The sequence below is a fragment of the Bacillus sp. NPDC093026 genome (assembly GCF_044754665.1).
GTDB lineage: Bacteria > Bacillota > Bacilli > Bacillales > Bacillaceae > Bacillus > Bacillus maqinnsis.
Genome location: NZ_JBIVPN010000002.1, coordinates 403,097 through 518,439 on the forward strand (window position 1 = coordinate 403,097; position 115,343 = coordinate 518,439).

Below are 115,343 nucleotides of genomic sequence, written 5' to 3' on the forward strand. Positions count from 1 at the left end.
GATGGCTAGTGGCTGTTCCTGTCCTAAATATTTTATGTATCGTAGGTCTTCTTCGTGTGTTGATGAATCCAAACGGTTCCATTCTTCTTGCAAAGGGAAGGGCGGATTTAGCCTTTTATTGGGATACGGGTATGCTCATTGTATATGGATGTGCGTTATATGCAGGAGTAAGGTCAGGCAATCTAGTCACAGTGGCATGGATTTATTCAGGTGTCAGCTTACTGAATTTTCTTGTTGGGAGGTGGCTCATGGCCCATGTCATCCAGCTTGAATTGAAGGTGTACATGAAATCGCTCATAAAGCCTACTGTGATGACGCTATTAATGGCTGTATGTGCATTTGCTGTTCATCAAGGGTTAAAGCTGACTCTTGCAAATAGCCTAATTCAATTAATACTGACCGTTTTTTTAAGCGCTGCTTTATATAGCCTGCTGTTTTTAAAAATGTATCCACGGATTGCAGGCAAACTATTGAGAAGAGGTCGTTCGTCATGAAGGTTCTATGGCTGACAAGTGTATATCCAAGTGAGAGGAATCCGAGTGAGGGTGTATTTCACGAAACACAAGTGCAGGAGCTTCTCAAGCAAGGAATAGAAGTGACAGTCATTTGTCCCAATCCAGTGAATCCGCCCATTTTAAGGATGCTAAAGGCATCCTATCGCCAGAAAAGAGAAGTGCCAGAACAGGAATTGAGAGGTGGCGTGACCGTTTACAGACCACCGTATACAGCATTGCCTGGTCAACTGAAATGGGCTCAGCCGAGTAAACGAATAGCGGCTGCTGTACTTCATACGATTCAGCGTCATCAGCTATCTCCTGATTTCATACACGCGCACTTTTCCATGCCGTCAGGAGGAGCTGCCGCTGTCATTCAAGAGGAGACACAAATCCCATATGTTCTTACCTTGCATGGCAGTGATGTTAACGTGTATCCGCATTATAGCAAAGGGGCTTTCAAAGCCTTTGAGACAGCGGTGAAACAGGCATCTGCTGTATTCACAGTGAGTCAGGAGCTTGCAGAAAAGACAAAGGAAATGACGAAGGTGGACGCTCAATTCCTTCCACTTGGTATCTCGCTCAAGTCATTTTCCGATAAGCGAGAGAAGAAAGAAGAAATAAGGAGGCAGTTAGGTTTGCCTCTTCACGACAAACTGGTGGTGTTTGTTGGCCGCTTAGTCAAAGAAAAAGGGCTATTTGAACTAGCTGATGCTGTCAGTGGGATGAGTGGTGTGAAGGCGGTCTTTGTGGGAAAGGGTCCAATTGCAAAGGAACTGACTGAACGGGCAGGTTCATCCATTTTGCTTCCCGGACAAGTGCCGAATGAAAAGGTGAAGGATTACTTAATGGCAGCCGATCTATTGGCTCTTCCTTCCTACAGTGAGGGAATGCCGACAGTTGTGCTTGAGGCGCTAGCCTTAAAAGTGCCTGTCATTGCAACAAGAGTTGGTGGTCTCACATCATTATTTTCCACATATCAACACCTGCTCATTGAGCCGCGTTCAACGAGTCAGCTAAAAGAGGCCATTCATGCCTACCTTTATGAAAATAAATGGACTGAGCAAGTGAAGAACGATCTGTATCAAATCGTTCATACGCAATACTCATCATCACAAAATGTCCAGCACCTCATTGAACAATATCAAGATGTGCTGAATCGATCAATATCCATTGTTTAAACATGATGAATTGTGCAAAGACTAATAGATAAACAGTTTGGAACGGTCAATATGCTTTTACTGAGAGGATGAAGAATGTTGAAGAAAATTGCTGTGATTGGAACAGGATATGTCGGATTAGTATCGGGTACATGTTTTGCTGATATAGGAAATCGCGTCATATGCTGTGACATAGATGAAACGAAAATCAACAGCCTTAAAAGTGGTATCGTTCCGATTTATGAGCCGGGCTTAAAGGAATTAATTGAGAAGAATACGGAAGAAGGCAAACTGTGCTTTACTACAGATATTCCAGCTGCGATTCGAGAATCAGAGATTATCTATATTGCAGTCGGAACACCAATGACAGCACAGGGGGAAGCTGATTTAACTTTTGTGAAAACGGTCGCTCAAACAGTTGGTGAACACCTAAATGGTTACAAAGTGATTGTCAATAAAAGTACAGTACCTGTTGGAACAGGGCGTCTTGTCAAAGCCATCGTAGAAAAGGCATCACGTAGTAAATATCCTTTTGATGTTGTATCAAATCCAGAGTTCCTTCGTGAGGGCTCTGCGATTCGTGACACAATGAATATGGAGCGGGCAGTCATCGGATCTACGAGCACTCATGCATCGAATATCATTAAAAAATTGCATGAACCATTTCAAACCGAGATAGTTGAAACCAATTTAGAAAGCGCAGAGATGATCAAATATGCCGCAAATGCCATGCTCGCGACGAAAATCTCGTTCATCAATGACATCGCAAACATTTGTGAGCGAGTAGGTGCAGACGTTGAAAAAGTCAGCGAAGGTGTTGGATTAGACAGTCGCATCGGGCATAAATTTTTAAAGGCAGGCATTGGCTTTGGGGGTTCTTGCTTCCCGAAAGACACAATGGCTCTTCTCAAAATAGCAGAGACAGCGGGCTATCGGTTCAAGCTGATAGAATCCGTTATCGAAACAAATAACAACCAAAGAGCACACCTTGTCAGCAAACTAATGAGTGTGTTCGGTGATATTAAAGGAAAAACCATTTCCGTATTAGGGCTCGCATTTAAACCAAATACAAACGATATACGATCAGCTCCGGCATTAGATATTATCCCAATGCTGAGAGAGCTTGGTGCTTTTGTGAAAGCCTATGATCCGATTGCTTATGTGGAAGCCGAAAGAGAGCTTGGTCCGCAGGCAGTCTTTAGCAACGATCTCTATGAAACAGTCAAAGATACAGATGCTTGTCTCATCTTAACGGAATGGGATGAAGTGAAAAAGATGGATAAAGAGCAAATCAAGCAACTTCTTCGATCACCAATTTTAATTGACGGAAGGAATTTGTTTGAACCAGCAGAAATGAAAGAAAGAGGATTTATTTACCAGTCTATTGGCCGCCCAGGCGTATGGGAAGCAGAATTGGTATCTAAGGCACAATAATAGGGGGAGCTTGGATGAAGAAAGTATTGGTTACTGGGGGCAGCGGATTTATTGGTTCACATACGGTTGAGACATTAATAGAAAAAGGTTACGAGCCCATCGTGCTTGATAACTTTTCAACAGGATCTCAGCAAAACATTGCACATCTTCCCGTTCAATGCATTGAGGCAGATATAACAAATCCTGAAACGATAGATGTGATAAAACAAATGGCCCCGGATTATATCATTCACCTTGCAGCACAAGTAAGTGTAGCAGTATCAGTGGAAGATTTCGTATATGACGAGGGAGTCAACATAAAAGGCTCTCTTCACGTCATAAAAGCAGCTGCTGAAATAGGTGTCGAGAAAGTGGTGTTCGCCTCATCGGCAGCTGTCTATGGAGATCCTCTTTATCTTCCAGTTGATACAGCCCATCGATTGCAGCCAAGTTCGCCCTACGGTTTATCAAAGTTAACGGTTGAACGATACTTAGAAATGGCGAAATCGCTCTATGATGTAGATTATTGTATTTTGCGATACAGCAATGTGTACGGTCCGCGCCAAGATGCTCTTGGCGAAGGCGGTGTTGTCTCTATTTTTGCTGACAAGTTTGCAAAACATGAGGCGCCATACATTTTTGGAGACGGGGAACAAACAAGAGATTTTATTTATGTAGGTGATCTCGCAGCAGCAAATGTAGCGGCTTTAACAGCCAAATCAAACGTTTGTTTAAATATCTCATGTGGTCATTCCATCACAGTAAATGAGCTGTTTCAAACGATGAAGCGTGTAACGAGATCTCATCTTGAACCGATTTACAAGCCACAGCGTGCGGGAGATATTGTGCACAGTACATTGGCGAATGAGGAAACAAAACAAGTCTTAGCATGGGAGCCTGTCGTTTCTTTACAAGAAGGTTTGGCTCGTACCATCTCCTACTATGAACAGGAAGTAAAGGCTTAATCCCTCAAATCGGATGGATGGCTTAGGAGGGAAACAGGTATGAGTGTGAAACAAACAGCATGGCAAATCATGATTGGATGTATTCTTTTAGTTGCAGGGATATGGCTTGTACAAACAGCATCTATGCAGCCCATTGGGTTAAAGAAGATGATGGCAATTCCTATTCTACTTGTCATATTGGCGATAGTTGCTGTCTTGATCAAACGATACATGAATGGTGAACAAATATGGATGTCAGCCATTTATCTTCTCATTGCATTCACCTTTCTCAATAATGCATTCTTTTCAATAAGTGTCGGTTTCTTTAGTCTTTTTCTTTATCGCATGATGCTCATCTTAGTCTTTGCCTTATTTATTTGGCGGATGAGAGAGAAGGGGACATACATATCGCAGTGGCAGAATATTCGAGTGAAAGGTATTCTCGGGTTTTTCGCTGCATGGTTTCTTTATGGGCTCCTCTCACTGCTGTGGGCTCATTCAGTCACAGATGGCTTAAAGTATATGTCTCTTTTAGCAATGGGGATGGGCTTTGTCTTTATCGTTGTCATGTACATCCAACGTATGGATCAGCTCGTGACATTTTATACCATCTGGCTAATGATGACAGTATTTGTCATGGGGATCGGGTTCTATAACCACTTTACCTTAAACCATTTGCCGAATACATCATTGTATCTTGGCCCAGTGTATAAACAGCACTATCCCACATCCGTTTTCTTTAATCAAAATGACTTTGCGACGTTTTTATCTATCAGTTTTTTCTTATATTTTGCCTGCATGCGTCAAATGAAAAACGGATATGTCAAAGCATTTGGTTTATTGGGTGCGATCTCAGCTCTTTATCTCATTTTATTAACCGAATCACGTGCCAGCTTACTGGGAGTATTTGCGGGAGTTGCTGTCTATGTGTGGCTACTCATGCCGCGCCTTTTGAAAAAGTGGTCTCTCGTGGCACTATGCGGACTCGGTGTGGTCTTTATCGCTGTCTTTTCAGCCAAGATTTATTCCGTCTTTTATGATTTGTTTCTTGCTTCACAAGTGGCACATTCTTTTAGTGAACCACTCCCGTCCAACATCGCTAGAGCGAATTTAATTAAAAATGCATGGCATTTCTTCGCAAATTCATATGGCTTCGGGGTAGGTGCGGGAAATGTTTCGTATTACTTAGCCCACTTTTCGATCTTTGATACAGATCAAGTCGTTGAAGTGCACAATTGGCTGTTAGAGATCATGACGAACTTCGGATTTGCGATGATGCTTGGCTATATCTCAGTGTACGCCTATCTCATGGTGACACTTTACAAACAATACCAAATGGCAGATACAAGATCAGCAAAAATGATCATTGAAGGTTTATTTGCTGCCATGCTTAGTTTTCTTGTATCAAGTATCAGTCCAAGTTCCGTCTCGAATCTATATTTTCACTGGGTGTTTTTAGGGCTCGTGATTGCAGCGGTGAATATGTTGAAAAATAAACAGCGTTTAAGGTATTGGTAAAATATGTGTGATGAACGGCTTGTATGGCAACACTAGAAAAAAGGCAAATACGCAAATGTTGGGAGAATGAACATGTCTGGTTTCATTTTAAGAGTAGGTAAGCGAATCAGAAAGCACATCGTATGGATGATTTTGCTGCCTGTGTTATTAGCAGCTTTTGGTTTCTTTTTCGCAAAAGGGACACTGGAACAGTCGAGTTATACCGCATCTGTCACTCTTACACTTGGTAAATACGACGATGCAGTGTATAACAACATGGAAGAAGTGATGTCTCTATTAAAAAGCGATGCGTTTCTCAAACAAGCACTCGGTGATGTAAAAGAAGAGGAAAGGCAAGATGTGAAAAGCCGCCTCATACTCACCAATCAATCAGATACTCAATTACAACTATCGTTTACAGATGCCGAATATGATCGTGCGCTTGCTGTTGTGAAGCAGATGTCTGATACGTTTTTAAAACAAGACAAAATCTTATTTACAAAAAGACAGCAAGTCATTGAAAAAAGATTATCCGCTCTTGAAGATGAGCCTGTCAGTAATGACTCCAAGGTAGATAAAGAACGATTCTTATATGAATTGGAGTCTACGAAGCTCGGAATGAAACAGGCAAAGATTGTCGACCCAGCTCAGTTACTTGATGAAGGCAACAAGGGCATGTCAGCGAAAAAGCGTGCATTGCTTGGACTTGTCATCGGCTTTAGCATCTCATTGTTGTTTGCTGTATTACCCGAATTGTTCAAAGAATCTTAATGATGAAGAACTGGAGATGAGTCTTAGGTGAACAAACAACCGTTAGTATCAATCATTACACCGGCGTATAATGCGGAACGTTATTTAACGGAAACAGTTCATTCCGTCCTTGCTCAAACCTATTCAAATTGGGAGATGATCATTGCTGATGACTGTTCAACAGATGGAACAAGGAAGCTTTTAGAGGAATTAAGTCAAATGGATGACAGAATCAACGTCATTTATTTAGAGGAAAATGGCGGGGCCGCCATTGCTAGAAATGCAGCAATCAAGCAGGCAAAAGGACGCTTTATCGCCTTTTTAGACAGCGATGATAAATGGAAAAAGACGAAACTCGAGAAACAAGTAAACTTTATGCTGTCAAATGGTCATGCATTCACATTCACAGCGTATGACGTCATTGCAGAAAATGGAGAACCATTACAAAAAACAGTCACTGCACCTAGCCAGTTGAATTACAATGAAGCGTTGAAAAATACAATTATCGGTTGTTTGACTGTGATGCTGGATCGTGAACAAGTGGGTCTTATTGAAATGCCGAACATTCGAACAAGACAAGATTTGGCGACATGGCTGTCTATTTTAAAAAGAGGGTTTACGGCTTATGGAATGAGTGAACCGCTAAGTGAATATCGCATTGTTGGAAACTCAATCTCTAGTAACAAATGGAAAGCAGCTAAAAAAACTTGGTTTGTCTACAGAGAAATTGAGCAACTTCATTTTGTCAAAGCGTCTTGGTGTTTTATGCACTATGCCACTAATGCGGTGAAGAAGCGCTTATAAACAAAGAAAAAAGGTGATGAAGGTGAAAGCAGACTCGATCATACATGTTATCGTAGCGACAGGAGAATGGGGACAGGATGGTCTGAGATATAGGCGGCATCGCTTAGCAGAATTTCTAGCTTCTGATCCAGAAACAAAAGAAGTCATTTGGGTATGTCCGTCTAAAGCCCGGCATACAGAATCCTTTCAACCCATAACAGATCGAATGAAGCAATTCACGATCTCTGATGTGCTCAAGAGCAAACTTTTTCGTTTCGGTCGATATCAAGATATATTTTATATTCATAAACTTTCCCCTCTTCTCGATCACTTGAGACAGGAGGAAAAAAAGGGAGTATCTGTTTGTCTATGGTATACCTTCCCTGGCTTTCCGCTCTTATCTTCATTATTTGAATGGAAACATATTGTGTACGATTGTAGTGATCTTTGGGGAGAGCCAATTAGTGGCAAAAACAACATCCTGTCTTATATGAGACAGCGTGTCATTGTGAAAGCAGAGAATCGAATTATTAAATATGCGCACAGCATTACATGCTCTTCGCAGTATTTACATGATCAAATCAAAAAGCGGCTGATGGGCGAACCGAAAGATGTGTTCACGGTAGAAAATGGTGTGGAGTACGATGTATTTGCTAAAAATAATCTACCTAGTAAAGAAGATGTGTTAGAGGGAAGAAAAGGAACGGTTCTTGGCTTTATCGGAGGAATTAAGCCGAAGCTCGATTTTGAATTGATTGAGCAAGCTGCACACATGCAGCCAGATTGGACATTTTTATTTGTCGGTCCGGATGGAACAAATGGAGATCCATCTTTTCGGCATGCGCTCAAATTGCCCAATGTCATTTGGACAGGGGCTGTTGCTCCAGAAGAAGTGCCTGCCTATATGCAACTGATTGATGTAGGCATGATGCCGTATAAACAGTCTCCTTATAATAAAGCTGTTTTTCCGTTAAAACTATATGAATTTTTAGCTGCAGGAATACCTGTTGTCGGTTTAAATCTTCCGTCAACGGAAAGGCTAAAAGAAAATGATGTGTATGAATATTTAGATGGCGAAGATCCTGCTGCCTTTGTAGAAGCCTGCCTGAAAGTGATCAGCAAAAAAGACGATATAACCTATCGACATCTAAGACAAAGCCGAGCAAAGAAAAAAGATTGGCATGCGCTGTTCACAAACATGGTGGAATTAACGAATATTAAAGAAAACGCATAATTCCATTCAGGGATTGTGCGTTTTTATTTGTTCCTTCTTCATGGGAGGAGCTTGTGATCATCCTATATTCAATTGTATAATGAAAAGAGCGGCCAATATACAAAATACAGATTTCAATTTAGAAGGAGACTGAACTATGGATTACGAACGCGCCTTATTAGCGTTTTTTGTCTCTCTAGCTACAGTTTTAATTGTGACACCAATCGTCAAAAAGTTTGCAATTAAGATTGGTGCAGTGGACCAGCCGAATAAACGAAAAGTTCATGATAAAGTGATGCCTAGAATGGGTGGTTTGGCAATTTTTATTGGAGTAGTGGCTGGATCATTAGCAGGCGGGCTGTTTCTACATAATAAAATTACAGCTATTTCAGTTGGTGCCGTACTCATCGTCATTTTAGGTATATTTGATGATAAATATAATTTAAGTGCAAAATTCAAATTTTTAGTACAAGTACTCGTTGCTTGTTTGATTGTAAGCACGGGTTTAAAAATGGACTTTTTCTCTGTTCCTTTTTTAACAGACAGACTAGAGCTAGGGTGGATGGCGTATCCTCTGACTGTGTTATGGATTGTCGGTATTACAAATGCGATTAATTTAATTGACGGTTTGGATGGACTTGCTGCCGGTATTTCCGTTATCGGTTTAACGACCATTGCAGTAATGGCATTTTCTGCTGACAAAGTACTGATCCTTTCCTTATCACTTGTTGTCATTGGCAGTACAATTGGTTTTCTTTTTTATAATTTTCATCCTGCAAAGATTTTTATGGGGGATACAGGTTCGTTATTTTTAGGGTATATGATTTCAGTGCTGTCGCTTTTAGGTTTATACAAAAGTGTCACTTTATTTAGTGTTGTTGTTCCTGTGATTATTTTAGGTGTGCCGATTTTTGATACAACCTTTGCGATCATTAGAAGAATATTGAATAAACAGCCGATTTCGGCCCCTGATAAATCTCACATTCATCACAGACTGATGGCTTTTGGTTTGTCTCATCGAATGGCTGTCATTGTGATTTACATGATTGGCTTGGTCTTCAGCATAAGTGCGATTCTGCTATCAAGTGCCACCATTTGGTTGTCGCTGATTATCATTTTTTTACTTGTCATGTTTATGCAAGTGATTGCAGAAATCACTGGTTTGGTCAACGAAGAGTTCAAACCTTTTACGAAATTTTATAAACGCATGGTCAAAAGAAACTAAAAAAACAGCCCGTTTCATAGGAAGCGGGCTGTTTCATCATTGTGTCGATGAATTTGTACGAGAAGTCGTTGAATCCGTTGTTCCTGTTTCACCAAAAGAATCAGTCTGTGAATTTGTTTCAGTTGATGGTTCAGCAGGCAGCTTCAAATGGGCTCTTAACTCATTTTGCACTTTGGCCAAATTGGTTTGATCTGGCTCAAAGAAGTACGTTCGATTTGGTCCTAAATAAAGGTCAGTTCCTTTAATTGAGAGTGTTTCTGTGTCGTCTCCTTTGAAACCACTGTAGATTTGCTGAAGAGCAAGTCCCTCTGTGATACGGAAGTTGGTTGTGATATGATCGCTCACTTCTTTTGCGATATTATCCACATTAGCAATGTTATTTGGCTTCGACATTTGATCGATCATTGCACGTAAAATTTGTTTCTGACGATCGTTACGCCCGAAATCACCACGTGGGTCCTGTTTTCTCATACGAGCGTAAGCCAGTGCTTCTTCCCCGTTTAAATGCATCATTCCTTTTTTAAAATAAATCTTTTTTGATTTTTTGACGTCACTTTTTTCATTGAAGTCAAATGGAACATCTACATTAATTCCTCCAACCTCATCAATGACATCTTTGAAGCCGTCAAAATCCACGGTTGCATATTTGTCGATTGGAATATGCAAGAATTGTTCGACAGTTTCAATCGTTTCGTCTTTTCCACCTTTAGCGAAGGCTGCATTGATCTTTACTTTCTTTCCTGTTGGGTCACTTGCAAGCTGTACCCGTGTATCACGAGGAATACTGACCATCTTCATGGTTTTATCCTGAGGGTTGATTGTTGCAACTATGAGTGAATCTGAACGACCATGTTCGTTGTTTGTAGCATAATCCTCAATTCCAACAAATAGAACAGAAAAAGGTTTTTTCTTAATATCAATAACAGCGTCACGGAGCTTAGATTTTTCACCGCGATTTAGTTCATCATATGTTTTGTCAGCAGCTTGAAGTGTATTGACGATTTTATATACTGCAAATCCGCCTAGGCAGATGAAAAGAAGCAAAAATAAAACCAAAATACGTTTGAAAATCCTTTTTTTCTTGCTCTTTTTCTTTCGTACGCGCACTCTTACTCGTTGTGCCATTCATCTGTCTCCTTTATCGAACCAATGTCCTTTTCTAAATAAGTAAGTTCGCCTTCCTTTGTAACACTCTTTCCATTTGTAAGCTCTGTCATCCATTCAATAAAATAATTTGTTTGCGGTTCTTCTACATAAGTCTCGAAAATAACGTCTTTTGCATAATGTATCTCTTTTAGCTGAAAAGATGAGGCTCTAAGCTCATTCTCTACCTTTCCTAGCCATGTATAATCTATTGTTGTGTGCATTGTACGCATTAAACAACGCTCAACAATACCGACGTGATTTAATGCTTCAGATACAGATTTTCCGTATGCGCGGATCAAGCCGCCGGCACCTAGTTTAATACCGCCGAAATAACGAGTCACAACAACGACTGTATCTTTAAGCTTACGTTTTTTTAACACCTCAAGCATTGGCACACCGGCAGTACCGCTTGGTTCACCATCATCATTTGCCTTTTGAATCATGTCATTTTCACCAATGAGATAAGCTGAACAATTATGTGTGGCATTCCAATGTTGTTTTTTAATGGACTGTATAAATGCTTGTGCTTCTTCTTCTGAGACAGCACGTTGTATATGACAAATAAAACGTGATTTTTCAATGACGATCTCATGCTCGCCACGACTTTTTACTGTAAGATAGCGATTCAGCAAAAGACATACCCTCCTGACTAGTAAATTGTAAGTCTAGAGAAAATTTGCATTGGTTTTAGAATTTTACAGCGTATTTTGTTATGATGAAGGGAGCGAAAAAAGGGTTGTCATAAAAACTTCATGATTTATACGCATTCTTTCATTATAATTCGACATAAAATGCAGATCAATGACATTTATAATAAAAAAAGATGACATCACTGTTACGGGAGGGAAAATCCATGACAACAGCAAAAATGGATCCGAAACTGTTGGATTCAATCATCATGAAAATGCTAAGTACAGTGGATGACAGCAAGGACGAAGTATTTAGAATAGGCGAGCAGTCCCGTCAGCAATATGAAAGCCTAGTAGAAGAGCTCAAGCAAATCAAGCAGCAAGTGAACGAAGTGATCGACTTTGGGGATAAACTAGAAGTCCATACGAGGCATGCCAGAAACCGTTTATCTGAGGTCAGCAGGAATTTCAACAAATTCAGCGAAGATGAAATTAGAGAAGCTTACGAAAAAGCACATAATCTTCAAGTAGAACTCACCATGATACAGCAGCGTGAAAAACAGTTAAGAGAAAGAAGAGACGATCTTGAAAGACGATTATTAAGCTTACAAGACGTTATCGAACGCTCTGAAACACTTGTCAGTCAAATCACTGTCGTTCTCAACTATCTCAATCAAGATTTGCGTCAAGTGGGCGTTTTGCTTGAAGATGCCCAAGCAAAACAAGATTTTGGTCTAAGAATTATTGAAGCCCAAGAAGAAGAACGCAAAAGAGTCTCAAGGGAAATTCATGACGGTCCTGCACAAATGCTTGCAAACGTGATGATGCGTTCTGAATTAATAGAACGGATTTTTAGAGACCGCGGTACAGAGGAAGGCTTTAAGGAAATTAGAAGTCTTAGACAAAATGTTCGAAATGCACTGTACGAAGTGAGAAGAATCATTTATGATTTAAGACCGATGGCTCTAGATGATTTAGGTCTCATTCCAACATTAAGAAAATACTTAAACACAATTGAAGAGTATGATGGGAAAACAAAGATTACATTCCAATGCATTGGTGATACAGAAAGTGAACGAATTCCTTCTCAATTCGAGGTGGCACTTTTTAGACTAGCTCAAGAAGCTGTAACAAATTCTTTAAAACACTCTGAGGCAGAGGAAATCTCTGTAAAAGTAGAAGTAACGAAAGACTTTGCCACATTAATTATCAAAGACGATGGAAAAGGTTTTGATATGAAAGATGTCAAAACGAACAAAAACAAATCGTTTGGTTTACTTGGCATGAAAGAACGCGTAGACTTACTAGAAGGTAAAATGACGATTGACTCAAAAATAGGTCTAGGGACATTCATCATGATTAGAGTGCCATTAACATTACAAAATAAAATTGTAAAATAGAGCCAAAAGACATATTGACCATAAAGATCAGGTGTAGAACAATAAACATGGGGAGGCGTAGCTTGTGACTAAAGTAAATATTGTAATTATCGATGACCACCAATTATTCCGTGAAGGTGTCAAACGGATTTTAGATTTTGAACCGACTTTTGAAGTAGTTGCAGAAGGAGACGATGGTGACGAAGCTGCACGTATCGTAGAGCATTATCATCCGGATGTAGTCATTATGGACATTAATATGCCGAATGTAAATGGAGTAGAGGCTACAAAGCAGCTAGTTGAGCTTTATCCCGAATCAAAAGTCATTATTCTATCTATTCATGACGATGAAAACTATGTAACACATGCATTAAAAACAGGGGCAAGAGGCTACCTGTTAAAAGAAATGGATGCAGATACACTCATTGAAGCTGTTAAAGTAGTAGCTGACGGAGGTTCTTATTTACATCCGAAAGTAACTCATAATCTAGTAAATGAATTCCGGCGCTTGGCAACTAGTGGTGTTTCCGCACATCCTCAGCATGAGGTATATCCGGAGATTCGTAGACCATTGCACATCTTAACAAGACGTGAATGTGAAGTACTCCAAATGTTAGCTGATGGTAAGAGCAACAGAGGAATCGGTGAATCGCTCTTTATTAGTGAGAAAACAGTGAAAAATCACGTGAGTAACATTTTACAAAAGATGAATGTAAATGACCGTACACAAGCTGTTGTAGTGGCTATTAAAAACGGCTGGGTAGAAATGAGATAATATTCCGGACAAGCACTCCTTTTTCGACTGTTTCGGTTTTCTCACGTCGTTTAATTGTGAGAAGGTATTTGCGATACAAGGAGTCTTTTGCGGAGAAAATGGCTTGCCTATTGATTAGGCAAGCTTTTTTGATTACTATTATAAATCTAATGAAAACCAAAGGTGTTTTTTTAAAATTGGAAAACAGTAACGGATAAGGAAGGTATTTAAGAATGAAAATAGCCGTTGTAACAGACAGTACTGCTTATATACCGCAAGAACTACGTGACGCACATCAAATACATATGATTCCCCTTCATGTTATCTTTGGTAGCGAATCGTATCGAGAAGAAATAGAGATGGACTGGAAGACGTATTATGAAGAAGTAAAAAAACATAAAGATCTTCCCACAACCTCTCAGCCCGCTTTTGGTGAATTAGTAGACTTATATGAAAAGCTGAGTAAGACTTACGATGCTGTCATTAGTATCCATCTTTCAAGCGCAATCAGCGGAACCTATCATAGTGCAGTCGCAGCGAACGATATGGTTGAAGGGATTGACATTTACCCTTTTGATTCGGAAACCAGCTGCATGGTTCAGGGCTTTTATGCATTAGAAGCGGCTGAAAAAATTCAAGAAGGAGCTTTCCCCGAAGAGGTCATTGCACACTTAAATCAACTGAAAGAAAATGAACGAGCTTATTTTATGGTAGACGACTTAACTCATTTGCAAAGAGGCGGCAGACTAAATGGTGCGCAAGCCTTTATTGGAAGTCTCTTAAAGGTAAAGCCTATTCTTCATTTTGACAATAAGCGAATTGTACCTTTTGAAAAGATTCGTACACGTAAAAAAGCCATTTTGCGTATTTTGGAATTATTTGATGAAGATGCAAGTCGTGGAGTCCCTATGAGAGCAGCAATTATCCATGCAAATAGAGATGAAGAAGCAGATGAATTGGTTGCGCATTTATCAGCGAAATATCCTCATGTAGAATTTTATAAAAGCTACTTTGGTGCTGTTATTGGTACTCATCTAGGCGAAGGATCAATTGGTCTTGGCTGGGTAATAAGGTAGATTTAAAAATCCTCTTTTCTATTAGAAAAGGGGATTTGTTTTTCCATTTTTGTAGTTGGACGAAAGGGCAAGTCTTCGTACATAATAGGCAAACATCAATTGAAAGGTGTTTGTTTGAAATGAATATGAGTAAAGCAATGGAACTTAGACAGCAACTACAATCGAGACATCTGCTTACTTTTGAATGTCGCTGCTCACAGCTCAGTCTTGATTGGCTGGAGGAACAGGGCTTAATAAAATGGACTCCCGCTATTGAGATTGGGTCGAACGGTTTTAGATGTTGCCGGTGCGGTGTGTCAAATAAGCGATATTTTGCCTTCTCACCATGTGAAAATTGTAAAAAAGAATGTGTGTACTGCAGATCATGTATCATGATGGGAAAAGCAACAGAATGCAATGTTCTTTATGAATGGGTTGGTCCGAATTGTGATGAAACATTCCAAGCAACATTAACATGGAAAGGAGAGTTGTCTAAAGGGCAAAGAAGAGCATCTGAAAAGATCATTGAAGCAATAAAAAGCAGGTCTGACTTATTAGTTTGGGCTGTTTGTGGAGCAGGGAAAACAGAGGTTCTTTTTCATGGGATTGAGTATGCGTTAAATATAGGTCGGCGAGTATGTATCGCAACGCCGAGAACAGATGTTGTACTTGAACTCGAACCGCGGATTAGAACAGTATTTCAAGGATTGAATATCGCTGTGCTTTATGGTGGGAGTCCTGAGAGATTTCAATTAGCGCCACTTATGATCACTACAACACATCAGCTTCTTAGATACAAGGATGCTTTTGATGTCATAATCATAGATGAAGTTGATGCATTTCCTTATTCAATAGATGAGCGTCTCCAGTTTGCTGTAAAAAAGGCCATTCGTGAAAAAGGGGTCAAGATATATTTAAGTGCCACACCATCCCGAAACATGAAAAGAGACGTTTCTAATGGACAATTAGAAGCTGTGAAGATTCCTCTTCGTTTCCATCAACAACCTTTGCCTGTCCCGTCTTTTAAATGGATAGGGCAGTGGAAAAAGAAGATAAAAAAGAAGCAGTTGCCGTCTGTTGTGACGAAGTGGATACAACATCATATCAAAGAAAAGAGAAGAATTTTACTTTTTGTTCCTTCGATCGCCATGATGAAGGAGGCAACGATTATTCTTCTAGGGCTTCACTTAAATGTAGAGGGTGTTTCTGCTGACGATCAAGATAGAAAATTAAAAGTCAAACGATTTAGAGAGTATGCATACGATGTACTTGTTACAACGACTATTCTGGAAAGAGGTGTGACCATTCAAAATGTTCAGGTGGGTGTATTAGGTGCAGAATCTGCTATTTTTACAGAAAGTGCACTTGTTCAAATTGCTGGAAGAGCAGGTAGGCATCCTCAATATTCTAAGGGAGATGTTTCTTTTTTTCATTTTGGTGTAACGAGAAATATGAAACAAGCTAAGAAGCATATTGTACAAATGAATCAAACGGCTATGAGCGAGTTATCTGAAAAAAAGTGTGGGATCAACTAAATCATGGTACTTTATATTCACAATACACAAATGGTAGGAGAGAGAGATATGCTTTTCAATGCAAAAGAAATACGACTAAAAGAATCACTCTATCAATATCTCAACCAATTAAATATGATTTGTCATTGTGAAAAATGTCTAGAAGATGTATTAGCCATTTCATTAAATCAAGTAAAACCACAATATATAACAGACATAGACAAGATATCTTACAGTAAATCGGAGATGGTGGATAAACAAAAAAATACAACTATACTGGCCATTCTTATAGGAGCGGTCTCAAAAGTAACAGCTTATCCGAGATGCGCCATTCAACGAGCGGCGAATAGGGAGAGATTAATTGATTTGTCCAATCTGTGACGGGCATTTTGTAACTGCTTTTACATGGAAATCTTTACTGCTATCAGATCAAGACTGTATATGTCTGGCATGTATAAATCATCTGGAGAAGATTCATGGTCCTATTTGTCCCAAATGCGGAAGAGCACAGACAAGTGATCAATTATGCCAAGATTGTATCCGTTGGAATGAAAGAGCTGATTCTACTGAAGTTCTTGTGAAAAATAGGTCTGTTTATGCTTATAACGATTTTATGAAAGACATTCTGGCTCGTTTCAAATTTCGAGGTGATACTGCTTTAGCTGAGCTGTTTAAGCAAGATGTTCAAGCAGCATTTAAGCGCTCGTTTTCAATGAAAGACCATTTACTAATTCCAATTCCTTTAAGTAAAGAGAGATTAAAGGAAAGAGGATTCAATCAATCTGTTGTGCTGGCTTCCTTACTTGGTGCGCCTATGACTCAGCCACTCGTTAAGAGTCATCAAAGTAAGCAGTCTAAGAAGAGTAAGAATGAACGTTTATATCAAACTGGGTTATTTCGTTTGGAGCAACCGGATACGATAGTTAGAAGGAATGTTATATTAATTGATGACATCTATACAACGGGTGCTACAATCTATGATGCGGCAAGAATTTTAAAAAATTCAGGTGCGAAAAGTGTTTCCTCTTTTACGTTTATTCGCAGTTAAAAATAATGATAATCAACCGATAATAATAGAAGAATATAACGTAAGGGGTTTTGGTTATGAATCAATTGGCAAACTGTCCACAGTGTAATCAGTTATTTTTGAAAACGACCATCCAAACGGTTTGTAACAAGTGCTTTGAAGAAGAAGAGCGTTCATTTGATATCGTTTATAAATTCTTGCGGAAGCAAAGTAATAGACAATCGACAATTGCTGAAATAGTAGAAGCAACAGAAGTAGCTGAGGAATTAATTTTAAAATTTATTCGATTGAAAAGACTTCAAATTAGTCAATTTCCGAATATCAACTATCCTTGTGAAAGATGTGGCAAACCGATTAGGAAAAACAAGCTATGCAGCCAATGTGAACAGGATATTCATTCTCAAATCAGTCAAATGAACCAAGAAGAGGCGCGTAAAAAGGAGATCGAATCCAGGAAAAAAGACACCTATTATGCCATTAATCCTAAAAATGACTGATTCCCTAAACTAAGTTGCAGTTTGGTCGATAAAATAGATAGAATCAAGATAGACTGTAACGGAAAGCGAGAGGAATCCCGTGAAAATTAATCGATATGGAACACAACCAGTAAATCCTTACAAGAAAACATATGAGAAACAAACGTTGCAATCGAATCAACCAAAAACAACCGATAAAGTAGAAATTTCTAAAAAGGCAATCGAAATGCAAAAGGTGCCAAATTTAATGAAAGAACGCCAAGAAAAAATAGAGCAAATTAAAAAAAGCATTGAAGCTGGGACATATCAAGTTGATACAAAAGGCATCGCTGATAAAATGCTGAATTTTTATAAACAACAATAATAAAAGGAGTAGCGTGAATGTCAGTTAAAATAATTATTGAAGAGCTGCATCGTCTCTATGGATTACACGAACAGCTTCTAAAGCTGTCTAAGGATAAAACAGACATTCTGAAAAGTAATGAGATTGATGCTCTTTCAGAGACTCTAAATCTTGAGCAAAAATATATTCAGGCCATTTCTCAACTAGAAGAAAAGCGGATTGAAGCGACGGTTCAATTTTTACAGAATGATCAATCACCGACGATTACTGCGTGTATTGAAAAGGCTGAAGGTACGGATAAAGAGGAGCTCATTTCGCTATTTCAGAAATTAACTGACATCATGGTGGAACTGAAAGATGCAAATGAATTAAATAAACAGCTCATTCAGCAGTCACTTCAATTTATTTCACTGACATTCGATCTCGTTAACCCTAACAAAGACAATATGAATTACGGACAAAACGGTCTTGGAAGTTCGAAGCCTAAACAGCATATGGCTTTGTTTGATTCAAAGGCGTAATCAAGGAGGATACCAATGGGTTCTACATTCATGGGTTTAGAAACAGCAAAAAGAGGAATTACAGCCCAGCGTGCAGGGCTTTATGTCACATCAAACAACGTGTCCAATGCAAATACGGATGGCTATTCAAGACAGAGAGTTACTTTTAAATCAGATAACCCTTATCCAGTTATTTCTGTGTATGATGGCAAGACCTATGGACAAATGGGAACAGGTGTTCAAGTTGGAACCGTTGAAAGAATTAGAGACAGTTTTTTAGACCTTCAATATAGAGGTCACAATAACAACATGTCTTACTATGCAGCGAAGTCTGATGCCCTTTCACAAATGGAAGGAGTCATGAATGATTTAACAGATGAAGGCTTAAACAGAGCTTTTGATAATCTTTGGAAATCATTACAGGTCCTTTCTGAAACGAAAAGTGCAGATACAGCATCTGCACGTACTGTTGTAAAAACGAGTGCACAGGCTTTGGTAGATCAATTTCGCCTACTAAATTCTTCTTTAACAACGATACAAAAGAATTTGAAAACAGAGCTTGATTCAACTGCAAAAAATGTAAACACACTCTTGACTCAAATTGATGAAGTGAACAAACAGATTGCAAAGGTTGAGCCAAATGGTTACCTTCCAAACGATCTTTATGACACGCGTGATGCCCTTGTAGATCAACTATCCTCTCTTGTTGATATTAAGGTGAGCTACAACCAATCTGGTGGAAATGCGCTGAAAATTGCTGAAGGCACTGTCAATATTGACATCATAGGTGCAAATGGACAATCTGGTGGAACCATTCTGAACGGTATTACCAACGAAAAGTCTGAATTGCAGATCTCCTATGACAATACGACAGGTCTTGTAGATTCTCTTCAATTCGGAACAACGACAATTGCAGCAGATCAATTACAAGTAAATGGTAAAGTGAAAGCACTTGTTGAGGCTTATGGCTACATGTCTAATGGAACTGAAAAAGGAATGTATCCAGAGATGCTTGCAGAACTAGATCTAGTAGCGCAAGTATTCATGGATAAATTCAATGAAGTGCATAAACAAGGGTACACGTTAAATGGTGAAAACGGACAAAATTTCTTTGATATTGAGAATAATAATGATTTGAATAAAGGAGTAGCAGCTCGGATCAAGGTCAGTGATACAATTTTAGCATCAACAGATAATATTGCCGCATCACTTAATCAAACTAAAGGTGATGGTTCGAATGCCACTCATTTAGCAAATATCCAAGACTTAAAACTATCAATTGGTGGAAACACAACGACAATTCAGGATTACTATCAGAACGTTATTGCTGAAATGGGTATACAAGGGAAAAAAAATAAGACGCTTGAAAGCAACTCAGCTGCCCTTGTAAGTTCGTCCAATGAACGTAGAATGTCGACTAGCGCTGTTTCAATTGATGAAGAAATGTCTAACATGATTCAATTTCAGCATGCGTATAATGCTGCGGCAAGAATTGTGACATTACAAGATGAAGTATTAGATAAACTAATCAACGGCATGGGTGTCGTAGGAAGGTAGGAATAACTGATGCGAGTCACGCAGGGTATGATTTCTCAAAACTCACTTCGCAATATTAGTAAAAGTTATGAACGTCTTTCTCAAATAAATGAACAAGCACAAACAGGAAAACGTTTCACGAAAACGTCGGATGATCCCGTTGCGGCAGTGAAAAGTCTTCAATATAGTACGGCCCTTTTTCGAAATGAACAATATAAGAATAATTTAAACGAGGCTCGAAACTGGATTGATACATCAGAAACAAGTGTTACTGAAATCATTGATATTATGTCAGATGTTCGAGACAAAGTAATTGATGCGACTAACGGGACAAAGCAGCCTGAAGACTTAGCGGCAATCGGAGTGGAAATTGGTCAGATGAAGAAACAAATCATTGATGCGATGAACACTCAGATGTTAGGTAAGTATGTATTTAATGGAACAAACACAAATGTAAAACCTGTTGTGGAAAATGCGGACGGTACGTATACTTTTAACTTTGAAAATTATACCGAAGCAAATGCAGTGAAGTCTAACATTTCAGATGGTATTACTTTGAATGTGAACTCAAATCCACTTTCAGCGTTTGGTGGAAAGTCTGCCAGTGGTCAAAATGTTATCGAAATGCTGAATGACCTAGAAAACTCATTGAAAAATGGAACATTTACTAATTCAGATGGGGCACTTGGGGATATCGACCAGTTTAAAGAGGTCATGAGTGCGGAGCGTTCAGATCTTGGAGCTAGATCCAATCGTATTGACTTAGTGGGCAGTCGTTTGACTTCACAATACGAAGTGCTGAAAAATGCGAAATCAGATAATGAAGATGTTGAAAGTGAAAAAGCCATTATTGATCTTCTACAACAAGAAGTTGTGAATAGAGCTGCTTTAGCAACGACAGCTAAGGTGATTCAGCCGTCGCTTGTCGATTTCTTAAGATAATAAAAAGCATCCTTTGGGTGCTTTTTTGCATCATGGAGGTGAACATATGCAAATTCCTAGATTGTTAATGCAACAAAAATATGCAAAGTTGCAAATGTCGACAACGCCTTCTAGACAGGTAATAGAACAGCCTAGAGCGGACCTTGAAATTGAGCAACCTAAGGCAGTGATGAATATCACAAGAACACCCTCAAAATTAACAATTGATCAATCAGAAGCATTTGCAGATATGGACATAAAGTCGATTTTTAGGCGCTCTGAGGAGTGGGCGGCAGAGGGGAAACGTGCCGTTGGAGAAGGAATGGGAAGAAGAGCGGAGGAGGGAAGCGAACTCATTAAAATTGAGGATGGTGGTAATGCAATTGCTGAATTTGCCAAAATCAATGGAGGCCCTTCCGCAAAAGAATTCACGATTGGTGTCATTCCTTCATTCTTTAGTGTCAAAGTGAATTATCAGCCTTCTGAGCTTCAAATTGACATTGAGCCGCAAAAAGCTGTGATTGAGGCAACGCCACATAAACCTATCGTTACCTACTATCCAGGTAAATTAAATATTGATATGTTACAATACCCTGAATTGAAAATAGAGGTTGACGAGACGGGTTAAAATGGTGATAAGGTATAGTTAAGAAAATGAAAAAGGTCGTGAATTATGATCATTCAAACAAAATATCATGGTGAAGTGACAATTAAAGAGGAGCAGATCATCACCTTCTCTAATGGGATACCAGGATTTCTAGATCAAAAGCAATTTGTTATTTTACCTTTATCAGAAGAATCTCCCTTTTTAGTTCTCCAATCATTAAAAAACGCAAATTTGGGTTTTATTGTCAGTAGTCCATTTTTATTCTTCAATCAATACGAATTTGATCTAGAAGAATCTGTTGTTGACATACTTGGTATTGAAGATGCAAATGATGTTGAAGTGATGGTCATCTTAACAATGGAATCTTCTATTGAGAAAACGACAGCCAATTTAAAAGCACCTATTATTGTAAACCTGAAAAATATGAAAGCCAAACAGGTAATTTTACATGATTCAGCCTATCATACAAAACACTTGTTAGAGGTGGCTTCATCATGTTAGTCCTGTCTCGTAAATTAAATCAGTCGATTCAAATAGACGATGATATTGAAGTTAAGATTATTTCAATTGAAGGAGATCAAGTGAAGATCGGAATTGATGCTCCTAAGCATATTGATATTCACAGAAAAGAAATTTATCTATCCATCCAAGAAGAGAATAGTCGCGCTGCAAGCTTGTCCTCAGATCTTCTATCTCAATTATCCTCACAAAAAAAGTGAGGATTTTTTTATCTAATCATTCACTCCTTTCCCGTAGAAGAGCTTTCAATGTGCTTTTTTCATTCAGCTTCAATTTATATGAAACTTTAACAAATCGGCTCATCTATATTTAATTTAAAAAATCAAAGCCGATATAAAAGGTAGATTAAAGCACAGGAGCTGAATAACTATGTCTGTTGGTAAGTTGACACCGCTAGTTTCAATTATCGATGCATATCATACCCGTGTTTCTAATAATCAAAATGACACTGTAAACGCAGATTTACAAGAAAATGGCAGGTCAGTTTCAAAGGAGGAAATTGATAAAACGATTCAAGGAGCAAACAAGCTCATTGAACCTACTCAGTTCCATCTTCAATTTGAATTACATGAAAAGCTTAATGAATATTATGTCAAAGTAGTGGATAACCAAACAGATGAAGTCATTAGAGAAATTCCTTCCAAAGAATGGCTTGATTTTTATGCGGCTATGACAGAAATTGTCGGATTATTTGTAGATAAAAGAATGTAAATGAAGGGAGAACATACACAATGGTCAATCGAATTACTGGATTTTCAAATGTGTTTGATATTGACGAGATCGTGTCAAAGTTGATGAAAACCGAACAAGCTCCGCTTGATAAAATGACACGTCAGAAACAGACACTAGAATGGCAAAGAGACAGCTATCGCGAGATTAATTCAAAAGTCAAAGAATTAGATGACTTGATTAACAGTTTAGCCCTCACGCGTCCAAGTACATATGGCGCAAAAAAAGTGTCAAGCTCCAATGAATCTGCTGTGACAGCGACTGGAACGACAAATGCTACCTCTGGCATGATTTATGTGACTCAGCTTGCGACAGCTTCCGTTTTCAAATCGTCTGGAACATCTGGATTTACTCCAGCAAACGGTACTTTTACTTTCGAAGTGACTACACCAGATTCAACCAAACCAACAACGGTGACGATCAACACTTCAGAAACTGATACACTTGATACGATTGTATCAAAATTGAATAACTCACAACTTGGTGTGACGGCTTATAAAGGTCAAATTTCTGATGGGACAAACTATGTGGATACCATTGCCCTTACTTCACGAACAACTGGTGAAGGTGTAAGTATTAAAGCAACTGATGGTAATTCTGCTTCATTCCTTACCCAACTAGGATTCCAGGTAGATGGTGATAACAAACTTGTTGCTACGACTAAAGGACAAAAAGCTCAATACGAAATAAATGGTCTTAAAATGGAAAATAACAATAATACATTTACGCAGGCAGGCATCACATATGAGTTAAAAGGAACGACCGATAAGCCTGTTAGCTTAAACGTTTCAACAGATGTCGATACGATCTATGATAAAATTAAGCAATTTGTTGATAAATACAATGAACTCGTTGAGCAGGTCAATGGTAAAGTCAATGAAAAGAAAAATAGAGACTATCAACCATTAACGGCTGAAGAGAAAAAAGCGATGTCTGACAAGGAAATTGAGCTTTGGGAAAAAACAGCCAAGTCTGGTTTGTTACGAAGTGATTCCATTTTAAGATCGGGAACTTCTAAATTAAGAAATGACTTTTATGCGGATATTAAGACTGGCGATTCCAATATTCACATTACACAAATCGGAATTACCACATCAGCAAAGTATAAAGATGGCGGAAAGCTTGAAATTAATGAAGAGAAACTAAGAAAAGCTATTGAAGAAGATCCTCAAAAGGTTAGTCAAATGTTTATCTCTGGTTCTTTAAATGTTGATTCGAAAGATCAAGACAAGGCTCAGCAGCAATATAAGGAGCAGGGAATTATTTATCGTATTAAAAATTCCTTAACGGCCTTCACGAAGAGTATCCAAACGAAAGCCGGCAGTGCATCTATGGATTTAAAGGAATACGGACTTGGCAAGGACCTTGAATCATTGACGAAACGAATGAGTGATTTCCAAGATCGCTTAAAAATTGTCGAAAACCGTTACTATACAAAGTTTAATGCCATGGATAGTGCGATTCAAAAGCTAAACAACCAATCTGGCTATCTTTCTCAACTGCTTGGACAATAAATTGGAGGTTTATAACATATGGCCATACAGAATCCTTATGCCGCCTATCAGAAAAATTCTATTGAGACCGCTACACCGGCTGAGTTGACGCTTATGCTTTATGAAGGATGCTTAAAGTTCATCAAACTAGCAAAGCACGCCATTCACCAAGAGGATGCTGAAACGAGAAACTTGAACTTGAAAAAGGCCCAAAACATCATTCAAGAATTAAATGTCACCTTAAATCGTTCTTATGATGTAGCGAAGAGTATGGCAAGTATGTATGATTACATCTATCGCAGGCTCATTGATGCAAATCTCAAGAATGATGCAGAGATTCTGAGTGAAGTAGAACAATACGTGACCGATTTCCGTGATGCTTGGAAACAAGTAATTCAAACAGATCGAAAAGGTCGTCATCAATCCATCGGGGGTTCTCTATGAATGTTGTTGATCAACTTTATGGACAAACATTAAAAATGGCTGCTGAAATAGAATCAAATCCACAGAGCGAAACATTGGTTGAAGACTTTGACGCCTTTTTAATTGAAAGAGACGAATTGATGAGAGACATTCAGCATGAACTCTCATTACAAGAAAAAGAGAAGATCAAAGAAATCATTCAAACGGATCAAAAGATGGCGAAGCAATTAACTGAGATTCAAAAAGGGATAAAAGCAGATATCCAAGCCATTCAAAGAAAAAAATCAAAACAGATGAACTATCAAAATCCATATCAACCAATCACTAGTGATGGCGTATACTACGATAAACGGAAATAAATAGGTGAGATTTGTGGCGTATCGTTCAGATGACTATATATTATTAAGCACATATTATGAGCTTCTATACACCATAGAAGAGGGTCTAAAATATTTAGATGAAATGGCGAAGAATTTTGCAAAAACAGAAGGGGATCGGATTTTTAATGATCTGATCCATGCCTTCTTTCATTTAGAGACAACACATCCTCTTCTACTTTCAATTATAGAAAATGAGCATTTTGCACAGACGATTCGTTCGTTTGATCAAATTTTTTTAAGTTTCGATATACTAGCATTCTATACATTCCCTTCAAATCACTTCCAAACATTCCTTAATGCATACTTTTTACCTGAATATAGAAGTTGGATGAATGACATACATGCCTGCATGAGGCCGTATGTCATTCATTAATTTTCTTTGAATTCTGATCATTTGAAGGGATTTATGAGTTTAAAAAATCAATTGTTATTTAGGTTTTGTGTATTGTCGATCAGTCTTCTAGGGAGTTTTATCTATTACAAAACAGATCAGGTTCATAAAGGTCTACTCAAAAAAGTGAAGTCGTATCAGACATCACTAGAATTAAAGTGCTTTTGCAAAAATCGGAAGCCCAAATGAAGACATATGTTGTGGCACAAGAAGGAGCAACTCTATGAAGATATTAAATACATTGAACAGGTCTGTGAAACTTCACATGAACAATCGGATGCAGTAGCAAAAGTGGCTTATGCCATTAAGAATCGCAACCACGTATGCAAAATGCAGTTTAACACAAGCGCCTGATGTTTCGGGTCACTCAATTTCAGTGACTGAAAAGGCTTTGAGGTGCACCTCACATTCAGCAATTTGTGAAACAAATGGGCTCTATTAAGGAATCTGTGAATGGCGGAAAAGCTGTTAGCTACTAATCGAGCGAGTACAGAGGAAATTTCCCAAACGATTGGTGTCATTGAAAAAGGGGCAAAACGTAACTCTGAAGAGACCGAGTACATGTCGGCGGCAGAAAAATCGCTGCTGTCAACGAAGATTTGAAAGCAATAACAGAGGATTTGAAATCTCTGTCTTCATCGCACATTTACATGCGATTTGGTCTTTTTCACGCATAAATCGAATATATATTCATCAGAAGATAAGGGAAGCTGAAGCAGCGCAAAATTCGACAAATTTCAATAAAAATTCACATTTAATTTACGTTTGAGCAGGAGAAAAGGAGGGTAAAGTAGAAATAAGTTTACATATCCTTAACTTAAAAGGAGGCGTTCTTTATATGAATTACAATGTCAGAGGAGAAAACATCGAAGTAACACCTGCACTAAGAGATCATGTCGAGAAAAAAATTGGAAAGCTGGAGCGTTATTTTGAGTCAGATGTTGATGCTTCAGTCAACGTGAACTTGAAGTTTTACAACGATCAAGAGTCTAAAGTGGAGGTAACCATTCCAATGACTGATCTAGCACTTCGAGCTGAAGTGCATAATGAGGATATGTACAATGCAATAGACTTAGCAGCCAGTAAATTAGAACGTCAAATTAGAAAACATAAAACAAAAGTGAACCGTAAATTCCGAGAGCAAGGTGTGAAAAAGCATTTGTTTGCTGGAGGAAATGGTGCTGCTGATGTAGCGGTTCAAGATGACGAAGAAATTGATGAAACAGAAATCGTCAGACAAAAACGTTTCAATTTAAAACCAATGGATAGCCAAGAGGCCATTCTCCAAATGAACATGCTAGGTCACAGTTTCTTTGTCTTCACAAATGCTGAGACAAATTTGACCAATGTCGTTTATCGCCGAAATGACGGCAAATATGGACTCATTGAACCAAACGCTTAAACTGCCGGTTCTGCTGATCCTAAAACAACATAAATGAAGCAAACCCGTTCCCTTCATCAGGAGCGGGTTTTTTGTCCTAAATCATTGCAAATTCTTTGGAAATCATAGAAGGTATGGTATGATAAATGAAGGTAAATATGGACCTGTCAAACTTACTGGACATGCCGAACAATAGCATGAAATAGAGGAGCGTTATTATATGCTTGGAATTTTAAACAAAGTGTTCGATCCTACGAAACGTACGATCAGTCGATATGAAAAAAAAGCAAATGAAATCGAAGCTCTCGCTCAAGATTTTGAGAAATTATCGGACGAGGCTTTACGAAATAAAACGATTGAATTTAAAGAAAGGCTAGAAAAAGGACAATCAGAGGATGACCTATTGGTTGAAGCATTTGCAACGGTTCGCGAGGCAGCTCGCCGTGTGACAGGAATGTACCCATTTAAGGTTCAGTTGATGGGTGGGATTGCGCTTCATGAAGGCAACATCTCTGAAATGAAAACAGGTGAAGGTAAAACGTTGACATCAACGATGCCTGTTTATTTAAATGCTCTTTCTGGTAAAGGCGTCCATATCGTGACAGTCAACGAATATTTGGCAAGTCGTGATGCACAGGAAATGGGCAAAATTTTTGAATTTCTTGGACTAACGGTTGGATTGAACTTAAACAGCTTAGACAAAGATGAAAAAAGAGCAGCGTATGCTGCTGATATCACGTATTCAACAAACAACGAACTGGGATTTGACTATTTACGAGATAACATGGTGCTGTACAAAGAGCAAATGGTTCAAAGGCCGCTTCATTATGCCGTCATTGATGAGGTTGACTCAATTTTAATTGATGAAGCAAGAACACCACTTATTATTTCTGGACAAGCAGCAAAATCGACAAAGCTTTATGTACAAGCGAATGCATTTGTCCGAACATTAAAAATAGAAGACGATTTCACGTATGACATTAAAACAAAAAGTGTTCAGCTCACAGAAAGCGGAATGACGAAAGCGGAAAAAGCATTTGGTATTGATAACCTGTTTGATGTGAAACATGTTGCTTTGAACCATCACATTGCTCAAGCCTTAAAGGCACATGTTGCGATGCAAAAAGATGTTGATTACGTTGTAGAAGATGGTCAAGTAGTCATTGTCGATTCATTCACAGGCCGTTTAATGAAAGGCCGTCGATACAGTGAAGGTCTACATCAAGCCATCGAAGCTAAAGAAGGCCTTGAAGTGCAGAACGAAAGCATGACACTTGCAACAATTACTTTCCAGAACTACTTCCGGATGTATGAAAAATTATCTGGTATGACAGGTACAGCAAAAACAGAAGAAGAAGAATTCCGGAACATTTATAACATGCAGGTTGTAACAATTCCGACGAATAAACCGGTTGTACGTGAAGACAGACCTGATCTAATTTATCGTACGATGGAGGGCAAATTTAAAGCGGTTGCTGAGGATGTCGCTCAGCGCTACATGACGGGTCAGCCAGTGCTTGTGGGAACAGTGGCGGTTGAAACATCTGAGCTTATTTCTAAACTGCTTAAAAATAAAGGAATCCCTCATCAAGTGCTAAACGCAAAAAACCATGAGCGTGAAGCACAAATTATTGAGGAAGCCGGTCAAAAAGGTGCCGTAACGATTGCAACGAACATGGCAGGACGTGGTACGGACATTAAGCTTGGCGAAGGTGTCAAAGAGCTCGGCGGACTTGCTGTTATTGGTACAGAGCGTCACGAATCACGCCGTATTGATAATCAGCTTCGTGGTCGTTCTGGTCGTCAAGGAGACCCAGGGGTTACACAATTCTACCTTTCACTAGAAGATGAATTAATGCGTCGATTCGGTTCAGAGCGCACAATGGCTATGCTTGATCGTTTCGGCATGGATGACTCGACACCAATTCAGAGCAAAATGGTGTCCAAGGCAGTGGAGTCTTCTCAAAAACGTGTTGAGGGGAACAACTTTGACTCTCGTAAACAGCTTTTACAATATGACGATGTGCTACGTCAACAGCGTGAGGTCATTTATAAACAGCGCTTTGAAGTCATTGATTCTGATAATCTGAAGTCAATTGTATTGAATATGATTCAATCTTCTATTGAACGAGCGGTTGGTTCTTACACACCAAAAGATGAGCTTCCAGAAGAGTGGAAACTAGACGGTCTTGTCGAATTAATCAACACGAATTACTTAGATGAAGGTGCCATGACGGTCAAAGATATCTTCGGCAAAGAAGCGGATGAAATCACATCCTTTATCATGGATCGTATTAAAGAGAAATACGATGCGAAGGAAGAGATGTTTGGCGAAGAACAAATGCGTGAATTTGAAAAAGTGATTGTGCTTCGTGCAGTAGACTCGAAATGGATGGATCACATTGATGCAATGGATCAGTTGCGTCAAGGTATTCATTTACGTGCTTATGCACAAACAAATCCGCTTCGTGAGTATCAAATGGAAGGGTTTGCGATGTTTGAACATATGATCGCTTCCATTGAAGATGATGTGGCCAAATATATACTAAAATCAGAAATTCAAAATAACCTAGAACGTGAGGAAATCGTTCAAGGTCAAACCACAGCAATTCAGCCTCAGGAAGGTAATGAGGAGAAAACAGTGAAAAAGAAGCCGGTACGTAAAGTCGTTGATATCGGACGAAATGCACCTTGTCATTGCGGAAGCGGCAAGAAATATAAAAATTGTCATGGGATGACAGAATAAGTAAGAGAAAGAGGTGAAAGCCTCTTTCTCTTCATGTCGATCACCATATATCTATGAGGTGAAAAAAATGGAATTAGTAGAAATTAGACAAGAGCTTGAAAATATGGCTAGCAGGCTAGCCGATTTTAGGGGGTCTCTTTGACCTCGAAACGAAAGAGGCCAAAATAGCAGAACTCGAAGCGAAAATGTCAGAGGCTGATTTTTGGAATGATCAGCAGCAGGCGCAAGGTGTGATCAATGAAGCCAATGCACTCAAGGATGATGTGAATACCTATCATGAGCTGAGTGAATCACATGAAGAGCTGCAAATGACGCATGATTTATTAAAAGATGATTATGACGAGGAGCTTCATCAAGAGCTTGAAAAAGAGCTGAAAAACTTGACGAAGCAATTTAATGAATTCGAGTTGCAGCTTCTTCTCAGTGAGCCTTACGATAAAAACAATGCGATCCTTGAACTGCACCCTGGTGCAGGGGGAACTGAATCACAGGATTGGGGCTCTATGTTGCTAAGAATGTACACTCGCTGGGCAGAGCGCAGAGGCTTTAAAGTTGAAACGCTCGATTATCTTCCTGGTGATGAGGCAGGTATTAAGTCAGTTACATTGCTGATTAAAGGGCACAATGCTTACGGGTATTTAAAAGCAGAAAAGGGTGTGCACCGTTTGGTTCGTATTTCTCCTTTTGATTCATCTGGTCGTAGACATACATCATTCGTTTCCTGCGATGTGATGCCAGAATTTAATGAAGAAATCGATATTGATATCCGTACGGAGGACATCAAGGTTGATACGTATCGTGCAAGCGGTGCGGGTGGTCAGCACGTCAATACAACTGACTCTGCTGTTCGTATTACTCACATTCCAACGAATGTCGTTGTGACTTGTCAAACAGAAAGATCACAAATTAAAAATAGAGAACGTGCGATGAAAATGCTGAAATCGAAACTTTATCAAAAACGTATCGAAGAACAGCAGGCGGAACTGGATGAAATTAGAGGAGAACAGAAAGAAATTGGCTGGGGTAGCCAAATCCGTTCTTATGTATTCCACCCATATTCACTCGTCAAAGACCATCGAACCAATACAGAGATGGGAAATGTACAAGCGGTGATGGATGGAGAATTAGATTTATTCATCGATGCTTATTTACGTTCGAAATTATCATAAAAACTCGGCTTCTTGCCGGGTTTTTTTGATTGTGAGAAAATATATTGAATATAAAGGAATACATACGCCATACTGATTCTATATCCTTTGTATGATGAAATGAACAAATAAAGGGGGAAATACATTGGGATTAGAACCATTAAAAGAAACGTGGGATTTAGATTATTTTTTCAAGGGCGGTAGCTCGTCACAAGAATTTATCTCATATTTACAAAACATTCAGAAGCTGTTAGATGAATTACGCCAAAAGGTGGAAGCCTTTCAAAAAGAAAAAACACATTTTGAAAACAAATTAGTCTCTGTCCTTGAGACTTATGAAATCACATTTAAAAAACTCTCTCAAGCAAGTTCGTTTGTAACTTGTCTACAATCTCAAAACACAAAAGACATGAAAGCCGCCAGCCTGCGGGGAGCCATTGCCAAGCTTGAAGCTGAATTGGGGACGATTCTTGCTTTGCTTGATCAATCACTTGGTGCGATACCTCAAAACGACTGGGATGAACTAATCCATTCGGCGGTCTTTTCAGATATTCGTTACATATTAAATGAACGCAGAGAGCGTGTGAAAGATCAATTACCTGTTGAACAGGAAACCTTGATTCAACAGTTATCTGTAGATGGGTATCATGCTTGGGAGGAGCTTTATTCTAGTCTAGTAAATAAAATAACCATTCCATTTGAGCAAAATGGCGAAACACAGATGATATCTGTTGGTCAGGCGGAAAATGCTATGGACGATTCAGATCGAGATGTGAGAAAGACAGTCTATCAACATCTCGAGCAAGCTTGGACCCAAGATGAACATTTATTTGCGAGCACGCTAAATCATCTAGCTGGTTTTCGTTTACAAGTGTATGAAGCAAGAGGCTGGGACCATATTTTAAAAGAGCCGCTTGATATTTGCAGAATGAAGCAGGAGACGCTTGATGCGATGTGGTCTGTGATTGAAGACCATAAACAGCCGTTCATTGATTACTTACACCGAAAAGCAGAGATGCTAGGGATCGAAAAGCTTAGCTGGTTTGATGTTGGTGCACCAATTGGAAGCGAGACGAAGAAATATTCCTATCAGGAGGCAGCTACTTTCATTATCAAACATTTTGCTGGATTTGGTCAGAAGCTCGCTGCATTTACTGAAAAAGCATTTAATGAACGTTGGATAGAAGCGGAAGATCGGCCTAATAAACGAGTAGGCGGATTTTGTACGAATTTCCCCGACAGCGGGGAATCACGCATTTTTATGACATTCTCAGGTAGCCCGTCGAATGTAGCGACATTGGCTCATGAGCTAGGTCACTCTTTCCATCAAGAAGTGATGCAGGACGTTCGTGTTCTGAACCGTAAATATGCGATGAATGTAGCTGAAACTGCATCTACTTTCGCAGAAATGATTGTGGCAGATGCTTCATTAAAAGAGGCAGCAACAGAAGGAGAGCGTCTAAGTTTATTGGAAGATAAGCTGCAACGCAGTGTGGCGTTCTTTATGAACATTCAATCACGTTTCTTATTTGAACAGCGTTTTTATGAGGAGCGTAAGCACGGAGTGGTACCAGTTGACCGTTTGAATGAGCTCATGGTAGAAGCACAAAGGGAAGCCTTTGGTGACACATTAGGTGAATACCATCCTCATTTCTGGGCGTCTAAGTTACATTTTCATATTACAGGTGTTCCATTTTATAATTTCCCATATACATTTGGCTATATGTTCTCGTTAGGTATTTATGCCAAAGCGTTAAAGGTTGGAACAGCGTTTGAAGAGAAATATATTGCGTTATTAAAAGATACTGCTTCAATGACTGTGGAAGATTTAGCGTATAAGCATCTGGGGGTGGATTTAACAAAAAAAGCATTTTGGCAAGAAGCCATCTCTTTAGCTGTGGCAGATGCCGAGGAATTTTTAGAGGTGACGGCAAAGTAAACATAAAAGAAGCTTCCATATTTTTCATTATGGGAGCTTCTTTGCTGGTTTTAACCAATCGAGCATGGTTTGAATGATTTCCTTTTGCTGTGTGATGGCTGGTATATCAGCAGGCTGGTCACCTTTTTGTTTGCCGTACATACCAAATTGAGCATGGTTTCCACCTTTTATCTCATGATAAATCGTTTGAGAAGGCAGCTTGTTTTTCGATTGATTGATCTTTTCTTGTGTGGCTAGCCCATCTTTTTCTCCTGAAATGGACAGTACTTGAAAGGATGTCTGTTTGAGTTCATCTGATGCCGGATAAGAGGCAAGAAAAAACAAGCCGTCTAGTTTGTTTTGATTTTTTTCTGCATACATTGCGGCTGCTGTGCCGCCGAGTGAATGTCCACCAATATACCAGTGTTTTATGGCTGGATGATCTTTTATGATGTCCTGCGCTTTATCTGTGTTGAAGATGGCGAAGGAAAAAGGCATGTCAGGAATAAAGACGGAATAGCCTTTTTTCATTAAAGCATTGCCTATATAGGAATACGCAAGAGGTTCAACTTTTGCACCAGGGTAAAGAATGATGCCTGCATTTCTTTTTTGAGCTTCAAATGTATAGACGCCATTTGTATGCTGAACTTGTTCGAGGCTGACTTGTTCTTTTAGCTCCTGAGATGGACTGTATGTAAAGCGGCTCCATATATAAAAAGCACCAAAAGCCAAGATGATTAGTGTGAGTAATGTGATGCTGGTGATTTTCAGTATTCTTTTCATTGCATGTCCCTTCTTTCTCATGTACTTATTAAATATACCATTATTTCATGTCATTCCAACTAACGGATACGCTGATCCATCTCTGTGTTAAAGTATTAATCCATTAGTACTGTATTTGGCTGTTATTTACAATCCGAATAGGAGGGCTTAAAATAGGTGTGCATTCAAGAAGTAACGGAGGAAGAAAGACATGAAGCAGGTTCATTCTCAATTTTGGATTGAAACGAAAAATTATATGTTCATTTTAATAGGGTCGACCATTGTGGCGATTGGGTTTAATACGTTATTATTACCGAATCAAATTGCCGCCGGTGGTGTAAGCGGTATTAGTACCATTATGCAGTCTTTTGGATTTGAAGCGGCCTATGTACAATGGGGCTTGAATATTCCACTGTTTATCGCCGGTTTTTATTTACTAGGCGGTACATTTGGAGTGAAAACTCTTGTTGGTTCTATTTTTTTACCTTTGATGGTGTTTTTAACAAGGAATATTGCGCAGGTGACACATGAAGCTCTTCTTGCGGCGATTTTTGGAGGAGTGGTGATTGGTATCGGAATTGGACTTGTGTTCCTTGGCAATGGATCAACGGGGGGAACGGCACTTGCCGCTAAAATCATCAATAAGTATACGGGACTTTCGTTAGGCACATGTCTTGCGATGATGGATGGGCTCATTGTGTTGGCTGCAATGACTGTTTTTGGGATCGAAGAAGGTCTGTATGCCGTAATTGGTGTGTTCATCTCTAGTAAAACGATTGATGTCGTTCAGGCTGGTTTTAGTCACTCAAAAATGGCGATGATTATCACAGGACACGAGGATGAGGTACGGCAGGCTGTTTTTGACCAAATCGATCGTGGTGTTACGAAGATCTCGGCAGTTGGAGGATATACAGATCATGACCGGCCTATTCTCATGTGTGTGGTTGGTCAGTCACAATTCACAAAGTTGAAACAAGTCGTCAAGGCGATTGATGCATCAGCATTTGTTATTGTAATGGACGTTAAAGAGGTTCTCGGTGAGGGTTTTAAAAGGGCGTAAACAAGGATATAATAGCGTTGACCAAATGATTGTTGGGGAGGGAAATAGATGAAAAAGAGCGGATTAGCCCTGCTATTTGCCGCAATGTTTTTTGTTCTTGCGGCTTGTGGAGGGAATTCAAGTAGCGGTGACAAAGAAGGCAGTAAGAGTGCTTCTACTGTTAGCAGTGGTGAGGAGATCTATCAGCAAAACTGTATCGGCTGCCATGGGAAAGATTTATCAGGCGGAGGCGGACCAAGCTTGAAAGAAATCGGTAAAAAGTATAATGAGAGCCAAATCGCAGATATTGCAAAGAACGGTAAAGGTTCAATGCCAAGCGGGATGGTTGATGAAAAACAAGCAAAAGAAGTCGCAAAGTGGCTCGCAAAGAAAAAATAAAATCTTTGTCTAATGGACTGAGATTGATAAAAAACACCTTTAAGTTGAAAATCGGGTATAGAATACCTGAAAAGAAATTGGAGGTGTTTTTTGTATGAGGGCAAGAGTCAGCTACTCGGCAAGCGTAAAAGAAGAGAACAAAAGAAATGGTGTAACGGTCCTTTTTACTAAACTCAACGAAAGTAATGACACCAGATTGTGAGAACACTAGAAAATAGTCTAGATGAAACTTGAGCATGACAGTATTCGAATGACATATTTTACTTCGCATGTGTTGAAAGAATTGGAGGTGTGCGAAGAGCTGAGGTTGAAAAAATAAATACTATCAATTAAAAAAGCTGGCTACATTTAACCTTTCAACAGCACTCATATGATTTCGAGTGCTGTTTTTGTATCTTTCTCCCTATTTAATGACAATCTTTTCATTGGTAAAATTGCCCTTGTTCAGAATAAGAGGGAGTGATTTCTTCTGGGGAAAATACTTGATGCCAAAGCACTAACAAGCGCTATGGAAGAAAGAGCGAAGCACTATCAGGAACTCCGGGAACAAATGATAGATTTGAAGCACGCATTACAAGGTGTAGCCAATCTCGGTGATGATTTCACGGGAAAAGGTGCCGACAATATTAAAAGTTTTTATCAAGAGCTTGCTGGAAATGTGGACATGCTTACTAGCTTTATAGATAAACAAAAAGCCTTTCACGAAGGTGTTGCGGGTACACTTGAAGATGCCAATCTTGGCGGTGATACTTTTATTGATGAACACTTTCTAGAAAATCAGGTAGAGATGGGGTTAAAAAACGCTAAAAGCATTGTATCTGATCAAAAGAAGGCACTGGAAAGCATTTTTCAGGATATAGATGATCTCATCTCCCTTGATGTGTTTGATGATCAAATCTTTCATGAAAAGATAACGGATGCCGAAGACGAACGGAAAAAGACCGTAAACGATTTAAACGAATTAGACCAACATCTAAAAGATGAATATGCTTTGTCAGAGACTGAAGAGCAGGCTACAATGGCATTGTACGCCGAAATGATGAATGCGACAAATGACGGAAAAACCATTTCACCGATGAATTTTGATAAGAAAGCGTATCAAAATAGCGAAATCTACAAGGCAAAAAGCGATATTGAGAAGCAAACTTCTGAATATCTCAAAATCAAAAAAGAACAAGAAGAAGCCCGCAAGATTGCGAAAGAACAAGAAGCATTGGCGAACCGCCCTTGGTATGAAAAAGCCCTCGATTATGGGGGAAATATCGTCAATGAACTAACAGGTGTGAATGATGCCAAACGTGCCGCAACAGGTATTGATCCCATCACAGGCAAGCATCTCACCGCAGGACAGCGAGTCGCCGCAGGCGGCATGGCAGCGGCAGGCTACATCCCAATCGTCGGCTGGGCAGGACGCATTTTCAAAGGCGGGAAAGCGATCTACAAAACCACCCAAGCCACTTCAGCCGCAATCAGGGCGATTGACATTTATAAAACGTCACAAAAATCTTTTGACGTCCTAAAAACATCTCAAAAAGGCTTATATGGTCTCACCGCCGCCAACGGCTTCAGCGAAGCCATCACTGGCAGAGACATGTTTGGAAACAAAATCTCGAAAGAACAGCAGGAAGCGAGTATGAATGCGGCGCTGGGAATGCTTTTGCCGTTTGGGGCGAAAGGGTTTAATGATAAGATGGCGGTTAAGAGTACTGTTAAAAATGTAGATAATGGTACAGTGTGGAAGAATATAAAAATTACTCAACCACTTTATGAAGGTACAAAAATCCCAAAATCCTTTGAATTAGCAACAGCAGGTGAAAAGTTCTGGGTACATCCAAATGGAACAAAACATATGGTCGAGTATATAACAAGAGATGCGACTACACATGGTATGCCGATAAATAGTCAAACTTTATTGTCGAGTTTCCAAAACTCTGTTAACAATGCTACTAAGCAAGGAATTAAATATGAAGAAATTATGAAGATAGGTAATTGAGAATTAATATTTAGTAAACCCCGTGGAGACGGATTACTACCAGTAATAAAGCATGCTGTGTATATGCCTTAGAAGGAGACATGATAATGTTAAAAGTAACAGAATATAAAGATAGTCAGCCTATAAATATTGAATATGATCTTTATACACCGATTAATATAGAATTCGGTAGTTGGAATATATCAAAAGAGCCAACGATATATTGGAGAACTGGAGATTTCAAGAAATCTCTAATTGAAATAGGCATAGGGAAATATACAGGCAGCCTTCGTTCAATTACACTAACATTAAGTGAGAATGTACACAAAATGGAAAGTTTGAAATTTGATCTGAAAGATATGAATATAATTAAAGGCGTACCAAATTTTCAAGTAGAAGAATATAATGATATGACCTATATAGACGAAGAAGGTAAATTAGACGTATATATAGGGATAGATAATGTATTAATTTCATTTTCAGAAAATGATACTTTATTTATTTTACAAAATGATACAGTAGGATTTGCTTTAGATAAAGATAAGGTAGTTTGTGGCATTATAATAAGTGGTATGTTAGAACATGAAAAGAAAACATTAGAAGATGCATTGAATTAGATTATTACGAAATCCAAAAAATTTAACCTTTAACTGGTGGAAATAAAATTGTATGTACATGATTACTAACAGGTTAATATCGCTAGTTGCTTCTCTGTTTTTCTCGTCTCGAAAGAGCATCATGGTATTTATATGTTTTATGGAGGTGACCTCCTATGAGGAATAACCGAAAAACAAAAATAGAAACCCTTAAAAAGAAAAAGCAGAAGAAAGCACTTATTGAACGAATAAAGCTATATGACAATTCCAGAAAACCCTTTTTTAGATATCGAAGAAAATCAATTGTTTTGTCAGAAGGTATTTACTTTCCTTCACTCGAAAGCACATAAAATTCAAATACATGGAGATAACTATCGAGAGCATATTGAAAAGTCTACACAAATGTTAAAGGAAATCGTCAGCAGGGTGAAAGTAACTCCTAAACAAGGTAGACTGATATTTTTTCGGGAGCATGAAATTGAAGCGCTGTTATTGAGTGTGAATGAATGTTTTACTCATTTAAATCAACTTCTTGAGCAAACGAAATTTTCAAGTGGATATGGGGATTTCATTTTAGTAGCAGAGGATTTTCATTTTGGGTTGTGTATAGAGCGCACAGAGTATTTTTATGAGCTAAGTACTTGGAGGCTGTGAGAGTTCATTATACTTATGATACCTCTAAAACGACAATGATCAATAACATATCCATTTATAAAAATGCTACTTAAAAACAGATGAATGCAAAGCCCTTGATTGTCTTTTAGGCAACAAGTGCTTTTTGTTTTTTATGAGAAATTTAAACTTTGAATAATTGAATTTAAAATGGTAGGCAATAAATTAGTATGGAAAGTACTTTTTCAGAGTAGCTAGAATTCCGTTTATATGGTTTTGATCATGAAATTGAGAAAAAGCCTAGAAAAACCGACTATAAGTGAATCAGTCCCAATGGACAGGGGTTTTTTATTCTCTAAATATAAAAAAAGTTTTTTGAATAGTATGAAAGCGCACTATATTAAATTTTAAGGGTAAAAAGGCATGTTTTTTTGATTTTTGATTGCTCTATTTTACTTTTATTTATACGTTTTGAAATATAAATGTAATACCATTGTGTCGATTCATGACGTATAATTGGAGTTGTTGAAATTTAGAGGATTTCAATTTTTTCATCTTTTTGGATGAAAAGGACATAAATTGCTTGTGCGTATCGAAGGGTATGTGCGTGACCATACATACGTTTTTTGCCGAAAGTTGCAAAAAACATCATTAATATGCTGACGACAGCGAATAAGAAAAGATTAGGTGATTACATGATTGAAATGAAGGAAGTCTACAAGATTTATCCTAATGGCGTAAAGGCGATCAATGGAATCAACGTCTCTATCCATCCAGGAGAGTTTGTGTATGTTGTTGGTCCCAGCGGTGCTGGTAAATCCACTTTCATCAAAATGATGTATCGTGAAGAGAAGCCAACTAAAGGGAAAATCTTAATTAATAACAAAGATCTAGGGTCGATAAAAGAAAAGGATATCCCTTATGTGAGAAGAGAGATTGGGGTTGTCTTCCAAGACTTTAAGCTTCTTCCGACACTTACAGTGTTTGAGAATGTGGCATTTGCGCTTGAAGTAATTGGTGAACAGCCTAGTATCATTAAAAAGAAAGTGCTTGATGTGCTAGATTTGGTGCAACTAAAGCACAGAGCACGTCAATTTCCTGATCAGCTGTCTGGCGGTGAACAACAGCGGGTTTCTATCGCTAGGTCAATCGTTAATAATCCTGAGGTTGTTATAGCAGATGAACCTACAGGGAACCTTGACCCGGATACGTCATGGGAAATCATGAAGACATTAGAAGAAATTAATAACCGCGGAACAACTGTCGTTATGGCAACACACAACAAAGAGATCGTAAACAGCATGAAGAGACGCGTCATCGCAATCGAAGACGGTATCATTGTGCGTGACGAAGCAAGAGGGGAGTACGGAATTTATGATTAAAACTCTCTCGCGGCATTTGCGTGAGAGCTTCCGTTCACTCGGAAGGAACACGTGGATGACGTTTGCATCTATTAGTGCGGTAACTGTCACACTTATTTTAGTTGGGGTTTTTCTTGTCATTATGCTCAACTTAAATAACATGGCATCTAACGCTGAAAAAGAAGTAGAAGTAAAAGTGTTAATTGATCTAACAGCAAATAAAAAGCAGCAAAATGAGTTAAAAGCAGAGATTGAAAAGATTCCTGAAATTAGTGATGTCAAATACTCATCAAAGGATGACGAACTGAAAGCTCTGATTAAAAGCTTTGGTGAAAATGGACAATCCATGGGACTTGTTGATCAAGAAAATCCATTAAATGATGCATTTATTGTGAAAACAACAGACCCTCATGATACACCAAAAGTAGCGAAAAAATTAGAAAATCTGAAAGGTACTTATAAAGTGACCTATGGTAAAGAAGAGGTCAGTCGACTCTTTAATGTTGTAGGAGTTGCGCGTAACGTTGGGATTGCTCTTATCATTGGGCTCCTGTTTACAGCGATGTTCTTAATCTCAAATACGATCAAAATTACGATTTTTGCTAGACGTAAAGAAATCGAGATTATGAAGCTAGTAGGTGCAACGAACTGGTTTATTCGCTGGCCGTTTTTCATCGAAGGATTACTGCTCGGTGTATTTGGTTCTATTATACCAATCGCCTTATTGCTTAGCACGTATCAATATGTTGTTGGCTGGGTGGCGCCGAGAGTCCAAGGTTCATTTATCTCAATGCTTCCATATAACCCGTTTGTCTATCAAATATCACTTATCCTTCTTTTGATTGGGGCAATCATTGGAGTGTGGGGAAGCTTAACGTCCATCCGTAAATTCTTGAAAGTATAAATATCTTATTTTGAAGGCAGCATTCGAAGATTTCTATAGAAGATGTGACCGGCTGATCCTGTTCATCCGGTCGAATCTTCATGTCGATAGTTGTCATGGGAGGGGAATATCGTTTTGAAAAGAAAGCTGATGATGGCTGGAATGGCAGCGTTTATTGGAACAACGTGGCTATACATTCCAGGGAACGAAAATCGTGCCTTCGCATACGAAGACCTAGATCAAAAACGTCAACAAATCGAAAAGAAAACATCGAATACTGAAGCAACGCTTAAGAAAAAGAAATCAGAGCTTGCAACGCTTGAAAAGAAAGAAACAAAGCTAAATCAAGAGATTGAAAAAATTGACCAAAAGTTAAGTACTGCAACTGAAAAAGTCGCTGCAAAGGAAAAAGAGGTTAAACAAACCAAACAAGAGATTCAAAAACTAAAAAAAGACATTAAGATCATCAATGAGCGAATAGAAAAAAGAAAAGCTATTTTCAAAGACCGAATTCGTTCAGTGCAAAAAAGTGGCGGTACAATCAACTATTTAGATGTGCTGCTAGGTGCTCGTAGCTTTAGTGATTTTGTGAGTCGTGTTGGGGCTGTCACAACGATTGTAGAAGCCGATAAAGACATGATTACAGAACACGAAAACGATTTAAAGCTAGTGGAGCAAAAAGAAGCAGAGCTAAATAATCAATTAAGTGGACTTGAAGCCTCTCTGAAGGAGCTTGAATCTTTAAAAAAAGAACTTTCCAAGCAGCAAAAAGAAAAAGGGAAAGTGCTTGGGCATGTGACAGAAGAAAAAGAACATGCACATGATGAACTTGGCAAGCTTGAAAATGAGAAAGACATTTTAGCAAATCAAAAAGCAGCAGTGAAGTCTGAGGAAGCTCGTCGTCAAAAGGAAGAAGCCCAGAAAGCGAAGCAAGCAGTTGCACCTGCATCAAACAGTGGAGGCTCTTCAAATCATGTGTCAGATACACCGGCAAGTAGTTCAGGTTTTATCAAACCGGCTGCCGGAAGGTTTTCTTCAGGATTTGGCGGACGTTCAGGCGGGCAGCATTACGGCTTAGATATTGCTGCGAAAGGCACAGTATCTGTCGTGGCAGCAGCATCTGGAACGGTCACCAATTCAAGCTACTCGTCTAGCTACGGGAATGTGGTATTCATTACGCACAACATGAATGGTCAAACGTATCAAACCGTGTACGCTCACTTGTCAACGAGAAGTGTTTCAACAGGACAAAGAGTCGAGCAAGGACAATTCCTTGGTTACATGGGAAATACAGGTCAGTCATACGGTCAGCACCTTCATTTTGAAATTCATAAAGGATTATGGAATGGTGCAAAATCAAATGCAGTGAATCCTGCTCAATATATACGTTAGTAAAAAGCCGATAACATCATGTTATCGGCTTTTTGCTTAGGTAGGTGCTGAATTAAAATAGCAGTAGCAATCCGGCAACAATCGGTGTTAAAAGCACTGCAGATTTCAGTAAAAGCTTCGGTGCAAGACGAGTGAATTTAGCGCCAATATATGCGCCCAATACCGTTCCAATTAAGATTTGAATTAGCAAGATAAAGTCTACATAGCCTTCTGAAATATAACCAATCCCACCTCCAATAGAGATCGGAATAATGACAAGCATGGTCGTGCCGACAGCCTGTCTGATGGACAGCTTCAGCATAATCAAAAGTCCAACTTGTATAAATGGGGCAGACCCTATGCCAAACATCCCTGACAGCATGCCAGATACGAGCCCTAAAATAATGCCTCTTGTCCAAATTTGAGGTGAAGAAAGCGGCTGCTGCTCAGCTTTCTCATTGAGGACAAATAATTTAATCATCATAAAAACAGCGGATAAAAAGAGCATGCCAGCAGTTAAATAATGCAGGCTTTCTTCTGGTATGAATGGTGCAACCTTTGCTCCTGCAAAAGAGGCAACACAAGCTAAAGCTCCGACAATCAAGCCCGATTTTAGCTGAATATTCCCTTCCCGATAGTGACTGTATGCACCAGATAATGTTGTGAAGGCCATGGCAGCTAAAGACGTTCCGAGTGCTGTATGAATCGGTACATCAAAAATCAATGTAAGCAATGCGATGACAAAACCAGCCCCGCCAGCTCCTACAAAACCTAATAATATTCCTAATAAAAGCATAGTCAATATAATATACATGACGAAGACTCCTTCTCGATCATAACAAAATAAAAATTACACTTAATGAAATGATTAGTCAAGTCTTCACGGCGAGAATGTACTTACATGAAATGCTTTCTTCTGGCATATAATAACTCAGGTCATTAGGAAGAGTTGAAGAAGGAGGCCAAATATGAAAAAACAAATCGCATCAATCATGGCAAGTGTCATCTTAATAGGAAGCGCAAGTGTTTTTACACATAAGGAGGGGACTCATGCGGAGTCGCCGGCAACACCTGTTGCAATGGCTGGACAAGTTCAATCAAGTGATCGGGCTAAAGAAGACGGAATGGAGAAAATCGAGAAAGCCTATGACCTTATCTCGAATGAATATGTGGAGGAGGTCGATCGCAAAAAGCTACTTGAAGGTGCGATTCAAGGAATGCTTTCGACATTAAATGATCCATACTCTGTGTACATGGACAAGCAAACAGCGAAACAATTTTCTGATTCGCTTGACTCATCTTTTGAAGGGATTGGTGCTGAAGTGGGGATGGATGAAGGGAAGATTATTATTGTATCAGCCTTTAAGAAATCCCCTGCAGCAAAAGCGGGTCTTAAGCCGAAAGATGAAATCATCAGCATTGATGGAGAATCGATGAAAGAAAAAAGTTTAAATGACGCAGTGTTGAAAATAAGAGGAAAAAAAGGAACGTCTGTAGCGATTAAAATTAGACGAAACGGAATGGAAAAGGATTTAACATTCCGTATTAAACGAGAAGAAATCCCGCTTGAAACCGTCTCAGCCTCTATCAAAGATGTAAAGGGTCATAAAACAGGCTATATTGCGATATCTAGCTTCTCTGAAGATACAGCGAAGGATTTCACCTCAAGTCTGAACAGGCTCGAAAAAAAGGGCATAGAGGGACTTGTGATTGATGTGAGAGGGAATCCTGGTGGATATCTACAAAGTGTAGAAGAAATATTGAAGCATTTTATCACAAAAGACCAGCCTTATATTCAAATTGCAGAACGCAATGGCGACAGGAAACGATACTTTTCAAAACGGAAAGAGAAAAAGCCTTATCCAGTCAACGTTCTCATTGACAAAGGAAGTGCATCAGCTTCTGAAATTCTCGCAGGTGCGATGAAAGAAGCGGGGAATTATGAAGTCGTAGGTGACGTTTCCTTCGGGAAAGGAACTGTACAGCAGGCAGTTCCGATGGGGGATGGCAGCAACATCAAACTGACACTTTATAAGTGGCTTACACCAAAAGGGAATTGGATACACAAAAAAGGTGTGGTGCCGACAATCGCTATTCATCAACCAGATTATTTTACGGCCGGCCCGCTTCAGTTAAAGGAGCCCCTTCAGCTGGATATGAATAATGAAGAAGTCAAACAAGCGCAGACGCTATTAAAGGCACTTGCGTTTGACCCTGGCAGATTCGATGGATATTTTGATGAAGAAACGAAAAAAGCAGTACTTGCTCTTCAAAGCACATATCATCTTGATAAAACAGGTGTGATTGATTTGAAGACAGCGGAGTTGATGAACCAGAAGGTCGATGAAGTGAAATCCTACGAAAAGAATGATCTTCAGCTACAAACTGCACTAAAAGCACTATATCTCAAAAAATAAAGAGGCCTTTATTCGCCTCTTTATTTTTTGGTTCATAAGTGTCACAAACATGTAAAAATTTATTCATAAAAATAAATTATATCGAGAAATATATTCATTTATTTTACAAAAAACATAACATTCCTTCAAATTTACCCGATAACATATTTATATAAGAGACTTTCTGTTGATTTAAACATGCCATGAAAATGAAACTTTTGAAAGTTGTATGTTACATAAATAATTCTTACAATATAAAGTAGCACTCATTTAAAATATTTTATTTTATTTTTTTGCGGATATTCAGCTTGAGCATTAAGCTGTACCGAGGTTTGCGCTTTTCTTAAAAGAACTAGTAAATGGGGGTACACAATTGAAAAGGGCAAGTATTGTGAGAGAGAAAAAATATTACGAGTTGGTAGAGGAACTTAAGAGTCGCACGAAAAATGTGACATTTTCCTCTACAAAGGCATTAAGTCTGCTCATGCTGTTAAGCAGATACTTAGTCAATTACACAACAGTAGAATCAGTCGACGAAATTGATGAAGACTGTGCTGAGATATACTTCAATTATTTAATGGATAATCACAAGAGACTTGGTATAAACTTAACCGACATTAAAAGGTCGATGCAGCTTCTTGGCGGCATACTAGATGTAGATGTCAATCACTATTTAAAGGACTTTTCACTGTCGAATGTAACACTTTGGATGAATCAGGAGAAATAAACCTGATGTCAAGCAACGATTTATTTGATAGAATAAGAGAAAATGCTTGACTTGGGCGGTGAACGATAATGAGCTCGGAATGGATGGGAGTGGGATTAAAAGCGATCGGTCTGTTTTTCATCCATCCTCTTTTTTATTTCATGATATTGATAAGCCTATTGTATGGCTATATCCGCGTGAAGCGAGAGAGAAAAGCGTTTCAAACAAGAATAGAGGATGTATACGATGAACTAAAATTTACATATTCTAAGGGATGGGTTCTAGGGATTTGTCTATCCATTGTAACAGTAGGTTTAGGGATTGCCCTGCCGCTTGGATTCATCGTGCTGGTTGCAGCTCTGACCATCGTTTTTTCTCTATTCTTTAAGGCGAGTGCGCTTTCGTCTGCATACACACTCGGTTTCAGTTTTATTGTGGCATTTGGATTGATGCATTTTCAAGTGAGCCCTTCTTGGCTGCCGCAGCTTTCAATGATGAATGCATCTGCCGTTGTTATCCTGCTAGGGTTACTATTAATAACCGAAGGTATTCTAGCATATCGAACGGCACATTTACGTACATCGCCTGCAATGGTGATGAGTGCGAGAGGACTTCTGATTGGACAGCAGCGGGCAAACCGTCTATGGCTTCTACCACTTGTCTTGCTGATGCCAGCAGGTGAATTAACATCCTCTCTGCCATGGTGGCCGGTGCTTCAAGTGCACGATCAGAGTTTTTCATTCATTTGTATTCCGTATATTATTGGCTTCGGCCAACGGATCCAAGGATCGCTGCCAATTGTCAGCATTCAAATTACTGCACGGCGTATTCTTATGCTCGGACTGGCTGTTGCATTATTAGGTGCTGCAAGTATTTGGTTTGAGCCGATTGCTTGGGGAGCTGTTGTGATGGCCATTTTAGGAAGGGCCTTTCTTTCTTGGAAGCAGAGAGTCAATGACAATGCGGCGCCTTTCTACTTCTCTAAGCGCAATCAAGGGCTGATGGTGCTGGGAACTATTCCGAATACACCCGCGGCTGATTTAAAGCTTGAGATCGGTGAAGTCATTACAAAGGTAAATGGAATTGAGGTCAAAACCGTTTCCGAGTTTTATGAAGCCCTTCAAACCAATCGGGCCCTGACAAAGCTTGAGATCATTGGCTTAAATGGTCAGACAAGATTTGAAAAACGTGCTTCTTATGAAGGTGAGCATCATCAGCTTGGGATCTTATTTGTGAAAGATGACTCGATGCAAGAACAGACCGATATTTCATCCTGAAAAGGGCTAAAATGATTTTTATTTTAGCCCTTTGTCATCTTTTATGAGCGGGAAATACTAAACTGGAGTTGATGGCGCACTCATTTCTAACCTTTTCTTAGGTGGGAAATGTTGTGGACTAACACTTATGTTATCAATGAAAACGAGACAAATTTTTCGTGAGAAGCAAGGAATTGAAATGATTACCCCTGCCTCATTGGATAAGGGGTTTTTTGTTTAAACGTGATGATCAATGTTTTTGTCTCCTTGGTCAAATGCAGAGAATATGAAATCAATTCCAATAAATAAAAAGCTGACAAAGAAAGATAAAATCAAAGTACCGTTGTTCCAAATCGACACTTTCACTAAATTTAAGTTGAGTACAAATTGAATGGAAAAATGAATAACACCCCATAAACTAATAAATTCTAAGATGTAGGTCAGCCATTCAGGGAATTTCAATAAATATGTGATGCCTTTCCCTATGAATAACATAAATATCGACCCAAAAAGGGAGAGAACACTTACCAATAATGAGAAAGTCAACAAAGAAGAAAATGAATCATAAGTTATATATTCTCCGAAAAGAAAGTTTACTCCTAAAGAGACGAAATAAAGCATGACACTAGGAATTGTGATAACAACACTTAGGGTAAATAAAATGAGTACAATAAAAAGAATAGCAGCAAATGCTCCGGGAGGTTCCTCTACAATATTTTTCTTTCTTAAAATAGTATAGATGATGATAGATATTAAAAGGAGCACTAAAATAGTCAACGAAATGACATAAGAAAAAGACATGAATATCCTCCATAAAGAAGCGCTATTTAGCACTTTTATTTTTTGTTAAAAAAGATTAATAATAAACTTTGCTAGAGTCTTAGCGACATCTCTTAGAGCACCGACTTCAATAAAAGCTTTCGTGACCTTTTTTTCTATCTTCTTTTCTCCTTTATCCATTATTTTTGCGACTTTAGCGGACTAATATCTATTGAATAGAAAAAAGTTGCGTGATCTTTTCGGTAATGAATATCCTATAAAATGATAATATATGTCATTATAGGAAGAGGTAAAGTCTTCTGTTGAATTTGAAAATTATGAATACCTTAACGCCATTACCTTCTATAAAAGAGCAGAAAAAAAGCTCTCTCTTGTAAGTGATGATATTGAAAAGCAAACCCATATGTCCATGCACCATATAGCTCAAGCAATAGAATGCTACTTTATCTCATTTCGAAAAAGTACTAGTGAAAGCCTTTGACAGTAACACGAAAAGATTAAAAGCATCTGCACTATATAATTTAGGACTCAGTTATTTCCTAACAATGAATAATCACTTGCAATGAAATACTTTAATGATTCAATGAATGCTTTTCAAGAACAAGGTTACGAACATTTAAATCGAATTTTAGACCCGTTGATGATGCTTTCTAAATCTTATTTCAAGAAAAATGAAAAGGATTTAGGTATTTGTGCATGAACGGTATAGAATTATCTGAAAGGCTAAAAGATGCTATTCTGCTGCCTATGTTCAAATTTTTAGTACTTTTGAGGCATGAGTACGGTTCAACACCGCACTCATGCCTTATTCGTTTTTAATTGTTATTGGACCCGATTTCTCATTTGGCTTTTCAGCTTTAAAGTTAGAAGCTAAAATGTTAGGCGCAACTTTACAGACTGTTCGTTTGTATGAACGATTCTTCTTCATTTGAACCATGTATTTGAGGCGTAGGGCTTCCATGGTGCATATGCGCTTGTATAGTGAAGTACGACTATTTTATATTGGATTTTAAAAAAGCTTTCTCACCACTATTACCTAGAGTTAACTTTGAATAGGTACATTCTAGTCGAGAAAGACCGTCATATCAATGTTTCTACACAATGAGATCGAGAGTTTGTGTATCAAAGACTTTATTGTAAATGTAATTACTTGAATCAAGGTAAGCTGTTCTTTTATTATAGAGGTATAATATCACTATTTCTTAAAAAAATGGAAAGAAATTGGGTTGAAGAAAAAGCGTTAAATAGAAAGGATGAACAATATGAGGGATAAAGAAATCTTAAAAAAGGAAATCATTGAAGCGCATGAATTCCGTCATGCGACAAAAGAGTTTGATCCGTCGAAAAAGATTCCAGAGGATGATTTTGCTTTTATTTTAGAAACAGGAAGACTTTCTCCAAGTTCTGTAGGATTTGAGCCATGGAAATTCCTCGTGATTCAAAATGAAGAGTTTAGAGAAAGATTAAAAGAGTATACATGGGGCGCGCAAAAGCAGCTTCCAACTGCCAGCCATTTTGTCATCATTTTGGCGAGAACGGATGCGCGCTATGATTCAGCATATGCGGAATATATCAATAAACAAATCAAGGGTATGACAGACGAGACGTTTGACATGGTGAAGGAACGCTACAAGCAATTCCAAGAGAACGATCTTCATTTGCTTGAGAATGACCGTACACTATTTGACTGGGCTTCGAAACAGACGTACATTGCACTTGGAAACATGATGACAGCAGCTGCGCAAATCGGCATTGATTCATGTCCAGTAGAAGGCTTTAGCTACGATGATATCCATCGCATTCTTGAGGAAGAAGGTTTACTTGAGGATGGTCAGTACGATATCTCGGTGATGGTGGCTTTTGGTTATCGAGTAACAGAACCGAAGCGAGGCAAAACACGCCGACCAATGGATGAAGTAGCGGTTTGGGTTCGTTAAAGGGTTGTTTGTCTGAAAAAGGATGTTGACAACAGCGTGTTTAGTCAGTATATTTAAAAAATAAAATCTTTGATAAATATAAAAGTTGATTATAAACGCTTTGACTTGAGAGTAGTAAATGAACATCCGTTTTTGAAGAGAGCTGCGGGTCGGTGCAACGCAGTAAAACGGATTCGTTGAACTCGCTCAATGAGCGGTAAGACTGAATGGATAGATAGTAAGTCTTTACGTGTGACCTCCGTTATCGGGTTTTAAGTTGGATTCAGCTATAGCTGGAATGAATAAGAGTGGTAACGCGGTTGCAAGGGTCAGTCGTCTCTTTAAGGAGATGGCTGGCCTTTTTATATGTTTTCATCTTATATTTGTCTGAAGATTCAAATTTAAAAGGAGTTATAGAAAATGGAAAAGGAACAAGTGCAATTAAAACGAACAATGACGTCAAGGCATATGATGATGCTTGCGCTTGGCGGTGCAATCGGTGCTGGCCTGTTTAAAGGAAGCAGTTCTGCCATTGATATTGCAGGTCCTGCTGTCATTTTGGCATATATGATGGGTGGTCTTATTTTATTATTTATTATGCAAGGACTTGCCGAAATGACAGTCGCACGACCTGGAGCAAGAACGTTTCGCGATTTGATTGAACCTGTATTAGGTAAATATCCGGCCTACTTTTTAGATTGGATTTATTGGAAGATGTGGGTGTTGAACATTGCAGCAGAAGCCATTGTCTCTGCAATTTTTATTCGTTACTGGTTCCCACAAGTTCCGGTTTGGATTCTTGTGTTAATCATTTCACTTACCGTGACGTTAATCAATGTCTGTTCTGTGCAAATGTTTGCTGAGACAGAGTATTGGTTAACTTCAGTTAAGATTGCCGTGATTATTTTATTTATGATCATTGGTTTAACCATGTTGTTTGTCTCATTCGGACAGCATACAGCACCCGGCTTATCCAATTTAACCGAACACGGTGGGTTTTTCCCTAATGGCACTGGTGGACTAATTGCAGCGATGCTTGTCGTGGTTTATTCCTATGGCGGAACCGAAATGATCGGTGTCACATTAGCGGAAACGAAAAATCCTGAAAAGGTGATCCCAAAAGCGATTCAAAGTACATTTGTCCGGATTATTGGTTTCTATGTCTTGCCTTTCTTTATCATTGTCAGCTTAATCCCGTGGAATCAGGTGAACAATGAACAAGTGAGTCCATTCGTTACAGTGTTTGCATCCATTGGAGTGCCATATGCGAGTGACATCATGAACGGCATCATTTTACTTGCCATTCTGTCTTCTATGAACTCTGGTCTGTATGCTTCATCAAGGGTGCTCTATACGCAGGCGATGGACGGTCGTGTATGGAAAGGCTTCTCAAAGCTTTCAAAGCAGCAAGTACCTGTAAGAGCTATTCTTATTTGTACTTCTACATTGTATGCGGCTGTGTTGATCTCTCTTTTTGTAGGAAGTCAAACCTTTCATTACTTAATGGGGTCTTTAAGTTATACGGTCTTATTTATTTGGTTTATTATTGCAGTTGGTCATTTGAAATCTCGCCGCGTGAAAGCGCCAGGGGACTATCGCGTAAAATTTTACCCGATCACGACGTGGTTTTCTGTGATTGCAATTATTGCCATTTTTATCGGTGTTGTTTCAACGACACCAATTGTACAAACCTTTGTAACAATGGGGATTTATCTCATCATTACGCTTTCTTTCTTTATCAAAAGGGAGCGTTTTGAAACATCGTCGGCTTAATGGAAAAAGCGTGCAGGACCTACCTATTGAACAGGTCTCGCACGCTTTTTTTAATGTTGATTATAATGTTTGAAATGAACTGGTGATTGAACCGACTGGGGTTTTGACTGAAGTCCGTAGCTTTCTCTGACAATGTAAAGCGGTCGATCTTTTGCTTCATCATAAATTCTGCCAATGTATTCCCCGATCAACCCTAGCATAAAGAGTATGATCCCACTAAAGAAAAGCTGTATGACGATTAAAGAACTCCAGCCAGTAATCGTACTATTTGTAAAGAGCTTTAAGTATAAAACAAGAAACATGGAAATGAATCCAATGGCAGAAAGCGCAATACCTGTAACGCTTGCCAGCTTTAAAGGCTTATAGGAAAAGGAAGTAATACCGTCCATTGAGAGCTTGAGCATTTTTTTGAGCGGATACTTTGTTTCTCCTGCCAGTCGTTCATCTCGTACATATTCTACAGCGGTTTGTTTGAAGCCGACCCAGCTAACTAAGCCACGAACAAATGGATTCTTCTCTCGTACTTTTCTCATTTCTTGACATACCTTACGATCCATCAGTCTGAAATCACCGGTGTCGATTGGAATGTCCACTTCAGTGATTTTACGTAAAATCCGGTAAAAAAGAGCGGCCGTTTGTTTTTTGAAAAAAGTTTCTCCCTTTCTTTTCGTACGGACGGCATATACAACTTCATAGCCTTCCTTCCATTTTTCAATCATTTCTAATATCAATTCGGGAGGATCTTGTAAATCTGCGTCAATCACCACAACGGCATTTCCTTTTGCATAATCCATCCCAGCTGTTATCGCTATTTGATGTCCAAAATTACGAGAAAAATCAATTAATTTCACATTCGGATCAGTCTGACAGTATCCTTTAATCAGTTCAGCTGTTCGATCTATGCTGCCGTCATTGACGAAGAGAAGCTCATACGTTTCTCCTGTCGAATCCATGACAGTCTTAAGTCGCTGATAGGATTCATGGATTACAAGTTCTTCATTATAGACGGGTACAACAACAGAATACTGTATACTTTTTTCCATCAGCCATTTCCTCCTTCTTTATTAGTCAACAGACAGTTCGTAAAGTGTGCCGCTTCCCATTCCACCCATTCGACCCATTCCACCGTTTGACTGACTATTTTGATCAGACTGTTGGTTGTTTGAACGACTCGTTTGTTGATTCGTTGTGGATGAAGATGTGTTCTGCCATTTAGAAGTAGCCACTTTTTTGCCATTTTTCTGAATCCAAGTCAGAATGTCTGAACTTCCACCTCTCATGCCGGAGATATAGAAGTATTTGATCTTTCCTTCCTTGACCAACTCTTTAAACTCACTAAGCGTTAGAATGTTGTCAGATCCACTAAATCCACCGAGTGCCATGACGGCTTTCCCTGTTTTAATGATGTAGGGAGAGGCAGTGGTTGCATCTGTTGTGCCAAACAGGAATTCTTCACCAGTGTTATTTTTCTCAAGATAGCTGATCAGCTTTTCATTCACCTGTGAGCTCATGCTTCCACTTGAAGACGCAAGCTGAGGACCGGCCTCTGGTAGCATGCTGTTCCCTCCATATAGAAGCGGTGTGCTTGCCCAATACAGCGGGGTGATCAGCATGCCAAGGATAGCGACGAGCGAAATCAATTGTTTTAGCTTTTCTTTTCCTTTTGTAAAGAGCAGTGCAAGGACTGTGCCTACCCCGAGTATACCGACTGCAATGCTAAGTCCATACCCGATTGTGTTTGTAAAGGTGGATAAGATATATATTTCAAATGCTGTCGTTCCCAAAATTGCAACCGGAAGTAGCCATTTTTTTATGCCAGTTTCTGTTTGAAACAGCCTAGTCATGGCTACCCAGCCTGCTCCGGCTAATACAGCAATTGGTGGTGCAAGCATGATTAAATAATAATGATGGAAAAATCCTGCCACACTGAAGAATACAGCAACTGGTACGAGCCAAGCGACCCAGAATAACGTTTCCTTTTGCTTTGTGTTGAGACGTCTTCTTTCAAAGACAGTTGAAAGGAAGATGCCAACAGTGCCAAAGAGTGCAAATGGTAGCAGCCAGCTGATTTGATCGGACAGCTCGGATTGGAACAAACGTAACGGGCCTTTTGTTCCTGTGCCAAACATGCCAGAGCCATTCCCCATTTTTCCACCTCCGCCACTTGGAGGACCATCACCGTTTCCACCAGGCATCTCAGGTGGAGTCGCGTCATATGAATTGCTTGGAGGTCCTTGCATAGATGGTCGATCTTGGCTTGAAGACTGGTTTGAGTTGTCTGTATTGTTTTGATTTGCATCAGTTGGTGGTTGAGGTACTGCTGATGAATTGTTTTCGTTTTGCTGAGCACCTTGCTGTGAAGGGGGTTGACCTTTACCCTCACTCGAGCCGCCGCCCATAGACTGCTGACCAGTCAGCCGCTGAAGTCCGTTATAACCAAAAGCTAGTTCTAAAGCAGAGTTGGTTTGACTTGACCCCATGTAAGGGCGTTTATCTTTCGAGGTGAGATCAACCGCTATGGACCATGATGCGGATACACCTAAAAGGACAATCATTGAAACCATCAGTGAAAGCAATTTTCTCTTCCATGTTGTTCGATAAGCAATGATGTAAAAAAGTACTAATGCGGGCACGATCATATAGGCTTGTAACATTTTTGTATTAAAGCCGATGCCAATCATTGCAAACGAGGCGATCGCCCAAAGAACTTTTTGCTGTCTTACCGCCTTAAACATCATTCCTGTTGCCAGTAAAAGAATAAAGACAAGCAAGCTGTCAATGTTGTTTGTACGAGATACAGCAACCGCTATCGGAGTACAAGCCATGATCAATGCAGCCAATCTTGCCGCTACCTGACCGAAAGTCGGTTTAACAAGACGATAGATCAGATAAACTGACCCAATGCCGGCTAAAGCCTGAGGTAAGATAACACTCCAGCCATGTAGACCAAATATTTTGGCACTGATCGTTTGTAGCCAGAAGGCAAGCGGTGGTTTATCCACCGTGACATATCCTGCTGGATCGAAGGAGGCAAAGAAGAAATTATGCCAACTTTGCATCATACTTGTAACGGCTGCTGTATAATACGCATTTACCGTATCATCTTTCCAAATATGATAAATGTTTAAGATGGCAGATAAGATCAGTATGAAAAATAAATAAATATCAAATTTTTGAAGACGTTTGGTCAAAAGCATGTCACTCCTTTTTCTTAACTTGAAAAAAGTGTAACAAGCAAATATGAATAAATTGTTAATAAAAAAAGGCCAATTCTTTATTTTTCAAGAAAATAAAAAAATAGCTCTTGTTGAAAAAGAGCTGTTAGGAGAAAATGGAGGGATGACGGGTTCAATATGAAGAAGCGAACAGTTTGTTAGCTGATATTGACATCTATTTTAAAAGATATAAAATGAGGCTGCCATTGTGGAAGCTCTTCTCACTGGATTATCAAATTTTCATTGAATGCTGCATTGGCAATCGAATGGTAGCTATCGTGCCTACTCCTGGCTCAGATTGAATATCAAAAGTGCCATGATGTTTTTTAATAATTTGATAGACAATAGCTAGTCCAAGACCAGAACCACCGTCTTTTCTCGTTCTGGCCTTATTCACACGATAAAATCGCTCTGATACGTGTGGAAGATCTTCTTCTGGTATTCCGTTGCCTTCATCTGTCACTCGTAATTCGGCAACGTTTTGTTGAACATTTAATTCAATTGAAATCGATTTCCCCGAAGGAGTATAATGAATGGCATTGTCCAGCAAATTTCGAACCACTTGTTGAAGTCGATCGCTATCACCATAAATAATACAATCCTCTTGAAGCGTTCGTTTGAGGGTAATGCCTTTCTGACTAGCTATGAATTCCACTTGATCAAGAACATCATGGATAAGCTGTGCAAAGACAATAGGTTCCGTCGTAAGAGGATAAGAATCCCCCTCTAGCTGTGCAAGATCTAAAAGGTCGTGAACGAGTCGACTTAAACGTGTAGCCTCATCTTGGATCATTTGCATTCCTTTCTTTTGATCAATGACACCCTCTTCAATTCCTTCGGCGTATCCTTTCATATAACTTAAAGGAGTTCTGAGTTCGTGAGATACATTAGCAAGAAACTCCCTACGTTGCTGCTCAACCTTTTCAAGAGTAGAGGACAGCTTATTAAAGGAACGACTTAGTTGATGTAACTCATCACCTTTTTTGGTGACAGCCATTCGTTTTGAAAAATCGCCTGATTCCATTTCTATTGCAATTTCTTTCATTTTATTAATTGTTCTCACAACTTGATTGGAGCTCTTATATCCAATAAAGAAAATAAGTAGCAAGATACTTAAAATAGATAGTCCAAGTGTCAGCCTAATTTGTACAAAGGGTTCATAAACATCAGACAATGGCATGGAAAGAAAAATCACACCGGACAAATCATTCTTGTTTTTAAAAACAGGGATGGCAATACCGAGAATATCTTGATGAAACTGAGGGTGTTCTCTGATTAACACGACAGTTTTCCCTTGGAGCAGTTTTTGACGCTCCTTGAAAGTGATGAGATTATCATTTGTGTTGGTGTCAAAAGGGATACCGCTTGAAAGCTCCATTGGGTCATCTGTAAAAATAATATTTGCTTGACTTGATTCATTGGCCCATTTGATTCTATCGGCAAAGTATGTATCTTTGCCGTGTGTGTGATAGACCTCTGCCAGCTTTTTTCCTTGTAGACTTAAGGATTCAATCTGTTTATCTATATATAATTGTTGATATAAGTAATAGGTAAGTGCCAGAGCTGAGGCTGCAACAATAACGATAACGGCAAGGATGAATAAAAGCACTTTCTTTTTAATAGATAATGGCTTCATTTGTCCTCCTCAAACTTATAACCAACGCCCCAAACCGTCTTCACATATCGTTCAGCGCCCTTTAATTTCAGTCTCAATGTTTTAATATGTGTATCCACTGTTCTCAAAGAGCCATTGGAAGAGTGAGATTCCCACAATTTCTGATAGAGCTGTTCGCGGGAAAAAACTTGTCCTTGATTGAGCAGAAGAAACATGAGTAAATCATATTCTCTTCTTGTTAAATTAATAGGCTTTTGATGAAGGTATACTTGTCTTCCATCTTGATCTATTTCAATTTCACCTATCTGCATTCGGCTTCGTTTTAGGGATAGTCCTCTAATTCTTCTTAAAGTCGTTTCAATCCTTGCAGAGAGCTCACGTAGGCTGAAAGGTTTCATAATATAATCATCCGCTCCTATTTCAAGACCTTTAATTCGATCCTCCTCACTACTTCTTGCGGTTAGAAACAAAATGGGGATTTGAGATGATTTTCGAATGTGTTGACACACTTCAAATCCATCCATATTGGGCATCATAATATCCAATACAATAAGATCAACGGGTTCATTTTCAAGTTGATTTAATGCGTCAATGCCATTACTTGCTTTTGTGATGTGAAAGCCCTGTTTCTGCAAAAAGGAGCCAATTAATTCAAGCATATCTAACTCATCATCTACTATTAAAATATGCATTTGTTCTTTCATTTCTTTTCCTCCAACTTGATTGCATAGGGTCCTGAAGGGATATGCAGTCGGTTTTTCATCATAAATGTGTTTTTGTCGATAACTGATATTGAGTTATCATCTAAATTACTCACGTATATTGATGATGCACCGGCCGTTATATAATTTGGATTTTGTCCAGTTTCAACAGAAGCAAGTTGTTTATTCGCCTCAGTATCGACTTTGTAGAGCGTATGGTCTCCGTGGCATAATACATATAAAATGGAAGAACCCTTCTCTGAAAAAAATGCAACTGGCATGACACCTAGTTTGATTTCACGCTGTTGTTTACCTGTCTTTGGGTCATAAGCGAAGATACTTTTATTTAAGCTACCGGGTTTGCCGTGTCCCCCTACCCAAATTGAATGACCATCGAAATGAATACCAGAAGGTCGTTCCAGCACAGAGATTGTTCGAATATTTTTTTCTTTTTCTGTATCTATGACTGAAACGGTGTGACTTTCAGCATTTAGAACAAACAGAGTTCCTGAAGGAGAAAGCGTCATAGAGGAGGGAAGTTTCCCAGTTTTCACCGTTGCTTTGACTTTTTTAAGTTGAGTGTCAATAAAATAAATCACGTTTTTCTCCGAATCTGCTACAAACAAGGTGTGCGATGTAGAATCGTATGTAAGTGAAGTCAGCCCTTCTTTCATATTCATATAATCCGTTGCTGTTCCCTTTTTTAAGTTAATTTCAATGAGAGATTGATCTTCTTTACTTGTTGCAATCATCAGATCATTGTTGATTTGAATGAAGTCAGTCAGTGGGTGTTTTAAATGAACGGAAGAGACAATCTTACTCTTTTGCAAATCGATAATTGAAAAGGATGCTTTTTTCAATTGTGAGACAACAGCGATCGATTGAGAGCTGCTAGGTGGTGTGAATTGCTGGTCTTTTCCACAGCCTGTTATGAAAATCAGCAGAGCTAACAAGTAGATCAAGTAATATTTCACACGTTTCATCCTTCTCCTCCTTTGCGTCCTCTATTTTCAAAAAGCATACCACAAAAATTGTGAAAAAAAATCGAAGTTATCAATGCTGGAAGATATTAAAAGAAGATTTTGGATGAAGAAATGGAGTGAATTTGTAGTTAAAATTCAATAATTGAATACTGATATTGCATTTTTTTATCTTCAAAAAATCATGTTCAAGATCTGCTCGGAGTGAGCTTCTTAGCATACAGTGGTGGAAATGAACAAAGCTTCCTCCTCCCTAGATGAATGTAGAACGGAGGTGCCCTATTCATGCATCAAAGGTCTTCAAAAAACGTGAAATCGCAAACGATGAATTGTTCATTATGTCAATCTTTACTATAATCAAAGAAGTAGACCATAGTAGAGGGAGGATTTTTGTGATTACAAAAGCCATATTTGCTCTTGTTTTTCCTTTCCTGCTCGTTATTTTATTTTCAAAGGCTACTTATAATCACTATGTTGGCATTGCTTTAACAGCAGCGCTTTTATTTGCCTCGTATATGAAAGGTTATACAGAGACCTACTTTATCGTAGGGTTAGATATTATTTCTTTAGTAGCTGGCGCATTGTTTATGGCTAAAAAAGAAATTGAAAAGAGAGAGAAGGCTGAAAAAAATCATTTGTGATATTGATGCCGAAGTACATGAGGAGTGTGTCCTTTTTAAAAAGGAAGCTGTGCTTACTATTAAGTAAGTACGGCTTTATTTTTTTCGCTTCCTGTCTGCTGTTGGAATATCTCGCTCCATCTTGTTCCATACTGGAAGGAAAGTTCCTTTCGAGGGCCATTTACATTGGTAGAAAAGGGGAATATTTCATTGGAAATAAAAATCAACTCGGACACGAACTTTAGTTCGTATTTTTGTGTTCTTTTATGATAATATATTCATTAGATAGATTTCGTAACGAATGGAGGCTTTGATGTGAGTGACCGCTTTGAATTAGTTTCTAACTATCAGCCCCAAGGAGATCAGCCGAAAGCGATTGAACAGCTCGTGGAGGGAATTCGGCAGGGGAAACAGCATCAAACGCTGTTAGGTGCTACAGGTACGGGAAAGACGTTTACTGTATCAAATCTCATACAAGAAGTGAACAAGCCGACACTTGTCATTGCTCATAATAAGACACTTGCCGGCCAGTTGTACAGTGAATTCAAGGATTTCTTTCCGAATAATGCTGTTGAATATTTTGTTAGTTACTATGACTACTACCAGCCTGAGGCTTATGTGCCTCAGACAGATACATTTATTGAAAAGGATGCAAGCATAAATGATGAGATTGATAAGCTTAGACACTCCGCAACATCCTCGTTATTTGAGCGGAAGGATGTCATCATTATTGCCAGTGTGTCCTGTATTTACGGTTTAGGTTCGCCAGAAGAGTATCGGGAGCTTGTGTTGTCATTGCGTACAGAAATGGAAATTGAACGTAATCAGTTGCTGCGCAAACTTGTTGATATTCAGTATTCTCGTAATGATATAGATTTTCAGCGTGGAACCTTCCGGGTACGAGGCGACGTTGTTGAAATTTTTCCTGCTTCACGAGATGAACATTGTATTAGAGTGGAGTTTTTCGGTGATGAAATCGAACGTATTCGTGAAGTGGATGCACTGACTGGTGAAATACTAGGGGATCGTGAACATGTCGCTATTTTTCCAGCATCTCACTTCGTCACAAGAGAAGAAAAAATGGAAAAAGCCATTATCAATATTGAAAAAGAGCTAGAGGAGCAGCTTGAAAAGCTTCGAGAAAACGGCAAATTGCTTGAAGCGCAGCGCCTTGAACAGCGGACAAGATACGACCTTGAGATGATGAGAGAGATGGGATTTTGTTCTGGAATTGAAAATTATTCAAGACATCTGACATTACGTCCTCCTGGGTCAACTCCATATACATTGCTTGATTATTTCCCAGATGACTTTATGATTGTAGTCGATGAGTCACACGTAACAATACCGCAAATTCGGGCGATGTACAATGGAGACCAGGCTAGAAAACAAGTGTTGGTTGATCACGGATTCCGTCTGCCGTCAGCACTTGATAATAGACCATTAACCTTTGATGAATTTGAAAAGCACATTAACCATATTGTGTATGTATCTGCAACGCCAGGACCATATGAGCTTGAGAAGACACCAGAAGTCGTGGAGCAAATTATTCGCCCAACTGGTTTGCTTGATCCGGTGATTGAAGTTCGTCCAATTGAAGGACAAATTGATGATTTAATTGGCGAAATTCATGCAAGGGTTGAAAAAAATGAGCGAGTGCTTGTGACCACCTTGACGAAGAAAATGTCTGAAGATCTGACAGATTACTTAAAGGAAATTGGGATTAAGGTCAATTATTTACATTCAGAAATTAAGACACTTGAACGAATTGAGATTATTCGCGATTTGCGTCTTGGTAAATTTGATGTACTGATCGGTATTAATCTTCTGCGTGAAGGATTAGATATTCCTGAGGTTTCGCTTGTGGCAATTTTAGATGCAGATAAGGAAGGCTTTTTGCGTTCTGAAAGATCACTAATCCAAACGATCGGACGTGCAGCGAGAAATTCAGAAGGCCGAGTCATTATGTATGCTGACAATATAACGAAATCCATGGAGATTGCAATTCAAGAAACGAAACGAAGACGAGAGCAGCAGGAAGCGTATAACGAAAAGTGTGGGATTACACCACAAACCATTCACAAGAAGATTAGAGATGTCATTAAGGCAACGATTGTTCATGAAGAATCGGAAGAATATGAAACAAAAGCAGCACCAAAGCTCTCGAAAATGAGCAAAAAAGAACGAGAAAAAGTGATCGAAAAAGTCGAAATGGAAATGAAAGATGCAGCAAAAGCGCTTGATTTTGAAAAAGCAGCAGAATTAAGAGATTTATTGCTAGAGCTAAAAGCGGAAGGATGATTGCCTGATGGCTATGGAACGAATAGAGGTGAAAGGTGCAAGAGCGCACAACCTTAAAAATATTGATGTCAATATCCCGCGTGACCAGCTGGTTGTCATTACGGGTTTGTCTGGTTCAGGGAAATCGTCGCTCGCCTTTGATACCATTTATGCGGAAGGTCAGCGCCGGTACGTTGAATCTCTTTCAGCATATGCGCGCCAGTTTCTCGGTCAAATGGACAAACCAGATGTAGATGCCATTGAAGGTCTTTCTCCGGCGATAAGTATTGACCAGAAAACGACAAGCCGGAACCCTAGATCAACTGTCGGAACCGTGACGGAAATCTATGATTACTTGCGTCTTTTGTATGCAAGAATTGGAAAACCTGTCTGCCCGATACATGGGATTGAAATTACGTCGCAAACGATAGAACAAATGACAGATCGGATTTTAGAATATCCAGAAAGAACAAAGCTACAAGTGCTTGCGCCTGTTGTTTCTGGGCGTAAAGGGTCGCATGTCAAAGTACTCGATCAGATTCGGAAGCAGGGCTATGTTCGTGTGAGAATTGATGGACAGATGGAAGACCTTTCAGAAGATATCGAACTTGAAAAAAATAAAAAACATTCCATTGAAGTCGTGATTGACCGTATTGTGGTGAAAGAAGGTATTGCTGCTAGATTGTCTGATTCACTTGAATCGGCGCTCCGCCTAGGAGAAGGTCGAGTCATGATTGATGTGATTGGGCAAGAGGAGCTTTTATTCAGTGAACATCATGCTTGTCCGCATTGCGGGTTCTCTATTGGAGAGCTTGAGCCGAGAATGTTCTCGTTTAACAGTCCTTTCGGTGCATGTCCAAGCTGTGATGGGTTAGGTTCTAAACTTGAAGTAGACCCTGAGCTTGTCATTCCAAATAGAGAATTGACTTTACGTCAGCATGCCATTGCGCCATGGGAGCCGCAGAGCTCACAATATTATCCGCAGCTTCTTGAGTCAGTATGTACACACTATGGGATTGATATGGACATTCCAGTGAAAGATATCCCGTCGCATTTATTTGATAAAATTTTATATGGAAGCGGTTCTGAGCGGATTTATTTTAAATATGAAAATGACTTTGGTCAGGTACGTGAGAATGAAATAGAGTTTGAAGGTGTTCTTCGTAATATTGAACGACGATACAAGGAAACAAGCTCTGATTATATCCGTGAGCAAATGGAAAAATACATGGCCAATCAGCCATGTCCGACGTGTAAAGGGTATCGTCTCAAAAAAGAGACGCTTGCTGTATTGATTAATGGCAAGCACATTGGTGAAATCACAGATTTGTCTGTAGCTGATGCGCTTGATTTCTATGAAAAAATCAAGTTATCTGAAAAAGATATGCAGATTGCACAGCTCATTTTGCGCGAAATCAAAGAACGCTTGTCTTTTTTAAATAATGTCGGATTAGATTATCTAACATTAAGCCGATCTGCTGGAACGTTATCAGGCGGGGAGGCGCAGCGAATCCGTCTAGCAACTCAAATCGGGTCGAGACTGACCGGCGTTCTTTATATATTGGATGAACCATCTATTGGTTTACATCAACGAGACAATGATCGCTTAATTGGTACATTGAAGAACATGCGCGACATTGGGAACACGCTTATTGTCGTGGAGCATGATGAAGATACGATGCTTGCGGCAGATTATTTAATTGATATTGGGCCAGGGGCAGGGGTTCATGGAGGAGAAGTGATTTCTGCTGGAACGCCAGAAGAAGTCATGAATGATCCAAAATCTTTGACGGGTCAGTATTTATCTGGAGAAAAGTTTATCCCACTTCCGATTGAAAGAAGAAAACCGGATGGCCGCTTTATTGAAATAAAAGGCGCAAAAGAAAATAACCTGAAAAATGTAAATGCTAAGTTTCCTCTAGGTATCTTTACAGCTGTTACAGGTGTGTCTGGCTCAGGAAAAAGTACGCTTGTGAATGAGATTCTATTGAAATCACTTGCACAAAAATTGCATAGAGCGAAAGCGAAACCGGGCCAGCATAAAGAAATCAAAGGAATGGAATATTTAGATAAGGTCATTGATATTGATCAATCTCCGATTGGCCGTACACCACGATCCAATCCGGCTACGTATACAGGTGTATTTGATGATGTGAGAGATGTGTTTGCGCAAACAAATGAAGCCAAAGTACGAGGCTACAAAAAAGGCAGATTTAGTTTTAACGTTAAAGGTGGACGCTGTGAGGCTTGTCGTGGAGACGGAATCATTAAAATTGAAATGCACTTTTTACCTGATGTCTATGTGCCTTGTGAAGTGTGTCACGGGAAACGTTATAATCGTGAGACACTTGAGGTCACATACAAAGGGAAAAACATTGCAGATGTTCTTGAAATGACAGTAGAGGATGCGCTTCAGTTTTTTGAAAATATCCCGAAAATTAAGCGCAAACTTCAAACGATATATGATGTTGGTCTAGGGTATATCACACTTGGACAGCCTGCGACGACACTGTCTGGCGGAGAGGCACAGCGGGTGAAATTGGCTTCTGAACTTCATCGCCGTTCAAACGGACGATCTCTTTACATTTTAGACGAGCCAACGACAGGCCTTCATGTTGACGACATTGCTCGATTATTAAAAGTACTGCAGCGCTTAGTGGAAAACGGGGATACTGTTCTTGTGATTGAGCACAACCTTGATATTATCAAAGCCGCTGATTATTTGGTTGATTTAGGACCAGAAGGCGGTGCAGGAGGTGGAACGATCATCGCCTCTGGCACACCTGAACAAATCGCCCAAGAAGCAGCTTCTTACACAGGTCAATATTTAAAACCGATTTTGGAACGTGATCGGGAACGAATGAAGCAATTAGTCAAAGAAACGGAAAGTGTCACGTGAAAATAGTTTGAGCCTAGAATGAGATGGTGCTTGGAATAAGGAATGATTGCCTCATCAAGGAACATCTGAACGCATACCATGAATATGTGTTAGACAGGATAGAAAACGAATTCAGAAGTTATTGAAAACCCCTCTTGGTGAGGGGGTTTTCCTTTTATTGTGCATCTTCTTTGGGCATTAAATGACTTAAATGAGTTAAATCCTTTAAAATATGGGTACTACTGCTGTCGAGCAGCACTTTTAAAAAACGGATATCACCATATTGAGGATGAGACGGATGAATCGCCTCAAGTTCCTTCATCATATCGCTGTTCAGATTTTTCTGTTTCTGTATGAGGTCTAATAGCGTTTGTGCCGCGCTGTTGGAGTTGTGATGATCTGTCAAAATAATTACCCCCTATATTGATAATCATCATCTTTTCAACATATTTTAAAGGGTAATCTATGAAGAATCTATACTCCGAGGGAAAAAGAAATAATTTGTGTCTAAGGTCATGTGTAAATCGAATGATTTTGAAACTTTTTACACGCAATAAACGTATGAGTTAGAAAGGGATTTTCATCATGAAGGAGCGAATATATATGAATAGAGATCAGTCGATCATTGCATCTATTTGTTATTTCAGCGTTTTTTTTATGCCGTTTATCGTACCGATTGTGGCATATTTCGTTGTAGATCAACAGGAAACAAAACGGCATGCGAAACGGGCATTTTGGTCTCATCTGCTTCCAGTGGCAGCTTGCTGTATCCTCATTTTTGGGGCAATTCCATTTTTACTTGTAACGCAAGCGAATGATTCTCTTATCCCAGTGATGACGGTGTTCATCTTGTCAATTGTGATAGCCATTAGCTTTTTGATTTCAGTCATTTGGAATATCATTCAAGGCATTAAAGTGCTTCAATCAATACAATCATAGGAGGGCTTTGTATGAATGAAAAAGAACGAATTTTAAAACTGGTAGAAGACGGAACTTTATCAGCAAAAGAGGCCATTATCCTTTTAGAAAAATTAGAGGAGAGCCAGTCATCAACAACGGATCAAACTTTTCATGAAGAAAAGACTGGACCAGAAAATAAAAGAAACGGTACGGAAAATCTGGGGGCAAAGCTGTTTAACTGGTTAGATTCTGCGGTGAAAAAGGTTAAAGATGTGGATCTCGATTTAAACTTTGGACAGTCATTAGATGTTGAACATATTTTTCAGTTCAAAGATGCTTCAATGTCGCACTTAGATATTCAACTGGCTAACGGTAGCCTAAATGTGATGCCTTGGGATGATGGTGATATTCGAGCAGAATGCCATGCGAAAATCTACCGAACTGAGGACGGAGAGCAGGCAAGACAGCAATTTCTCAATCAACTGGATTGTGGACTCGAAGGTGACAAATTTTTTATTCGAACAGAAAAAAAGACAATGAAAGTCAATGTGACATTATATGTACCGCGTATACAATACGATAAGATCAAGGTAAAGTTGTTTAACGGACCGATTCGTGGGGAAAAGCTCATGACAAAAGAACTTGCTGCGAAAACGACGAATGGCGTTGTCTCTTTTGCCTCTCTACAGGCAGACAAAGTCGGAATTGAAACAGCAAATGGACAAATCAAACTGGCTGATCACGAGTGTGGTATGATTGAAGTAGAAACGATCAATGGTCTCATTGACCTACGTGGGAAGAGCGAAACGATTGATGCCCAAAGCTTTAACGGGAACATTGTGGTTCAGCTATTAGATGAGAAGTGCCGCTCTATCTATGCGAAAACAACAACAGGCAGTGTAGATGTAAATATTCCGCCGACATGTGCAGTGACTGCTGAACTGAAAAGCAACCTTGGGTCAATTTCTCACGATCTGCTTGATGCAGTCATGATAAAAGAGAAAAACGAAACATTACAAAAAGAAAAAATGATCAAAGCCAATCAAAATGAAATGCACAGTATATCTATTTTTGCAGAAACAAAGACAGGTTCAATACAAGTAAAGCATCAATCAAACAAGGAGTGATTCTACATGAAAAAGCTATATCGTTCAGCAACTGATAAGAAAATAGCCGGTGTTGTTGGTGGACTTGCAGAATACTTAAGTGTTGATGCATCACTGCTTAGAATTTTAACAGTTATAATCGGATGTATGACAGCATTTATGCCAATCTTTCTCATCTATTTTATTTGGTATTTGGCTGTTCCGGAAGAAGGCGCCCACATCAATGCTTAGATGGATTGTCAATATTTTAGTGAATGCATTACTTTTGATTGTCATTGCTGGGTATTTTGATTCCGGCATCCTCCCAGGGCTAGGGAGTGTGTATGTTGAAGGGTTTGGTGCAGCAATTGTTGCGAGTATCATTTTGTCTCTGCTCAACATCTTAGTAAAACCTTTTTTGATCATTTTAACGTTGCCGGTCACGGTCATCTCGCTAGGTCTGTTCTTATTTGTCATTAATGCCATAACACTGATGATGACATCTAGTTTTATGGGAGATAGTTTTAACATTGATGGCTTTGGGACGGCTATTTGGATGGCTGTCATCTTATCAATTTTCCATCTGTTAATACAAAAAGGAATCATTGAGCCGTTAGCGAAAAAAAGCTAACGGTTTTTTTGCGTAAATTGGTCTTGTTTTCTCCAATCGTCGTGACATAAAAACCTCTTTTCGGAGACACAATATGCCGAAGGGAGGCGGTGCATGATGGTGAACGTCAGCAGACATATGTGGCTTTTATGTTTTTTTATCATTCTTTTTTGTTTCAGTCAGCCTGCTGTAGCAGGGTCATTCGTTCAAAAACAAGTGAACATGACAGACAAGCCTTTTTCCCCTTTTATCTTTGACCAGTTTCATGTGGACGTGCGTCCCATTCAAGAAAAAGGCCGTGATCTGCAGTTTCGGGCAAAGATGAGTCAGTCAGAACAAGTGTTGTCAGCAAATTTATACTATAAACAAAGCGATGAACTGGGATACCGATTCATCCCAATGGAACGTTTGCCAGGGATGAAGCCAGAATTTACTGCGACAATTCCTCCAGATCAATTATGGAATTCAAAGGTACATTACTACACTGAATTTCTAACACAAAAATCTGTGATCAGAACGGCAGAACAATCTGTCCAATTGGATGGCTATAAAGAGGATCTCTCACAAATTCCAGACTTACTAATCACGGAGATTGTGGTGAATTCAAAGAATCGTCAAGGCAAAGATGCGTTTGAATTTATAGAGGTTTACAACACAACGCATTCACCTATTTCTTTTCAACATTATCAGCTACGCTATCGCAACCCTGCACAGGACACCGAGATGGATGAAATTTATTCTTTTCATTTAAATCCGGTGACGATTTCGCCTGGGAAACCTTATGTATTTTGGTTAAAAAGAAAAGGTCAGGAACACTTGACTGTGGCGGACTTTAATAAAATGTACAAAAGCAATTTAAGAGAGGGCAAGCATCTATCGGTCGTCGAGAGCAGGGGGCTGTCCAACTCCAAAGCTCGCCTTGTCTCAATTACATCGAATATTGGTGAAGAGATGTCATCTGCGACATTTCGTTTGAAACCATCATTGTTTAGTGAGCATAAATCCCTTCTGTTCAAGTATCCAATGGACGGAACATCACAAATGAAACTAATTTCAAAAATAGAAGAAGAACCAACTCCTGGAAAAGTGTTAAAAGCGCAAATTCCTACTGAGAAAAAAGAAATATCACAAGATATCCATAAACCTGTTATTGAAGATATGACCGATCGAAAACCGATTAAACCGACGGAAGGTATTGAGATTAAAGCGGATGTACAGGATGATCAGTTAGTCAAAACAGTCAAATTGCGCTATCGAACCAATCGCAGGGATCATTTTAAAGAGGTCCTTCTTCAAAAAGATCATAATGATCGGTTGTTTCATCACATTATCTATTCACCTGAATTGATTGGTAAAGACCAGTTAGAATATCAACTTGAAGCGTCAGATGGTAAGAATCAGACAGTCACCATGAAAAAATTAATTGATGTGGAGCAAATTAGTAAAGCACACGGCCTTCGATTTAACGTAGAACAAGGCGATACGGTATCTGGTGTATTCGCATTAAAGGCAACGTCAGATCTAAAAAAACCGATTCAATTTACGATAGATGGAAAGAAGAATCGACATACGTTTTCTGCACTTGAGGCTGATCCATATATCGCCTTTGATGTCAAAGGGACAAATCTATATTTTAAAAACGGTGTCTCGATAGGTAAGCACTTACTTTCGATTTTTGATGATTCGACAAAAGTGTATCGAACCTATACAATGACCATACCAGAAGCGGAGCTGAAAACGTCAGGTTTACAAACAATATCATTCCACGCCGGAACAAAATCTTCTCCGTTTGATCGTTTGTCAGGAGAGAATCATGATGATTTTGAACTGAAGAATGTCAGATTGATTTTATCGAATGGGAAACAAATCCATCCAATTGATGGAGAACAGCGAAAAGAATGGAAGATGGGAGATAGTGATGGAGCAAAAAAAGTGAGATCCTTTCAATTTCAGATCCCCAAACAAGCATATGTATCAACATATATCCAGTGGGATACTAGAAAGCTGAAAGAAGGTCCGCATCTCATTCATGCCAAAACAGAAGATGAACATGCATCAGTTCGTGTTAAAGTGGATAATACAGGACCAAAAATAAAGACAAACATACATGCAAATGACCAATATAAAGGAGCTTTTACGTTAAAAGCAAAGGTGTCTGATCGATGGAGTGACATAGAGGAAGTTCGTGCGTTCTTAGATCGTGAACCAATTTCTTTGCCTTATCAGACGTCTTCTAGTGAATTAACACCTGGACAACATACGTTTTTGGTGAAAGCAAAAGATGCGGCAGGGAACATGACTACATTGAAAAGAGAATTCACCACTGTCCATGAACACCCTGAAACGCCAGAGCGAATAGCAGATATGACAAAAGAAGGATCATCCAAGCAAACCGTTTTGACGAAAGATCCCACAAATGACAAGCTGGATTATTCATTTTATCGTGCCTATCAACACACATCACTAAGTCCCACGATGAATATATTTAAATATGCTGCAGAGACAGAACCACCAAAAGGTTTCGTTCAAAAAGGAGAAATGATCTTTTCTGACAATGAAAGAAAACGCATTGCATTTGCTGATGGTAAGGCTGTTGAAACAAAGGACTTACATCGTTTTCCCTATCATCATTTTCAAATCAAGGTAAATCATCATGTAGGTGAAAAAGATGCAGTAGAGGCTGTTTGGAAAGGAAGTTCATTGTCAGGCAGAAAGGTGACAATGTATGCTTGGAATCATCAGCAGGAAAAGTGGGACAAAATTACCCATCACTTTGCGAAGGATCAAAAAGAGTTTTATCTAAAAGGATTGCTGTCGGTCAGGCAGTATATGAAGAATCAAACATTTGATTTGATTGTGCAAGATGAGATCAGCAAGAAACAGAAGCCTTACAAAATGGTATGGATGTCTGATACACAATATTATGCAAAAAGTTATCCTCATATCTTCAAAAAAATGGTTGAGTGGATTAGAGATCAGAGAGAGAAGTTAAATATCCAATATGTGTTCCATACAGGCGATATAGTGGATGATTCGAAGGACAAACAATGGAAGCATGCTGATACATTTATGCGTGTTTTAGATGAGCATCACATACCTTATGGTGTATTGGCAGGGAATCATGATGTGAGGCACAAGGATGGTTTTTATACGGAGTATGGCCACTACTTCGGTGCGAACCGATTTGCAGAAAAACCTTACTACGGAGAATCGTATCAAAATAATCGAGGGCACTATGACCTCATCTCCGCCGGCGGCAATGATTATATGATGGTGTATATGGGCTGGGGAATCAGGCAAGCAGAAATCGATTGGTTAAATCGGGTAATTTCTGAGCATCCAGACCGTATCGTCATCTTAAACTTCCACGAATATTTGTTAGTGAGTGGAAATCGAAGCCCGATTGGCGATCTCATCTTCCACCAAGTAGTGAAGCGTCATCCTAATATCGTGGCAGTATTTAGCGGTCACTACCACGGTGCAAGCAGAAAGGTAGATGAACTAGATGATGACCATGATGGAAAGGTCGATCGGAAAGTGTATCAAATTCTCGCCGATTATCAATCAGGCCCTGAAGGCGGTCAGGGGTTTATGCGATTGATCACGGCAGATCAAGAGAAAAATCAGCTTCATTTTACAACATACTCACCATACATGAATCAAGAGCATTTCTATGATCCCAAAACGTTTGGAGACCAAGATGAGTTTTCAATTGATGTGGATTTGACGCCAAAAATGAAGTCAGTCAAGACCAACTATTTTGAGCTGAATGTGTATACAAACGTACTTCTTGGAGAAGTACGAGGTGTGAAAAGCGGCAAAAAGGCCAGCTTTGAGTGGGAAGGGTTAAAACCAAATCAAGACTATTATTGGTACACAGTTGCAAAAGACCGTTTCCAAGGGAAAGCTGTTTCACCAATATGGAAAATCCATACAAAAGATAACGATCAAACAAAATTTCTTCATAAATAAACATCACTGTGCTCCAACTTAGGAGCACAGTTTATCTTTCCATTGTATGAATGAGCTTGTAACGATCCCCTCTATAAACGGAAAGAACATACTCGAATGGAAGGTCGTTTTGAAAATAAGTCGTTCTTGCAATAGATAACACAGGAGCACCAGTAGAAATTGAAAGCAGGTGTGCTTCTGCTTTTGTTGCAACATTGGCTTCTAGTTCCTGCTTCGCATGCGCAATCGCAAGACCTGTGTTGTTTTCCATATATTCATATAAAGAACCTGTTAGATGTTCCTTCGTTAAAGAGCCTGCGAATTTTTCTGGTATATAGCTCGTTTCAATGGCCATCGGTTCATCATTTGCAAGGCGTATTCGTTTGAATTCATATAAGAAATCACTGTCTGACAGTTGAAGTACTGATAACAAGTGCTCTGGGCATGTGATTTTGTTGAAATCGAGCAGTTGGCTGGAAGCTTTGAGCCCGCGTTGTCTCATGTCTTCTGTAAAACTTGTTAAGCCTTGAAGCGTCTGTTCAAACTTTTTTCGGTTAACGAAGGTGCCTTTTCCTTTTTGACGATACAAATATCCTTCGTTCACAAGGTTTGATAAGGCTTGTCTGACGGTCATTCGACTAATCCCAAAACGTTCGGCGTATTCTCTTTCAGAAGGAATGAGTGTATCAGGTGCTAATGTTCCATTCTCAATCTGTTTTTTCAAGTTTTCCATAATTTGATGGTACATAGGGATAGGTGATTGCTTATCAATAAACATGTGAAAACCCTCTCGTGTTTAGCGTAGTGAACCAGCTTCTCTATCAATGAAAACTGTTACATCTTGATGAAGTTTCAGGGCGGATGCAGGGAAGTCTGGGTGTATCTCAGCTTTTTCTAAATATTGTATCACTTTCGCTTTTGATTTTCCTGATGCGAGAAGAAGAATTTTCTTGCTTGAAAGGATGCTCTCAATACCCATCGTAATCGCATATGTTGGCACTTCATCAATAGAAGAAAAATATCTTGCATTTGTTTGGCGTGTGTTCTCATCTAACTGGACAACATGGGTTCTTGAGGTAAATGGTGTACCAGGTTCGTTAAAGCCGATATGTCCATTTTGCCCGATACCAAGAAGCTGAAGATCGATGCCGCCTAAATCTTGAATGAGTTGTTCATATCGCAAACACTCTAAATCTAAATTTGATGCGTTACCATTTGGCAAGTAATACTGATCCTTCGGGATATCAATATGATCAAATAAATGACGTTTCATGTACGTCATATAACTATTTTCGTGATCTGAATCAAGTCCCACATACTCATCTAAATTCACTGTTTTTGTTTGTTTGAGAGACAATTGTTTGGATCGATGAAGCCGAATTAACTCCCTGTAAGTATCGACAGGTGTACCGCCAGTTGCAAGACCGAGCACTGCATGTGGTTTAGCTTCGATTGTACGAGCAATCATGGCAGCGGCTTCTCTTCCCAATTGGTCTTTATCCGCAAATTCAATGATGTTCATTCGTGATTGTCCTCCCTTTTTTCCCAGACTATTTGTCCACGGCAGATGGTCAAAATCAGTTCTCCAGATTCATCCCAAATCACTAAGTCAGCGAATTTCCCTATCTCGATTGATCCAAGGAGATGATCGAGTCCAAGCTGTTTCGCTGCATTTGTTGAGGTCATCTTGGCGATATCTGTCCACTCACATTTTGTAATGTGTCTCATCCGTTTTACGCCGTCTTTCATCATTAATATAGATCCTGCGAGTGTACCATCTGGCAGCAGTGCTTTCTCGCCGCTAACTGTGACAGTTTGACCGCCAAATTCGTATGTTCCATTACCTAGTCCTTTTGCCCGCATCGAATCTGTGATCATGATCAAACGATCACTGCCTTTTGCAAGGTATGCAAGCTTAATGGAGAGTGGATGAGAATGAATGCCATCTGTGATCAGTTCTGTATGCAAGTCTTCGTTCGTTAGAGCAGCACCTACAACATGCGGCTCACGATGCTGAAAAGAACTCATCGCATTATAAAGGTGAGTAATGTGACGTGCACCATTGTTTGCAGCTAATTCAATCATGTCACTATGTGCATTCGTATGTCCAATAGAAGGAATCAATTTTTTTTCTCGAAGCAATGAAAGAAAAGCAAAATCAGGATCTTCCTCAGGTGCAAACGTAACGATTTGAATGAGCTGCTTAGATGCATCGAACCATTTCTCAAAAAGCGGGAGATCAGGCTGTATAATCCATTGAGCAGGCTGTGCCCCAGCTTTTTGCTTAGAGATAAATGGACCTTCAAGGTGAATACCTAGGCATTGTGCCTGACTTCCGGCTTTTCTTTCATTTTGTTCTTTCCAGAGAGCGACATTTTTAAGTGCATGTTCAATCTCATGATGGTTTTGGGTAATGGTTGTTGCTAAAAAACTTGTCGTTCCTTCTGATGGTAAGTTGTCAGCGAGTACATTCATGGCTTCTGGTGTCGCATCCATCATATCTGCACCATATCCGCCATGAATATGGATATCAATCATTCCGGGAAGTAAATAAAAGTTTTCCCGGGAAATATATACTTTTTCATAATTTTCTGTCGGAGGCAATGTAGAAATATAGTCAATCTTGCCATCGCGTAAACCGACAAAACCATTTTGAATGATACGTGTCTCTGTCACAATATGAATATTGGAGAGCAATAAAGAGTTGCTCATATTGATGCCTCCTTATTCGCTGTCTTTTGACTTTAGTTTACCTTTTTTAAGTATAGTTGTCTATACCAGTTGAATAGGATGAGACAGGATCAGGATAAAATACTGTTTTGGGTTCATCATTGAAAGTGATAAAATAGAGCTGTATTTCTGAAACGCCTGTGATAAAAGGAGGAAGAAACGTGCCGAAAGTTCGTACAAAGGACATAATGGAGCAATTTCATCTTGAACTGGTAAGTGGGGAAGAAGGGATTAATCGTCCTATTACAATTAGTGATCTTTCCAGACCGGGTATTGAAATGGCTGGATATTTTACATATTACCCAAAAGAAAGAGTTCAGCTTTTAGGGAAAACAGAGCTTTCCTTTTTTGAACAGCTTCCTGAGCGCGAAAGAAAGCAGAGAATGATGTCTCTTTGTACAGATATTACACCTGCTATTATTTTGTCACGAGATCGTGAAGTGCCAAAGGAATTGATTGAAGCATCAAATAAAAATGGAGTGCCTGTTTTACGCTCAAGTTTGAAAACAACAAGGCTCTCTAGTCGCTTAACGAACTTCTTAGAAAGTAAGCTAGCACCAACGACAGCTATTCATGGCGTGCTCGTGGATGTATACGGTGTAGGTGTATTGTTAATTGGGAAAAGCGGAGTAGGAAAAAGTGAAACAGCCCTTGAATTAGTGAAGAGAGGGCATCGGCTTGTTGCGGATGATTGTGTGGAAATCCGTCAAGAAGATCAGGATACATTAGTTGGAAGTGCACCTGAGCTAATCGAACACCTTCTTGAAATCCGCGGGTTAGGTATTATTAATGTCATGACCTTGTTTGGAGCAGGCGCGGTCAGAAGCTATAAGAGAATTACGATTGTCATGAATCTTGAGCTTTGGGAACAAGGCAAGCAATATGATCGTTTAGGGCTTGAAGAAGAAAAAATGAGAATCATTGATACAGATGTGCCAAAGCTGACGATTCCCGTTCGTCCAGGACGAAACTTAGCGGTCATCATTGAGGTGGCTGCGATGAATTTCCGATTAAAACGAATGGGACATAATGCAGCGGAGCAATTTACAAGTAAACTTGCCGATGTTATTGAAGATAATAGTCAGGATGAATAGGAGTTGTCTATATGAATGATGCAATTAAACCCATTGACCCGATAGCTCTTCAGCTTGGACCTATTTCGGTTCATTGGTATGGTGTGATCATAGGTGTTGGAGCCTTGCTTGGGTTATGGCTCGCACTAAGAGAATGTGAAAAAAGAGGGATCAATAAAGATACGTTTATAGATTTGATATTATTTGCGATTCCAATTGCGATTATTTGTGCACGTATTTATTATGTTTCATTTGAATGGGATTATTACCAGCAGCACCCAAATGAAATCATTAAGATTTGGAATGGCGGGATTGCGATACATGGAGGGCTCATAGGGGCAGTGCTTACGGCCATTGTGTTTACAAGGTTGAGAAAAGTGTCCTTTTGGAAAATCGCTGATGTTGCAGCACCTAGTATTTTGCTAGGACAAGCCATCGGGCGTTGGGGGAACTTTATTAATCAGGAAGCACATGGTGAGGCTGTTTCAAGAGCTTTTTTAGAAAATTTGCATCTACCTGAATTTATTATTAATCAAATGTATATTGATGGAACATATTATCACCCGACATTTTTATATGAATCATTATGGAATATTGCCGGTGTTGTGATCTTAATTTTATTACGCAGAACTTCTCTACGCAGAGGCGAAATCTTCTTGTCTTATTTAATTTGGTATTCTATCGGCCGTTTCTTCATTGAAGGAATGAGAACAGACAGTTTAATGCTGACAGAGCATCTACGTATTGCACAAGTGATTTCAATCGCAATATTTGCAATGGCCATTTTGCTAATTGTGTATAGAAGAATAAGAGGCTACGCATCTATTCCGTATAAAGAGAATAACTCGTCGAATGAATAGGAGGGGTAAGATGGGGGAAACTTGGAAAAATGGCTTGAAAGCAGGATTATCGACGACATGGACACTTGGAAAAGTTATTTTTCCGGTCACCATTCTCGTCAGCATTTTGCAACATACACCTGTGATGGATTGGATCATACAATTCATTAGACCGTTTATGGGATTGTTTGGTCTGTCAGGGGAAGCGGCGGTTCCGCTTGTATTAGGGAATATGCTGAACTTGTATGCTGGTATCGCTGCTATTTTAACGTTAGAGCTACCTGTCAAAGAGGTATTCATTCTGGCAGTGATGCTATCCTTCTGCCATAATTTAATGATTGAATCGACAGTGGCCGCAAAAGTAGGGCTGAGGGTGTCTGTTATCTTGTTAGTGAGAATTAGTCTTGCAGCTGTTTCAGCTATCGTAATTCATCTCGTTTGGCAAGGGGGACAAGAAACGGCGCAGTATGGATTGCTTTCAGCAACCCAAACGGCTGATGTGCCTTCAAGCTGGTACATGATTCTTCTTCTTGCCTTACAGAAAGCCGTTCTTGGTGTACTGCAGCTTGCTTGTATTGTCATTCCGCTTATGGTGATCATACAATTGATGAGAGACATGGGGTGGCTATATGCGTTGTCAAGATGGTTATCTCCTTTTACGAAAATGCTTGGGATGAAGGAGAATACGTCCATGACCATGGTAGCAGGTCTGACAATTGGTCTGGCGTACGGTGCAGGTGTGATGATGAAAGCAGTCGAAGAGGACGGTGTCAGCAAAAAAGATTTAACCCTTGCCTTCATCTTCCTTGTCACCTGTCATGCAGTGGTTGAAGATACGCTGGTTTTTATACCACTTGGAATTCCAGTGTGGCCACTCCTTTTCATTCGCCTTATCTCTGCCATTTTATTGACAGCTGCCATTAGTTTTATTTGGCGGAAGTGGGAACACGCAGCTGTTAGAAAGGAAGCAATATGAACGAATCAACGATCAATACAGTACTTTTTGATTTAGATGGTACATTAATTAATACAAATGAATTAATTATCGCCTCATTTCAGCATACATTGGATCATTATTATCCTGGGCAATATAGCCGTAATGATATTCTTCAGTTCATTGGTCCTTCGTTGTATGATACATTCTCCGCTATGGACCCGGAACTCACTGATGACATGATTCAGATGTATCGCACTTTTAATCATGAACAGCATGATTTGCTCGTGTCTGAGTATGAGACTGTTTTAGATACATTGAAAGTATTGCAGGATCAAGGATTTAAACTTGGGATTGTCACAACTAAAATTCGTGATACTGTCCAAATGGGATTGAAGCTGACGGGTTTAGAGTCATTCTTTGAAGTCATTGTGACACTTGATGATGTAGTGAATGAGAAGCCGCATCCGGAACCGGTACTGCTGGCGCTATCGAAGCTTGGCAGTGATCCGCAGGAAGCGGTGATGGTTGGCGATAATTATCATGATATTTTATCTGGTCAAGCGGCAGGGACAAAAACTGCAGGTGTGTCTTGGTCGATTAAGGGAGAAGAGACCCTTTTAAAATATCGCCCAGATTTTATGTTAAAGCAAATGAGTGATCTGCTGGCGATCGTTGGAGCTGATTAATTTGAGAAAAACGGACCGTTATCCAGTAAAAGGGGTCAATTCCCTTAGACAAGTCTATCGCACGGTCCCCTTTATCAAGGTCATGAAAAATTTTATCTTTATTCAAATTGCACGGTACATGCCTTGGATGGGATTGAAAAACTGGATTTATCGGATATTCCTTCGCATGAAGGTCGGGGAGGATACAGCGTTTGCTTTAATGGTCATGGTAGATATTATGTTTCCTGAAAAAATCAGTGTCGGTCGAAATTGTGTGATCGGATATAATACGACAATTTTAACCCATGAGTATTTGATTAAAGAGTACAGGCTCGGGGAAGTTTATATTGGAAATGAAGTGATGATCGGGGCAAATTCAACGATATTGCCAGGAGTGACGATCGGTGATGGTGCCATTGTGTCAGCAGGTACACTTGTTCATAAGGATGTCCCCACAGGTTCTTTTGTGGGAGGGAATCCAATGCGCATTATTTATACAAAAGAAGAGATGGAAGCGCGTCAACCTACGTCTGCTGAGTAGCTCGGCAGATTTTTTGTTGACATTCTGATAAGATGTAACTATAATGATTACAACAGAGGTGAGAAAACATGAAAATCAGCAGCAGATTTACTGTCGCTGTCCATATTCTGGCCTTGCTATCACTTGAAAAAGGATCATTACAGACGTCGGAGGATATTGCAGGAAGTGTAAATACTAATCCAGTGGTCATTCGCCGTATTATGAGTAAATTAAAAAAAGCAGGCTTAATTTCAACAAGTCTTGGCAAAGGTGGTTCTCAGTTGAACCGCAGTGAAGACGAAATGACACTGCTTGATGTGTATAAAGCGGTAGAAGTGGTAGATGAGGGAGAATTATTTCAATTCCACGAAAGCCCAAATCCTGACTGCCCTATCGGTGCAAACATTCAAGCGGTTCTAGAAATCATTTTGTGCCGTGCCCAAAATGCGATGGAGCAAGTGCTTGCTGAGATCAAATTAAGTGAACTGACGCAGGTTTTAATAAAAAAAATTGGATGACGTATTCAATTTTTTTTACCTCTGTTGTAACCATCTTTGTTACACTTTTTTTGTTGGAAAAGGAAATATACCCATACTTTAGGAGGTAAGAAAAATGAAAATTGGTATCATTGGCGCAACAGGTAAAGCAGGACAAGAAATCTTAAAAGAAGCTAAATCAAGAGGGCATGAAGTAACAGCTATCGTTCGTAATGCCCAAAAGGTGACAGATGGATCTGTACCGGTTTTAGAGAAAGATATATTCAACCTGCAGGTGGAAGATGTCAAAGGTTTTGATGTCATCGTAAATGCGTTTGGTGCGCCTGCTGGACAAGAGCATTTGCACGTGGAAGCTGGAAAAAAATTAATCGACTTACTGAAGAATGCACCGGAAACGCGTTTGATCGTTGTGGGCGGGGCAGGCAGTCTATTTGTAGACGAAGCCAAAACAACTAGACTTGTTGACACACCAGAGTTTCCAAAAGAATACTTCGCAACTGCTTCACAGCAAGGAGAAAATCTAAAAGATCTGCAAAAGACTGAAGGATTAAAATGGACATTCCTTAGTCCGGCTGCATTCTTTGACGCAGAAGGTAAACGCACTGGTGCCTATGTAAAAGGAAAAGATCACCTCATTGTGAATTCAAAAGGTGACAGCTATGTCAGTTATGCAGATTATGCGATTGCGCTTGTCGATGAAATTGAACAAGCGGAACATATTGGAGAACGTTTCACCGTTGTATCTGAAGCAGAATAAGAATATATAAACCCCCGCTTCGTTGAATCGGGGGTTTATGCTTGAATGATAATCGCTTGGCTCCCCATCTGCTTCCAAGAAGCCTCGAACTGATCACGATCGACTTGCTGGTTTTTTTGTCCATAAGGATTGTTGAGATAGATGTGTTCGTCATCGTAACCTGTGATGACAACGCTATGCATGCTAAAGCTTACATCTATTTTTCCATTAGGTGTGTTCCATGTTTCCATGTTGTCTGTTTCTTGAAATGTTGATGTCGTAATGACCCATACAGGGTAGCCTTTTTCAAGTGGTTGATAAATGGCCTTTTTCACTGACTTTCCAGTTAAGTCGACAACTTGACGACCTGCATATTTTTTGGCAAGTTGATAAATTGGTTCGTGGTAAACGCCAAGGCCTGGTCCGTTTTCCATATCGCCAACAAACCCTTCATGAGGGTCTCCTTTTAATCCATTCTCATAATTAAGTGGGACGCGCTCTATCTCATTAGCTAATCTGTTTTTTGTCACTTGTTCATAACCGCTGTAATGAAGAAGCATAGCTAAGCTAGTGACCTCGCACCCGTTATAAAGCTGTGGATCATCCATTTGATTGTAGAGGATGACATCCATGGCTTTTTTACTTCCTTTTAATGATTTGTGTAATGAATTCTTTTTTTTCGTTGACGATGTTTCGTCTGCCGACAGTGCTGTATCGTTTTTTTTGCCTACCTCACTTGGCGAAGCTGTTTTCTTTACTTGGTCCGTTTGTGAAAAGTAAATAAACCCTAAATAAACAAGACATGCGCACAACAAAGTTAAGGTAAATGTCTGGATGAACTTCACTGTAATCTCCTGTGTTATTCGATTTTTTATGTATTATAGCATGTTCCTCCAAAGAACACGTATAAAAGTAACAGGTGTCATTTGAATGTAATATTTAAACGAAATATGAATGAAAATGGGGAGAAATAAAAATGATTGATTTAATTGCTTTATTTTGTTAGCATATTATCATATTAGCGAACTAAAGGATTCGGAATTTTTTGTTTTAGTGTGCTGGAGGTGCCAAAGTACATGTTTATGTTTGAAAAACCATATGGTATGCGGGATTCATTGCCAGGGTTGTATGAAACTAAGAAAAAAGTGAGACGTTCATTAACAGAGGTGATGAATGGTTGGGGTTATCGTTTTATGGAGACGCCAACACTTGAGTTTTACGATACAGTCGGTGTTCAATCGGCGATTACAGATACACAGCTATTTAAACTTCTTGATCAAAACGGTCATACACTTGTGCTTAGACCTGATATGACAGGTCCGATTGCGAGAGTTGCCGCTTCAAAGCTTCATGAGCAGGCGTATCCGCTTCGAGTTGGTTATGCAGCAAATGTGTTCCGTGCGCAGGAAAGAGAAGGCGGAAGGCCGTCTGAGTTTGAACAGGTCGGGATTGAATTAATTGGTGACGCTTCGATTAGTGCAGACGCCGAGGTAATTGCCCTTGTCGTTTTTGCTTTAAAAAATACAGGGCTTCATTCCTTTAAAATTGCCATCGGTCATGTCGCTTTAGCGGAGGCTTTATTTATAGAAGTGCTAGGAAATACGGAAAGAGCGAATGTACTGCGCCGTTTCTTATATGAAAAAAATTATGTAGGATACAGGCAGCATGTGAAACAATTACCACTATCATCTATCGACAAAACGAGATTATTACAGCTCTTGGATTTGCGTGGTGGCAAGGAAGTCACAGAAAAGGCAGAGGAGATCGTTGTCTCTAATGAGGGAAAAGAAGTACTCACTGAATTAAAGTCGCTTTGGGAGACACTTGAAGATTATGGCTGTACCGAATATATCCGTTTGGATTTAAGCATGGTGAGTCATATGAGTTACTATACTGGAATTTTGTTTGAAGTATTTGCAGATAATGTTGGTTCAGTCATAGGAAGTGGTGGAAGATATGATCAATTGCTTGCTCGTTTTCATGCACCAGCGCCAGCTACAGGTTTTGGTCTTCGGTTAGACCGCCTTCTTGAAGCACTAGATGCAAAAGAAATCAATGAACCCCAGGAGGCTGTGATATTTAGTAAAGAACAAAGACTTGAAGCCTTTGCATTTGCTGAAAAAGAACGAACAAATGGCAAGAAAATTGTCCTGCAAGATTTAGCAGGTATTGAAAATATTGATGAGATGACCAAGTCGTTTGAGCGAGTGACTTATTTTATTGGGGCTAGAAAGGAAGAGCAAAATGGGTAAAGTGTTGACGATGGCAATGCCAAAGGGCCGAATATTTGAAGAAGCAGCAGGGTTGTTAAGGCAGGCAGGCTATCAACTGCCCGAGGAATTTGAAGATTCGAGAAAATTGATTATTGATGTACCGGAAGAAAACCTTCGCTTTATTTTAGCCAAACCAATGGATGTCACCACGTATGTAGAGCACGGTGTAGCGGATGTCGGCATTGCAGGGAAGGATGTCATGCTTGAGGAAGCCCGTGATGTATATGAGGTACTTGATTTAAACATTAGCAAATGCCATTTAGCCGTTGCTGGATTGCCAGGAGCTGAATGGGGAAGTGTTGCACCCCGTGTGGCAACAAAATATCCAAATGTAGCCTCTTCTTATTTCAGAGAACAGGGTGAGCAAGTGGAGATCATTAAGCTAAACGGCTCTATTGAACTGGCACCGCTCATCGGTCTCGCCGATCGTATTGTGGACATTGTGTCCACTGGTCAAACGTTAAAAGAAAACGGACTTGTGGAAACCGAGCATATTTGTGAGATTACGTCTCGTTTGATTGTCAATCCCGTTAGTTACCGTATGAAGGATGCTGTAATCGATGAAATGGCCCAGCGCCTTGCAATAATTATTGAAGGAGAGAAATCATGATGAACATGACTTATATACAAGAACATGAGAAAAATACTCTCTCACTCAAGCGTTCTTTAGATACTGGAACAGAAGAACAACGTCTGGCTGTTCAGCACATTATTCAAGAAGTCAGAGCAAACGGGGACGAGGCCGTTCGTTCTTTTACAAAACAATTTGATGGCATTGCCCTTGATAGCCCGCTTGTCACTGCGGATGAAATAGCAGAGGCTTATGAACGCATAGACCGAGCGGTGATACAGATGATCCAAACAGCCATTTGCAATATTCAAACATACCATGAGCGCCAACTGTCTTCTTCTTGGTTTTACCACCAGCAGGATGGGACGATGCTTGGTCAAAAGGTGACGCCGCTTGATGCTGTCGGTGTCTATGTACCGGGTGGAACGGCTGCTTATCCATCTTCCGTGTTAATGAATGTCATTCCTGCACTTGTGGCGGGTGTTGAACGAATTGTACTTGTCACACCACCAGGGAAAGATGGCCGTCTTTCTGATGCGGTGCTTGTTGCAACGCAGGAGCTGGGGGTTTCAGAAGTATATAAAATGGGCGGTGCTCAGGCGATTGCGGCACTTGCATATGGAACTGAAAACATTCAGCCTGTCGATAAAATTACTGGTCCAGGTAACATTTATGTGGCACTTGCGAAGCGGGAAGTATTTGGACAAGTCGATATTGATATGATTGCCGGTCCAAGTGAAATTGCTGTCCTAGCAGATGAAACGGCACTTGCTCATGAAGTGGCAGCCGATTTACTTTCGCAAGCGGAGCATGATGCGTTAGCATCCAGTATCCTTGTCACACCATCTGTGACACTTGCTCAGAAAGTGCAGGCTGAGGTTCAATCACAGCTAGATACTTTGCCAAGGAAGTCTATCGCAGCACAATCCATTCAAAATCATGGTCATATTTACGTGACGGCTTCTTTGGACAGTGCGGTAGAAGTGGTCAATCAATTAGCGCCAGAACATTTAGAGGTGCTGACGGCGTACCCAGAAAAGCTTCTTAGCCAAATAAAACATGCAGGAGCGATTTTTTTAGGTCGCTATAGCCCCGAGCCGGTTGGTGATTATTTTGCTGGTCCGAATCATGTACTGCCAACAAATGGAACAGCCAGATTCTCTAGTCCGCTTGGCGTCACAGATTTTCAAAAGAAAACGAGCATTATTTCATATAGCCAGAAAGCTTTTGAGACACATAGTAAAAGCATTGCCGCTTTTGCAAGATTAGAAGGGCTTGAGGCTCATGCAAGGTCGATTGAAGCGAGAAAGCGGGAGGAATCAAAATGAGACAGGCACAAACAGCTAGAAAAACAAATGAAACAAACATTTCGTTAGCGCTAGATATTGATGGAGAGGGAAAAGCTGATATTCAAACGGATGTTCCTTTTCTGACGCACATGCTTGATTTATTTACAAAACATGGCCACTTTAATTTAACAGTGGATGCCAAGGGAGATACAGAAGTAGACGATCACCACACAACGGAAGACATCGGCATTGTGCTTGGACAAATGTTTAAGGAAGCACTTGGTGATAAAAAAGGAATCAAACGCTACGGGTCTAGCTTTGTTCCAATGGATGAAACCCTTGCGCAAGTGGTTGTTGATTTAAGTAATCGCCCTCATTTGGAAATGAGAGCTTCGTTTCCAAGTCAAAAAGTTGGTACCTTTGATACGGAGCTTGTTCATGAGTTTCTTTGGAAATTTGCGCTTGAAGCTCGAATCAACCTTCATGTGATTGTCCATTATGGTACCAATACACACCACATCATTGAGGCAATTTTTAAAGCGATGGCACGTGCTCTTGATGAGGCAACAACGATTGATCCACGTGTGAAAGGGATTCCTTCAACAAAGGGGATGCTTTAATGATTGGCGTCATTGACTATGGTATGGGAAATTTGTTTAGCGTATCAAAAGCACTCGAACGAGCAGGCGCACCTTATATCGTGTCGTCCGAAGTTGAAGAATTAGAAAAGGCAGATGCTTATATTTTGCCTGGTGTTGGTTCATTTCGAGATGCGATGCAACTATTGAAGCAGACAGGGCTTGAGTCATTTATCCACCAAGTCGTTCAGGAAGGAAAACTGTTATTCGGTATTTGTCTTGGCATGCAGCTTCTGTTTGAAGAAAGTGAAGAGGCAGGAATGACGAAAGGATTAGGTCTGTTAAAAGGACGTGTCATTCTGCTGAAAGATCGTGATCAGAACGGACAAAGGTTAAAGGTTCCTCATATGGGATGGAATCAGCTTACGTTTCATCAACCATCCCCGTTGTTTGATGGTGTTCCGGAAGGTTATGCCTACTTTGTTCACTCCTATTATGTCAGTGAAATGAATCCGGATGAGCAATTGGCAAGTGCCACATATGGTGTGCAAGTTCCAGCTATTGTTGGAAAGGGAAATGTGTTTGGTGCGCAGTTCCACCCTGAAAAAAGCAGTACGACTGGCATGGCATTGTTAAAACAGTTTATTCAATTAGTAAATGAACAGAGGGTGAATTAATGAGTGAATTTATCTTATATCCAGCGATTGATATGAGAAACGGGAAATGTGTACGGCTCGTTCAGGGAGACTATGATCAAGAAACCATTTATGGAGATTCACCCCTAGAAATGGCTACACTTTTTGTGAATGAAGGAGCTAAGTGGATTCACCTAGTTGATCTAGATGGTGCAAAAGCGGGTAAACGAGTCAATCACGATCATGTGCTTGCGATTGCTTCCTCCTTAGATGTGCACGTGCAAATCGGCGGCGGCATACGGACTGAAGAAGATGTCGATTTTTATTTAAGCAACGGTGTATCTAGAGTCATCCTTGGCAGTTCAGCCGTATCCAATCCTGTTTTTGTGAAAAAAATGCTCGCCAAATATGGGGAGAAAATAGCAATCGGTATTGATGCACGAGATGGCTTTGTATCAACAGAAGGATGGCTTGAAACCTCAGAGGTCAAGGCAGAAGAACTAGGCAAAGAGCTGGCAAAAGAAGGGGCAGAAGTATTTATTTTTACCGATATTCAAATGGACGGTATGCTATCAGGTCCCAATGTAGAAAGTACTGTTCGATTAGCAGAAGCCACTGGCAAACAAGTGATCGCCTCTGGTGGTGTCAGTGCTGTAGCTGATCTCAAACAGCTTTCGAAGCAAAGCCGTTTAGGTGTTTCAGGGGCCATTATTGGCAAGGCGCTTTACACTAAGCAATTTACTTTAGCAGAAGCATTTGAAGGGCTGAGCAGCATATGATGACAAAACGAATCATTCCATGCCTCGATGTGAAGGAAGGACGAGTCGTCAAGGGCATTCAATTCCTTGGCTTAAAAGATGCTGGAGATCCGGTAGAATTGGCGCAAATTTATGATAAGGAAGGCGCAGATGAACTAGTCTTTCTCGATATATCAGCCTCTCATGAAGGCAGGAAAACGATGATTGATGTCGTCAAACAAGTAGCGTCTACACTCGCCATCCCATTTACTGTTGGCGGCGGTATTAACCACCTTGATGATATGAAGCGTATATTGAGAGCTGGTGCGGATAAGGTGTCTTTGAACACTGCTGCTGTTTTAAGACCAGAGTTGATTTCAGAGGGAGCAGACTTTTTTGGCTCACAATGCATCGTTGTGGCCATTGATGCCAAATATGATGAAGAGACAGAAGCCTATGTGGTGTATACGCACGGAGGACGACGGAAAACGGATATGGAAGTAAGCGAATGGGCGAAAAAAGCAGTTTTAAGAGGTGCAGGTGAAATTTTACTGACAAGTATGGATGCGGATGGTGAGAAAAAAGGATTTGACCACCGTCTGACAAAACTTGTTTCTGAAGCCGTGACAGTTCCAGTGATTGCGTCAGGTGGTGCTGGCAATGCGGAGCATATGCTTGAGGCATTTACAAAAGGAGAAGCTGATGCAGCACTGGCAGCCTCTATTTTCCACTACAAAGAAACATCGATTCAAGAGGTCAAGGCATACTTGAGAGAACATGGGGTGAAGGTGAGATGAAGAAGGCAAACGATTTAACATTTAACGAGTCAGGCTTGATTCCTGCAATTGTACAGGATGCACAAAGTAAGGAAGTGTTGACGCTTGCTTATATGAATCATGAATCCTATGAAAAAACACTGGAAACAGGAGAGACATGGTTCTTTAGCCGTTCGAGAAACGAGCTGTGGCACAAAGGAGAGACGTCCGGACACACCCAAAAGGTGAAATCCATTCGTTATGACTGTGACAAGGACGCCCTGCTTTTGCTGGTCGAACCAAGCGGTCCAGCGTGCCATACAGGCAGTTACAGTTGCTTCTCGGATGAAGGCGTGAAGCCTCAAAGTCAAGGAAAAGACCGTTTTGCTATTTTAAATGAACTTGAACAGGTCATTGCCACGCGTCAGGCAGAGATGCCGGAAGGTGCGTATACAACATATTTATTTGAAAAAGGCGTAGATAAGATTTTGAAAAAAGTCGGAGAAGAAGCTTCAGAGGTGATCATTGCAGCGAAGAATCGTGACCAGGAAGAACTTAAATGGGAAACAGCCGATCTCCTTTATCACCTTCTTGTTTTATTACGTGAACAGCAATTACCGCTTGATGATGTATTAAAAGTACTGACAAAGCGTCATCAAGGGAAATGAGAGCCAAGGACTTGCCTGGCTTTTTGATTGTCAAAAGAAAACAACCCCCTCTTTTCTTTTGTTCTATGTGACTGCCGGTGAAGTATGTTATACTACACTCGGTACACTGTTCGAATGGAGGGTATCGGTGAGTAAATACACTTCTCAAAATCATCACACACAAGTTGTCCAGCTATTTCAAGATGGGCATTACTTTTTTCATAAAGGTCTAAAAGCATATAAAGAAAGAAATTTGCCAAGGGCAAGTAAGCTAATTCAACGTGCGATTGTACTTGAGCCCGAAAACGTGGAGATGCTATCACAACTTGCCATGATTTATACTGAAATGGGTCATTATCAACAATCAAATGAACTGCTAGATTTCATTCTTGAACACGTTGATGAAAACATGACAGCGTGTCATTACTTTAAAGCAAATAATTATGCGAATCTCGGTTTGTTTCAAGAGGCGCATAAGTCAGCAACAGCATATGCGGCTATGGAAGAGGATGGAGAATTTTCGGATGAAAATGATGAGCTGCTCGATTTGCTAGATATGAGTGGCGAAGAGGATGAAGATTTTCCTTATGATCAGGATGACCTGATTATGAAGCAAGATCATGCCAACCATTTGTTAGAAAGCGGCAGGCTTGAAGAAGCCATTGAAATGCTAGAGCAGATGATTGTCGAATTCCCAGAATTTTGGTCAGCGTATAATAATCTTGCATTGGCCTATTTTTATTCTGGACAAATTCATCAAGCGAAAGACATGTTGAACCGGGTACTTCATGGTAACCCTGGTAATTTGCATGCCCTTTGCAATCAGCTTGTCTTCTATCATTATGAAAAAGAAGAAGAAAAGGTAAAGATGCTGTCCAAGCAATTAACGCACGTGTATCCAATATTAAGTGAACAGCGTTATAAACTTGGTGCAACATTTGCCTTGGTGGGAGAATTCGAATGGGCCTTTAAATGGCTCTACTCTTTGTATAAAACAGGATTCCAAGGAGATAGTACGTTCTTGTATTGGCTCGCAAATGCTGCTTACCATACTGGGCACCAAACATTGGCACAAACGGTTTGGGATAAGATGGTGGAAGAAGATATTGATGCAGATGAAATTAAGCCGTGGCAGGATAAAACAGAGGAATTCGAGCCAATGGTTTCTATCGAGGAACGATTGACTGCGTACTATGTCAGCAAACAAAAAGGCGAACTTGACGTTCTACAATCTATGCTTGATGCCCGCGCAGTAAAAACAGTCTTTGAACAGCAATTCATTGAACTGCTTCTACACGAAGATCAAATGGAAAAACATTCCTTTTCAGAAGATGCAGTCTTTGCAAAACAGGCGGCAACGGCTTTAGAAAAGGCAGTGCAGCCTGACAGTTATATGCCATATTTTTGGTTATTCCACATTATTCAGCAGGCGCGCGCTTCTGGCACGTACAAGAGAAATGCTCCTGCATGGGCAGCAGCTTCTTATTATCTATGGATGAACGAACAAGAGGAAACAAATGTCACCAAAAAAGAAGTGGCCGCCTCTTTTCAGATCAGCGTCCAAACGCTGTCCAAGTATGAGAGCATTATTTATACTTTAATAGACTAAATAGGTAGACAGATATATATATCAGAAGCATGACCGACAAGGTCATGCTTTTTTTCTTGGATAAAAAGGTGGGATTTGCAAGGATTTGGCGAAGTATGACAAACACGACATGTATTTGAAACATAAATGTAATAAAAATATTAGCTCATTTTGTCGATGTGTCATGTATAATGAATCTCGTGGATTAAAAACAAAGACTTATATTTAGGTATTTTACTATACATAATTGAACACCTAGTGATAGAAACAATCTGGTCAACATCTTGCTGAAATTCAGAAAGAAAGACATAGTGAGCACAGATTGGTCGCAGAGAATTTGCTGCTTTGTTATGTCGCTTGGGAAATTGTCAAAGGAGGAACTATTCGTGAAAAAGTTTATTACATTCGGTGTAGCTTCGGTAATCGGAGCGAGCAGTTTATTCATTCCATTTACTCATGAAGCACATGCACAAAACTTTGAACAAAAGAAGCAAGAATTAGACAGTAAACAAGCAAAGGTAAACAAGGACCTTCAAAAGAAAAAGGACGAGCTTTCTAAACTTGAAGCAAAACAAGAGGCGCTTGAATTAAAGCTGAAAGAAATTGATGAGAAGGCTTTAAAGACAAGTGATCTCATCGAAGAAAAGCAAGCTGAAAACGAAAAAACGAAAAAAGAAATCAAAGCGCTAAAAAAAGAAATTGCTGATACAGAAAAGCGTATTGAAGAAAGAAACGAATTCCTGAAAAAGCGTGTACGTGCTCTTCAGGAAAGCGGCGGATCTACTAAATACATAGATGTATTATTAGGTGCAAAAAGTTTCAGTGATTTCATTAGCCGTGCAGGTGCAGTATCTACACTTATCAACGCTGACGGTGAAATCATTAAAGAACAAGAAAAAGACAAAGCTGAACTTCAAAAGTCTGAAAACGAATTAAACACGAAGCTAGAAGATGTTCAAAATACACTGGCAAAGCTTGAAGCACTTCAGTCTGACTTGACGAAACAGCTTGATGAGAAAGACAAACTATTCAAGCAAGTGAAAAAACAAAAAGGTCATGCATCATCTGAAATCAGCGAGCTTAGCAGTCAGTTTAACAGCATTGCATCTGAGAAAGACGCAACAATTGCTGCACAAAAACAAGCTGAAAAAGAAGCTGCTCAAAAAGCAAGAGAAGAAAAAATTCAAAGACAGCAGCGTCAAGCAAGTGTTCAAACGGAAGACAACAGCTCAACGAATGGTAGTAGTCCGTCTTCTTCAAATAACAGCAGTTCACCAAGTGAAAAGCCATCTTCTGGCGGTGGATCACCCGTTAGCAATAACGTAGGCGGAATTGAAGGTGCGATTAGCACAGGTTCTACAATTATTGGTCAGTCGCCATATAAATGGGGCGGCGGCAGATCACAGGCCGATATTGACGCACGTCGTTTTGACTGTTCTTCATTCGTCCGCTGGGCATTCGCATCAGCAGGGATCAACCTTGGACCAATTGGGGGAACAACAACAGATACGCTTGTAGGTAAAGGAAGAGCTGTAAGTGCATCTGACATGAAACGTGGAGATCTTGTGTTCTTTGATACGTATAAAGTAAATGGACACGTCGGCATTTACTTAGGAAACGGTACATTCTTAAACGATAACAGCTCTCACGGTGTTTCAATTGATTCGATGAGTAACCCTTATTGGAAGAGATATTTCAATGGTGTTGTCAGAAGAGTCGTTGAATAAACCACTACTCGTTATATAACCGCAATCAGGCTTCCTTAAACAGCAGTTTAAGGAAGCTTTTTCTTTTTTTGAAGATATGAGCAAATGATTCGCTAATGACTCGCATATTTTATAGGATATGGGTAAGGAACAAATACTAAGTGTAGAAATGATGCACCCGTTTATGAATGGAAGCATCACCCAAGGGCATTCTAATAGAAAATGCTAGTAGCAATTGAAGAGGGAGTGACAGTTGTGTCAGAAGAAAAAATTTACGATACCATCATCATTGGAGCGGGTCCTGCCGGAATGACAGCCGCTGTTTATACATCACGTGGAAATCTTTCAACACTGATGATTGAAAGAGGGATTCCAGGCGGTCAAATGGCAAATACGGAAGATGTCGAGAACTATCCTGGCTTTGAAAGCATTTTAGGGCCAGAACTTTCAAATAAAATGTTTGAGCATGCGAAGAAATTCGGTGCAGAATATGCTTATGGCGATATTAAAGAAATAGTAGACGGTGAAGAATACAAAATTGTCAAAACTGGTTCAAAAGAGTACAAAGGACGTTCAGTCATCATTGCAGCAGGTGCTGAATACAAAAAAATCGGTGTACCTGGTGAAAAAGAACTTGGCGGTCGTGGTGTATCTTACTGTGCAGTATGTGACGGCGCATTCTTTAAAAATAAAGAGCTTGTTGTCGTTGGCGGCGGTGACTCTGCTGTGGAAGAGGGTGTCTACCTGACTCGCTTTGCTTCAAAGGTAACGATTGTCCATAGACGTGACAAACTTCGTGCCCAAAGCATCTTACAAGCACGTGCCTTTGATAATGAGAAGATCGACTTCAAGTGGAACAAAACCGTTAAACAAATCAATGAAGAAAATGGGAAAGTCGGCAGCGTGACATTAATTGATACAGTGACGGGTGAAGAAGAAGATTTCAAAACGGACGGAGTCTTTATCTATATCGGTATGTTGCCGCTATCTAAACCATTTGAGAATCTTGGTATTACGAATGAAGAAGGTTACATTGAAACAAACGAAAGAATGGAAACAAGAGTAGAAGGCATTTTCGCAGCTGGCGACATTCGTGAAAAAACACTTCGCCAAATTGTCACAGCAACGGGTGATGGAAGTATTGCAGCACAGAGTGCGCAGCATTACGTGGAAGAGCTTTCAGAGAAGCTTAAAGCCATGAAATAAGCAGGGTGTCGTAAACCCTTAATATAGCGTCATGGGCTTTTAACTGGAATGTAACACGTGTGAAATAATTATTCGTTATCATGAAATTAGTAATTGACCCCCTTTTATAAGGAATACATGTTTGACACGGATGTGAATCCGTGTCCTTTTTTTTGCATAAAACAAGAAATTCACGAGATGTTCACAAATGACGCATGGAGAATCGCTAGATGTTGTAAAATAAAGAGTAAAGAAACATAGCACCACATTCTTCATACGAAAATCTGTCTGTTTTCAGTGAAGACTGGGCATGTTCATTGTGGGAGTTAAGATGAAACTGTATAATAATAAAAAGACATAAAAGAGTAGGTGACAACTGGTGCAACGAGTAACCAATTGTGTGCTGCATCACGAAGATCAAGTTCTCTTGCTACAAAAACCAAGACGGGGCTGGTGGGTAGCTCCAGGTGGTAAAATGGAAAGCGGAGAATCGGTCAAGGATTCAGTCATTCGAGAATATAGAGAAGAAACAGGCATTTACATTTTAAATCCACAGCTAAAAGGTGTATTCACCTTTATTATGAAAGAAGGCGACCACATCGTACAGGAATGGATGATGTTTAGCTTTATGGCAGATTCCTTTACCGGAAAAAACGTGTCAGAGTCGGAGGAAGGCATTATAAAATGGCATGATGTGAAGGACGTGCCTCACCTACCAATGGCCCCTGGTGATCGTCATATTCTTGACTTCATGCTAAAGGGAAAAGGACTTCTCCATGGCACATTTACGTACACCCCAGATTTTGAGCTGATTGCTTATCGGTTAGATCCTCAAGGAGACTAATAAATGAACCGTTTTCATAAAGAAGGAGAGGGAGCAGGCATGAATACGCACACACAGGATGATATTCAGCTTGTAATTATTACAGGAATGTCAGGTGCGGGGAAAACCGTCGCCATTCAAAGCTTTGAAGACCTAGGATATTTCTGTGTGGATAACTTACCGCCATCACTTTTGCCTAAGTTCCTAGAGTTAATGAAAGAATCAAGTTCGAAAATGAGCAAGGTTGCACTTGTGATGGACTTACGGGGACGAGAATTTTTTGATAGCTTAATTGCAGCTTTAGATAAAATGGGTGATATCGGATGGATTACACCCCGTATTTTGTTTTTAGATGCAAACGATAAGGTGCTTGTCTCAAGATACAAAGAAACGAGACGTTCACATCCACTTGCAACAACAGGTCTTCCGCTTGAGGGAATTTCCATTGAGCGTGAGCTGTTAGAAGAGCTGAAAGGGCGCTCTCAGATGATTTTTGATACATCAGATCTGAAACCAAAGCAGCTTCGAGAAAAAATTGTGACGCACTTTGCGACCAATCAAGGGCAAGTGTTTACAGTGAATGTGATGTCATTTGGCTTTAAATACGGTCTGCCGATTGATGCAGATCTTGTATTTGATGTGAGATTCTTACCGAACCCTTACTATATCGAGAGTATGCGTCCTCAGACTGGAAACGATGAAGAAGTGCGTTCCTATGTGATGAAGTGGAATGAAACACAGAAGTTTCTAGAGAAATTAATTGATCTTCTCAGTTTTATGCTTCCATCCTATAAGCGAGAAGGGAAAAGCCAGCTTGTCATTGCGATCGGCTGTACTGGAGGCCAGCATCGTTCAGTCACTTTGGCCAACTACTTAGCCGAGTATTTTAAAAATGATTACTATACACATGTTACTCACCGGGACATTGAAAAGAGAAGTAGAAAATAGATGACTACATTTCCAAAGGTCGTCATTCTTGGTGGAGGCACTGGCTTATCTGTTTTACTCAGAGGGTTAAAAACAAAGCCGGTGGACATTACCGCCATCGTAACGGTTGCTGATGATGGAGGAAGCTCAGGTAGACTGCGTCATGATTTGAATATTCCGCCTCCAGGGGATATTCGAAATGTACTTGCCGCACTATCTGATGTGGAACCCCTTGTGGAAGATTTATTTCAGCACCGGTTTAACAAAGGGAATGACTTAACAGGCCATTCTCTCGGCAATCTCATTCTTGCGGCAATGACAAATATAACCGGTGATTTTTTTCATGCTGTCACAGAAATGAGTAAGGTCTTAAATGTAAGAGGTAAAGTATTGCCGGCAGCTAATTCAAGTGTTGTTCTTCATGCTGAATTAGAAAGCGGAAAAGTGGTGACAGGGGAATCGAAAATCCCAACCTATGGTGAAAGGATTAAACGCGTATTCCTCACACCAGATACAATTGAGCCGCTCCCGGAATCCATCCAAGTCATTCGCGAGGCCGATTTGATTGTCATTGGACCGGGTAGCTTGTATACGAGTATTTTGCCAAACTTGCTTGTACCGCACATTGGAGAAGAAGTCATTCACTCAAAGGCGAAAAAAGTATATATATGTAACGTCATGACGCAGCCAGGGGAAACGCTTTCCTATAGTGCATCTGATCATGTGCAAGCACTAAATGATCATATGGAGCAACCTTTTATTGATACAATATTTGTTAACAATAAAGAAATTCCAGATGAGATCAAAGCAAGATACGCCGAAGAGCAGGCACAGCCTGTGCAGTTCGACATAGATGCACTGAAAGCAATGGGACTGGAAGTCATCCCTGGAGAAATCATTACATATGACCAGAATGTGATCCGTCACGACACGCTGAAGGTTGCCTCGCTATTAGTCGAGCTATTGCATCAGAAAAAATAGGAATGGGGGTGGCAAGGATGTCATTTGCATCCGAAACAAAAAAAGAGCTGACTAATTTGGACGTGAAGGACTGCTGCTCAAAAGCGGAGCTTTCTGCCCTCATCCGTATGAACGGTTCATTATCTTTCTCTAATCGAAAACTGATTTTAGATATACAGACAGAGAATGCGGCCATCGCAAGACGTATTTATACCCTTTTAAAAAAGAAATATGATGTGACAGTCGAGCTACTTGTCCGTAAAAAAATGAGATTAAAAAAGAATAATGTGTATATTGTCAGACTGGTAGAACGAGCGAAGTCCATTTTAGAGGATCTGAAAATATTAGGGGAACATTTTGTATTTGAGCGCAATATTTCAGAAGAACTTGTGAAAAAAAGATGCTGCAAACGCTCTTATATGAGAGGTGCTTTTTTAGCTGGCGGTTCTGTGAATAATCCGGAAACGTCTTCTTATCACCTTGAAATATTTTCACTGTATAAAGAACATAACGATGCCCTTTGCGCACTAATGAATCAATTCCATCTTAACAGCAAAACACTTGAGCGGAAAAAAGGCTACATTACCTATATGAAAGAAGCCGAAAAAATTACGGAATTCTTAAGTGTAGTTGGGGCCCATAACTCATTGCTTCGCTTTGAAGATGTGCGAATCGTCCGTGATATGAGAAATTCTGTTAATCGACTTGTTAATTGTGAAACAGCAAACTTGAATAAAACCATCGGTGCATCGCTGCGTCAAGTAGAAAACATACAATACATTGATGAAAAAATAGGACTCGATGCACTGCCAGATAAGCTACGAGAAATTGCTAAACTACGAATCGACTACCAAGAAGTCACGTTGAAGGAGCTTGGAGAAATGGTTGAGAGTGGCAAGATTAGCAAATCAGGCATTAACCACCGCCTGAGAAAGTTAGATCAAATTGCAGAACAACTTCGAAATGGACAAGCCGTTACATTGAAATAGGAAAGCAAAAGAAGGAGGCAGATCAAATGGTGGAAAAAACGATCACAATCAATTTGAAAACAGGTTTACAGGCACGTCCGGCTGCTTTGTTCGTTCAAGAAGCCAATCGCTTTGGCGCTGATATTTTCCTTGAGAAAGATGGGAAAAAGGTCAATGCGAAAAGCATTATGGGTCTCATGAGCCTTGCGATCAGCTCTGGGGTTACCGTCACACTTATAGCAGACGGGGCTGATGAACAGGAAGCCATTGATGCTCTAACGGAATTTATCAATCGAGAAAACTGAGTCTCTTCAAAAGGCTCAGTTTTTTAGGAGGGAATGCTTATGATCAAATCAGCTTTCTTAAAGAAAGTTGGACATGAAGGTCATTCGATCTCCTTTGACAATCTGCCCTCATTATTAAGAAAGATGGCGTATACCTTTCCATTCGAGAATAGATCGGTGCTTAACAAACAATCTTATGCTTTGGATCAGCATGGACTGAAAGTGCATCTCCTTGAAGGGAACAGAGGAGGGCTTTGCTATGACCTCAATCCTTTATTATATTATGTGTTAAAAGAGGCGGGCTTATTTGTTCAGTTGATACAAGGAACAGTGTATAACAAAGAAGCTGCTACTTGGGTGATTGATGGAACACATGTGGCCATTGTTTTAACACATGAGAGCGAGCGTTTCCTCATGGATGCAGGTTTCGGTGCGAACTTACCTCTTCGTCCTGTGCCCTTTACAGGAGAATGGGTAGAGACACCTTCCCTTCGTTTTCGAGTCAAAGAAGAAGAAACAGCCAAAGGTACACACTTGCTTCAATTAGACAGGGGATCAGGCGCTGAAACTGGCTATGCATTTACACTGAAAGAAATGAATGAGCAAACATTGTATAAAATAAGACATGAGATCTATGAGAACGAAGCCTCCCCTTTTAACAAAAGACCGCTTGCCTCAAAGCTAACGAAGACAGGACGTATTGTGGTCACAGAGGATCATGTCATCATCCATGAAAATGGAGATGTGTCAAAAAAGTCGCTTCCACAATCTTTTGAGAACTACGTACAAACACTTATCCCGCCAACATCATAAAAAGACACCCTACAAATGAAGCGATCTCCCAAAATTTAGATGCGGGTTCTGATTAGACAGCTTTTCAGGCACGAGTTCGGTATTGGACCGGACTCGTGCCTTTTCGTTTAGCCTTATTGTTTTTGCTTACATTCATAAATGTCGCCAATAGAAAAGCACCTCCAAATGTTAGATTGTATCTAACTATTTGGGGTGCAATTCACAAAACGGACTGTCTTTGATCATTTTAGCGGATACGTGTAAATGTCGCATAATGGTCAGTTGTTTTGTAAATGAGCCAGTCACTTGAATACAAAAGACGATCAGCATTACGGAAGCCAGAGACGTAATTGATGTCCGCTTCACGCCACGTTCGTCCGCTCGCTGAAGGAAGTCGTCCCTCACGGTTAGAGAAGATATCTCCCCCAATGCTTTTCCCTGGGGCGACCTCAGCTAAATTCCCTTTTGATGCGACCCACCCAAGAGCAATTGCTTGAGATTTTGTTATATAATTATCAGGTAGTCGTTTGTAGCGGATTAAATAGTCTGCAACCCCATCAAACGTGTTAATGACTGCAAGTGTATGCAGGTCTGGTGCAAGTTGAGTTGAAACTGATTGAGCGTCATTTGACGGAAGAGCTGTTTCTGCATGAGCATGCTGTGGGGTGAATCCAGAAAACAAAATAGCAGCGATCAGAGTAATCATCGTAAATAAAGAACTCAATTTTTTCATCTTCATCCTCCTATACAGGAAATAAGATGTTGTCCTCTTGTTGCTTGTCTACCTCATATTATAGCACCCGAAAATGAAGTGAATGTAAAGAATAAGTAGATTTGTTAAAATGAGACTTTTCTCCTGATTCTTCCTTTGGTAGATCAATAAAAAGTCGCATATCTCTGCGCCTTAAGATGAGGCAAGCTCTTTCACTATATCGACAGGAGCTTTGCCATCAATGCCATGTATCACATTGTGAATGGCTCTTTTGAGCATGAGATCTCTTGTTGTCTTAGTAGCGGAACCGATATGGGGGGCGAGTGTCACCTGATTCATGCTCATGAAAGGATGATCTTTTTCCAGTGGCTCTTGATCATAAACATCAAGACCTGCCCCTTTAATCCAGCCTTGCTGGAGAGCTTGAATAAGACTTTCCTCATCCACTGTTTTTCCTCGGGAGATGTTCACGAATAGAGCCGTGGGCTTCATCAGCTTGAATTCCCGTTCCCCGATCATATGATAGGTTTCCTCTGTAAGCGGTGTGATCAAGACAATGATATCTGCTTGCTTCAACAGGTCATCGAGTGAGCAATAAACTGCGCCATAAGCTGATTCGGCTTTTTCATTCCGGCTCCGGTTATGATAGAGCACGTTCATTTCAAAACCATGTGCTGCTCGTTTTGCTACTTGCTCACCAATACGCCCCATTCCAATAATCCCAAGCGTCTGATGATGAACATCTATTCCAAAAATATCTTCTTCTTGCACAAACTTCGTCCATTTTCCATCGCGTATGAAGCGATCAAGCTCTGCGATTCTTCTAGCAGATGAGAGGATGAGCGAAAAAGCAAGATCAGCTACTGTATGATCGAGTGTATAAGGAGTGTGCGTTCCGATCACGCCCCTTTGTCTCATAGCATGTAAATCAAAGTTGTCATAGCCAACGGAAGAATTGCTCACGACCTTTAGCTTCGGTGCGTGATCTAATAGTTCTTGATCAATTTTCGTTCCAGATGTCAAAAGTCCATCGGCTTGCTGCAGCTTCTCAAAAAGAATATCTCTTGGGATCGGATCCTTCGATTGCCAGATCTCATATGTACAGTGTTCCTTTAGCAATTCCTCAAAAGAGGCAGGTAAGGGTTTAGCGACAAAAATATGTGGTGTCACAATCAACTCGCTCCTTTCATGATGTGCATCTTTCTTCTTTAATTATTATAAAGCAACAATTTCTGCAGTACACGTTTGAATGTTAGTTACTCAATATTTAATATACTGAATTAATGCGGAAGGACAGTCATTTTCTTAGTGAAAAAATAGATTTGTAAGCCATCTGATGCTTTCTGTATAGGTGCTACAACTTCACTATCGTTACAGAGACATAGGAAGTTCCTGTGGTTTTTGAGAGATGATCTGACAAATCGGAAAATAGATCGAGACCTCATGGCAGAAAATTGATTTGAATTATATGACTAGGGACGATTCTTTTTTACTAAACCATTTCATCGTCTTTTGATCTTCTGAGAACAATGGATTGAAAAGAAGTCTGCATGTCTATTACGTCTATTACGATGAAGCGAAAAAGAGAAGAAAATAGAGAAAAGGCTTACATTTTTTCTCATCAATTTCTCATTTTTTTCTTTTTTTTCTATCATTTTTCTTCTCTATGCTTGAGAGCACACGAGAGAAAAGGGGGACAGGCGGAAATCACCTTACTCAAAAAAGATGGGAGATGACAAAATGGGATCGACCTTAGAACAAATTTTTCAGCATAATCGTGAGTTTGTGAGTGAGAAGCATTATGAGCCTTACAAAGTAGGGAAATTTCCTGAAAAGAAATTGGTGATTTTAACATGTATGGATACACGTCTCTTGGAGCTATTGCCGCAAGCCATGGGGCTTCGCAACGGAGATGCCAAAATCATTAAAAATGCAGGAGCCATTGTATCACATCCCTTCGGCAGTGTGATGCGAAGTATATTACTTGCTATCTATGAACTGAAAGCGGAGGAAGTTTGCATTGTGGGGCATCATGAGTGCGGAATGGCTGGACTTGCTGCAGGTCCTTTACTTGAAAAAGTAAAAGCACGTGGGATAGAAGAGAAATGCTTGAACATTGTCGAAAATTCGGGTGTTGATTTAAAGGGCTGGCTAACAGGTTTTCATTCTGTTGAAGAAAGCGTGACACAAAGTGTCCAATTAGTAACACAGCATCCACTCATGCCAAATGATGTGGCTGTGCATGGACTAGTCATTCATCCTGCTACAGGAAAGCTTGATATCGTTGTGAAAGACGGGCAGATCAATCCGCAGTTTGCCTAAACAGTCTACAAATTCTTAAAGGAGGCCAACACATACCATGCGTTTTTACGGAAGATTTGAAGGTTATGATTTATCAAAATTTAGACGCGATTTAATCGCTGGACTTGTCGTGGGCGTTGTGGCAATTCCTTTAGGCATGGCGTTTGCCATTGCTTCTGGTGTCGGTCCGGAATATGGTTTATATACTGTGATTGTTGCCGGCATTCTCATCTCATTGTTTGGTGGTTCTAAATATCAAATTGGTGGGCCTACTGGGGCGTTTGTTCCAATTTTATTCGGTATAGTCAGCCAATACGGCGTTGAAAATTTATTGATTGCCGGCTTTATGGCAGGCTGTATGCTTGTATTATTCGGAATATTCAAACTTGGGAAGCTCATGAAATTTATTCCTCGTCCAGTTATCATCGGCTTTACCGCAGGCATTGCTGTCATCATTTTTTCAGGACAGATTGCCAACTTCCTCGGATTAAAGGGTGTTGAAAAGCATGAAAGCTTTTTCCTCAATATGAGAGAGATATTGGTTCATCTTGATACAACAAACAGCCTCGCCATTCTTACAGCTTTGATTGGGCTGATTGTGATTTTGGTGGCACAAACATACATTCCCAAAATACCTGGTGCTTTATTAGGTTTATTAGCTTCTACATTTGTAGCTGTTCTCTTTTTTCAAGGACAGGTCGAAACCATCGGCTCGGCATATGGTGAAATTCCGCGTCAGCTACCTAGCTTTGCATTTCCTGAATTGACCATTGAAAAAATGTTGTATTTATTGCCTCCCGCTATTGTGATTGCGCTGTTAGGTGGGGTTGAGTCGATATTATCAGCAATGGTAGCAGATAACATGAAAGGCTCTAAACATGACAGCAACAAGGAGCTTGTCGGACAAGGGATCGCCAATATGGCGGCACCGCTCTTCGGGGGAATTCCGGCAACTGGGGCGATTGCCCGTACAGCTACGAATATTAAAAATGGCGGAGCAAGCCCGATTTCAGGTGTTGTGCATGGCGTCGTTGTATTGCTCATCTTAATGCTATTTGCGCCATATGCATCCATGATTCCACTTGCTGCCATGGCCCCGATTTTAATGTTTGTTGCTTGGAATATGAGTGAGAGAAAAGAGTTTATCAATATTGTGAAAGTGAAAAATGCGGATTCACTTGTACTTGTCGTGACCTTCCTGTTAACGGTCATAGGTGATTTGATGATTGGGGTCACCGCAGGTCTCATTTTAGCATTTATCGCCTTTATCAAGAAAATGAGCCAGACGACCAACATTTATTCAAATGTGGCTGTTTCCCAGATTGAAACGGCAGCCACTTTAGAAAAACAGGTCAATCAAAAGGGAATTAGTATGTATTCCATTGAAGGACCATTATTCTTCGGTACGACGGATTCATTGGAAAATTCCATTTTAGATCATGTTCAGACAAAGCCTAAAACGCTCATTCTACTCATGAATAAAGTCAATTATATGGATACGTCAGCAGAAGCCGTCCTAATGAATATCTCTAATCGTTTAAAGCGTCATAATGGTAAGCTCATGATCGTTGGGTTGCAATCACAGCCAAAAGATCTTCTGCATCGCACAGGTCTTTTTCATCAAATTGGGAAGCAGCATTTCTTTGAACGGACAGATGAGATATCACCACAGCAGCTATAAGCTTGCACAGGAAAGCACGTGATGAAAGTGTCATGTGCTTTTTGTTCGCTCATTTTCATAGGAAAAGCGCATTGTGAGCAGAAAAATAGAGATGAGCGAGAAGCAGTAGGTTCCTTAAGAGATCTCCCGTTTCTGCCATGAGCAAGCCCATTCGGATAAATGGTCCATCATGTGCCGAATTTCTCGTTTGATAGAAATGTTTGGGCCACTTTTAATCTCGGTTGTTTGCATGTATGAACAGTTCCTTATATAGTGTGTCATTTTTGATTTTACACTATATATAGATAAAGTGGCTGTTTCTTTACAATAAACTATAGTAGAATGAGTGGTGATGAAATCATAGAAAGAGATGGAGCTGTTTCGATGAAAACGATTTGTGTATTTGCTGGATCGAATCCAGGTGTGAATGATGTATACAAACAAAAGGCTGTCGAGCTGGGTGCTTATATGGCAGAGCAGGGAATCCGCCTTGTGTACGGCGGCTCACGAATTGGCTTGATGGGAGCCATTGCAGATGAGGTACTGAGGTGCGGTGGGCAAGTGGTTGGTGTGATGCCAAAAGGGCTTTTTAGAGGAGAAGTGGTCCATCAAGAGCTGACAGAGTTAATAGAGGTGGCAGGGATGCATGAACGAAAAGCGAAAATGAGTGAACTGGCTGATGGATTTATTGCCATGCCAGGTGGATTTGGTACATATGAAGAGTTATTTGAAGTTTTGTGCTGGGCACAAATCGGTATTCATCAAAAGCCAATTGGATTATATCAAGTGAATGGTTATTTTGAACCGCTTCTTGAGATGGTGAAATATACTGTTCAAGAGGGTTTTTCAAACGAATCACACCTTGAACTATTACATGCTTCTTCACAGCCGGAAGAATTAATTTCGCAGATGACCACTTATCAAACACCATCCCTCCAGCAAAAATGGACGGAGTTATCTTAATACGTGATTCATAAACAAAAACCGTCTATTCAAAAGAGCAGACGGTTTGTTTGTTCATTATTTTTGTTCATCTGTATTACGGGTCAAGACTTTGTCGATGAGTCCGTATTCAAGTGCCTCTTGTGCTGTTTTGAAGTTGTCACGATCTGTATCGCGCTCGATCACTTCGATTGGTTGACCAGTACGTTCAGCAAGTACTTGGTTCAGTTTATCACGTAAAGAGAGGATTCGTTTGGCCGCAATCTCAATTTCCGTTGCTTGACCTTGAGCTCCGCCTAGTGGTTGGTGAATCATCACTTCACTGTTTGGAAGGGCATAGCGCTTACCTTTTTCACCAGCAGCAAGCAGGAACGCACCCATTGATGCAGCCATCCCAATACAAATAGTTGATACCTTCGGTTTAATAAATTGCATCGTATCGTAAATGGCCATACCAGCTGTGATTGAACCACCAGGGCTGTTAATGTAAATAGAGATATCCTTTTCTGGATCTTCTGCTTCTAAGAAAAGAAGCTGTGACACGATGGAGTTGGCAACATTGTCATCAATCGCAGAACCAAGCATAATAATACGGTCTTTTAAAAGACGAGAATAAATGTCGTAAGCTCTTTCCCCACGATTTGTTTGCTCAATGACTGTAGGTATTAAATTCATAATGTTCCTCCTTCACCTATTAGGTAAGTATGTAATACAATGATACATTTTTGGTCAATAAAGGTCAAACAAAATGCTGACCTGAAATCAAATACCCCTAAACATTTTCCCCAAAATGATTCTGCTTCAAACCATCATCTTAATGTATGTGTCAGGAAAGAGAAAATACATCATCTTTTCTTGACGATTCATCATTGCTTTCTTGCAGCATTTCCCTTATAATTTGATATGCTGACGTTCTAAACATATCATGCGCTCGTAGCTCAGTTGGATAGAGCGGTGGTTTCCGGTACCACGTCTGCCGGGGGTTCGAATCCCTCCGAGCGCGTATAATCCTTAACGTGTAAGAAAGGTCGTTTGTAAAAGCCCTCCGTTATAGAGGGCTTTTTTGCGTTTTGACCTATCGCCGGAAAAGCAATTTGCTACGCTGAAAAAAGTTGCTTAGGACATGATGATGATTGAAGGCAAAGCTTCAATAGGGGCTTTGTCTTTTTTTACGATATTTTCGTGAAATATTGGCCATAAGACTCATTTTCTCTTTTTACAGGCGTATAAGTTGAGACTGTTGACTGTATGTGGTTAACATGGATGAGAAATGACAAATGGGAGGGAAGTAGCATGGCAAAAATTTTATTGATTAATTTCCCAGCCGAAGGGCATGTGAATCCGGTATTAGGAATCACAAAAGCATGGACAGATAGAGGAGATGAGGTTCATGCTGTAACAACGATACATTATCAAGAACGATTTGAACGCTTAGGCGCTCACGTACATATACACCCAGATTATATCCGAACATTAAGTGTAAATGAAGGAGAACTAGATTCAATGCAGCCTTTCTTTCATGCAATGTTGCAAACGTCATTAGATATATTAGAACTAGTAGAAAAACTCTCTCATCACCATCAATTTGATTTGGTTTACTTCGACATGTTTGGAGCAGGCGAGCTTGTACGTGATTTCTTAAAGATTCCAGGCGTTGGCTCCAATCCATCCTTCGTCTTGCAAGAGGCACACTTTCAGACACCACTATATAGAAAAGATGAGAAAGCCGCTCATCTGTTAGAAGAAATCAATGAACGGTTTGGTGTGCAGCCGAAGCACCTCATGCAGTTTATGAAAAACCGAGGAGAACTGAATATAGTGTATACGAGCGAATATTTTCAACCGGCTGTTGATGCGTTGAATAACTCGTTTGTCTTCATTGGACCGAGCTTTCCGAAACGAGCAGATCAACATCATTTTCCGCTAGAAGCACTTGAAAATGAACGAGTGATCTATATATCCATGGGAACGGTTCTTGATGAAACAGAGGTATTTTTTAATATGTGTATTGATGCGTTTGCGGATTTTGACGGGAAAGTGGTCATGGCAACAGGTGAAAAAATCGACATGTCGCTGATAAAAGATGCGCCCTCTCATTTTCTAATCGAGCCTTATGTGCCGCAGCTTGAAGTGCTGGAACATGCAGATGTGTTTGTGACACATGGCGGAATGAACAGCGTCAATGAATCCATTCATTTTCATGTTCCTATGGTGGTCATTCCGCATGACAAAGATCAGCCAATGGTTGCGAAAAGACTGACTGAATTGTCCGCTGCACGAGCGCTTGATAAAGAACAACTCACAGCGAAGCAGTTGAGAGATACAGTTATCACTGTTCTAGCAAGTGATGCCTTTCGAGCGGGTATTGAAAAAATTGAACAAAGTTTTCGGACAGCAGGGGGAACAGAAAAGGCATTACGCATGATTGATACGTTTATTCAAATGAAACAGACCCAGTAAGAGGGGGGTTCCTCGGATTACTCCAATGAAGAATGCCTTGTAGAAAATGAAAAAAATGACAATGCAACAATGCCATCACAAAAGGTTAAATCTTCTGGTTCTAACATTGCGAAGCCCTATTATGAAAATAAGCAAAAAAAGCTTCAAAAAACAGCAAAATCCATTGAGACAAAAATGAATAAATTAGAAAATATTTACAAAATAAAGGACATCCAGCTCATCCAAATGACACAAGATAAATGAAGGAAATTGCAAGTCGTACCGTCTTATGTGCAAAGGATTTAGATGGAAAGGCGGTAAAAGAATCCTATGGAAACAAGTGAATGGTGAAGTCAGAGGCGGAGATAAAGTAGTGATAATTGGGAAGAATGGTAGCGGCAAAACGACATTGCTAAAAGTGCTTGTGAATAGTCATCCTTGCATATCCCGTTCAGAAGCAGTCAATATATCTTTCTGGGTTTTCAGCTTGATCAATCGATTTTACACAAGACACTTAATCAAGCCATTCGGGATGAGACCGTCATTCGCACTATTTTAGCTAGGCTTGGATTTCGCAAGGAAGATGTGCATAAGACTGTTGGTGTGCTAAGCGGGGGAGAACGGGTGAAAGCAATGCTTGCCAAGTTATTAGTAAGTGATGCGAACGTACTGCTCCTTGATGAGAAGACGCACTTTTTAAATCTTGCGGCAGTGGAAGCACTTGCACGGCTTTTAAAAGACTACCTGGGCACGGTTGTGTTCGTTTCACATGATTGCAGACTGATTCAACAAGTAGCAACTCGGATTATTCAGGCATTGACGTATTTGATGGCACATATGAAGAGTATATGCAAAAGGAAGATAAGCCTGCTGCTACACAGATGGAAAAGGAACGTCTCTTCATTGACATGCAGCTGTCTAAGGTGCTTAGCCGCTTAAGTATAGACCCTTCTCAGGAACTGGAAGATACATTTCAAGCATGATTAAAATAAATGAAATCTTTAATCAATAAGTCAAACACCCCCTGTGTTTAGCGAATAGGGGGGTGTTGATGTCGTTCTTGTTTTATTTGCTCAAGCTCACTAACTGTGACAAGCTGATAGCCTTGTTTGGTCAGCTCATGAATGATTGACACTGCTGCAACGGCTGAAGTGTTATAAATATCATGCATTAATACCGTCCTGCCGTCAGCTGCATGTGAGAGGACAAGCTTGGTGATTTGCTTGCTGCTACGAATTTTCCAATCTTCAGGATCTACATCCCATAGGGAAACTTTCATATCTACAGCCTGATTGATTTGCTGATTGGTTCCTCCATATGGAGGTCTAAAGTGCGTAGGGGTATAACCACTGACTTTCTCAATCAATTGTTGTGTGTCCTTCACTTGTTTGACCGCTTGTTTTAAAGGTAGCCGTGTCAATAAAGGATGGTTGTAAGAATGATTCCCTATCTCATTTCCCCCCTTTAAAATATGGCCAAGCATCTCAGGATAATATTGCACCCTGCTACCTAAAACAAAAAATGTGGCGTGTCCTTTGTTTTGTTTGAGGGCATGTAGGATTTTTGATGTGGTGGCTGGATTCGGCCCGTCATCAAATGTGAGTGCAATGGTTTTTTTGTTCGGATTAAGCTTTGATTTCTGTGGCAGCTTGACGGCTTTTCTTATAGGATTCGGTTCTTTGATTTTATTCTCATTTTTGGTCTTATTCATATATTCTGGCTTTAGTACATCTTTTAGCAGTTCTTTTTTAATCGCCAGCGTTTGCGGACCAAGATTCTCTGCGGCTACTTGAGAAGCTGGGAAATAAAACTCTACATATTTCTCTTTCAAGGCGAAATGGCTGAAGTTTTGAGCGGTGGGGGCAGTCCCTTTCTGAAGGAGTTGTTTATCCTTAGATAAGTTCTTATCCTTTTGAAGCTCTGCGTATGTAATATAGGATAATTTCTTTAAATAATCTGTTTTTGGCTGAAATAAATCCTTTGTGGCAAGGAAGGTCTTTTTCTGAAAATCAAAGTTGATCGTGTCACTTCGAGTTGTCCCTTTTTGCTGACCTGTATATTCATATGTTGTAAAGTGAATGGCGACTGATTGCTTGGCATAATGCACCAACTCATAATCAATATTCAGTTCATAACGCTTGTCCTCATTCATGTCCTTTGCTTCACTAAATGTCGTTTTGAAGCGGTCTAACTCTGTATTTGCATAACTTTGAATCTTGTCATCTAGTTCTTTTTGATGAAAAAGGGGATAGTTAACTGCATATCTCATAAATTTCCCGTCATTTACGAGGGTGACGATTTCTATGTTTTTATAGTTGGTATCCTGCTTCACATTTTTCTTCTCTGTCCCGCTTGCTTGTTGATTTTGATAGAATCCAATTGTTCCAATCACTATAGCAAGCGCAAGTAGAAAGATGCTCCATTTTCCTTTTGCTGACACAACATTCAGTTCTCCTCTCGTGACGGGTTATTTTTTATCAGTTTGTCATTCATTTGCAATATTTTTATAACATTTGACTTATGTTTGTAATTTTAGGTGATATTCATGCGGAATGTCAACTATTTTCCTATTAAACTATGATAAAAAGTATGGGTATTTTTGGTAGAAAACAATGGGATACGATCGTCTATATACATTGAATAATTAAAAAATGGGCCTTACATTGATTTTTCTGAGGCTGGCGGCTATAATTTTGTTGATTATGATTCTCATTTTCAAATTGATTTTTATTGTAGAAAAGGATGACACCGATTTTGCAGGATAAGCGCACACATCAACAAAAACAATCATCACGTATGCTATTGTTATTGCTATTTCTCTTTGCAGTCATTGGTTTGACGACAGCCATGTTTTTTGCTGTTTCATACGGAGCAAAGGCATTATCTCTGCAAACGGTATGGATGGCTGTGTTCGATTATCAATCCAATGTGACGGAACAGCAGATCATTCATGAATTAAGGCTGCCACGTGTACTAGGTGCAGCTCTTGTAGGTGCGGCCTTTGCTGTTGCAGGTGCTTTAATGCAAGGAATCACAAGAAACCCGCTTGCGGATGCAGGAATATTAGGAATTAATGGCGGGGCGATGTTTGTTGTTGCTCTCTGCTTTGCCTTTTTTCCCGGATTACCTTATTCAGCGTTAATGTTTTTTTCTTTTATAGGTGCTGTGATGAGTACGTTGCTTATATTCGCTATTGGGGTAGCTGGCGGTGCGTTGACACCGCTACGGCTGACAGTAGCAGGAGCTGTTGTTGCGGCATTGCTCCATGCGCTCAGCTCTGGGATCGCCATTTATTTTGACCTGAGTCAGGATCTCGCCTTTTGGTATGCTGGCGGTGTGGCTGGCGTGAAATGGGCACAACTAAAGGTACTTGCTCCAGTGATTCTCAGTGTGATTGTCTTGGCGACCTTATTAGGTCGTTCTTTATCTTTACTTTCTCTCGGTGAAGATGTAGCTGCGAATTTAGGTGTGAAAACAAGGCAAGTACGAATACTAGGGATGGTAGCGGCTGTCTTATTAGCAGGGGTTTCTGTATCAGCAGTTGGGTCCATTGGGTTTGTTGGTCTTGTCATCCCGCATATTGCACGCAAACTTGTCGGAGTGAACTATTTATTCGTTATCCCAATGTCAGCGATTTTAGGTGCTATGCTGCTTGTCTTCGCTGATCTTGCCAGCCGAACAGTCAACCCGCCAAGAGAGCTTGCCATTGGAGTGATGGTAGCACTTGTCGGTGTTCCTTTCTTCTTATATCTTGCTAGGAAAGAAGGGAGGAACCTGTCATGAAAGAGAAAAAGCGTGCTCTTGTCGTGACAGTCGTCTTGCTTTGTCTAAGTGTATTTGTGGTGCTGTATAGTTTAAATACTGGTATGTTGAAACTGAGCCCAATCGTTGTTTTCAACACATTATTTGGCTTCGGAGACTTCCAAAGTGAGACGGTGTTGTTCGACTATCGTCTGCCGCGTATTGTCGTGACGATCCTAGCGGGTATTGGTTTAGGAATCGCCGGTGGAATATTGCAAAGTTTATCGCGCAATCCGCTGGCTGATCCAGGAATTATTGGGTTAAATGCAGGTGCAGCATTTGGCTTAATCATGTTTGTCACGTATTTCCACGTGCTAGAAGGAAATCCATCTCTTTTGATCCCGCTTTTTACCTTTGGCGGGGGTCTGCTTGCGGCTGCAGTCATTGTTCTGCTTGCTTATGACCGGTATGAAGGGCTTGTCCCAATACGTCTCATACTAGTAGGAATTGCAGTCGCTGCGGGGTTTAGCGCATTGACTTTATATTTATCATTGAAGCTGGATGAAGATACATACACATTTGCTTCAAGGTGGCTTGTTGGAAACGTATGGGGGAGAGATTGGATTCATGTCTTGGCGCTTTTACCATGGATTGTGTGTCTTGTCCCATTGACCCTTTGGCAGTCTAGCACGCTCAATGCATTGACATTAGGTGATGCTGTTGCCTCAAGTGTAGGTGTACGTGTACAGCGTCAGCGGCTCTTTTTGCTTGCCCTAGCTGTCGGTTTAGCCAGTGCAAGTGTTTCAATGACAGGTGGAATCGGCTTTATTGGTCTTGTTGCGCCTCATTTGGCGAGACGGCTTGTCGGTTCATTACATCAACATTTTTTACCTGTTAGCGGACTTCTTGGCTTGTTGATTTTAGTGAGTGCCGATACAATCGGACGTTCAGTATTTGAACCAAATGCCATACCTGCCGGCGTGGTTGTGGCATTTATCGGTGCACCCTATTTTCTCTATTTACTCACAAAAACGAAATAAAGATGAAAGAGGAATCCATCATGAAAAAATTACTCATTCTTGGTTTCACAATCTGTTTCTTGGTTCTTGCCGCTTGTGGTCATCAGGAAACAAAGAACTCTGCGAATCAAAACAATAACGGAACACCTAAGATTGCTTCCTTATCTATTCATTTAACGAATGATCTATTAGCACTCGGCATCAAACCTGCTGGTTCTGTTGTAGGGGGAGATTTAAAGGACTTCCTTCCACATGCCAAAAAGCAACTGAAAGATACGAAAAAGTTAGGCATTGCCGCAGACCCAGATATGGAGTCTCTTCTCGCTTTAGACCCAGATGTGATTTATGTGGATGAAGAACTGGCTGGACAAGACCTGTCAAAATACAAAAAAATTGCTAAAACAGAAGTTTTCAATTTAAATGACGGCACTTGGCGTGATCATTTAAAAAAGATCGCAAAACTAGTGAATAAAGAAAAAGAAGCCGATCAATATATCAAGGATTATGACAATGAAGCGAAAGAAGTCAAATCGCTCATACAAAACAAAATTGGCAACGGAAAAGTGATGGCCATCCGCGTTACTGCAAAGGAACTTCGTGTATTTAGTATGAAGCGTCCGATGGGCCCTATTTTATACGAGGATTTAGGTCTTACACCTGCAGAAGGTGTGAAGAAGCTTGACAGCAAGCGTCCGTTTGAAGTCATCTCACAAGAGGTTCTTCCTGATTTTGATGCAGATGCCATTTTTGTGGTCGTCAATCGAGATGACAAAGCGCAGCAAGCATTCAAGCAATTAGAGCAGACACCGATTTGGAAAGGTTTAAAAGCCGTTAAGAAAAACCAAGTATACACGATTGCCGATCAGCCATGGCTCGATTACTCAGCTTTAGGTAATAAAATGGCTATGGATGAAGCAAAAGAAATGTTTTCTAAATAATGACAGTATAAAGGCATCACTCCACACATAGGAATGATGTCTCTTTTTTTGATTCTTTCTTCTATTCATTTGCGTCTTGCATACATATGAGAGAGAACGAGCAGTTGCCGCCCGCGTGTAGGGGAAAGGGAGGGATACAGTTGAAGGTTGAAAAAATTAGTGCAGGTACCATTACACGGCTTGTATTGCTTTTGTTGGCATTGGTCAACAGTGCGCTAACCGCTGCGGGGAAAAGCCCAATTCCAATTGATGAAGAAGGCGTTCAGCAATTCATTACGCTAGCTTTTCTCGCGATTACATCACTTTGGGCCTATTGGAAAAACAATGATATTTCAAAAAAAGCACGGACAAAGACAGAAGAATAAGAGAAAAGCAGAGCCTTTTTATCTCAAAAAGGCTCTCTTTCTTCGAGCAGTCAGTTGACTGTTCTCCCCGCAAAATCATGCTATCTATAAAGGCTTATGCTCGAGGCTTACCCATGTTGGTGAGAAAAGCTTTTACTTCCTCAATGGTTAATCCAATGGCCTTTGCTTCACTCATGAGACGTTTCCACTCCGCAATATTAGAATCGGTTAGCTTTCTATGTGTGACATGTAACGTCTTTGTTTCCTGCTCCTTTCGAAATGTTTGTAGCAGCTTATACAGCTCTTCCTTTGGCATACCGGACTGGACAGCATTGACAAGATGCTCCCGCCATTTCTGCTCCCCCTCAGATTGATGAAACATGATCGTTTCTGCATCAAGCAACTCTTGCAAATCAATTTCCAGTGAAGAGGATACTTTCTTTAAAAACTGGACAGATGGGTTCCGGTGGACACCACGCTCAATTTTACTCAAATATGACTTAGAGATTTGGGCATCTTCGGCCAGTTGATGAATGGAGTATCCCTTTCTCTTTCGGTAAATACGTATCACCTTTCCTATCATTCTATCTATGATCTCCCTTCTCCCCGCAAAAAGTTCTATGACCTTTTTGTTCATTATAAGGAATAAAATGTTCTTTATAAAATTCAAAAACGTAAGAAACAAGAAGTAAACAAAAGAAAACGAACGATTTTGTTCGTTAAAAAGAACCATAAGACCTATTATGACATTTTTCTTTGCGGGTAATATCTTTTATAATCCAATCATTAACAAAAAGAAACCATATATAACCTTTTATGATGAAATCGGGAGGGTATCTATGAATGAGAATATAGGTTTTAAGCATCTGTTTTCAGTTGTCAAAGAGAAAATGGCCCTTCTAATCCTGATTGTCCTGATCGTAACAGGCATTTCAGCCTACTATCAGTTTTATGTCCTGACTCCTGTATATCAGGCGACCACTCAAGTTCTTGTTCATAACAGGAGCAATGATGCACAAACGAATTTAAACGATATTCAGATAGACCTTCAATATACACGTACATTTCAAGTCCTGCTTAAAAGTCCGATTGTCATTGAAAAAGTAAAAGAAAAACTCAATCTCACAGAATCTACTGAAGGATTAAAACACAAAATTGCCACAAGTACAGAAAATGAGTCAGAGGTCATAAATATTTCTGTACAAGATGAAGACCCCAAGCAGGCAGCTGCGATCGCCAATACGGCGACAGAAGTACTACAAGATGAAATCAAGGAAACAATGAATATGGATCGCATTCATATTTTGTCCAAAGCCAGAATGTCAAATACTAGCCTTGTTAATTCAAGGAAATTCGTTCATATCGTTCTGGCACTAGGTGCCTCTTTATTAGGAGGAATCACACTCATTTTCTTAATCAATTTACTTGATGATACTGTAAAACGAACACATCAAATAAGAGAAGAGATTGGATTGCTAATGCTCGGAAGTGTCTATCAAATGCAAGCAGACAGGCAGGCAAAAAAAGACAAGCGGTCCGTTATAACGGGAGGACATAACATTGATCTTTAAGAGGAAGAAACGAGAAAAACGAGATTTATCATGTATTTCTGTACTGAATCCTCATTCTGTCATTGCAGAACAATTTCGCACGATACGAACCAATATCGAATTTACATCCATCCAAACAAGGTTGAAGTCGATATTGGTGACATCCTCATTACCGAAAGAAGGGAAATCGTTTACGGCTGCGAATTTAGCAGCTGTTTTTGCACAGCAGAAAAAGCGGGTTCTACTGATGGATGCTGATTTACGAAAGCCAACGGTCCATGAATATTTTGACCTGAGCCATCACACTGGTTTGACTAATGTGCTATTACATAACTGTAGCTTGGAGGAAGCCATTTTACCTACAACGATTGAACATTTGGCGCTGCTTCCTAGCGGGACCATTCCGCCGAATCCCGCTGAGCTTCTATCATCTTCTGTGATGAAGCAGTTATTTTATGAAATAGAACAGCAATATGACATGGTGATTGTTGATTCAGCGCCGCTTTTGCCCGTCGCCGATGCAAAAATATTGGCGAATCGTACGGATGGTATCATTCTTGTTGTATTAAGTGGAAAAACAAAGATCGCCGCAGTGAAAAAGTCAAAAGAAGTGTTAGAAGGAACGACAGGCAAGCTACTCGGGGCTATGCTAAATGGGAAAAAAGAGAAAAAAAGCAGGCTGTATATGTATTAAGAAGATCGAAAGGTGATGTCTCCTAATCTCTAACAACGGAGGTACTCGATCCTGCTGTGGGCATATGATATGCCTTAGACGCTCGTCGTCAAAGGTGGGATGTGAGGAAGGGTTTGATGCCCATTTTGAGTAAGCATTCGTGATGTTGAAAAAGGGGGAGGAGCATTGACTTACGCCCAAAGATTATCAATGATCGTAGCGCTGGATTCATATCTCATTTTAGTGGCAGTCTTTTTTGGGTTCAAATTTGTCCAAGAAATCGCTTTATCAGTTTATTCATTTGAAATGCTTGTCATTTCTTCACTAAGCCTTCTCATTGGACACCATTTATTTGCGCACATTTTCCATGTGTACAAGCAAGTATGGGCATATACAGGCATCCGAGAGTTGTTCTCTTTAATGAAAACATTTATTTTCTCTTTTTTATTTTCGATCTCTATGCTTTATCTATTTGTACAGACACTCCCTTTTCGCTTGTTATTCATCATTTGGATTTTCCATGTGCTGTTCATCGGCGCATCTCGCATGGCGTCGAGGCTTTTTCATGATGGGGCAAAACGGTTCCAGGAAGAAAAGGAGCGAGCCTTAATCATTGGGGCCGGATCGGCCGGGACCATTATTGTTCGCCAACTTCAGCAGTCAAACGACCTGCATATGGAGCCGGTGGCCTTTATTGATGATGATAAAACGAAGCATAAGCTTGAAATAATGGGTCTGCCAGTGCTCGGTGGAAAAGAAAAAATTCAATCATCTGTGATTCTGTTGAATATTCAAAAGATCATCATTGCGATTCCGTCCAAAAGCAACCACACGTTAACAGAATTGTATAAGGAGTGTGTGGCAACTGGAGTCAAAACACAAATTATGCCGGAAATGGAGCAGATTTTAAGAGGAACTCATGCGCTGAATCAATTACGGGATGTGCAGCCGGAGGACTTGTTAGGGAGAGAGCCGATTCAATTAGATACAAGCTGTCTATCAGTCAATTTAAAGGGAAAAACGATTCTTGTGACAGGCGCAGGTGGGTCCATCGGATCTGAAATATGTCGTCAAATCTGTGTGTTTGCTCCTAAAGCGATTGTTCTTGTGGGACATGGGGAATTTAGCATTCATTCTATTTTACTAGAGTTAACAGAATTATATGGAGACAGCATTCGTCTCTATCCACAAATTGCGGATATTCAAGATCAACAGAAAATGGTTGATATCGTCGGTCATTTTCAGCCAGATATGATTTATCATGCAGCGGCACATAAACATGTTCCGCTAATGGAGATTAGCCCGAAAGAAGCGGTGAAAAACAATGTCATTGGAACAAAAAATGTTGCAGAAGCCGCACATCTGCACGGAGTTGAAACATTTGTGCTCATTTCATCTGACAAAGCAGTGAACCCTGCCAATGTGATGGGAGCCACAAAGCGATTTGCTGAAATGCTGATCATGCAAATGGGAGCAAACAGTGACACAAAGTTTGTGGCGGTCCGTTTTGGGAATGTGCTCGGGAGCAGGGGGAGCGTCATCCCAATCTTTAAAAAGCAAATTGAAAAAGGCGGACCTGTCACTGTCACACATCCGGCTATGACTAGATACTTTATGACGATCCCAGAAGCATCAAGGCTTGTCATTCAAGCAGGTGCACTTGCAAAAGGAAGAGAGATATTTGTCCTAGATATGGGGGAGCCAGTCAAAATTGTCGACCTCGCAGAAAACCTCATTCACCTCTCAGGCTATACCACAGATCAGATTCCAATCATATTTACGGGCATTCGCCCTGGGGAGAAAATGCACGAGGAATTACTCAACCACCATGAAAAAGCGCAGGAACAGGTCTTCCCTAAAATTCATATTGGACGTGCGCTAGACGGTGATCCATATGTGTTGAACCAGTTTATTCAAGAATTTGAAAAGCTGAGTGATGAGCAGATGAGACAAGCTTTATTCACTGCCATCGAGTCTAAGGATTTGTTGTCTAAACAGATGAAGAGAGAGGAGAAAACGCATACAAATGAAGAAAAAAGTCTTGTTTTGCGCAACGGTTGAGTATCACTTTAAAGCTTTTCATCTTCCTTATTTTCAATGGTTTCAGCAACAAGGATGGGAAGTGCATACTGCTGCCAATGGTCAGCTAAAGTTGCCGTTTGTGGACCAATCTCATTCCATTCCTATTCAGCGTTCTCCTTTTCATTTACACAATCGGCTTGCTTATGTTGAGCTAAAGAATCTGTTGGAAACGCAGCATTATGATCTCATTCATTGTCATACACCTATGGGGAGTGTGATTAGTAGACTTGCAGCTCAACACACCCGTAAAAGAGGGACGAAGGTACTTTACACAGCGCATGGTTTCCACTTTTGGAAGGGAGCGCCGTTTCTTAATTGGCTGCTTTATTATCCCATTGAGAAATGGCTCGTTAAATATACAGATGGTCTCATCACCATTAACCAAGAAGATTATGAAAGAGCAAGTCGTCTGTCAAAAGAGCGGACAGCCGTTCATTATATTCCTGGCATGGGAGTTGATATGAATCGCTTTACACCAGTCGATGACAAAGAAAAACAGCACCTTCGCCGCAAGTATGGCTTTTCCAAGCAGGACTTTATCGTGCTTTGTGCTGGGGAATTGAATGCAAATAAAAATCAAGGCATGCTTATTAAAGCCAGTGCACAGCTTTATGAACAGATTCCGAATTTGAAGGTTGTGTTTGCTGGGGAAGGAACAAGCCGGCAGACCTATGAACAGTTGGTGCACCGGTTGCATCTTAAACAGCATGTTCACTTCGCTGGTTTTTGCAGAAGAATAGAGGACTGGATGAATCTATGTGATGTATGTGTCTCGACAAGTCATAGGGAAGGACTTGGCATGAATATACTTGAGGCAATGTGTGTTGAAAAGCCGGTTATCGCGACTGATAACAGAGGACATTGCGAGCTTGTCAAACCAGGTGTGAATGGCTTTTTAGTGAAACCTCATGATGTGAATGGCTTAGCTGATTATATTCACCAACTCTATCACCAAAAGGAGCATCTTCGCTTGATGGGACAAGCCGGTCGTTCCCTTGCCTCCTCATTTGCACATGAGCAGACGGTCAGTGAAATGGCTCGTATTTATACAGCTTATATGAATCAAACAGAAAAGGTGATGCAGCATGCATAAGCCGAAGGTATCCGTCATCATGGGCGTATACAATTGTCAAGATACAGTAGAAGAAAGCATTGAATCTATCATTTATCAAACGTATCAAAATTGGGAACTCATTATATGTGATGATGCATCAACAGATGGCACCTATGAGAAAGTCCTCCCTTTTACAAAGCGTGATCCTGAAAGAATCCGTCTTATTCAAAACAAGGAAAACCAAAAACTTGCCACCAGCTTGAATCGCTGCTTAGCTGAGGCAAAGGGAGAATGGATTGCAAGACAGGATGGAGACGATCTGTCGGTGTCGACACGTTTGGAAAAACAGGTCCGTTTCCTAGCAACAAATCCTGATTATGATGTGGTTGGAACAGCGATGACGGTGTTTGATGAGTCAGGAACAAAAGGGGTGCGAGCACTTGCATCAGAGCCCGATCGAAAGGTGTTAGCAAGGGGAACACCCTTTTGTCATGCAACCATTATGATGAAGGCTTCCGCGTACAACACTTTAAATGGATATCGCTCAGTGAAAACAACCCGGCGTATGGAAGATATCGACCTATGGATTCGCTTTTTTGCCGCTGGGATGAAGGGGTTTAATCTACAGGAGCCTTTATACCTTGTCAGAGAAGATGAAGCCGCTTTTAAGCGGCGTAAGTTTCGTTATTCTATTGATCATGCATGGCTTGTCTTGAAGGCATGCTGGATATTAAAATTGGCGCCGCTTGATTATATGTATGTGCTCAAGCCGATTGTTCGTTCCTGTTTATCACCAACGATCATGCGGTTCTATCATCATCGGAAGCTGAGGAAATCTGTTATAAAAAGGAGTGCAATACGGGATGAATGAGCCGAAGCGAGTGTTGCATATTGTGGGCGGTATGAACCGCGGGGGAGCAGAAACCATGATTATGAACTTATATCGTGCGCTCGATAGAACCTTCCTTCAATTTGATTTCATTACCCACCGAGAAGAGGCTTGTGATTATGATGAAGAAATTCGTCAGCTAGGCGGCCGCATATTTTACGTACCGAGTATTGGGGCATCCTCCCCTTGGTCTTTTGTGAAAAAACTTGCGGATACCATTAAACAAACTGGACCTTATCAGGCGGTGCATGCGCATACGGATTTTCAAACAGGATTTTCAGCGTTTTCTGCAAAAATGGCAGGAGTTCAGTTGCGAATCTGTCATTCACATAATACCGCCTGGAAACAGTCTCCAAGCTGGTTCGATCTTTGGATGCTCAAAGGGTTTCGCCTGCTCATCCTCTTCTTTTCTACTAAGCTTGTTGCATGTGGCGAAGAGGCTGGTGCCTTTTTATTTGGAAAGAATAAGATGAAGAGTGGACGGGTGGACATTTTGCCAAATGGCATTGATGTGAACATGTTTCATCAGCCGAAAGAAGAGTCGAAGGCGCAAATGAAGAAAAAACTGAATCTCCACGAAAAGAAACTTGTAATCGGTCATATCGGGCGTTTTCATGAGCAAAAAAATCATTCTTTTTTGATCCATTTGGCTCGTACATTCAAGAAACAGGGTGTCTCATTTCAGCTAGTACTTGTGGGGGATGGACCGCTGCGAAAAGAGATAGAAGCGTGCGCTATTCATGAAGGGGTGAGGGATGAGATTGTTTTTACTGGAATCGTATCAAAGGTTCCGCAGTATATGAAAGCATTTGACGTCTTTGTGATGCCCTCCTTGTTTGAAGGTCTTCCGCTTGTATTAGTGGAAGCTCAGGCAACTGGATTGCCCTGTGTGATTTCAGATCATATTACAAAGGAAGCTGATCTAGGTTGTGGACTAATCAAACGGAGATCGCTACAGGCTTCAGAGCATGAATGGATGAAAACGATTCTTGAAGCTGTTCAAGCGGAGTCACCTGCTCAAGAAACAATTACCTCTCTGCTTGAAAAAAGGGGATTTGATGTGAAACAGAACATCACAGGTGTGATGAACTTATATGGATTGTAAGGAAGGAATGGCAGATGGCGGTTTATTT

115 protein-coding genes, 1 tRNA gene and 1 other annotated feature (2 of these 117 running past the window's edge) are annotated in these 115,343 nt (G+C 40.0%); of the genes, 96 read left to right on the plus strand and 20 right to left on the minus strand.

What is annotated here, in order from left to right:
- From tuaB to ACIQCE_RS06995, 9 genes are all read left to right on the plus strand, one after another.
- Positions 1–494: the end of a teichuronic acid biosynthesis protein TuaB gene (gene tuaB, locus ACIQCE_RS06955; protein WP_400494151.1), read on the plus strand. 958 nt of this gene lie to the left of the window's left edge; only the last 494 of its 1,452 coding nucleotides appear in the window; its start codon lies beyond the left edge, outside the window; the stop codon is at positions 492–494.
- Entirely contained in the window at positions 491–1,675 is a 1,185-nt protein-coding gene (tuaC, locus tag ACIQCE_RS06960) for a teichuronic acid biosynthesis protein TuaC (RefSeq protein ID WP_400494152.1), read from the plus strand. Before tuaB ends, tuaC begins: the two co-directional genes overlap by 4 nt.
- A 75-nt stretch (positions 1,676–1,750) precedes the next feature.
- Positions 1,751–3,088, plus strand: a complete 1,338-nt coding sequence (tuaD, locus tag ACIQCE_RS06965; RefSeq protein ID WP_400494153.1) for a UDP-glucose 6-dehydrogenase TuaD — start codon at positions 1,751–1,753, stop codon at positions 3,086–3,088.
- A gap of 14 nt (positions 3,089–3,102) precedes the next feature.
- Positions 3,103–4,032 (plus strand): NAD-dependent epimerase/dehydratase family protein, encoded by a 930-nt coding sequence (locus ACIQCE_RS06970; protein WP_400494154.1) that lies wholly within the window; start codon positions 3,103–3,105, stop codon positions 4,030–4,032.
- 39 nt (positions 4,033–4,071) lie between these two features.
- On the plus strand, positions 4,072–5,529 hold the full coding sequence (gene tuaE, locus ACIQCE_RS06975) for a teichuronic acid biosynthesis protein TuaE (protein WP_400494155.1): 1,458 nt from the start codon (positions 4,072–4,074) through the stop codon (positions 5,527–5,529).
- A gap of 72 nt (positions 5,530–5,601) precedes the next feature.
- The gene (tuaF, locus tag ACIQCE_RS06980; protein WP_400494156.1) at positions 5,602–6,279 is read left to right on the plus strand and encodes a teichuronic acid biosynthesis protein TuaF; all 678 of its coding nucleotides are present in this window, start codon (positions 5,602–5,604) and stop codon (positions 6,277–6,279) included.
- Positions 6,280–6,306: 27 nt separating this feature from the next.
- Complete coding sequence (gene tuaG, locus ACIQCE_RS06985) at positions 6,307–7,062, plus strand: teichuronic acid biosynthesis protein TuaG (protein WP_353854428.1); 756 nt, start codon at positions 6,307–6,309, stop codon at positions 7,060–7,062.
- 16 nt (positions 7,063–7,078) lie between these two features.
- Positions 7,079–8,275: a teichuronic acid biosynthesis protein TuaH gene (tuaH, locus tag ACIQCE_RS06990; RefSeq protein WP_400494157.1), complete on the plus strand. Its 1,197-nt coding sequence runs from the start codon at positions 7,079–7,081 to the stop codon at positions 8,273–8,275.
- A 136-nt stretch (positions 8,276–8,411) separates the two neighbouring features.
- Entirely contained in the window at positions 8,412–9,479 is a 1,068-nt protein-coding gene (locus tag ACIQCE_RS06995) for a glycosyltransferase family 4 protein (protein WP_400494158.1), read from the plus strand.
- A gap of 36 nt (positions 9,480–9,515) precedes the next feature.
- On the opposite strand, the gene ACIQCE_RS07000 is transcribed toward ACIQCE_RS06995, so the two are convergent.
- Positions 9,516–10,604 carry an LCP family protein gene (locus ACIQCE_RS07000; RefSeq protein ID WP_400494160.1) on the minus strand — a complete coding sequence of 363 codons (1,089 nt, stop codon included), beginning with the start codon at positions 10,602–10,604 and terminating at the stop codon, positions 9,516–9,518.
- Positions 10,589–11,257, minus strand: coding sequence for a YigZ family protein (locus ACIQCE_RS07005; protein WP_400494161.1), 669 nt, complete (start codon positions 11,255–11,257; stop codon positions 10,589–10,591). The genes ACIQCE_RS07000 and ACIQCE_RS07005 overlap by 16 nt, the downstream gene beginning before the upstream one ends.
- 221 nt (positions 11,258–11,478) lie before the next feature.
- Here ACIQCE_RS07005 and degS point away from each other — a divergent pair, with 221 nt between their 5' ends.
- From degS to ACIQCE_RS07125, 24 genes are all read left to right on the plus strand, one after another.
- Positions 11,479–12,654: a two-component sensor histidine kinase DegS gene (gene degS / locus ACIQCE_RS07010; protein WP_353854433.1), complete on the plus strand. Its 1,176-nt coding sequence runs from the start codon at positions 11,479–11,481 to the stop codon at positions 12,652–12,654.
- 64 nt (positions 12,655–12,718) lie between these two features.
- A complete protein-coding gene (gene degU, locus ACIQCE_RS07015; RefSeq protein WP_008348273.1) occupies positions 12,719–13,408 on the plus strand; it encodes a two-component system response regulator DegU in 690 nt (229 codons plus the stop codon).
- Positions 13,409–13,620: 212 nt separating this feature from the next.
- Positions 13,621–14,463, plus strand: coding sequence for a DegV family protein (locus ACIQCE_RS07020; protein WP_400494162.1), 843 nt, complete (start codon positions 13,621–13,623; stop codon positions 14,461–14,463).
- A 119-nt stretch (positions 14,464–14,582) separates the two neighbouring features.
- Entirely contained in the window at positions 14,583–15,977 is a 1,395-nt protein-coding gene (locus ACIQCE_RS07025) for an ATP-dependent helicase ComFA (RefSeq protein ID WP_400494163.1), read from the plus strand.
- A gap of 48 nt (positions 15,978–16,025) precedes the next feature.
- On the plus strand, positions 16,026–16,337 hold the full coding sequence (locus tag ACIQCE_RS07030; protein WP_400494165.1) for a late competence development ComFB family protein: 312 nt from the start codon (positions 16,026–16,028) through the stop codon (positions 16,335–16,337).
- Positions 16,318–17,004 carry a ComFC family protein gene (locus ACIQCE_RS07035; RefSeq protein ID WP_400494166.1) on the plus strand — a complete coding sequence of 229 codons (687 nt, stop codon included), beginning with the start codon at positions 16,318–16,320 and terminating at the stop codon, positions 17,002–17,004. The genes ACIQCE_RS07030 and ACIQCE_RS07035 overlap by 20 nt, the downstream gene beginning before the upstream one ends.
- A gap of 56 nt (positions 17,005–17,060) precedes the next feature.
- On the plus strand, positions 17,061–17,480 hold the full coding sequence (locus ACIQCE_RS07040) for a TIGR03826 family flagellar region protein (RefSeq protein WP_400494168.1): 420 nt from the start codon (positions 17,061–17,063) through the stop codon (positions 17,478–17,480).
- Between the two features lie 79 nt (positions 17,481–17,559).
- Positions 17,560–17,823, plus strand: a complete 264-nt coding sequence (gene flgM / locus ACIQCE_RS07045; protein ID WP_353854438.1) for a flagellar biosynthesis anti-sigma factor FlgM — start codon at positions 17,560–17,562, stop codon at positions 17,821–17,823.
- A gap of 17 nt (positions 17,824–17,840) precedes the next feature.
- Positions 17,841–18,323 carry a flagellar protein FlgN gene (locus tag ACIQCE_RS07050; RefSeq protein ID WP_400494169.1) on the plus strand — a complete coding sequence of 161 codons (483 nt, stop codon included), beginning with the start codon at positions 17,841–17,843 and terminating at the stop codon, positions 18,321–18,323.
- A 15-nt stretch (positions 18,324–18,338) separates the two neighbouring features.
- The gene (gene flgK / locus ACIQCE_RS07055) at positions 18,339–19,859 is read left to right on the plus strand and encodes a flagellar hook-associated protein FlgK (RefSeq protein WP_400494170.1); all 1,521 of its coding nucleotides are present in this window, start codon (positions 18,339–18,341) and stop codon (positions 19,857–19,859) included.
- Positions 19,860–19,868: 9 nt separating this feature from the next.
- The gene (gene flgL, locus ACIQCE_RS07060) at positions 19,869–20,780 is read left to right on the plus strand and encodes a flagellar hook-associated protein FlgL (protein WP_400494171.1); all 912 of its coding nucleotides are present in this window, start codon (positions 19,869–19,871) and stop codon (positions 20,778–20,780) included.
- Positions 20,781–20,826: 46 nt separating this feature from the next.
- Positions 20,827–21,387: a DUF6470 family protein gene (locus ACIQCE_RS07065; RefSeq protein ID WP_400494172.1), complete on the plus strand. Its 561-nt coding sequence runs from the start codon at positions 20,827–20,829 to the stop codon at positions 21,385–21,387.
- 45 nt (positions 21,388–21,432) lie between these two features.
- The gene (gene fliW / locus ACIQCE_RS07070; protein ID WP_400494173.1) at positions 21,433–21,867 is read left to right on the plus strand and encodes a flagellar assembly protein FliW; all 435 of its coding nucleotides are present in this window, start codon (positions 21,433–21,435) and stop codon (positions 21,865–21,867) included.
- Positions 21,861–22,085: a carbon storage regulator CsrA gene (gene csrA / locus ACIQCE_RS07075; RefSeq protein WP_400494174.1), complete on the plus strand. Its 225-nt coding sequence runs from the start codon at positions 21,861–21,863 to the stop codon at positions 22,083–22,085. The genes fliW and csrA overlap by 7 nt, the downstream gene beginning before the upstream one ends.
- A 169-nt stretch (positions 22,086–22,254) precedes the next feature.
- On the plus strand, positions 22,255–22,596 hold the full coding sequence (gene flaG / locus ACIQCE_RS07080; RefSeq protein ID WP_400494175.1) for a flagellar protein FlaG: 342 nt from the start codon (positions 22,255–22,257) through the stop codon (positions 22,594–22,596).
- A gap of 20 nt (positions 22,597–22,616) precedes the next feature.
- Positions 22,617–24,128 (plus strand): flagellar hook-associated protein 2, encoded by a 1,512-nt coding sequence (locus ACIQCE_RS07085; protein WP_400494176.1) that lies wholly within the window; start codon positions 22,617–22,619, stop codon positions 24,126–24,128.
- An 18-nt stretch (positions 24,129–24,146) separates the two neighbouring features.
- Positions 24,147–24,551 carry a flagellar export chaperone FliS gene (gene fliS / locus ACIQCE_RS07090; protein WP_400494177.1) on the plus strand — a complete coding sequence of 135 codons (405 nt, stop codon included), beginning with the start codon at positions 24,147–24,149 and terminating at the stop codon, positions 24,549–24,551.
- Positions 24,548–24,889 carry a flagellar protein FliT gene (fliT, locus tag ACIQCE_RS07095; protein WP_400494178.1) on the plus strand — a complete coding sequence of 114 codons (342 nt, stop codon included), beginning with the start codon at positions 24,548–24,550 and terminating at the stop codon, positions 24,887–24,889. The genes fliS and fliT overlap by 4 nt, the downstream gene beginning before the upstream one ends.
- Positions 24,890–24,902: 13 nt before the next feature.
- Complete coding sequence (locus tag ACIQCE_RS07100; protein WP_400494179.1) at positions 24,903–25,283, plus strand: DUF8042 domain-containing protein; 381 nt, start codon at positions 24,903–24,905, stop codon at positions 25,281–25,283.
- Between the two features lie 471 nt (positions 25,284–25,754).
- Positions 25,755–25,904 (plus strand): hypothetical protein, encoded by a 150-nt coding sequence (locus tag ACIQCE_RS07105; protein ID WP_400494180.1) that lies wholly within the window; start codon positions 25,755–25,757, stop codon positions 25,902–25,904.
- A gap of 235 nt (positions 25,905–26,139) precedes the next feature.
- On the plus strand, positions 26,140–26,703 hold the full coding sequence (gene hpf / locus ACIQCE_RS07110; RefSeq protein WP_353854450.1) for a ribosome hibernation-promoting factor, HPF/YfiA family: 564 nt from the start codon (positions 26,140–26,142) through the stop codon (positions 26,701–26,703).
- 199 nt (positions 26,704–26,902) lie between these two features.
- The gene (gene secA / locus ACIQCE_RS07115) at positions 26,903–29,428 is read left to right on the plus strand and encodes a preprotein translocase subunit SecA (RefSeq protein WP_400494181.1); all 2,526 of its coding nucleotides are present in this window, start codon (positions 26,903–26,905) and stop codon (positions 29,426–29,428) included.
- Positions 29,429–29,495: 67 nt separating this feature from the next.
- Positions 29,496–30,597, plus strand: a protein-coding gene (gene prfB, locus ACIQCE_RS07120; protein ID WP_400494182.1) for a peptide chain release factor 2 whose coding sequence is annotated in 2 segments (ribosomal slippage) — positions 29,496–29,567 and positions 29,569–30,597 — 1,101 coding nt in all. Because the reading frame shifts where the segments join, the coding sequence is not laid out codon by codon here.
- A gap of 124 nt (positions 30,598–30,721) precedes the next feature.
- The gene (locus ACIQCE_RS07125; RefSeq protein WP_400494183.1) at positions 30,722–32,515 is read left to right on the plus strand and encodes a M3 family oligoendopeptidase; all 1,794 of its coding nucleotides are present in this window, start codon (positions 30,722–30,724) and stop codon (positions 32,513–32,515) included.
- A gap of 27 nt (positions 32,516–32,542) precedes the next feature.
- Here the strand turns inward: ACIQCE_RS07125 and ACIQCE_RS07130 are convergent, their stop codons facing one another.
- Positions 32,543–33,277 carry an alpha/beta fold hydrolase gene (locus ACIQCE_RS07130; protein WP_400494184.1) on the minus strand — a complete coding sequence of 245 codons (735 nt, stop codon included), beginning with the start codon at positions 33,275–33,277 and terminating at the stop codon, positions 32,543–32,545.
- 190 nt (positions 33,278–33,467) lie between these two features.
- On the opposite strand from ACIQCE_RS07130, the gene ACIQCE_RS07135 reads away from it, so the two are divergent.
- From ACIQCE_RS07135 to ACIQCE_RS07170, 8 genes are all read left to right on the plus strand, one after another.
- A complete protein-coding gene (locus tag ACIQCE_RS07135) occupies positions 33,468–34,316 on the plus strand; it encodes a YitT family protein (RefSeq protein WP_353854455.1) in 849 nt (282 codons plus the stop codon).
- A gap of 48 nt (positions 34,317–34,364) precedes the next feature.
- On the plus strand, positions 34,365–34,694 hold the full coding sequence (cccB, locus tag ACIQCE_RS07140; protein ID WP_400494185.1) for a cytochrome c551: 330 nt from the start codon (positions 34,365–34,367) through the stop codon (positions 34,692–34,694).
- A gap of 469 nt (positions 34,695–35,163) precedes the next feature.
- Positions 35,164–36,687 carry a ribonuclease YeeF family protein gene (locus ACIQCE_RS07145; protein WP_483861787.1) on the plus strand — a complete coding sequence of 508 codons (1,524 nt, stop codon included), beginning with the start codon at positions 35,164–35,166 and terminating at the stop codon, positions 36,685–36,687.
- Between the two features lie 86 nt (positions 36,688–36,773).
- On the plus strand, positions 36,774–37,283 hold the full coding sequence (locus ACIQCE_RS07150) for a hypothetical protein (protein WP_400494187.1): 510 nt from the start codon (positions 36,774–36,776) through the stop codon (positions 37,281–37,283).
- 237 nt (positions 37,284–37,520) lie between these two features.
- On the plus strand, positions 37,521–37,916 hold the full coding sequence (locus ACIQCE_RS07155; protein ID WP_400494188.1) for a YxiF family protein: 396 nt from the start codon (positions 37,521–37,523) through the stop codon (positions 37,914–37,916).
- A 653-nt stretch (positions 37,917–38,569) separates the two neighbouring features.
- Positions 38,570–39,256 (plus strand): cell division ATP-binding protein FtsE, encoded by a 687-nt coding sequence (ftsE, locus tag ACIQCE_RS07160; protein WP_353856672.1) that lies wholly within the window; start codon positions 38,570–38,572, stop codon positions 39,254–39,256.
- Positions 39,249–40,139, plus strand: coding sequence for a permease-like cell division protein FtsX (ftsX, locus tag ACIQCE_RS07165; protein ID WP_353854460.1), 891 nt, complete (start codon positions 39,249–39,251; stop codon positions 40,137–40,139). The genes ftsE and ftsX overlap by 8 nt, the downstream gene beginning before the upstream one ends.
- A gap of 114 nt (positions 40,140–40,253) precedes the next feature.
- Positions 40,254–41,510 (plus strand): murein hydrolase activator EnvC family protein, encoded by a 1,257-nt coding sequence (locus ACIQCE_RS07170; protein WP_400494189.1) that lies wholly within the window; start codon positions 40,254–40,256, stop codon positions 41,508–41,510.
- A gap of 52 nt (positions 41,511–41,562) precedes the next feature.
- Here the strand turns inward: ACIQCE_RS07170 and ACIQCE_RS07175 are convergent, their stop codons facing one another.
- A complete protein-coding gene (locus tag ACIQCE_RS07175; RefSeq protein WP_400494190.1) occupies positions 41,563–42,303 on the minus strand; it encodes a sulfite exporter TauE/SafE family protein in 741 nt (246 codons plus the stop codon).
- Positions 42,304–42,457: 154 nt separating this feature from the next.
- Here ACIQCE_RS07175 and ctpB point away from each other — a divergent pair, with 154 nt between their 5' ends.
- From ctpB to ACIQCE_RS07190, 3 genes are all read left to right on the plus strand, one after another.
- On the plus strand, positions 42,458–43,906 hold the full coding sequence (gene ctpB / locus ACIQCE_RS07180; RefSeq protein ID WP_400494191.1) for a carboxy-terminal processing protease CtpB: 1,449 nt from the start codon (positions 42,458–42,460) through the stop codon (positions 43,904–43,906).
- Between the two features lie 352 nt (positions 43,907–44,258).
- Positions 44,259–44,612 (plus strand): swarming motility protein SwrAA, encoded by a 354-nt coding sequence (locus tag ACIQCE_RS07185; protein ID WP_353854464.1) that lies wholly within the window; start codon positions 44,259–44,261, stop codon positions 44,610–44,612.
- Positions 44,613–44,680: 68 nt separating this feature from the next.
- The gene (locus ACIQCE_RS07190) at positions 44,681–45,868 is read left to right on the plus strand and encodes a PDZ domain-containing protein (protein ID WP_400494192.1); all 1,188 of its coding nucleotides are present in this window, start codon (positions 44,681–44,683) and stop codon (positions 45,866–45,868) included.
- A gap of 216 nt (positions 45,869–46,084) precedes the next feature.
- Here ACIQCE_RS07190 and ACIQCE_RS07195 read toward each other — a convergent pair whose 3' ends face one another.
- On the minus strand, positions 46,085–46,648 hold the full coding sequence (locus ACIQCE_RS07195; protein ID WP_400494193.1) for a hypothetical protein: 564 nt from the start codon (positions 46,646–46,648) through the stop codon (positions 46,085–46,087).
- A gap of 1,241 nt (positions 46,649–47,889) precedes the next feature.
- Here ACIQCE_RS07195 and ACIQCE_RS07200 point away from each other — a divergent pair.
- Together ACIQCE_RS07200 and ACIQCE_RS07205 are read left to right on the plus strand one after the other, a co-directional pair.
- Positions 47,890–48,564, plus strand: a complete 675-nt coding sequence (locus ACIQCE_RS07200) for an NAD(P)H-dependent oxidoreductase (protein ID WP_400494194.1) — start codon at positions 47,890–47,892, stop codon at positions 48,562–48,564.
- Between the two features lie 91 nt (positions 48,565–48,655).
- Positions 48,656–48,887, plus strand: a binding site (T-box leader).
- A gap of 76 nt (positions 48,888–48,963) precedes the next feature.
- Positions 48,964–50,316 (plus strand): amino acid permease, encoded by a 1,353-nt coding sequence (locus ACIQCE_RS07205; protein WP_400494195.1) that lies wholly within the window; start codon positions 48,964–48,966, stop codon positions 50,314–50,316.
- A 50-nt stretch (positions 50,317–50,366) separates the two neighbouring features.
- Here the strand turns inward: ACIQCE_RS07205 and ACIQCE_RS07210 are convergent, their stop codons facing one another.
- The 5 genes from ACIQCE_RS07210 to ACIQCE_RS07230 all read right to left on the minus strand — a co-directional run bounded on the left by ACIQCE_RS07210 (position 50,367) and on the right by ACIQCE_RS07230 (position 56,830).
- Entirely contained in the window at positions 50,367–51,359 is a 993-nt protein-coding gene (locus ACIQCE_RS07210; protein ID WP_400494196.1) for a glycosyltransferase family 2 protein, read from the minus strand.
- A gap of 21 nt (positions 51,360–51,380) precedes the next feature.
- Positions 51,381–53,507, minus strand: coding sequence for an ArnT family glycosyltransferase (locus ACIQCE_RS07215; RefSeq protein WP_400494197.1), 2,127 nt, complete (start codon positions 53,505–53,507; stop codon positions 51,381–51,383).
- Between the two features lie 256 nt (positions 53,508–53,763).
- Positions 53,764–55,167 carry a sensor histidine kinase gene (locus ACIQCE_RS07220; protein ID WP_400494198.1) on the minus strand — a complete coding sequence of 468 codons (1,404 nt, stop codon included), beginning with the start codon at positions 55,165–55,167 and terminating at the stop codon, positions 53,764–53,766.
- On the minus strand, positions 55,164–55,850 hold the full coding sequence (locus tag ACIQCE_RS07225) for a response regulator transcription factor (RefSeq protein WP_400494199.1): 687 nt from the start codon (positions 55,848–55,850) through the stop codon (positions 55,164–55,166). The genes ACIQCE_RS07220 and ACIQCE_RS07225 overlap by 4 nt, the downstream gene beginning before the upstream one ends.
- Positions 55,847–56,830, minus strand: coding sequence for a YncE family protein (locus ACIQCE_RS07230; RefSeq protein ID WP_400494200.1), 984 nt, complete (start codon positions 56,828–56,830; stop codon positions 55,847–55,849). The genes ACIQCE_RS07225 and ACIQCE_RS07230 overlap by 4 nt, the downstream gene beginning before the upstream one ends.
- 389 nt (positions 56,831–57,219) lie before the next feature.
- Between ACIQCE_RS07230 and ACIQCE_RS07235 the strand changes: the two genes are divergently transcribed.
- The 3 genes from ACIQCE_RS07235 (at position 57,220) to uvrA (ending at position 62,626) form a co-directional block, all read left to right on the plus strand.
- On the plus strand, positions 57,220–57,468 hold the full coding sequence (locus tag ACIQCE_RS07235; protein ID WP_400494201.1) for a CsbA family protein: 249 nt from the start codon (positions 57,220–57,222) through the stop codon (positions 57,466–57,468).
- A gap of 294 nt (positions 57,469–57,762) precedes the next feature.
- Complete coding sequence (uvrB, locus tag ACIQCE_RS07240; RefSeq protein WP_400494202.1) at positions 57,763–59,748, plus strand: excinuclease ABC subunit UvrB; 1,986 nt, start codon at positions 57,763–57,765, stop codon at positions 59,746–59,748.
- 7 nt (positions 59,749–59,755) lie between these two features.
- Positions 59,756–62,626 carry an excinuclease ABC subunit UvrA gene (gene uvrA, locus ACIQCE_RS07245; RefSeq protein WP_400494203.1) on the plus strand — a complete coding sequence of 957 codons (2,871 nt, stop codon included), beginning with the start codon at positions 59,756–59,758 and terminating at the stop codon, positions 62,624–62,626.
- A 154-nt stretch (positions 62,627–62,780) separates the two neighbouring features.
- Here the strand turns inward: uvrA and ACIQCE_RS07250 are convergent, their stop codons facing one another.
- Positions 62,781–63,011: a hypothetical protein gene (locus tag ACIQCE_RS07250; protein WP_400494205.1), complete on the minus strand. Its 231-nt coding sequence runs from the start codon at positions 63,009–63,011 to the stop codon at positions 62,781–62,783.
- 197 nt (positions 63,012–63,208) lie between these two features.
- Here ACIQCE_RS07250 and ACIQCE_RS07255 point away from each other — a divergent pair, with 197 nt between their 5' ends.
- The 5 genes from ACIQCE_RS07255 to ACIQCE_RS07275 all read left to right on the plus strand — a co-directional run bounded on the left by ACIQCE_RS07255 (position 63,209) and on the right by ACIQCE_RS07275 (position 69,172).
- Positions 63,209–63,544 carry a magnetosome magnetite crystal formation protein family gene (locus ACIQCE_RS07255; protein WP_353854478.1) on the plus strand — a complete coding sequence of 112 codons (336 nt, stop codon included), beginning with the start codon at positions 63,209–63,211 and terminating at the stop codon, positions 63,542–63,544.
- Between the two features lie 11 nt (positions 63,545–63,555).
- Positions 63,556–64,632 (plus strand): DUF4097 family beta strand repeat-containing protein, encoded by a 1,077-nt coding sequence (locus ACIQCE_RS07260; RefSeq protein ID WP_400494206.1) that lies wholly within the window; start codon positions 63,556–63,558, stop codon positions 64,630–64,632.
- Between the two features lie 6 nt (positions 64,633–64,638).
- Entirely contained in the window at positions 64,639–64,842 is a 204-nt protein-coding gene (locus ACIQCE_RS07265) for a PspC domain-containing protein (protein ID WP_400494207.1), read from the plus strand.
- Complete coding sequence (locus tag ACIQCE_RS07270; RefSeq protein WP_353854481.1) at positions 64,835–65,221, plus strand: phage holin family protein; 387 nt, start codon at positions 64,835–64,837, stop codon at positions 65,219–65,221. The genes ACIQCE_RS07265 and ACIQCE_RS07270 overlap by 8 nt, the downstream gene beginning before the upstream one ends.
- A 96-nt stretch (positions 65,222–65,317) precedes the next feature.
- Positions 65,318–69,172: a lamin tail domain-containing metallophosphoesterase family protein gene (locus ACIQCE_RS07275; protein ID WP_400494483.1), complete on the plus strand. Its 3,855-nt coding sequence runs from the start codon at positions 65,318–65,320 to the stop codon at positions 69,170–69,172.
- 31 nt (positions 69,173–69,203) lie between these two features.
- On the opposite strand, the gene ACIQCE_RS07280 is transcribed toward ACIQCE_RS07275, so the two are convergent.
- From ACIQCE_RS07280 to nagA, 3 genes are read right to left on the minus strand one after another with little or no spacing between them, the layout of a single operon-like run.
- Positions 69,204–69,929 carry a GntR family transcriptional regulator gene (locus ACIQCE_RS07280; RefSeq protein ID WP_400494209.1) on the minus strand — a complete coding sequence of 242 codons (726 nt, stop codon included), beginning with the start codon at positions 69,927–69,929 and terminating at the stop codon, positions 69,204–69,206.
- Positions 69,930–69,947: 18 nt separating this feature from the next.
- Positions 69,948–70,673 (minus strand): glucosamine-6-phosphate deaminase, encoded by a 726-nt coding sequence (gene nagB, locus ACIQCE_RS07285; RefSeq protein ID WP_400494210.1) that lies wholly within the window; start codon positions 70,671–70,673, stop codon positions 69,948–69,950.
- Positions 70,670–71,863 (minus strand): N-acetylglucosamine-6-phosphate deacetylase, encoded by a 1,194-nt coding sequence (nagA, locus tag ACIQCE_RS07290; RefSeq protein ID WP_400494211.1) that lies wholly within the window; start codon positions 71,861–71,863, stop codon positions 70,670–70,672. Before nagA ends, nagB begins: the two co-directional genes overlap by 4 nt.
- A 179-nt stretch (positions 71,864–72,042) precedes the next feature.
- Between nagA and hprK the strand changes: the two genes are divergently transcribed.
- The 7 genes from hprK to ACIQCE_RS07325 all read left to right on the plus strand — a co-directional run bounded on the left by hprK (position 72,043) and on the right by ACIQCE_RS07325 (position 77,169).
- Entirely contained in the window at positions 72,043–72,975 is a 933-nt protein-coding gene (gene hprK, locus ACIQCE_RS07295) for an HPr(Ser) kinase/phosphatase (RefSeq protein ID WP_353854485.1), read from the plus strand.
- An 11-nt stretch (positions 72,976–72,986) separates the two neighbouring features.
- Positions 72,987–73,814, plus strand: a complete 828-nt coding sequence (gene lgt, locus ACIQCE_RS07300; RefSeq protein WP_353854486.1) for a prolipoprotein diacylglyceryl transferase — start codon at positions 72,987–72,989, stop codon at positions 73,812–73,814.
- A gap of 10 nt (positions 73,815–73,824) precedes the next feature.
- Positions 73,825–74,769 (plus strand): nucleoside recognition domain-containing protein, encoded by a 945-nt coding sequence (locus ACIQCE_RS07305; RefSeq protein ID WP_400494212.1) that lies wholly within the window; start codon positions 73,825–73,827, stop codon positions 74,767–74,769.
- Positions 74,766–75,416, plus strand: coding sequence for a pyrophosphatase PpaX (ppaX, locus tag ACIQCE_RS07310; protein WP_400494213.1), 651 nt, complete (start codon positions 74,766–74,768; stop codon positions 75,414–75,416). Before ACIQCE_RS07305 ends, ppaX begins: the two co-directional genes overlap by 4 nt.
- 1 nt (position 75,417) lies before the next feature.
- On the plus strand, positions 75,418–75,936 hold the full coding sequence (locus tag ACIQCE_RS07315) for an acyltransferase (protein ID WP_400494214.1): 519 nt from the start codon (positions 75,418–75,420) through the stop codon (positions 75,934–75,936).
- Between the two features lie 68 nt (positions 75,937–76,004).
- The gene (locus ACIQCE_RS07320; protein WP_353854490.1) at positions 76,005–76,433 is read left to right on the plus strand and encodes an Rrf2 family transcriptional regulator; all 429 of its coding nucleotides are present in this window, start codon (positions 76,005–76,007) and stop codon (positions 76,431–76,433) included.
- 94 nt (positions 76,434–76,527) lie between these two features.
- On the plus strand, positions 76,528–77,169 hold the full coding sequence (locus tag ACIQCE_RS07325) for an NAD(P)-dependent oxidoreductase (protein ID WP_353854491.1): 642 nt from the start codon (positions 76,528–76,530) through the stop codon (positions 77,167–77,169).
- A gap of 35 nt (positions 77,170–77,204) precedes the next feature.
- Here the strand turns inward: ACIQCE_RS07325 and ACIQCE_RS07330 are convergent, their stop codons facing one another.
- Positions 77,205–77,993, minus strand: a complete 789-nt coding sequence (locus tag ACIQCE_RS07330; RefSeq protein ID WP_400494215.1) for a C39 family peptidase — start codon at positions 77,991–77,993, stop codon at positions 77,205–77,207.
- 231 nt (positions 77,994–78,224) lie between these two features.
- On the opposite strand from ACIQCE_RS07330, the gene ACIQCE_RS07335 reads away from it, so the two are divergent.
- The 17 genes from ACIQCE_RS07335 to ACIQCE_RS07415 all read left to right on the plus strand — a co-directional run bounded on the left by ACIQCE_RS07335 (position 78,225) and on the right by ACIQCE_RS07415 (position 93,887).
- A complete protein-coding gene (locus ACIQCE_RS07335; RefSeq protein ID WP_400494216.1) occupies positions 78,225–79,400 on the plus strand; it encodes an ATP phosphoribosyltransferase regulatory subunit in 1,176 nt (391 codons plus the stop codon).
- On the plus strand, positions 79,393–80,031 hold the full coding sequence (hisG, locus tag ACIQCE_RS07340) for an ATP phosphoribosyltransferase (RefSeq protein ID WP_353854494.1): 639 nt from the start codon (positions 79,393–79,395) through the stop codon (positions 80,029–80,031). The genes ACIQCE_RS07335 and hisG overlap by 8 nt, the downstream gene beginning before the upstream one ends.
- Positions 80,032–80,036: 5 nt before the next feature.
- Positions 80,037–81,320 carry a histidinol dehydrogenase gene (gene hisD / locus ACIQCE_RS07345; protein WP_400494484.1) on the plus strand — a complete coding sequence of 428 codons (1,284 nt, stop codon included), beginning with the start codon at positions 80,037–80,039 and terminating at the stop codon, positions 81,318–81,320.
- Complete coding sequence (hisB, locus tag ACIQCE_RS07350; RefSeq protein WP_400494218.1) at positions 81,317–81,901, plus strand: imidazoleglycerol-phosphate dehydratase HisB; 585 nt, start codon at positions 81,317–81,319, stop codon at positions 81,899–81,901. The genes hisD and hisB overlap by 4 nt, the downstream gene beginning before the upstream one ends.
- Complete coding sequence (hisH, locus tag ACIQCE_RS07355) at positions 81,901–82,536, plus strand: imidazole glycerol phosphate synthase subunit HisH (RefSeq protein ID WP_400494219.1); 636 nt, start codon at positions 81,901–81,903, stop codon at positions 82,534–82,536. The genes hisB and hisH overlap by 1 nt, the downstream gene beginning before the upstream one ends.
- Positions 82,536–83,273 (plus strand): 1-(5-phosphoribosyl)-5-[(5-phosphoribosylamino)methylideneamino]imidazole-4-carboxamide isomerase, encoded by a 738-nt coding sequence (gene hisA / locus ACIQCE_RS07360; protein ID WP_400494220.1) that lies wholly within the window; start codon positions 82,536–82,538, stop codon positions 83,271–83,273. The genes hisH and hisA overlap by 1 nt, the downstream gene beginning before the upstream one ends.
- The gene (gene hisF, locus ACIQCE_RS07365) at positions 83,270–84,028 is read left to right on the plus strand and encodes an imidazole glycerol phosphate synthase subunit HisF (protein ID WP_400494221.1); all 759 of its coding nucleotides are present in this window, start codon (positions 83,270–83,272) and stop codon (positions 84,026–84,028) included. The genes hisA and hisF overlap by 4 nt, the downstream gene beginning before the upstream one ends.
- Complete coding sequence (gene hisIE, locus ACIQCE_RS07370; protein WP_400494222.1) at positions 84,025–84,654, plus strand: bifunctional phosphoribosyl-AMP cyclohydrolase/phosphoribosyl-ATP diphosphatase HisIE; 630 nt, start codon at positions 84,025–84,027, stop codon at positions 84,652–84,654. The genes hisF and hisIE overlap by 4 nt, the downstream gene beginning before the upstream one ends.
- A gap of 127 nt (positions 84,655–84,781) precedes the next feature.
- Complete coding sequence (locus ACIQCE_RS07375; RefSeq protein WP_400494223.1) at positions 84,782–86,242, plus strand: tetratricopeptide repeat protein; 1,461 nt, start codon at positions 84,782–84,784, stop codon at positions 86,240–86,242.
- A 365-nt stretch (positions 86,243–86,607) separates the two neighbouring features.
- Positions 86,608–87,948 (plus strand): coiled-coil domain-containing protein, encoded by a 1,341-nt coding sequence (locus tag ACIQCE_RS07380; RefSeq protein WP_400494224.1) that lies wholly within the window; start codon positions 86,608–86,610, stop codon positions 87,946–87,948.
- A 234-nt stretch (positions 87,949–88,182) separates the two neighbouring features.
- Complete coding sequence (gene trxB, locus ACIQCE_RS07385; RefSeq protein ID WP_400494225.1) at positions 88,183–89,133, plus strand: thioredoxin-disulfide reductase; 951 nt, start codon at positions 88,183–88,185, stop codon at positions 89,131–89,133.
- A gap of 358 nt (positions 89,134–89,491) precedes the next feature.
- Complete coding sequence (locus tag ACIQCE_RS07390) at positions 89,492–89,956, plus strand: 8-oxo-dGTP diphosphatase (RefSeq protein ID WP_400494226.1); 465 nt, start codon at positions 89,492–89,494, stop codon at positions 89,954–89,956.
- A gap of 39 nt (positions 89,957–89,995) precedes the next feature.
- Positions 89,996–90,883 carry an RNase adapter RapZ gene (rapZ, locus tag ACIQCE_RS07395; RefSeq protein WP_353856676.1) on the plus strand — a complete coding sequence of 296 codons (888 nt, stop codon included), beginning with the start codon at positions 89,996–89,998 and terminating at the stop codon, positions 90,881–90,883.
- Positions 90,884–91,843: a gluconeogenesis factor YvcK family protein gene (locus ACIQCE_RS07400; protein WP_400494227.1), complete on the plus strand. Its 960-nt coding sequence runs from the start codon at positions 90,884–90,886 to the stop codon at positions 91,841–91,843.
- 17 nt (positions 91,844–91,860) lie between these two features.
- Positions 91,861–92,811 (plus strand): DNA-binding protein WhiA, encoded by a 951-nt coding sequence (gene whiA / locus ACIQCE_RS07405; RefSeq protein WP_400494228.1) that lies wholly within the window; start codon positions 91,861–91,863, stop codon positions 92,809–92,811.
- Between the two features lie 26 nt (positions 92,812–92,837).
- A complete protein-coding gene (locus tag ACIQCE_RS07410) occupies positions 92,838–93,095 on the plus strand; it encodes an HPr family phosphocarrier protein (protein WP_400494229.1) in 258 nt (85 codons plus the stop codon).
- 39 nt (positions 93,096–93,134) lie between these two features.
- Positions 93,135–93,887, plus strand: a complete 753-nt coding sequence (locus tag ACIQCE_RS07415) for an arylamine N-acetyltransferase family protein (protein ID WP_400494230.1) — start codon at positions 93,135–93,137, stop codon at positions 93,885–93,887.
- A gap of 226 nt (positions 93,888–94,113) precedes the next feature.
- On the opposite strand, the gene ACIQCE_RS07420 is transcribed toward ACIQCE_RS07415, so the two are convergent.
- Entirely contained in the window at positions 94,114–94,599 is a 486-nt protein-coding gene (locus tag ACIQCE_RS07420; RefSeq protein WP_400494231.1) for a ribonuclease, read from the minus strand.
- 171 nt (positions 94,600–94,770) lie between these two features.
- Positions 94,771–95,748, minus strand: a complete 978-nt coding sequence (locus ACIQCE_RS07425; protein ID WP_400494232.1) for a 2-hydroxyacid dehydrogenase — start codon at positions 95,746–95,748, stop codon at positions 94,771–94,773.
- A gap of 570 nt (positions 95,749–96,318) precedes the next feature.
- On the opposite strand from ACIQCE_RS07425, the gene ACIQCE_RS07430 reads away from it, so the two are divergent.
- The 3 genes from ACIQCE_RS07430 (at position 96,319) to ACIQCE_RS07440 (ending at position 99,502) form a co-directional block, all read left to right on the plus strand.
- Entirely contained in the window at positions 96,319–96,900 is a 582-nt protein-coding gene (locus ACIQCE_RS07430) for a beta-class carbonic anhydrase (RefSeq protein ID WP_400494233.1), read from the plus strand.
- 37 nt (positions 96,901–96,937) lie between these two features.
- Positions 96,938–98,560: a SulP family inorganic anion transporter gene (locus tag ACIQCE_RS07435; RefSeq protein WP_400494234.1), complete on the plus strand. Its 1,623-nt coding sequence runs from the start codon at positions 96,938–96,940 to the stop codon at positions 98,558–98,560.
- Positions 98,561–98,923: 363 nt separating this feature from the next.
- The gene (locus tag ACIQCE_RS07440; RefSeq protein ID WP_400494235.1) at positions 98,924–99,502 is read left to right on the plus strand and encodes a TIGR00730 family Rossman fold protein; all 579 of its coding nucleotides are present in this window, start codon (positions 98,924–98,926) and stop codon (positions 99,500–99,502) included.
- 57 nt (positions 99,503–99,559) lie between these two features.
- Here ACIQCE_RS07440 and clpP read toward each other — a convergent pair whose 3' ends face one another.
- Positions 99,560–100,156 (minus strand): ATP-dependent Clp endopeptidase proteolytic subunit ClpP, encoded by a 597-nt coding sequence (gene clpP / locus ACIQCE_RS07445; protein WP_353854510.1) that lies wholly within the window; start codon positions 100,154–100,156, stop codon positions 99,560–99,562.
- Positions 100,157–100,408: 252 nt separating this feature from the next.
- On the opposite strand from clpP, the gene ACIQCE_RS07450 reads away from it, so the two are divergent.
- From ACIQCE_RS07450 to ACIQCE_RS07465, 4 genes are all read left to right on the plus strand, one after another.
- A tRNA-Arg gene (locus ACIQCE_RS07450) sits at positions 100,409–100,484 on the plus strand.
- Positions 100,485–100,774: 290 nt separating this feature from the next.
- Positions 100,775–101,941: a macrolide family glycosyltransferase gene (locus ACIQCE_RS07455; RefSeq protein ID WP_400494236.1), complete on the plus strand. Its 1,167-nt coding sequence runs from the start codon at positions 100,775–100,777 to the stop codon at positions 101,939–101,941.
- A 268-nt stretch (positions 101,942–102,209) separates the two neighbouring features.
- Positions 102,210–102,479, plus strand: a complete 270-nt coding sequence (locus ACIQCE_RS07460) for an ATP-binding cassette domain-containing protein (protein WP_400494237.1) — start codon at positions 102,210–102,212, stop codon at positions 102,477–102,479.
- A complete protein-coding gene (locus ACIQCE_RS07465) occupies positions 102,365–102,859 on the plus strand; it encodes an ATP-binding cassette domain-containing protein (protein ID WP_400494485.1) in 495 nt (164 codons plus the stop codon). The genes ACIQCE_RS07460 and ACIQCE_RS07465 overlap by 115 nt, the downstream gene beginning before the upstream one ends.
- Before the next feature lie 91 nt (positions 102,860–102,950).
- On the opposite strand, the gene ACIQCE_RS07470 is transcribed toward ACIQCE_RS07465, so the two are convergent.
- Positions 102,951–104,360, minus strand: coding sequence for a polysaccharide deacetylase family protein (locus ACIQCE_RS07470; RefSeq protein ID WP_400494238.1), 1,410 nt, complete (start codon positions 104,358–104,360; stop codon positions 102,951–102,953).
- Between the two features lie 302 nt (positions 104,361–104,662).
- On the opposite strand from ACIQCE_RS07470, the gene ACIQCE_RS07475 reads away from it, so the two are divergent.
- The 4 genes from ACIQCE_RS07475 (at position 104,663) to ACIQCE_RS07490 (ending at position 107,983) form a co-directional block, all read left to right on the plus strand.
- Positions 104,663–105,703, plus strand: coding sequence for a FecCD family ABC transporter permease (locus ACIQCE_RS07475; protein ID WP_400494239.1), 1,041 nt, complete (start codon positions 104,663–104,665; stop codon positions 105,701–105,703).
- On the plus strand, positions 105,700–106,701 hold the full coding sequence (locus tag ACIQCE_RS07480) for a FecCD family ABC transporter permease (RefSeq protein ID WP_400494240.1): 1,002 nt from the start codon (positions 105,700–105,702) through the stop codon (positions 106,699–106,701). The genes ACIQCE_RS07475 and ACIQCE_RS07480 overlap by 4 nt, the downstream gene beginning before the upstream one ends.
- Positions 106,702–106,718: 17 nt before the next feature.
- Positions 106,719–107,618: an iron-hydroxamate ABC transporter substrate-binding protein gene (locus ACIQCE_RS07485; RefSeq protein WP_400494486.1), complete on the plus strand. Its 900-nt coding sequence runs from the start codon at positions 106,719–106,721 to the stop codon at positions 107,616–107,618.
- Positions 107,619–107,758: 140 nt separating this feature from the next.
- Positions 107,759–107,983, plus strand: a complete 225-nt coding sequence (locus ACIQCE_RS07490) for a phage holin (protein WP_400494241.1) — start codon at positions 107,759–107,761, stop codon at positions 107,981–107,983.
- A gap of 94 nt (positions 107,984–108,077) precedes the next feature.
- On the opposite strand, the gene slrR is transcribed toward ACIQCE_RS07490, so the two are convergent.
- Positions 108,078–108,545: an HTH-type transcriptional regulator SlrR gene (gene slrR, locus ACIQCE_RS07495; protein WP_400494242.1), complete on the minus strand. Its 468-nt coding sequence runs from the start codon at positions 108,543–108,545 to the stop codon at positions 108,078–108,080.
- Between the two features lie 256 nt (positions 108,546–108,801).
- On the opposite strand from slrR, the gene ACIQCE_RS07500 reads away from it, so the two are divergent.
- The 7 genes from ACIQCE_RS07500 to ACIQCE_RS07530 form a co-directional block, all read left to right on the plus strand.
- The gene (locus ACIQCE_RS07500) at positions 108,802–109,533 is read left to right on the plus strand and encodes a YveK family protein (RefSeq protein WP_400494243.1); all 732 of its coding nucleotides are present in this window, start codon (positions 108,802–108,804) and stop codon (positions 109,531–109,533) included.
- Positions 109,523–110,206, plus strand: coding sequence for a CpsD/CapB family tyrosine-protein kinase (locus ACIQCE_RS07505; protein ID WP_400494244.1), 684 nt, complete (start codon positions 109,523–109,525; stop codon positions 110,204–110,206). Before ACIQCE_RS07500 ends, ACIQCE_RS07505 begins: the two co-directional genes overlap by 11 nt.
- Before the next feature lie 165 nt (positions 110,207–110,371).
- Positions 110,372–112,246, plus strand: coding sequence for a polysaccharide biosynthesis protein (locus tag ACIQCE_RS07510; protein ID WP_400494245.1), 1,875 nt, complete (start codon positions 110,372–110,374; stop codon positions 112,244–112,246).
- On the plus strand, positions 112,212–113,360 hold the full coding sequence (locus ACIQCE_RS07515; RefSeq protein WP_400494246.1) for a glycosyltransferase family 4 protein: 1,149 nt from the start codon (positions 112,212–112,214) through the stop codon (positions 113,358–113,360). The genes ACIQCE_RS07510 and ACIQCE_RS07515 overlap by 35 nt, the downstream gene beginning before the upstream one ends.
- Positions 113,353–114,192, plus strand: a complete 840-nt coding sequence (epsE, locus tag ACIQCE_RS07520; protein WP_400494247.1) for a glycosyltransferase EpsE — start codon at positions 113,353–113,355, stop codon at positions 114,190–114,192. Before ACIQCE_RS07515 ends, epsE begins: the two co-directional genes overlap by 8 nt.
- Positions 114,185–115,315, plus strand: a complete 1,131-nt coding sequence (locus ACIQCE_RS07525) for a glycosyltransferase family 1 protein (RefSeq protein ID WP_400494248.1) — start codon at positions 114,185–114,187, stop codon at positions 115,313–115,315. Before epsE ends, ACIQCE_RS07525 begins: the two co-directional genes overlap by 8 nt.
- Before the next feature lie 14 nt (positions 115,316–115,329).
- Positions 115,330–115,343, plus strand: partial view of an EpsG family protein gene (locus tag ACIQCE_RS07530; protein ID WP_400494249.1) — the start only. Its footprint extends 1,090 nt past the window's final position; the window shows 14 of its 1,104 coding nt (coding positions 1–14); the start codon lies at positions 115,330–115,332; its stop codon lies beyond the right edge, outside the window.

Coding starts and splice junctions, on each gene's coding strand:
- tuaC (WP_400494152.1), top strand. CDS start 491: ATGAAGGTTCTATGGCTGACAAGTGTATATCCAAGTGAGAGGAATCCG.
- tuaD (WP_400494153.1), top strand. CDS start 1,751: ATGTTGAAGAAAATTGCTGTGATTGGAACAGGATATGTCGGATTAGTA.
- ACIQCE_RS06970 (WP_400494154.1), top strand. CDS start 3,103: ATGAAGAAAGTATTGGTTACTGGGGGCAGCGGATTTATTGGTTCACAT.
- tuaE (WP_400494155.1), top strand. CDS start 4,072: ATGAGTGTGAAACAAACAGCATGGCAAATCATGATTGGATGTATTCTT.
- tuaF (WP_400494156.1), top strand. CDS start 5,602: ATGTCTGGTTTCATTTTAAGAGTAGGTAAGCGAATCAGAAAGCACATC.
- tuaH (WP_400494157.1), top strand. CDS start 7,079: ATGAAGGTGAAAGCAGACTCGATCATACATGTTATCGTAGCGACAGGA.
- ACIQCE_RS06995 (WP_400494158.1), top strand. CDS start 8,412: ATGGATTACGAACGCGCCTTATTAGCGTTTTTTGTCTCTCTAGCTACA.
- ACIQCE_RS07000 (WP_400494160.1), bottom strand. CDS start 10,604: ATGGCACAACGAGTAAGAGTGCGCGTACGAAAGAAAAAGAGCAAGAAA.
- degS (WP_353854433.1), top strand. CDS start 11,479: ATGACAACAGCAAAAATGGATCCGAAACTGTTGGATTCAATCATCATG.
- ACIQCE_RS07020 (WP_400494162.1), top strand. CDS start 13,621: ATGAAAATAGCCGTTGTAACAGACAGTACTGCTTATATACCGCAAGAA.
- ACIQCE_RS07025 (WP_400494163.1), top strand. CDS start 14,583: ATGAATATGAGTAAAGCAATGGAACTTAGACAGCAACTACAATCGAGA.
- ACIQCE_RS07030 (WP_400494165.1), top strand. CDS start 16,026: ATGCTTTTCAATGCAAAAGAAATACGACTAAAAGAATCACTCTATCAA.
- ACIQCE_RS07040 (WP_400494168.1), top strand. CDS start 17,061: ATGAATCAATTGGCAAACTGTCCACAGTGTAATCAGTTATTTTTGAAA.
- ACIQCE_RS07050 (WP_400494169.1), top strand. CDS start 17,841: ATGTCAGTTAAAATAATTATTGAAGAGCTGCATCGTCTCTATGGATTA.
- flgK (WP_400494170.1), top strand. CDS start 18,339: ATGGGTTCTACATTCATGGGTTTAGAAACAGCAAAAAGAGGAATTACA.
- flgL (WP_400494171.1), top strand. CDS start 19,869: ATGCGAGTCACGCAGGGTATGATTTCTCAAAACTCACTTCGCAATATT.
- ACIQCE_RS07065 (WP_400494172.1), top strand. CDS start 20,827: ATGCAAATTCCTAGATTGTTAATGCAACAAAAATATGCAAAGTTGCAA.
- fliW (WP_400494173.1), top strand. CDS start 21,433: ATGATCATTCAAACAAAATATCATGGTGAAGTGACAATTAAAGAGGAG.
- csrA (WP_400494174.1), top strand. CDS start 21,861: ATGTTAGTCCTGTCTCGTAAATTAAATCAGTCGATTCAAATAGACGAT.
- flaG (WP_400494175.1), top strand. CDS start 22,255: ATGTCTGTTGGTAAGTTGACACCGCTAGTTTCAATTATCGATGCATAT.
- ACIQCE_RS07085 (WP_400494176.1), top strand. CDS start 22,617: ATGGTCAATCGAATTACTGGATTTTCAAATGTGTTTGATATTGACGAG.
- fliS (WP_400494177.1), top strand. CDS start 24,147: ATGGCCATACAGAATCCTTATGCCGCCTATCAGAAAAATTCTATTGAG.
- fliT (WP_400494178.1), top strand. CDS start 24,548: ATGAATGTTGTTGATCAACTTTATGGACAAACATTAAAAATGGCTGCT.
- ACIQCE_RS07105 (WP_400494180.1), top strand. CDS start 25,755: ATGGCGGAAAAGCTGTTAGCTACTAATCGAGCGAGTACAGAGGAAATT.
- hpf (WP_353854450.1), top strand. CDS start 26,140: ATGAATTACAATGTCAGAGGAGAAAACATCGAAGTAACACCTGCACTA.
- secA (WP_400494181.1), top strand. CDS start 26,903: ATGCTTGGAATTTTAAACAAAGTGTTCGATCCTACGAAACGTACGATC.
- ACIQCE_RS07130 (WP_400494184.1), bottom strand. CDS start 33,277: ATGAAAAGAATACTGAAAATCACCAGCATCACATTACTCACACTAATC.
- ACIQCE_RS07135 (WP_353854455.1), top strand. CDS start 33,468: ATGAAGCAGGTTCATTCTCAATTTTGGATTGAAACGAAAAATTATATG.
- cccB (WP_400494185.1), top strand. CDS start 34,365: ATGAAAAAGAGCGGATTAGCCCTGCTATTTGCCGCAATGTTTTTTGTT.
- ACIQCE_RS07150 (WP_400494187.1), top strand. CDS start 36,774: ATGTTAAAAGTAACAGAATATAAAGATAGTCAGCCTATAAATATTGAA.
- ACIQCE_RS07155 (WP_400494188.1), top strand. CDS start 37,521: ATGACAATTCCAGAAAACCCTTTTTTAGATATCGAAGAAAATCAATTG.
- ftsE (WP_353856672.1), top strand. CDS start 38,570: ATGATTGAAATGAAGGAAGTCTACAAGATTTATCCTAATGGCGTAAAG.
- ftsX (WP_353854460.1), top strand. CDS start 39,249: ATGATTAAAACTCTCTCGCGGCATTTGCGTGAGAGCTTCCGTTCACTC.
- ACIQCE_RS07175 (WP_400494190.1), bottom strand. CDS start 42,303: ATGTATATTATATTGACTATGCTTTTATTAGGAATATTATTAGGTTTT.
- ctpB (WP_400494191.1), top strand. CDS start 42,458: ATGAAAAAACAAATCGCATCAATCATGGCAAGTGTCATCTTAATAGGA.
- ACIQCE_RS07190 (WP_400494192.1), top strand. CDS start 44,681: ATGAGCTCGGAATGGATGGGAGTGGGATTAAAAGCGATCGGTCTGTTT.
- ACIQCE_RS07195 (WP_400494193.1), bottom strand. CDS start 46,648: ATGTCTTTTTCTTATGTCATTTCGTTGACTATTTTAGTGCTCCTTTTA.
- ACIQCE_RS07200 (WP_400494194.1), top strand. CDS start 47,890: ATGAGGGATAAAGAAATCTTAAAAAAGGAAATCATTGAAGCGCATGAA.
- ACIQCE_RS07205 (WP_400494195.1), top strand. CDS start 48,964: ATGGAAAAGGAACAAGTGCAATTAAAACGAACAATGACGTCAAGGCAT.
- ACIQCE_RS07210 (WP_400494196.1), bottom strand. CDS start 51,359: ATGGAAAAAAGTATACAGTATTCTGTTGTTGTACCCGTCTATAATGAA.
- ACIQCE_RS07220 (WP_400494198.1), bottom strand. CDS start 55,167: ATGAAGCCATTATCTATTAAAAAGAAAGTGCTTTTATTCATCCTTGCC.
- ACIQCE_RS07225 (WP_400494199.1), bottom strand. CDS start 55,850: ATGAAAGAACAAATGCATATTTTAATAGTAGATGATGAGTTAGATATG.
- ACIQCE_RS07230 (WP_400494200.1), bottom strand. CDS start 56,830: ATGAAACGTGTGAAATATTACTTGATCTACTTGTTAGCTCTGCTGATT.
- uvrA (WP_400494203.1), top strand. CDS start 59,756: ATGGCTATGGAACGAATAGAGGTGAAAGGTGCAAGAGCGCACAACCTT.
- ACIQCE_RS07255 (WP_353854478.1), top strand. CDS start 63,209: ATGAATAGAGATCAGTCGATCATTGCATCTATTTGTTATTTCAGCGTT.
- ACIQCE_RS07260 (WP_400494206.1), top strand. CDS start 63,556: ATGAATGAAAAAGAACGAATTTTAAAACTGGTAGAAGACGGAACTTTA.
- ACIQCE_RS07265 (WP_400494207.1), top strand. CDS start 64,639: ATGAAAAAGCTATATCGTTCAGCAACTGATAAGAAAATAGCCGGTGTT.
- ACIQCE_RS07270 (WP_353854481.1), top strand. CDS start 64,835: ATGCTTAGATGGATTGTCAATATTTTAGTGAATGCATTACTTTTGATT.
- ACIQCE_RS07275 (WP_400494483.1), top strand. CDS start 65,318: ATGGTGAACGTCAGCAGACATATGTGGCTTTTATGTTTTTTTATCATT.
- ACIQCE_RS07280 (WP_400494209.1), bottom strand. CDS start 69,929: ATGTTTATTGATAAGCAATCACCTATCCCTATGTACCATCAAATTATG.
- nagB (WP_400494210.1), bottom strand. CDS start 70,673: ATGAACATCATTGAATTTGCGGATAAAGACCAATTGGGAAGAGAAGCC.
- nagA (WP_400494211.1), bottom strand. CDS start 71,863: ATGAGCAACTCTTTATTGCTCTCCAATATTCATATTGTGACAGAGACA.
- lgt (WP_353854486.1), top strand. CDS start 72,987: ATGAATGATGCAATTAAACCCATTGACCCGATAGCTCTTCAGCTTGGA.
- ACIQCE_RS07305 (WP_400494212.1), top strand. CDS start 73,825: ATGGGGGAAACTTGGAAAAATGGCTTGAAAGCAGGATTATCGACGACA.
- ppaX (WP_400494213.1), top strand. CDS start 74,766: ATGAACGAATCAACGATCAATACAGTACTTTTTGATTTAGATGGTACA.
- ACIQCE_RS07320 (WP_353854490.1), top strand. CDS start 76,005: ATGAAAATCAGCAGCAGATTTACTGTCGCTGTCCATATTCTGGCCTTG.
- ACIQCE_RS07325 (WP_353854491.1), top strand. CDS start 76,528: ATGAAAATTGGTATCATTGGCGCAACAGGTAAAGCAGGACAAGAAATC.
- ACIQCE_RS07335 (WP_400494216.1), top strand. CDS start 78,225: ATGTTTATGTTTGAAAAACCATATGGTATGCGGGATTCATTGCCAGGG.
- hisG (WP_353854494.1), top strand. CDS start 79,393: ATGGGTAAAGTGTTGACGATGGCAATGCCAAAGGGCCGAATATTTGAA.
- hisD (WP_400494484.1), top strand. CDS start 80,037: ATGACTTATATACAAGAACATGAGAAAAATACTCTCTCACTCAAGCGT.
- hisB (WP_400494218.1), top strand. CDS start 81,317: ATGAGACAGGCACAAACAGCTAGAAAAACAAATGAAACAAACATTTCG.
- hisH (WP_400494219.1), top strand. CDS start 81,901: ATGATTGGCGTCATTGACTATGGTATGGGAAATTTGTTTAGCGTATCA.
- hisA (WP_400494220.1), top strand. CDS start 82,536: ATGAGTGAATTTATCTTATATCCAGCGATTGATATGAGAAACGGGAAA.
- hisF (WP_400494221.1), top strand. CDS start 83,270: ATGATGACAAAACGAATCATTCCATGCCTCGATGTGAAGGAAGGACGA.
- hisIE (WP_400494222.1), top strand. CDS start 84,025: ATGAAGAAGGCAAACGATTTAACATTTAACGAGTCAGGCTTGATTCCT.
- rapZ (WP_353856676.1), top strand. CDS start 89,996: ATGAATACGCACACACAGGATGATATTCAGCTTGTAATTATTACAGGA.
- ACIQCE_RS07400 (WP_400494227.1), top strand. CDS start 90,884: ATGACTACATTTCCAAAGGTCGTCATTCTTGGTGGAGGCACTGGCTTA.
- whiA (WP_400494228.1), top strand. CDS start 91,861: ATGTCATTTGCATCCGAAACAAAAAAAGAGCTGACTAATTTGGACGTG.
- ACIQCE_RS07410 (WP_400494229.1), top strand. CDS start 92,838: ATGGTGGAAAAAACGATCACAATCAATTTGAAAACAGGTTTACAGGCA.
- ACIQCE_RS07415 (WP_400494230.1), top strand. CDS start 93,135: ATGATCAAATCAGCTTTCTTAAAGAAAGTTGGACATGAAGGTCATTCG.
- ACIQCE_RS07420 (WP_400494231.1), bottom strand. CDS start 94,599: ATGAAAAAATTGAGTTCTTTATTTACGATGATTACTCTGATCGCTGCT.
- ACIQCE_RS07430 (WP_400494233.1), top strand. CDS start 96,319: ATGGGATCGACCTTAGAACAAATTTTTCAGCATAATCGTGAGTTTGTG.
- ACIQCE_RS07435 (WP_400494234.1), top strand. CDS start 96,938: ATGCGTTTTTACGGAAGATTTGAAGGTTATGATTTATCAAAATTTAGA.
- ACIQCE_RS07440 (WP_400494235.1), top strand. CDS start 98,924: ATGAAAACGATTTGTGTATTTGCTGGATCGAATCCAGGTGTGAATGAT.
- clpP (WP_353854510.1), bottom strand. CDS start 100,156: ATGAATTTAATACCTACAGTCATTGAGCAAACAAATCGTGGGGAAAGA.
- ACIQCE_RS07455 (WP_400494236.1), top strand. CDS start 100,775: ATGGCAAAAATTTTATTGATTAATTTCCCAGCCGAAGGGCATGTGAAT.
- ACIQCE_RS07460 (WP_400494237.1), top strand. CDS start 102,210: ATGTGCAAAGGATTTAGATGGAAAGGCGGTAAAAGAATCCTATGGAAA.
- ACIQCE_RS07475 (WP_400494239.1), top strand. CDS start 104,663: ATGACACCGATTTTGCAGGATAAGCGCACACATCAACAAAAACAATCA.
- ACIQCE_RS07480 (WP_400494240.1), top strand. CDS start 105,700: ATGAAAGAGAAAAAGCGTGCTCTTGTCGTGACAGTCGTCTTGCTTTGT.
- slrR (WP_400494242.1), bottom strand. CDS start 108,545: ATGATAGGAAAGGTGATACGTATTTACCGAAAGAGAAAGGGATACTCC.
- ACIQCE_RS07500 (WP_400494243.1), top strand. CDS start 108,802: ATGAATGAGAATATAGGTTTTAAGCATCTGTTTTCAGTTGTCAAAGAG.
- ACIQCE_RS07515 (WP_400494246.1), top strand. CDS start 112,212: ATGAAGAAAAAAGTCTTGTTTTGCGCAACGGTTGAGTATCACTTTAAA.
- epsE (WP_400494247.1), top strand. CDS start 113,353: ATGCATAAGCCGAAGGTATCCGTCATCATGGGCGTATACAATTGTCAA.
- ACIQCE_RS07525 (WP_400494248.1), top strand. CDS start 114,185: ATGAATGAGCCGAAGCGAGTGTTGCATATTGTGGGCGGTATGAACCGC.